General features: G+C 62.9%; 95 protein-coding genes, 2 tRNA genes, 1 pseudogene and 1 riboswitch. Of the genes and pseudogenes, 39 read left to right on the plus strand and 59 right to left on the minus strand.

Annotated features, from left to right (window positions below; genetic code table 11):
* The first annotated feature begins 189 nt into the window (after positions 1 to 189).
* Together cobT and AC0L2M_RS25180 are read left to right on the plus strand one after the other, a co-directional pair.
* Positions 190 to 2,088: a cobaltochelatase subunit CobT gene (cobT, locus tag AC0L2M_RS25175; protein ID WP_473536195.1), complete on the plus strand. Its 1,899-nt coding sequence runs from the start codon at positions 190 to 192 to the stop codon at positions 2,086 to 2,088.
* A complete protein-coding gene (locus AC0L2M_RS25180; RefSeq protein ID WP_473536196.1) occupies positions 2,085 to 3,116 on the plus strand; it encodes an esterase-like activity of phytase family protein in 1,032 nt (343 codons plus the stop codon). The genes cobT and AC0L2M_RS25180 overlap by 4 nt, the downstream gene beginning before the upstream one ends.
* Before the next feature lie 32 nt (positions 3,117 to 3,148).
* On the opposite strand, the gene AC0L2M_RS25185 is transcribed toward AC0L2M_RS25180, so the two are convergent.
* The 3 genes from AC0L2M_RS25185 to rpmB form a co-directional block, all read right to left on the minus strand.
* Positions 3,149 to 3,850: a polyamine aminopropyltransferase gene (locus tag AC0L2M_RS25185; RefSeq protein WP_287346682.1), complete on the minus strand. Its 702-nt coding sequence runs from the start codon at positions 3,848 to 3,850 to the stop codon at positions 3,149 to 3,151.
* A 62-nt stretch (positions 3,851 to 3,912) separates the two neighbouring features.
* Entirely contained in the window at positions 3,913 to 4,593 is a 681-nt protein-coding gene (locus AC0L2M_RS25190; RefSeq protein ID WP_287346683.1) for a queuosine precursor transporter, read from the minus strand.
* 137 nt (positions 4,594 to 4,730) lie between these two features.
* A complete protein-coding gene (rpmB, locus tag AC0L2M_RS25195; RefSeq protein WP_023797188.1) occupies positions 4,731 to 5,027 on the minus strand; it encodes a 50S ribosomal protein L28 in 297 nt (98 codons plus the stop codon).
* 254 nt (positions 5,028 to 5,281) lie between these two features.
* Between rpmB and AC0L2M_RS25200 the strand changes: the two genes are divergently transcribed.
* From AC0L2M_RS25200 to AC0L2M_RS25210, 3 genes are read left to right on the plus strand one after another with little or no spacing between them, the layout of a single operon-like run.
* Complete coding sequence (locus AC0L2M_RS25200; RefSeq protein ID WP_027153410.1) at positions 5,282 to 6,070, plus strand: DUF3108 domain-containing protein; 789 nt, start codon at positions 5,282 to 5,284, stop codon at positions 6,068 to 6,070.
* 28 nt (positions 6,071 to 6,098) lie between these two features.
* The gene (gene yddG / locus AC0L2M_RS25205; protein WP_287259210.1) at positions 6,099 to 6,986 is read left to right on the plus strand and encodes an aromatic amino acid exporter YddG; all 888 of its coding nucleotides are present in this window, start codon (positions 6,099 to 6,101) and stop codon (positions 6,984 to 6,986) included.
* Positions 6,986 to 7,654: a lysoplasmalogenase family protein gene (locus AC0L2M_RS25210; RefSeq protein WP_287259209.1), complete on the plus strand. Its 669-nt coding sequence runs from the start codon at positions 6,986 to 6,988 to the stop codon at positions 7,652 to 7,654. Before yddG ends, AC0L2M_RS25210 begins: the two co-directional genes overlap by 1 nt.
* Here the strand turns inward: AC0L2M_RS25210 and AC0L2M_RS25215 are convergent.
* The gene (locus tag AC0L2M_RS25215; RefSeq protein ID WP_287206519.1) at positions 7,629 to 8,069 is read right to left on the minus strand and encodes a cupin domain-containing protein; all 441 of its coding nucleotides are present in this window, start codon (positions 8,067 to 8,069) and stop codon (positions 7,629 to 7,631) included. The genes AC0L2M_RS25210 and AC0L2M_RS25215 overlap by 26 nt on opposite strands.
* Positions 8,070 to 8,109: 40 nt before the next feature.
* Positions 8,110 to 8,877 carry a hydroxyacylglutathione hydrolase gene (gene gloB / locus AC0L2M_RS25220; protein WP_287259207.1) on the minus strand — a complete coding sequence of 256 codons (768 nt, stop codon included), beginning with the start codon at positions 8,875 to 8,877 and terminating at the stop codon, positions 8,110 to 8,112.
* 320 nt (positions 8,878 to 9,197) lie between these two features.
* Between gloB and AC0L2M_RS25225 the strand changes: the two genes are divergently transcribed.
* The 3 genes from AC0L2M_RS25225 to AC0L2M_RS25235 all read left to right on the plus strand — a co-directional run bounded on the left by AC0L2M_RS25225 (position 9,198) and on the right by AC0L2M_RS25235 (position 12,881).
* A complete protein-coding gene (locus AC0L2M_RS25225) occupies positions 9,198 to 9,974 on the plus strand; it encodes a class I SAM-dependent methyltransferase (RefSeq protein WP_023797194.1) in 777 nt (258 codons plus the stop codon).
* A 115-nt stretch (positions 9,975 to 10,089) separates the two neighbouring features.
* Positions 10,090 to 11,916: an ABC transporter ATP-binding protein/permease gene (locus AC0L2M_RS25230; RefSeq protein WP_473536197.1), complete on the plus strand. Its 1,827-nt coding sequence runs from the start codon at positions 10,090 to 10,092 to the stop codon at positions 11,914 to 11,916.
* Positions 11,917 to 12,110: 194 nt separating this feature from the next.
* A complete protein-coding gene (locus AC0L2M_RS25235; protein WP_473536198.1) occupies positions 12,111 to 12,881 on the plus strand; it encodes a DUF1194 domain-containing protein in 771 nt (256 codons plus the stop codon).
* Positions 12,882 to 12,952: 71 nt separating this feature from the next.
* Here the strand turns inward: AC0L2M_RS25235 and metW are convergent, their stop codons facing one another.
* Positions 12,953 to 13,567: a methionine biosynthesis protein MetW gene (gene metW, locus AC0L2M_RS25240; protein WP_473536238.1), complete on the minus strand. Its 615-nt coding sequence runs from the start codon at positions 13,565 to 13,567 to the stop codon at positions 12,953 to 12,955.
* Positions 13,568 to 13,682: 115 nt separating this feature from the next.
* Positions 13,683 to 14,852: a homoserine O-acetyltransferase MetX gene (metX, locus tag AC0L2M_RS25245; RefSeq protein ID WP_095493438.1), complete on the minus strand. Its 1,170-nt coding sequence runs from the start codon at positions 14,850 to 14,852 to the stop codon at positions 13,683 to 13,685.
* 120 nt (positions 14,853 to 14,972) lie between these two features.
* Positions 14,973 to 15,050, minus strand: a riboswitch (SAM riboswitch).
* A 172-nt stretch (positions 15,051 to 15,222) separates the two neighbouring features.
* Here metX and hisC point away from each other — a divergent pair.
* Together hisC and AC0L2M_RS25255 are read left to right on the plus strand one after the other, a co-directional pair.
* Positions 15,223 to 16,332 carry a histidinol-phosphate transaminase gene (gene hisC / locus AC0L2M_RS25250; RefSeq protein WP_473536199.1) on the plus strand — a complete coding sequence of 370 codons (1,110 nt, stop codon included), beginning with the start codon at positions 15,223 to 15,225 and terminating at the stop codon, positions 16,330 to 16,332.
* Positions 16,333 to 16,338: 6 nt separating this feature from the next.
* On the plus strand, positions 16,339 to 17,274 hold the full coding sequence (locus tag AC0L2M_RS25255; RefSeq protein WP_473536200.1) for a prephenate/arogenate dehydrogenase family protein: 936 nt from the start codon (positions 16,339 to 16,341) through the stop codon (positions 17,272 to 17,274).
* A 91-nt stretch (positions 17,275 to 17,365) separates the two neighbouring features.
* On the opposite strand, the gene AC0L2M_RS25260 is transcribed toward AC0L2M_RS25255, so the two are convergent.
* Entirely contained in the window at positions 17,366 to 18,289 is a 924-nt protein-coding gene (locus AC0L2M_RS25260) for a sugar kinase (protein ID WP_473536201.1), read from the minus strand.
* Positions 18,290 to 18,342: 53 nt separating this feature from the next.
* Positions 18,343 to 19,341 carry a DUF2125 domain-containing protein gene (locus tag AC0L2M_RS25265; protein ID WP_473536202.1) on the minus strand — a complete coding sequence of 333 codons (999 nt, stop codon included), beginning with the start codon at positions 19,339 to 19,341 and terminating at the stop codon, positions 18,343 to 18,345.
* 117 nt (positions 19,342 to 19,458) lie between these two features.
* Here AC0L2M_RS25265 and AC0L2M_RS25270 point away from each other — a divergent pair, with 117 nt between their 5' ends.
* From AC0L2M_RS25270 to AC0L2M_RS25280, 3 genes are all read left to right on the plus strand, one after another.
* Entirely contained in the window at positions 19,459 to 20,025 is a 567-nt protein-coding gene (locus AC0L2M_RS25270; RefSeq protein ID WP_287245740.1) for a gamma-glutamylcyclotransferase, read from the plus strand.
* Between the two features lie 115 nt (positions 20,026 to 20,140).
* Positions 20,141 to 21,088, plus strand: coding sequence for an aldo/keto reductase (locus AC0L2M_RS25275; RefSeq protein ID WP_473536203.1), 948 nt, complete (start codon positions 20,141 to 20,143; stop codon positions 21,086 to 21,088).
* Positions 21,089 to 21,234: 146 nt separating this feature from the next.
* Positions 21,235 to 21,852, plus strand: a complete 618-nt coding sequence (locus AC0L2M_RS25280) for a LysE family translocator (protein ID WP_473536204.1) — start codon at positions 21,235 to 21,237, stop codon at positions 21,850 to 21,852.
* Positions 21,853 to 21,879: 27 nt separating this feature from the next.
* Here AC0L2M_RS25280 and AC0L2M_RS25285 read toward each other — a convergent pair whose 3' ends face one another.
* Together AC0L2M_RS25285 and AC0L2M_RS25290 are read right to left on the minus strand one after the other, a co-directional pair.
* Positions 21,880 to 22,674, minus strand: coding sequence for a lysophospholipid acyltransferase family protein (locus AC0L2M_RS25285; RefSeq protein WP_473536205.1), 795 nt, complete (start codon positions 22,672 to 22,674; stop codon positions 21,880 to 21,882).
* A gap of 79 nt (positions 22,675 to 22,753) precedes the next feature.
* The gene (locus AC0L2M_RS25290) at positions 22,754 to 23,665 is read right to left on the minus strand and encodes a LysR family transcriptional regulator (RefSeq protein WP_473536206.1); all 912 of its coding nucleotides are present in this window, start codon (positions 23,663 to 23,665) and stop codon (positions 22,754 to 22,756) included.
* 106 nt (positions 23,666 to 23,771) lie between these two features.
* On the opposite strand from AC0L2M_RS25290, the gene AC0L2M_RS25295 reads away from it, so the two are divergent.
* Genes AC0L2M_RS25295 through AC0L2M_RS25305 form a run of 3 tightly spaced genes read left to right on the plus strand, consistent with a single transcriptional unit; the run spans position 23,772 to position 25,460 of the window.
* Entirely contained in the window at positions 23,772 to 24,323 is a 552-nt protein-coding gene (locus AC0L2M_RS25295; RefSeq protein ID WP_473536207.1) for a carboxymuconolactone decarboxylase family protein, read from the plus strand.
* A 21-nt stretch (positions 24,324 to 24,344) separates the two neighbouring features.
* Entirely contained in the window at positions 24,345 to 24,815 is a 471-nt protein-coding gene (locus tag AC0L2M_RS25300; RefSeq protein WP_473536208.1) for a nuclear transport factor 2 family protein, read from the plus strand.
* A gap of 12 nt (positions 24,816 to 24,827) precedes the next feature.
* Entirely contained in the window at positions 24,828 to 25,460 is a 633-nt protein-coding gene (locus tag AC0L2M_RS25305) for a pyridoxamine 5'-phosphate oxidase family protein (protein ID WP_473536209.1), read from the plus strand.
* A gap of 24 nt (positions 25,461 to 25,484) precedes the next feature.
* Here AC0L2M_RS25305 and AC0L2M_RS25310 read toward each other — a convergent pair whose 3' ends face one another.
* The 3 genes from AC0L2M_RS25310 to ftsE all read right to left on the minus strand — a co-directional run bounded on the left by AC0L2M_RS25310 (position 25,485) and on the right by ftsE (position 27,924).
* The gene (locus tag AC0L2M_RS25310) at positions 25,485 to 26,204 is read right to left on the minus strand and encodes a YdcF family protein (protein ID WP_473536210.1); all 720 of its coding nucleotides are present in this window, start codon (positions 26,202 to 26,204) and stop codon (positions 25,485 to 25,487) included.
* Between the two features lie 81 nt (positions 26,205 to 26,285).
* Complete coding sequence (locus AC0L2M_RS25315) at positions 26,286 to 27,272, minus strand: cell division protein FtsX (protein ID WP_473536211.1); 987 nt, start codon at positions 27,270 to 27,272, stop codon at positions 26,286 to 26,288.
* A complete protein-coding gene (ftsE, locus tag AC0L2M_RS25320) occupies positions 27,265 to 27,924 on the minus strand; it encodes a cell division ATP-binding protein FtsE (RefSeq protein WP_023797212.1) in 660 nt (219 codons plus the stop codon). Before ftsE ends, AC0L2M_RS25315 begins: the two co-directional genes overlap by 8 nt.
* Before the next feature lie 194 nt (positions 27,925 to 28,118).
* Here ftsE and AC0L2M_RS25325 point away from each other — a divergent pair, with 194 nt between their 5' ends.
* The 3 genes from AC0L2M_RS25325 (at position 28,119) to AC0L2M_RS25335 (ending at position 29,769) form a co-directional block, all read left to right on the plus strand.
* Entirely contained in the window at positions 28,119 to 28,766 is a 648-nt protein-coding gene (locus AC0L2M_RS25325; protein WP_473536212.1) for a hypothetical protein, read from the plus strand.
* Positions 28,767 to 28,793: 27 nt separating this feature from the next.
* Positions 28,794 to 29,336, plus strand: a complete 543-nt coding sequence (hpt, locus tag AC0L2M_RS25330) for a hypoxanthine phosphoribosyltransferase (RefSeq protein ID WP_023797214.1) — start codon at positions 28,794 to 28,796, stop codon at positions 29,334 to 29,336.
* 61 nt (positions 29,337 to 29,397) lie between these two features.
* Positions 29,398 to 29,769 (plus strand): response regulator, encoded by a 372-nt coding sequence (locus AC0L2M_RS25335; protein WP_027153386.1) that lies wholly within the window; start codon positions 29,398 to 29,400, stop codon positions 29,767 to 29,769.
* Between the two features lie 12 nt (positions 29,770 to 29,781).
* Here AC0L2M_RS25335 and AC0L2M_RS25340 read toward each other — a convergent pair whose 3' ends face one another.
* Entirely contained in the window at positions 29,782 to 30,732 is a 951-nt protein-coding gene (locus AC0L2M_RS25340; protein ID WP_473536213.1) for a DMT family transporter, read from the minus strand.
* A gap of 311 nt (positions 30,733 to 31,043) precedes the next feature.
* Between AC0L2M_RS25340 and AC0L2M_RS25345 the strand changes: the two genes are divergently transcribed.
* On the plus strand, positions 31,044 to 31,901 hold the full coding sequence (locus tag AC0L2M_RS25345) for a LysR family transcriptional regulator (protein WP_091593075.1): 858 nt from the start codon (positions 31,044 to 31,046) through the stop codon (positions 31,899 to 31,901).
* A 12-nt stretch (positions 31,902 to 31,913) separates the two neighbouring features.
* On the opposite strand, the gene AC0L2M_RS25350 is transcribed toward AC0L2M_RS25345, so the two are convergent.
* Positions 31,914 to 34,562 (minus strand): TIGR02302 family protein, encoded by a 2,649-nt coding sequence (locus AC0L2M_RS25350; RefSeq protein ID WP_287238193.1) that lies wholly within the window; start codon positions 34,560 to 34,562, stop codon positions 31,914 to 31,916.
* 173 nt (positions 34,563 to 34,735) lie between these two features.
* Complete coding sequence (locus AC0L2M_RS25355) at positions 34,736 to 35,677, minus strand: threonine/serine dehydratase (RefSeq protein WP_473536214.1); 942 nt, start codon at positions 35,675 to 35,677, stop codon at positions 34,736 to 34,738.
* A gap of 50 nt (positions 35,678 to 35,727) precedes the next feature.
* On the opposite strand from AC0L2M_RS25355, the gene AC0L2M_RS25360 reads away from it, so the two are divergent.
* Positions 35,728 to 36,030, plus strand: a complete 303-nt coding sequence (locus AC0L2M_RS25360) for an ArsR/SmtB family transcription factor (RefSeq protein WP_128246098.1) — start codon at positions 35,728 to 35,730, stop codon at positions 36,028 to 36,030.
* Positions 36,031 to 36,105: 75 nt separating this feature from the next.
* Here AC0L2M_RS25360 and lysA read toward each other — a convergent pair whose 3' ends face one another.
* The 3 genes from lysA to argH form a co-directional block, all read right to left on the minus strand.
* Positions 36,106 to 37,374: a diaminopimelate decarboxylase gene (gene lysA, locus AC0L2M_RS25365; protein ID WP_473536215.1), complete on the minus strand. Its 1,269-nt coding sequence runs from the start codon at positions 37,372 to 37,374 to the stop codon at positions 36,106 to 36,108.
* Between the two features lie 52 nt (positions 37,375 to 37,426).
* Positions 37,427 to 37,633, minus strand: coding sequence for a hypothetical protein (locus tag AC0L2M_RS25370; protein ID WP_023797221.1), 207 nt, complete (start codon positions 37,631 to 37,633; stop codon positions 37,427 to 37,429).
* Between the two features lie 68 nt (positions 37,634 to 37,701).
* A complete protein-coding gene (argH, locus tag AC0L2M_RS25375; protein ID WP_287238192.1) occupies positions 37,702 to 39,102 on the minus strand; it encodes an argininosuccinate lyase in 1,401 nt (466 codons plus the stop codon).
* Between the two features lie 34 nt (positions 39,103 to 39,136).
* On the opposite strand from argH, the gene tlpA reads away from it, so the two are divergent.
* From tlpA to AC0L2M_RS25400, 5 genes are all read left to right on the plus strand, one after another.
* Positions 39,137 to 39,823: a thiol:disulfide interchange protein TlpA gene (tlpA, locus tag AC0L2M_RS25380; protein WP_473536216.1), complete on the plus strand. Its 687-nt coding sequence runs from the start codon at positions 39,137 to 39,139 to the stop codon at positions 39,821 to 39,823.
* A 240-nt stretch (positions 39,824 to 40,063) separates the two neighbouring features.
* Entirely contained in the window at positions 40,064 to 41,374 is a 1,311-nt protein-coding gene (gene ugpB / locus AC0L2M_RS25385) for a sn-glycerol-3-phosphate ABC transporter substrate-binding protein UgpB (RefSeq protein WP_473536217.1), read from the plus strand.
* Between the two features lie 83 nt (positions 41,375 to 41,457).
* Positions 41,458 to 42,342: a sn-glycerol-3-phosphate ABC transporter permease UgpA gene (gene ugpA, locus AC0L2M_RS25390; RefSeq protein ID WP_128176137.1), complete on the plus strand. Its 885-nt coding sequence runs from the start codon at positions 41,458 to 41,460 to the stop codon at positions 42,340 to 42,342.
* 8 nt (positions 42,343 to 42,350) lie between these two features.
* Positions 42,351 to 43,199 carry a sn-glycerol-3-phosphate ABC transporter permease UgpE gene (gene ugpE / locus AC0L2M_RS25395; protein WP_023797226.1) on the plus strand — a complete coding sequence of 283 codons (849 nt, stop codon included), beginning with the start codon at positions 42,351 to 42,353 and terminating at the stop codon, positions 43,197 to 43,199.
* 7 nt (positions 43,200 to 43,206) lie between these two features.
* On the plus strand, positions 43,207 to 44,274 hold the full coding sequence (locus tag AC0L2M_RS25400; protein ID WP_473536218.1) for a sn-glycerol-3-phosphate import ATP-binding protein UgpC: 1,068 nt from the start codon (positions 43,207 to 43,209) through the stop codon (positions 44,272 to 44,274).
* Positions 44,275 to 44,322: 48 nt separating this feature from the next.
* Here the strand turns inward: AC0L2M_RS25400 and AC0L2M_RS25405 are convergent, their stop codons facing one another.
* The 3 genes from AC0L2M_RS25405 to AC0L2M_RS25415 all read right to left on the minus strand — a co-directional run bounded on the left by AC0L2M_RS25405 (position 44,323) and on the right by AC0L2M_RS25415 (position 48,146).
* Positions 44,323 to 45,405, minus strand: a complete 1,083-nt coding sequence (locus AC0L2M_RS25405) for an ABC transporter ATP-binding protein (RefSeq protein WP_128176056.1) — start codon at positions 45,403 to 45,405, stop codon at positions 44,323 to 44,325.
* A complete protein-coding gene (locus tag AC0L2M_RS25410) occupies positions 45,402 to 46,988 on the minus strand; it encodes an ABC transporter permease (RefSeq protein WP_419694864.1) in 1,587 nt (528 codons plus the stop codon). The genes AC0L2M_RS25405 and AC0L2M_RS25410 overlap by 4 nt, the downstream gene beginning before the upstream one ends.
* Before the next feature lie 150 nt (positions 46,989 to 47,138).
* Positions 47,139 to 48,146: an iron ABC transporter substrate-binding protein gene (locus AC0L2M_RS25415; RefSeq protein WP_473536219.1), complete on the minus strand. Its 1,008-nt coding sequence runs from the start codon at positions 48,144 to 48,146 to the stop codon at positions 47,139 to 47,141.
* A gap of 206 nt (positions 48,147 to 48,352) precedes the next feature.
* Between AC0L2M_RS25415 and AC0L2M_RS25420 the strand changes: the two genes are divergently transcribed.
* Entirely contained in the window at positions 48,353 to 48,904 is a 552-nt protein-coding gene (locus tag AC0L2M_RS25420; protein WP_287290939.1) for a sigma-70 family RNA polymerase sigma factor, read from the plus strand.
* Between the two features lies 1 nt (position 48,905).
* Positions 48,906 to 49,544 (plus strand): NrsF family protein, encoded by a 639-nt coding sequence (locus AC0L2M_RS25425; RefSeq protein ID WP_473536220.1) that lies wholly within the window; start codon positions 48,906 to 48,908, stop codon positions 49,542 to 49,544.
* A gap of 92 nt (positions 49,545 to 49,636) precedes the next feature.
* On the opposite strand, the gene AC0L2M_RS25430 is transcribed toward AC0L2M_RS25425, so the two are convergent.
* The 7 genes from AC0L2M_RS25430 to AC0L2M_RS25460 all read right to left on the minus strand — a co-directional run bounded on the left by AC0L2M_RS25430 (position 49,637) and on the right by AC0L2M_RS25460 (position 55,157).
* A complete protein-coding gene (locus AC0L2M_RS25430; protein WP_023797239.1) occupies positions 49,637 to 50,515 on the minus strand; it encodes a 3-hydroxybutyryl-CoA dehydrogenase in 879 nt (292 codons plus the stop codon).
* Positions 50,516 to 50,631: 116 nt separating this feature from the next.
* Entirely contained in the window at positions 50,632 to 51,561 is a 930-nt protein-coding gene (locus AC0L2M_RS25435) for an electron transfer flavoprotein subunit alpha/FixB family protein (protein WP_027153367.1), read from the minus strand.
* A 20-nt stretch (positions 51,562 to 51,581) separates the two neighbouring features.
* Positions 51,582 to 52,331: an electron transfer flavoprotein subunit beta/FixA family protein gene (locus AC0L2M_RS25440; protein WP_023797241.1), complete on the minus strand. Its 750-nt coding sequence runs from the start codon at positions 52,329 to 52,331 to the stop codon at positions 51,582 to 51,584.
* Positions 52,332 to 52,646: 315 nt separating this feature from the next.
* Complete coding sequence (locus AC0L2M_RS25445; RefSeq protein WP_287238175.1) at positions 52,647 to 53,441, minus strand: rhomboid family intramembrane serine protease; 795 nt, start codon at positions 53,439 to 53,441, stop codon at positions 52,647 to 52,649.
* 24 nt (positions 53,442 to 53,465) lie between these two features.
* Positions 53,466 to 54,047, minus strand: coding sequence for a cob(I)yrinic acid a,c-diamide adenosyltransferase (locus AC0L2M_RS25450; RefSeq protein WP_091600130.1), 582 nt, complete (start codon positions 54,045 to 54,047; stop codon positions 53,466 to 53,468).
* 28 nt (positions 54,048 to 54,075) lie between these two features.
* Positions 54,076 to 54,267, minus strand: a complete 192-nt coding sequence (locus tag AC0L2M_RS25455; protein ID WP_023797244.1) for a twin transmembrane helix small protein — start codon at positions 54,265 to 54,267, stop codon at positions 54,076 to 54,078.
* 23 nt (positions 54,268 to 54,290) lie between these two features.
* Positions 54,291 to 55,157 (minus strand): SDR family oxidoreductase, encoded by an 867-nt coding sequence (locus tag AC0L2M_RS25460; protein ID WP_473536221.1) that lies wholly within the window; start codon positions 55,155 to 55,157, stop codon positions 54,291 to 54,293.
* A 57-nt stretch (positions 55,158 to 55,214) separates the two neighbouring features.
* Between AC0L2M_RS25460 and AC0L2M_RS25465 the strand changes: the two genes are divergently transcribed.
* Positions 55,215 to 56,066, plus strand: a complete 852-nt coding sequence (locus AC0L2M_RS25465; protein ID WP_031254136.1) for a YihY/virulence factor BrkB family protein — start codon at positions 55,215 to 55,217, stop codon at positions 56,064 to 56,066.
* 50 nt (positions 56,067 to 56,116) lie between these two features.
* On the opposite strand, the gene AC0L2M_RS25470 is transcribed toward AC0L2M_RS25465, so the two are convergent.
* Together AC0L2M_RS25470 and gluQRS are read right to left on the minus strand one after the other, a co-directional pair.
* Positions 56,117 to 56,992, minus strand: coding sequence for a DMT family transporter (locus tag AC0L2M_RS25470; RefSeq protein WP_473536222.1), 876 nt, complete (start codon positions 56,990 to 56,992; stop codon positions 56,117 to 56,119).
* Positions 56,993 to 57,392: 400 nt separating this feature from the next.
* Entirely contained in the window at positions 57,393 to 58,268 is an 876-nt protein-coding gene (gene gluQRS / locus AC0L2M_RS25475; protein WP_473536223.1) for a tRNA glutamyl-Q(34) synthetase GluQRS, read from the minus strand.
* Positions 58,269 to 58,359: 91 nt separating this feature from the next.
* On the opposite strand from gluQRS, the gene AC0L2M_RS25480 reads away from it, so the two are divergent.
* The gene (locus tag AC0L2M_RS25480; protein WP_023797249.1) at positions 58,360 to 59,001 is read left to right on the plus strand and encodes a DNA-3-methyladenine glycosylase family protein; all 642 of its coding nucleotides are present in this window, start codon (positions 58,360 to 58,362) and stop codon (positions 58,999 to 59,001) included.
* A 229-nt stretch (positions 59,002 to 59,230) separates the two neighbouring features.
* Positions 59,231 to 59,788, plus strand: coding sequence for an HNH endonuclease (locus tag AC0L2M_RS25485; RefSeq protein ID WP_023797250.1), 558 nt, complete (start codon positions 59,231 to 59,233; stop codon positions 59,786 to 59,788).
* A gap of 151 nt (positions 59,789 to 59,939) precedes the next feature.
* Here AC0L2M_RS25485 and AC0L2M_RS25490 read toward each other — a convergent pair whose 3' ends face one another.
* Together AC0L2M_RS25490 and AC0L2M_RS25495 are read right to left on the minus strand one after the other, a co-directional pair.
* The gene (locus tag AC0L2M_RS25490) at positions 59,940 to 60,458 is read right to left on the minus strand and encodes a disulfide bond formation protein B (protein WP_419697156.1); all 519 of its coding nucleotides are present in this window, start codon (positions 60,456 to 60,458) and stop codon (positions 59,940 to 59,942) included.
* A gap of 92 nt (positions 60,459 to 60,550) precedes the next feature.
* Positions 60,551 to 61,138 carry a YqaA family protein gene (locus AC0L2M_RS25495; protein WP_473536224.1) on the minus strand — a complete coding sequence of 196 codons (588 nt, stop codon included), beginning with the start codon at positions 61,136 to 61,138 and terminating at the stop codon, positions 60,551 to 60,553.
* A 287-nt stretch (positions 61,139 to 61,425) separates the two neighbouring features.
* On the opposite strand from AC0L2M_RS25495, the gene AC0L2M_RS25500 reads away from it, so the two are divergent.
* A tRNA-Leu gene (locus tag AC0L2M_RS25500) sits at positions 61,426 to 61,510 on the plus strand.
* Positions 61,511 to 61,516: 6 nt separating this feature from the next.
* Here the strand turns inward: AC0L2M_RS25500 and AC0L2M_RS25505 are convergent.
* Positions 61,517 to 62,242 carry a tyrosine-type recombinase/integrase gene (locus AC0L2M_RS25505; protein WP_245277582.1) on the minus strand — a complete coding sequence of 242 codons (726 nt, stop codon included), beginning with the start codon at positions 62,240 to 62,242 and terminating at the stop codon, positions 61,517 to 61,519.
* Between the two features lie 435 nt (positions 62,243 to 62,677).
* On the opposite strand from AC0L2M_RS25505, the gene AC0L2M_RS25510 reads away from it, so the two are divergent.
* Both AC0L2M_RS25510 and AC0L2M_RS25515 read left to right on the plus strand, forming a co-directional pair.
* On the plus strand, positions 62,678 to 64,114 hold the full coding sequence (locus AC0L2M_RS25510; protein ID WP_473536225.1) for an adenylate/guanylate cyclase domain-containing protein: 1,437 nt from the start codon (positions 62,678 to 62,680) through the stop codon (positions 64,112 to 64,114).
* A gap of 48 nt (positions 64,115 to 64,162) precedes the next feature.
* The gene (locus tag AC0L2M_RS25515; protein WP_473536226.1) at positions 64,163 to 64,690 is read left to right on the plus strand and encodes a cytochrome c; all 528 of its coding nucleotides are present in this window, start codon (positions 64,163 to 64,165) and stop codon (positions 64,688 to 64,690) included.
* Positions 64,691 to 64,757: 67 nt separating this feature from the next.
* Here the strand turns inward: AC0L2M_RS25515 and AC0L2M_RS25520 are convergent.
* The 5 genes and pseudogenes from AC0L2M_RS25520 to AC0L2M_RS25540 all read right to left on the minus strand — a co-directional run.
* A pseudogene (locus tag AC0L2M_RS25520) lies at positions 64,758 to 64,957 on the minus strand (amino acid ABC transporter ATP-binding protein); the annotation flags it as partial.
* Between the two features lie 27 nt (positions 64,958 to 64,984).
* Complete coding sequence (locus AC0L2M_RS25525) at positions 64,985 to 67,330, minus strand: SAM-dependent methyltransferase (RefSeq protein ID WP_473536227.1); 2,346 nt, start codon at positions 67,328 to 67,330, stop codon at positions 64,985 to 64,987.
* Between the two features lie 107 nt (positions 67,331 to 67,437).
* Complete coding sequence (locus tag AC0L2M_RS25530; protein ID WP_287347146.1) at positions 67,438 to 68,175, minus strand: protein-L-isoaspartate(D-aspartate) O-methyltransferase; 738 nt, start codon at positions 68,173 to 68,175, stop codon at positions 67,438 to 67,440.
* A gap of 466 nt (positions 68,176 to 68,641) precedes the next feature.
* Positions 68,642 to 68,824 (minus strand): hypothetical protein, encoded by a 183-nt coding sequence (locus tag AC0L2M_RS25535; protein ID WP_156942545.1) that lies wholly within the window; start codon positions 68,822 to 68,824, stop codon positions 68,642 to 68,644.
* On the minus strand, positions 68,806 to 69,210 hold the full coding sequence (locus AC0L2M_RS25540; RefSeq protein ID WP_473536228.1) for a hypothetical protein: 405 nt from the start codon (positions 69,208 to 69,210) through the stop codon (positions 68,806 to 68,808). The genes AC0L2M_RS25535 and AC0L2M_RS25540 overlap by 19 nt, the downstream gene beginning before the upstream one ends.
* Positions 69,211 to 69,391: 181 nt before the next feature.
* Here AC0L2M_RS25540 and AC0L2M_RS25545 point away from each other — a divergent pair, with 181 nt between their 5' ends.
* On the plus strand, positions 69,392 to 69,712 hold the full coding sequence (locus tag AC0L2M_RS25545; protein WP_473536239.1) for a VOC family protein: 321 nt from the start codon (positions 69,392 to 69,394) through the stop codon (positions 69,710 to 69,712).
* A gap of 146 nt (positions 69,713 to 69,858) precedes the next feature.
* Here AC0L2M_RS25545 and AC0L2M_RS25550 read toward each other — a convergent pair whose 3' ends face one another.
* Positions 69,859 to 70,197, minus strand: a complete 339-nt coding sequence (locus tag AC0L2M_RS25550) for a 4a-hydroxytetrahydrobiopterin dehydratase (protein WP_023797260.1) — start codon at positions 70,195 to 70,197, stop codon at positions 69,859 to 69,861.
* Between the two features lie 782 nt (positions 70,198 to 70,979).
* Here AC0L2M_RS25550 and AC0L2M_RS25555 point away from each other — a divergent pair.
* Positions 70,980 to 71,411, plus strand: coding sequence for a group I truncated hemoglobin (locus AC0L2M_RS25555; RefSeq protein WP_254020460.1), 432 nt, complete (start codon positions 70,980 to 70,982; stop codon positions 71,409 to 71,411).
* 769 nt (positions 71,412 to 72,180) lie between these two features.
* On the opposite strand, the gene AC0L2M_RS25560 is transcribed toward AC0L2M_RS25555, so the two are convergent.
* From AC0L2M_RS25560 to AC0L2M_RS25590, 7 genes are all read right to left on the minus strand, one after another.
* The gene (locus AC0L2M_RS25560; RefSeq protein WP_031254144.1) at positions 72,181 to 72,882 is read right to left on the minus strand and encodes a GntR family transcriptional regulator; all 702 of its coding nucleotides are present in this window, start codon (positions 72,880 to 72,882) and stop codon (positions 72,181 to 72,183) included.
* Between the two features lie 102 nt (positions 72,883 to 72,984).
* Positions 72,985 to 73,725: an aspartate/glutamate racemase family protein gene (locus AC0L2M_RS25565; protein ID WP_023797264.1), complete on the minus strand. Its 741-nt coding sequence runs from the start codon at positions 73,723 to 73,725 to the stop codon at positions 72,985 to 72,987.
* 8 nt (positions 73,726 to 73,733) lie between these two features.
* On the minus strand, positions 73,734 to 74,456 hold the full coding sequence (locus AC0L2M_RS25570; protein WP_023797265.1) for an ABC transporter ATP-binding protein: 723 nt from the start codon (positions 74,454 to 74,456) through the stop codon (positions 73,734 to 73,736).
* 2 nt (positions 74,457 to 74,458) lie between these two features.
* Positions 74,459 to 75,238 (minus strand): ABC transporter ATP-binding protein, encoded by a 780-nt coding sequence (locus AC0L2M_RS25575; RefSeq protein ID WP_023797266.1) that lies wholly within the window; start codon positions 75,236 to 75,238, stop codon positions 74,459 to 74,461.
* Between the two features lie 4 nt (positions 75,239 to 75,242).
* Complete coding sequence (locus AC0L2M_RS25580; protein WP_023797267.1) at positions 75,243 to 76,217, minus strand: branched-chain amino acid ABC transporter permease; 975 nt, start codon at positions 76,215 to 76,217, stop codon at positions 75,243 to 75,245.
* Positions 76,218 to 76,222: 5 nt separating this feature from the next.
* Positions 76,223 to 77,089 (minus strand): branched-chain amino acid ABC transporter permease, encoded by an 867-nt coding sequence (locus AC0L2M_RS25585; RefSeq protein WP_023797268.1) that lies wholly within the window; start codon positions 77,087 to 77,089, stop codon positions 76,223 to 76,225.
* 76 nt (positions 77,090 to 77,165) lie between these two features.
* Complete coding sequence (locus tag AC0L2M_RS25590) at positions 77,166 to 78,368, minus strand: ABC transporter substrate-binding protein (RefSeq protein WP_473536229.1); 1,203 nt, start codon at positions 78,366 to 78,368, stop codon at positions 77,166 to 77,168.
* Positions 78,369 to 78,722: 354 nt separating this feature from the next.
* On the opposite strand from AC0L2M_RS25590, the gene AC0L2M_RS25595 reads away from it, so the two are divergent.
* Positions 78,723 to 78,851 carry a hypothetical protein gene (locus AC0L2M_RS25595; RefSeq protein WP_473536230.1) on the plus strand — a complete coding sequence of 43 codons (129 nt, stop codon included), beginning with the start codon at positions 78,723 to 78,725 and terminating at the stop codon, positions 78,849 to 78,851.
* Positions 78,852 to 79,116: 265 nt separating this feature from the next.
* On the plus strand, positions 79,117 to 79,674 hold the full coding sequence (locus AC0L2M_RS25600; RefSeq protein WP_473536231.1) for a hypothetical protein: 558 nt from the start codon (positions 79,117 to 79,119) through the stop codon (positions 79,672 to 79,674).
* A 413-nt stretch (positions 79,675 to 80,087) separates the two neighbouring features.
* Here the strand turns inward: AC0L2M_RS25600 and AC0L2M_RS25605 are convergent, their stop codons facing one another.
* The 7 genes from AC0L2M_RS25605 to AC0L2M_RS25635 form a co-directional block, all read right to left on the minus strand.
* Entirely contained in the window at positions 80,088 to 80,267 is a 180-nt protein-coding gene (locus tag AC0L2M_RS25605) for a hypothetical protein (protein WP_473536232.1), read from the minus strand.
* Positions 80,268 to 80,347: 80 nt separating this feature from the next.
* Positions 80,348 to 80,421: transfer RNA gene (locus tag AC0L2M_RS25610), tRNA-Arg, on the minus strand.
* 488 nt (positions 80,422 to 80,909) lie between these two features.
* Positions 80,910 to 81,317 carry a hypothetical protein gene (locus AC0L2M_RS25615; RefSeq protein ID WP_473536233.1) on the minus strand — a complete coding sequence of 136 codons (408 nt, stop codon included), beginning with the start codon at positions 81,315 to 81,317 and terminating at the stop codon, positions 80,910 to 80,912.
* 849 nt (positions 81,318 to 82,166) lie between these two features.
* Complete coding sequence (locus AC0L2M_RS25620) at positions 82,167 to 83,222, minus strand: lipocalin-like domain-containing protein (RefSeq protein WP_023797274.1); 1,056 nt, start codon at positions 83,220 to 83,222, stop codon at positions 82,167 to 82,169.
* Positions 83,212 to 85,620 (minus strand): ABC transporter permease, encoded by a 2,409-nt coding sequence (locus AC0L2M_RS25625; RefSeq protein ID WP_473536240.1) that lies wholly within the window; start codon positions 85,618 to 85,620, stop codon positions 83,212 to 83,214. Before AC0L2M_RS25625 ends, AC0L2M_RS25620 begins: the two co-directional genes overlap by 11 nt.
* Complete coding sequence (locus AC0L2M_RS25630; protein ID WP_031254148.1) at positions 85,620 to 86,276, minus strand: ABC transporter ATP-binding protein; 657 nt, start codon at positions 86,274 to 86,276, stop codon at positions 85,620 to 85,622. The genes AC0L2M_RS25625 and AC0L2M_RS25630 overlap by 1 nt, the downstream gene beginning before the upstream one ends.
* A 372-nt stretch (positions 86,277 to 86,648) precedes the next feature.
* On the minus strand, positions 86,649 to 86,834 hold the full coding sequence (locus AC0L2M_RS25635) for a DUF3606 domain-containing protein (RefSeq protein WP_077380219.1): 186 nt from the start codon (positions 86,832 to 86,834) through the stop codon (positions 86,649 to 86,651).
* 580 nt (positions 86,835 to 87,414) lie between these two features.
* Between AC0L2M_RS25635 and AC0L2M_RS25640 the strand changes: the two genes are divergently transcribed.
* On the plus strand, positions 87,415 to 89,265 hold the full coding sequence (locus AC0L2M_RS25640; RefSeq protein ID WP_473536234.1) for an adenylate/guanylate cyclase domain-containing protein: 1,851 nt from the start codon (positions 87,415 to 87,417) through the stop codon (positions 89,263 to 89,265).
* A 435-nt stretch (positions 89,266 to 89,700) separates the two neighbouring features.
* Here AC0L2M_RS25640 and AC0L2M_RS25645 read toward each other — a convergent pair whose 3' ends face one another.
* The 4 genes from AC0L2M_RS25645 to secA form a co-directional block, all read right to left on the minus strand.
* Entirely contained in the window at positions 89,701 to 90,309 is a 609-nt protein-coding gene (locus tag AC0L2M_RS25645) for a hypothetical protein (protein ID WP_023797279.1), read from the minus strand.
* Between the two features lie 537 nt (positions 90,310 to 90,846).
* The gene (locus tag AC0L2M_RS25650; protein WP_473536235.1) at positions 90,847 to 92,127 is read right to left on the minus strand and encodes a GNAT family N-acetyltransferase; all 1,281 of its coding nucleotides are present in this window, start codon (positions 92,125 to 92,127) and stop codon (positions 90,847 to 90,849) included.
* Entirely contained in the window at positions 92,127 to 93,527 is a 1,401-nt protein-coding gene (locus AC0L2M_RS25655) for a lipopolysaccharide biosynthesis protein (protein WP_128246139.1), read from the minus strand. The genes AC0L2M_RS25650 and AC0L2M_RS25655 overlap by 1 nt, the downstream gene beginning before the upstream one ends.
* A gap of 375 nt (positions 93,528 to 93,902) precedes the next feature.
* The gene (gene secA, locus AC0L2M_RS25660; RefSeq protein ID WP_023797283.1) at positions 93,903 to 96,635 is read right to left on the minus strand and encodes a preprotein translocase subunit SecA; all 2,733 of its coding nucleotides are present in this window, start codon (positions 96,633 to 96,635) and stop codon (positions 93,903 to 93,905) included.
* Positions 96,636 to 97,002: the final 367 nt, after the last annotated feature.

The following is a 97,002-nucleotide window of genomic DNA, read 5'->3' on the forward strand; positions in this document are numbered from 1 at the left end:
AGCGCCGCAAACTTTGTTTTGGGCTAACCTTGGCTCTTAAACGCCCCAACGTTTTTCGCAAACGGTCGGGCCCAACCGCGCCGCGCGCCAATTTGCCCGCGCGACGGACGCTGTAGAACTTTGATTTCGCGCATGATCCTTTCCGAAAATCGTTTCCGATTTTCGGGGTCATGCGTCGGGGAATGATCGATGGCGGGTCCGGGCGACAACACGCGTAACAAGTCGAAGACGGGGTCTGAAGCCGACAGCTTCAAGCGCGCCGTCACCGTCTGCATGCGCGCGATTGCCGGCGACAAGGACCTCGAGGTCGGTTTCGCCAAGGATCGGCCGGCGCTCGCCGGCAGCCGCGCCCGGTTGCCTGAACTGCCGAAGAAAGCCTCGAAGGCCGACATCGCCATCACCCGAGGGCTCGGCGATTCCATGGCGCTGAAGCGCGCCTGCCACGACACGCGCATCCACACCAGGCTGGCGCCGGAGGGCAAACAGGCCCGCGCCATCTACGATGCGGTCGAGCAGGCCCGCGTCGAAGCGATCGGCTCGCGCGCCATGCAGGGTGTGGCCAACAATATCGGCTCGATGCTCGAGGACAAATACGCCAGGGCCAACCTCATCGATGTCAAGGACAAGGCCGATGCGCCGATCGAGGAAGCGCTGGCCCTGATGGTGCGCGAAAAGCTGACCGGCCGCGCCGTGCCGAAGAGCGGCGAGCGGCTGGTCGACCTCTGGCGCCCTTGGGTCGAGGAGAAGGCAAGTGCCGATCTCGACGGACTGTCGGCAAAGCTCGACGACCAGCAGGCCTTCGCCCGTGTCGTGCGCGAGATGCTGGCTTCCATGGAAATGGCCGAGGAACTCGGTGACGACCAGGAGACCGAAGACTCCGAAGACAACGATGAAAACCAGCCGCAAGGCGAGGACCAGAGCGAGGAGGGCGGCGAAGACGATTCCGGCTCCCAGCAGTCGCAGTCGGACGATACCGAGGCGTCGTCCGACGACGAGCAATCGGCCGAGATGGAGGCATCCGATGCTACCGCCGACGACCTGTCCGACGATGACGACGCCGATGCCGAGACGCCCGGCGAGGCGCGCCGCAACGACAATCCCTTCACCAATCTGTCGAAGGACATCGATTATAAGGTCTTCACCACCGCCTTCGACGAGACGGTGGGTGCGGAGGATCTGTGCGAAGAGGAAGAGCTGGATCGGCTGCGCGCCTTCCTCGACAAGCAGCTTGCCAACCTGTCCGGCGTCGTCGGCCGGCTGGCCAACCGGCTGCAGCGCCGCCTGATGGCGCAGCAGAACCGGTCCTGGGATTTCGATCTCGAAGAGGGTTATCTCGATCCGGCGCGGCTGGTGCGCGTCGTCATCGACCCGATGCAGCCGCTGTCCTTCAAGCAGGAGCGCGACACCAAATTCCGCGACACGGTGGTGACGCTGGTGCTCGACAATTCGGGCTCGATGCGCGGCCGGCCGATCACCGTCGCCGCCACCTGCGCCGACATTCTGGCGCGCACGCTGGAACGCTGCGGCGTCTCGGTCGAGATCCTCGGCTTCACCACCCGCGCCTGGAAGGGCGGGCAGGCACGCGAGAAATGGCTGAAGGAAGGCAAGCCGCCAAATCCTGGGCGGCTCAACGATCTGCGCCACATCATCTACAAATCCGCCGACCATCCATGGCGGCGGGCGCGGCGCAATCTCGGCCTGATGATGCGCGAGGGCCTGCTCAAGGAAAACATCGACGGTGAGGCGCTGCTGTGGGCGCACAACCGCCTGATCGCCCGGCCGGAGCAGCGCAAGATCCTGATGATGATCTCGGACGGCGCGCCGGTCGACGATTCGACGCTGTCGGTCAATCCGGGCAACTATCTCGAACGGCATCTTCGGGCCGTCATCGAACTGATCGAGACGCGCTCGCCGGTCGAGCTCCTGGCCATCGGCATTGGCCACGACGTTACCCGCTACTATCGCCGCGCCGTCACCATCGTCGATGCCGAGGAACTGGCGGGCGCCATGACCGAGCAACTGGCCTCGCTGTTTGGCGAGGAAAGCATGCGCGACACGCGACGCGGCGGCATGCGGCGCGCCGGATGATTGTTTCGCGGGGCGGCTTTCGGCAGACGCTTTTCGCCGCCACAGCCCTGTTCGTTGCCGGCATCGCCTTGCCGCCTCCCATCGCTGCCGGCACCGCTTCGGTCGAGCCGATCGAAATCTCGGCACGGCTGATAGACCGGTTTCATATCGGCGGTGACGAAAAGCGGTTCGGCCCGCTCGAATTCGTCGGCGGGCTGGAAATGACCTCGCCGTCACGCGATTTCGGCGCGCTGTCGGCGTTTCGTTTCCGCAAGCCCGGCAGTGATTTCATCGGCGTCGCCGACACCGGTTTCTGGTTCTTCGGCACCATCACCCATGATGCCGACAAGCGCCCATCCGGCATCCGGAATTTCCGTATGCAGCAGATGGCCGACGAGGCGGGCCAGCTGATCGCCGAGAAATGGGAGGTCGACACCGAAGGCCTTGCGCTCAAGGACGGCATTGCCACAGTCGGCTTCGAGCACGATCACCGCATTGCACAGTTCAAGATCGAACCGGGCGACATGAAGCCGCCGTTCAGGCAGCTCGACTTCCTGATTCCAGCCTGGGAGCTTCGCCGCAATCGCGGCTTTGAGACCGTCACCCACGCCAATCCTGACGGCCAGCACCAAGGCGGGCTGGTCGTGGTCTCGGAAAAGAGCCTCGACAAGGCAGGCAACATCTATGCGGCCGTTATCGAAGGGCCGCACAAGGGCGTCTTCACTGTCAAGCGCAACGGCAATTTCGACATTGCCGACGGCGCCTTCCTGCCGGACGGCGACCTCTTGCTTTTGGAGCGCAGCTTTTCGATGGCCGGCGGCGTCAAGATGCGGCTGCGGCGCATCTATGGCGAAAGCGTCGAGAAGGGCGCGGTTGCCGACGGGCCGATGCTGATGGAAGCCGACATGGGCTACCAGATCGACAATATGGAAGGGCTCGACGTCTGGACCCGCGACGACGGCGCGCTGATGGTGTCGCTGGTCTCGGACGACAACCACTCGATGCTACAGCGTAATCTGTATCTGGAATTTGTGCTGCACGAGGATTGAGAGGCGGTCGGCAAAGGACGGCCGATAACAAGCTACAGCTTGGCGCCGGTTGCAGCAGGCCGGGGTCCGTTGGTCGCGATCCAGATGATTTGGCGTGCGCCGCGCTTGCCATTGGCTCGCACCTTGGCCTCCTCGACCGCGAAGCCCGCCTGCTTGAGCCGGCGGGTAAAACCGCTGTCGGGTCCCTGCGACCAGACCGCCAGCACGCCGCCGGGCTTGAGCGCTGCTCTCGCGCTGATCAGCCCGGCTATACTGTAAAGAGCATCGTTGGCCCTGTGGACGATCCCTTCCGGCCCATTGTCGACGTCGAGCAGGATGGCATCCCAAGCCGAGGCTTCCGATCGTATGATCTGCCCGACATCCGCCTCGCGAATGGTCACGCGCGGATCGTCGAGACAGCCGCCGAACAGCGAGGCCATCGGGCCGCGCGCCCACGCCACCACGGCGGGCACCAATTCGGCGACAACGATACCGGCAGCGGCGCCAAGCTCGGCGAGCGCGGCGCGCAGCGTGAAACCCATGCCCAGCCCGCCGATCAGGATTTTCGGCTGCCTGCGGCCGGCAATCCTTTGGCAGGACAGCCTCGCAAGCGCTTCCTCAGAACCGCTGAGGCGACTGTTCATCAGCTCGTTCGAGCCGAGCATGATCGAGAATTCGGCGCCGCGTTGTTTCAGGCGGAGCTCATGGTCGCCGTCAGGCGCTTTCGCGGTATCGAGTTGGACCCATGGGATCATGCTTGAGAACCTGTGAGCATGATCTTTTCCGAAAACCGGTTCCCACTTTCAGGGATCATGCTCTATGCCGCCAGTGCCGGCTGGCTCCAGCGGGCGGCAAGCAGCCGGTAGGGGATCAGCGCCACCACGGCGATGATCAGCTTCACGCCGAGGTCGCCGAGCGCCCATGACACCCAGCGCATGGCCTCGACCGGCAGCACGCCGATCAGCGGCGCGGTTTCGAGCGCAAAGCCATCGTTCGGGCCAGCGAAGGCGAAAGCCGCCGAAAAGGCGACCGTGAAGAACACGGCGGTGTCGAACACCGAGCCGACCAGCGTGCCGACGATCGGCGCCCGCCACCAGCTCTGCCGGCGCAACCGGTTGAACACGGTCACGTCGAGCAGCTGCGCGATCAGGAACGCGGTGCCGGAAGCCGCCGCAATGCGCACCAGCCGGTCGGCGGCCGTTTCGAATTCGATCAGGCCGTAGCGGAACAGCAAGGGCGGGATGACGACCGAGCAGATCACTGCCGCCGTGAAGCCGACAAACACGATCCGGCGCGCCACAGCCGGGCCGTAGCGGCGATTGGCAAGGTCGGTGACCAGGAAGGAGAACGGGTAGGTGAAGGCGCCCCAGGTCAGAATGTCGGCCAGCGACAGGCCGCCGACTGCACCCTGCAGCGGGAACTGCACGAGGACGTTCGACGCCACCACGACAAGCGCCATGGCCGCAACAAAGGGCAGATATCGGGAGAAAAAGCTCATTTTTTTATCCTGGGTAATGGAACCAGCGGGGTGTCATGCCGAGTTCGGACGACACTCCATTGCTGTTTGGCCATCGGATTTCTCCGAAAACCGCTTCGCACTTTTCGGTCCGATGCCGAAGGCGGCTGCCTGAAAAATTAAGCGGCCGGCTGTTCGGCGAGCTTCTTGGCGATCTGCTTCTTCAGCAGCCGCGCGCGCTGCGACAGCTCCTTGGCGTCGGCCTTGGCCAGGAACGCATCAAGGCCGCCGCGATGCTCGACCGAACGCAGCGCGTTGGCCGAAATGCGCAGGCGCACATTCTGGTTCAGCGCTTCCGAGATCAGCGTCACATTGACGAGATTGGGCAGGAAGCGACGCTTGCTCTTGTTATTGGCGTGGCTCACATTGTTGCCGGACATGACTGCCTTGGCAGTGAGTTCGCAGGTGCGGGACATGGTTCTAAACCTTCAGTTCTCGGTCTGGCCAAACATTCAACCCGCGCCGGGTGGCGCGCGGTTTCGGTCAGGCGGCCTTATGGAAAAAGTTGGCGTTCCATAGTTGCATTTCGGCGATGCGTCAAGCTCCGGCTTGCGCCCGGGTGTGACGACGTCTTTCACATAAAGGCCGAAATTCAGTCTATAAGCGGTCGCACAAGGAGATGCCAGGCTGGAGTTGCGCGCTTCTGCTGAAATCGAGGATCGATCCCGCCATGCTTCGTTCGTCTCATGCTCTCCTTGCATCGCTCGCCGTGGCGCTGCCGACGGCAATTTCTGCCGCCACGCAACAATCCTTCAAGGGCGAGTATACGGTTTCGGTCCACGGCTTCTCGGTCGCCAAGGCAAGCTTTTCCAGCAGTTACGAAGGCGATACCTATTCGATCGAAGGCAGCGTCTCCAGCGCCGGCCTCGCCACAATATTCGACGACACGCGTGGCACGGTCTCGTCGAAGGGCAAGATTTTGGGCAAGCAATTGCAGCCGCAGGCGTTCCGCGCCGACTACAAATCGGGCGACAAGGCATCGATGATCGATATCCAGTTCGCCAACGGCACTGTTACCGCGACCAAGGTCGTGCCTGCGCCGAAGAAGCGCAATTCCAAGAAATGGATACCGCTGGCCGCCAGCCATCTCGCCTCGGTGCTCGATCCGATGGCCGCCACCGTCATCCATGCCGATAGTCTCGACAAGGTCTGCGGGCGCACGGTGAAGCTCTATGACGGCGAGATGCGCGCCGATCTCAGGCTGACCTACGAGTCGAAAGGCTCGACGTCGGTGCGCGGCTACGAGGGCGATACCGTCACTTGCCGGCTGGATTTTGAGCCGGTGGCGGGTTATCGCAAGAACCGCAAATCCCTGGATTACCTGAGGAAGCGCAGCCGCATCATGGTGACGTTTGCACCGGTCGGCCAAACCGGCGTATATGCGCCGATCCACGCCACGGTCGGCACGAAAATCGGCACCCTCACCGTCAGCGCGGAGCGGTTCGAAGCGACAGAATAGGCGCGATCGCGCGCCGCCGGAGACGGACATGGGGCGCGCAACACTGATCGGCTTCTCGGCGGTCGCCATGTGGGCGCTGCTGGCGCTGCTCACGGACGCTTCCGGCGCGGTGCCGCCATTCCTGCTCTCGGCGATCACCTTCACGATCGGCACTGGCGTCGGGCTCGTCGCGCGGCTGTTCATGCCGGCCACCGCCGGGAGCGAGAAGATACCGCCGCAAGTTTGGCTGATCGGCATTGCCGGCCTGTTCGGCTATCACTTCTTCTATTTCACTGCGCTGCGCAACGCGCCGGCGGTGGAGGCGAGCCTCATCGCCTATCTGTGGCCGCTGCTGATCGTGCTCGGATCGGCGCTGATGCCGGGCGAGCGGCTGGCCTGGAACCATGTCGCCGGCGCACTGCTTGGCCTTGCCGGCACTTTTCTGATCGTCACCAAGGGCGGCGGGCTTGCCTTCGACGCGCGCTATGCATTCGGCTATGCGATGGCCGGCGTCTGCGCCGTGCTGTGGTCGTCCTATTCGCTGTTGTCGCGCCGCTTTCCGTCGGTGCCGACCAGCATCGTCACCTGGTTCTGTGCGGCCACGGCAGCGCTTTCGCTTGTCTGCCATCTGATGCTGGAAGAAACGGTGCTGCCTGTCGGCGCCGGCCAATGGCTGGCCGTGCTCGGCCTCGGGCTAATGCCGGTGGGCGCTGCCTTCTATGCCTGGGATATCGGCGTCAAGCGCGGCAACATCCAGGTGCTGGGCGCGGCAAGCTATGCCGCGCCGCTGATGTCGACGCTGGTGCTGATATCAGCCGGTTTCGCCGAACCGTCCCTGCGCATCCTCGCCGCCTGCGTGCTGATCACCGGCGGCGCAGCGCTTGCGGCGAAATCGCTGTTCTTGCGCAAGAGGGCTGCGAGCGAGGCAGGGGCGTGATGCCGTTTCCCGGCGGCATCGACGCCGACGCCAATGCGACGCTGCTGTTTTCGCTGGCCGCCGCGGTGATCTACGCCTTCACCATCGACATGCCGCCGAAGCTTGCGCGTTCCGCGGTCAAGACGCTGGCGGTGGCAATGCTCGCCGTGCTGGCGTCGCTGCAGGGCGGTCCGTGGCTGCTCATCGCTGCGCTGGCGCTCAGTGCTATCGGCGATGCGTTGCTGTCGCGCGACGGTGAAAAGGTTTTTGTCGGCGGGCTGGCCAGTTTTCTCGTGGCGCATGGGCTTTACATCGCGCTGTTCCTGCGCTCCGGCGAGGGGGTCCGGCTGCTCTCGGCCGAGCCGTGGCGCGCGGCGATTGCCGGGGCAATGGCCGTGTTCGCGCTCACCATGCATTTTGCGCTCTGGCGTCGTGTCGGCCCCGCCCTGCGCCTTCCGATCAGCGTCTATATCGCGACAATTTTTTTCATGGGCATTTCGGCTCTCACTCTGAGCAATCTCTGGGTCGTCGGCGGCGCCGTGCTGTTCATGGCGTCCGACGGGCTGCTCGCCGCGGAAAAGTTCCTGCTGACCGCTATCTCGCCGCACCGTATCTGGATGCGCCACGCGGTCTGGATGCTGTATTATGCCGCCCAGCTGGCGATCACGATGGGCTTCCTGCTGGATTAGGACTCCAGCCCGGTTCGGCCAGCTCGAAGGCGGCGAAATCGAAGCCCGGCGCCACGGTGCAGCCGGCCAGCGTCCACTCGCCCAAGCTGCGCGCCGACTGCCACCAGCCTGCCGGCACAACGATCTGCGGCCGCTCGCCCGCCGCCAGTGCCGTGCCGAGCACCTGCTCGATCACCGGCCCGTTTTCCCGATGCATCGACAGTGCCAACGGGGCGCCGGCATAGAAATGCCAGACCTCGGCGGCGTCCTTGACGCGGTGCCAGGCCGACACTTGCTCCTGCTCCAAAAGGAAATAGATCGCGGTCGAATGGCCGCGAGCGCCTTCCGCGCCATCGCGAAAGGTCTCGGCATACCAGCCGCCTTCCGGATGCGGTTTCAGGCCGAGCGCCGCGATGATTTCGGCGGAACTGGTCATTATTTCCAGCACATCATGGATGCCAGACCATCAACGGTGCTCAGAAATTATCCTTGCGCTTGCGAATTTCGGCGAACACTTCGGCGTCGGAGGCGTTCTCCATGCCGAGATGCTTTCGGATTGCCGGATCGTGCCAGCGTAGGAACGGATTGGTCGACAGCTCCTCGCCGATGGTGGTCGGCAGCGTCGGCTTGCCGTCGGCGCGCAGCGCCTCGATTTTCGCAGCGCGCTCCTTCAACGCCGAATTGGTCGGGTCGACGGTCAGCGCGAAGCGGGCGTTGGAAAGCGTGTATTCATGGCCGCAATAGACGACCGTCTCGGCCGGAAGCGCCGCGAGCTTCTTCAACGAATCGTACATCACCGGCGGCTTGCACTCGAACAGCCGGCCGCAGCCGAGCGCGAACAGCGTGTCGGCGGTAAACGCCACTTTCGACGCCGGCAGATGATAGGAGACATGGCCCGCCGTGTGGCCGGGCGTGGCGATCACGTCGATCCTCTCCTCGCCGAGGTGGATAACCGAACCCTGCTCGACGGTTTCGTCGATGCCGGGAATCTTGGCCCGTTCCGCCTCCGGTCCGACGATGCGCAGCTTGAACCGTTCCTTTAACGCCAGATTGGCCTCGACATGATCGACATGGTGATGCGTGGTCAGGATCATCGTCGGCGTCCAGCCGGTGCGCTCGATCGCGGCCAGGATCGGCGCCTCCTCGGGCGCGTCGATGATCGCGGTCTGGCCGCTTTTCGGGTCATGCACCAGCACACCGAAATTGTCGCTGCGGCACATGAATTGTTCGATTTCAACCGGCATCGCATCTCTCCACTGGAGCGGTTCATCGTTTCACGGAAGCGCCGAACCGCTCTATCTCTTTGTTTTGCGCAATTCCGGACGGAAAACCGTTTCACACTTTTCCTGGAATTGCTCTAGAGCGCCGCGCGTCCAGTTGGACGCACAAAGGACGCTTCTGACACTTTTCACCTGCTGCATCGTGTCTTCCGAAATCAAAACCGATTTCTTGCCGATGCAGCAGTCGCCGCAGACATAGGGCGCTTGCCCGCGAATGTCATCCGTCTTTGTAGAACTGGGCGCCTTTGTTGAACTTGGACAGCATCGAAGATAGCGTGCCGCGCATGCATTCCGATATCGTCGACCTTCGCTCCTTTTATTCGACCACGCTCGGGCGATTGGCCGAACGCTCGATCACCATGGCGTTGTCCTCGATATGGGCTGTCGTGCCCAATGAGCGGCTGGTCGGCCTCGGCTACACCTTGCCGTGGCTGGAGCGGTTCGGCACCGATGCCGAACGTGTCTTTGCCTTCATGCCGGCAACGCAAGGCGCGGTGGTCTGGCCGGCCACCGGGCCGACCGCGACCGCGCTGGTCTTCGATGAGGAATTGCCGTTGGTCGATGCCTCCATCGACCGCATGCTGCTCGTCCATTCACTCGAACATGCCGAGAACCCGCGCGAGACGCTGAACGAAATCTGGCGGGTGCTGTCGCCCGCCGGCCGCGTCGTCATCGTCGTGCCCAACCGGCGCGGTGTCTGGGCCCGTTTCGAGCATACGCCGTTCGGCAGCGGCCGGCCTTTCTCGCGCGGCCAACTCACCGAATTGCTGCGCGAAGCGAATTTCACGCCCGCGGCCTGGTCCGACGCACTGTTCTTCCCGCCATCGCGGCGACGCTTCATGATGCGGTTCCACAATGTGCTGGAGCGCGCCGGCCGCAGGTTCTGGCCGATCTTTTCCGGCGTCATCGTCGTCGAGGCGCAGAAGCGGCTCTATCAGGGTGTGCCGGTCGTCCAGCGCGCCTCTCGCCGCGTCTTCGTGCCGGTTTTCTCGCCGCATGGGGCCACAAGGCTCGGCCGGATATCGCCGACCGGGAACGCGCCGTCGCCGGGCCGTCGATGACGTTTTCGTGATCGGAATCGCGCTTTTTCCCACCTATCTGTCGTGGGCGGGTTTGCTACCCGATTGAGTCGACTTGTTCACCGGTTTCAGCACCGCTTGCGAAGGGTCTTCATCAATGGCCGATCATCCGGATTTCGAGGCCAGCGCCAAGCCGATTGCCGCGTCGGTCGAAGCCAGCAGCCTGCGCGACCAACTGGCGACAATCAGGCTGGCGCTGGCGAAGTCGCCGATCCGCAAACAACTGCTCTGGGCTTGCCTCGGCATCGTCGCCGTCATTGTGGCAACCTCGATCGGGCAGGTTCTGCTCAATCGTTGGAACGAGCCCTTTTACGACGCGCTGGCTCGGCGCGATATGCAGGGTTTCCTGCACCAGCTTCTGGTGTTTGCCGCCATCGCCGGCGGGCTTGTGGTGCTCAATGTCGGCCAGACCTGGCTCGACCAGACGATCCGGCTGAAGCTGCGTGAGGCGTTGACCCTCGATCTGATCGGTGAATGGATGCGGCCGGCGCGGGCTTTCCGGCTCGCCAACGCCGGCGCCATCGGCGTCAACCCCGACCAGCGCCTGCAGCAGGATGCCGGGCATCTCTCCGATCTTTCTACAGGTCTCGGCATAGGGCTATTGCAGTCGTTCATTCTGCTTGTTTCGTTCGTCGGCGTCCTATGGTCGCTGTCTTCCGGCTTCGTCTTCCATGTCGGCGGCTATTCGCTGGCGATTCCGGGCTACATGGTGTGGGCCGCAATCCTCTATGCCGGCACCGCCTCCTGGCTGAGCTGGCTGGTCGGACGGCCGCTCATCCGCTTCAACAGCGACCGCTATACGCGCGAGGCGGAGCTGCGCTCCTCGGTGGTCCGCGTCAACGAGAATGTCGATGCCATCGCGCTTGCGCACGGCGAGGCCGACGCGCGACGGCGGCTTGAGCTCGACCTCGGCACGGTGCTGGGCGCGATACGGCGCATCTACAGCGCCCAGATCAATCTTTCCTGGGTGACCGACACCTATGGCTGGATCACTGTCGTCGCGCCGATCCTCGTCGCCGCGCCGGTCTATTTCGCCGGTGACATCAGCTTCGGCGGGCTGATGATGGCTGTCGGCGCCTTCAACCAGGTGCATTCCTCGTTGCGCTGGTTCATCAACAATATCGGCGGCATCGCCGATTGGCGCGCCACGCTGATGCGCGTCGCCGATTTCCGCATCGCGCTTGCCGAAACGGATGTGCTCCACCATAGCGAGAGGCGCATCGAGTTCGGCGAAAATCCGGACGGCAGGCTGACATTCGACAAGCTCGAAATTGCGTCGCGGGATGGATGCACCAAGCTCGCCGAGCCCCATGTCGAGATCCGCGCCGGCGAGCGCGTCATGATCACCGGAGATCCGCGCGCCGGCAAGACGCTGTTCTTCCGCGCCATTGCCGGTCTGTGGCCGTGGGGAAGCGGGCGGATCGGCATGCCGGCCGGAGAGGTGCCGGCCTTCGTTCCCCGAAAACCCTATTTCCCGCTCGGCACGCTGCGCGAGGTGCTCGACCACGCCGATGCCGCGGTCAGCGACGCCGAGATCTCGGCGGTGCTTGCCGAGGTCGGTCTCGGGCGGCTGTCATCCTCGCTCGACCGGCCGGCGCGCTGGGAGCGCGAATTGAGCGATGACGAGCAGCGCCTGCTTGCCTTTGCCCGGCTGGTCTTGCGGCAGCCGAAATGGGTGATCATCGATGAGGCTTTGGACACGTTCGACGGCGCGACGCTGCGGCGGGTGCTGTCGATGCTGGAGGCGCGTCTTGCCGACGCCGCGATCCTCAATATCGGCCGTGGCCAGCAGAATATTGAATTCTTCCCGCGCTCATTGGCGATCGTGAAAGATTTCGAGCGACCGGCTCTCAAGCCAGTCCGCGTCAGGGCCGGCGCGATCGAACCACCCCCGGCCGTCGCCAAAGCCCACCAACAGGCATAGCCGGCCGTAAGCTTTATTTTGCCGTGATCGCGGCGAAAGATTGCCGGCATCGTTCGGAAGCCTGCGGCGTTGGATTCATGCGACACGCTTTGAGTCTTTGCTTCGATGCTTGTCGTTACCCCAAAGCCGCTGCGCGCTTTTGGGCGACCTGCGTCTGCCTGCTTGCCTGCCTTGCCCGTGCCCAGGCAGCACCTTTGGCCGCGCCTGCCGACACCATTGCCGTGGACGTCGAACTGGTGCTGGCGGTCGACATCTCGCACTCGATGGACGAAAAGGAATTCGCCCTGCAGCGCGCCGGCTATGTCAAGGCGCTGCGCCACCCCGACTTCATCAATGCGGTGCGTTCGGGCGTGAACGGCCGCATTGCGCTGGCCTATTTCGAATGGGCAGGCACCGTCCGCGACGACGCCGTCATTGCCTGGCAGGTCATCGACGATGCCGAGAGCGCCGAGGTATTCGCCGGCAAGATCGAGGCGCGCCCGTTCAGGAGCTTTCGCGGCACCTCGATTTCCAGTGCGCTCGCCTTCGGCGCCAAGCTTTTGGATGGAGCCGCCTTCGACGCGACGCGCAGCGTCATCGACATCTCAGGCGATGGCCCCAACAATATCGGGATGCCCGTCGCCACGACACGCGACGCCGCGATAGCAAAGGGCATCGTCATCAATGGCCTGCCGATCCTGATGAGCCCGTCGCCCAGCTTCAGCCATCTCCACCAATACTATGCCGAGTGCGTCACTGGCGGGCCAGGCTCCTTCGTGCTGCCGGTCTATGCCGCTTCGGAATTCGTGACCGCCATACGCCGCAAGCTGGTCCTCGAGGTCAGCGGTGTTACCGATCCTAATGCCGGTCCCGGGGCCGATCCCGGGTCCGTCCCGGTCGACGCGGCAGCACCGGTCGACTGTTTGCAAGGCGAGCGCGGTCGGCGGTTTTTCTCCGATCCGTATTTTCCGGAACTTGATCGTTAGACCTCGACGAACGGCGATCAGTCCCAGATGTCTCCGGACTCGGGCCGGCTGGCCGAAGCGACGGGTCGCCGTTATCGCTTCAGCAGGAACACCGCCTGCTGGCCAAAGAAATTCCAGAACCACCATGGCATCGACAGGCCGATTTTCTGGCCATTGGCGTCGAGCGCGGTTGCCTTTTCCACCGTTGCGCCGAGCTCTTCGCAGAGATTGACGAAGTCGCGGATGGTGCAGAAATGGATGTTGGGCGTGTCGTACCAGGAATAGGGCAGGTCCTTGGTCACCGGCATCCGCCCTTCGACGAACAGCGAAAGGCGAACCCGCCAGTGGCCGAAATTGGGGAAGGAGACGATGGCGTGGTTGCCGATCCTGAGCAACTCGTCGAGCACCAGCTTCGGGTTGCGGGTCGCCTGCAAGGTCTGCGACAGGACGACGAAATCAAAACCCTTGTCGGGATAGAATTTGAGGTCCTTGTCGGCGTCGCCCTGGATGACGGACAGGCCGCGTGCCACGCATTCGTTGACGCCGCGCTGCGACAGTTCCATCCCACGGCCGTCGACCTGCTTCGTTGCCTGCAGCAATTCGAGCAGCAGGCCATCACCGGAGCCGACGTCCAGCACCCGCGACTGCGGCGGGATGAGATCGGCGACGACTTCGAGGTCGACGCGCTGGGCGTGGTTGACACTCATGATCGTGCCTCTTGACTGGCGCATGACCTTGATCCGAAAAGTCTGCAACTTTTCGGGGCCATGCGCTGATGCCTGGCGCAAGATGCCGGTTCGAACAGGCTGTAATCTTTGGGGGTCATGCGCTGAGCCCCCTGGCGCGGGCCGCCGACGCGATGAAGCCGTTGATGGCGGCGAACAGCTCCGGCTCGTCGAGCAGGAAGGCGTCGTGGCCGCGATCGGTCTCGATCTCGACGAAGGACACCGAGGCGCCGGCCGCGTTCAGCGCGTGAACGACCGAGCGGCTCTCCTCGGTCGGGAACAGCCAGTCGCTGGTGAAGGAGACCAGGCAGAAACGGGTCCTGGTGCCGGCAAAGGCGTCGGCCAGCCGGCCGCCATGATCGGCGGCGAGGTCGAAATAGTCCATCGCCCGGGTCATGTAGAGATAGGAGTTGGCGTCGAAGCGGTCTACGAAGGTCATGCCCTGATGGCGCAGATAGCTCTCAATCTGGAAGTCGGCGTCGAAACCGAAGGTGAGCGCTTCACGGTCCTGCAGGTTGCGGCCAAACTTCCGGTGCAGGGCCGCCTCCGACAGATAGGTGATGTGAGCGGCCATCCGCGCCACAGCCAGTCCCTTTTCCGGGCGCTTGCCCTGCTCGAAATACTTGCCGCCATGCCAGTCGGGATCGGCCATCACCGCTTGCCGGCCGACCTCATGGAAGGCGATGTTCTGCGAGGAATGGCGCGCGCCGGTGGCGATCGGCAGCGCTGAGAAAACGCGCTCCGGATAGCTCGACGCCCATTGCAGCACCTGCATGCCGCCCATCGAGCCGCCGAGCACCGAGAACAGTTTTTCGATGCCGAAATGGTCGACCAGCATCAACTGCGCCCGCACCATGTCGCGGATGGTGATGATCGGCAGGTCGAGCCCGTACGGCTTGCCGGTGGCGGGATTGGTCGAGGCGGGGCCGGTCGAGCCGAGGCAGCCGCCGATGACGTTCGAGCAAATGACGAAGAAGCGGCTGGTGTCGATGATCTTGCCGGGGCCGATCAGCACTTCCCACCAGCCCGGCTTGCCGGTCACTGGATTGGTGCTGGCGACATGCTGGTCGCCGGTCAGTGCATGGCAGACGAGGATGGCGTTGGAGCGGGCGTCGTTGAGCGTGCCGTAGGTCTTGTAGGCGATCTGGAACGGCGACAGCAGCGTGCCGGCATCGAGCTTGAGCGGCTTGTCGGCGCCGAACCGCAACACCGGGCTCGACGGCTCGTCGGCCTCGTTGTTGGTTCTTTTCGTGCGCAGCGCGACCATCGCATCCTCTTACATTAACCCATCGTGTTTTCCGAAAGTCGATTAAGATTTTCGGGTCGATGCGACTGTCCGGCCGGCTGCGGACAACAAAAAAACCGGCATTGCCTTCGCAAAGCCGGTTACAAGATGCAAACGGCCCTTTAGCGAGTTGTTTAACGTGGCTGCAAGCCGACCGGCCAAATCACCACGGGATTTCGCCTTCTTCTAGGACCGGCGCGCCTCGCCGTCAACGGCCAGCCACGCACCGATCATTGCCGCCTCTCGACATTCCAGGCCACGGCTTGTATTTCCGCGGCGGCTTCCAGTGTGGCGGATCCGAAATTCGCATCGCGTTGGAGCAGCGGAAGCGTTCTCGACGGATTTTTGCAATATGAACCAAGTATCGGATCAGGCACGTCCAACGCCCCGCGCGGGGATCATGGACATCGAAGCCTATGTGCCGGGCAAAAGCACGGCGCCGGCCGGCGTTGCCAAGGTCCACAAATTGTCGTCGAACGAGAACCCGCTCGGCCCCTCGCCGAAAGCAATAGAAGCCGCGCGCGACGTCGCGGCCAAGCTCGACATATATCCCGACGGCACCGCCAGGCGCCTGCGGGAGGCGATCGCCGAGGTGCATGGCCTCAACCCGGCGAACATAGTTTGTTCCAATGGTTCCGACGAGATTCTGGGCCTGCTTGCGCAGACCTATCTCGCGCCGGGCGACGAGGCTGTGATCACCGAACACGGATTCATGGTCTACAAGATCTACATCCAGTCGGCAGGTGCTGTCCCGGTCTCGGTCAAGGAAACCAAGGAGCGCGCCGACGTCGATGCGATCCTCGCTGCGGTGACGCCGCGTACGCGGATCATTTTCCTCGCCAATCCCAACAACCCAACCGGCACCTATTTGCCGTTCCAGGAGGTGCGCCGCCTGCATGCTGGCCTGCCTCGAAACGTGCTTCTGGTGCTGGATGCAGCCTATGCCGAATATGTCCACCGCAACGATTATGAAGCCGGCGTCGAACTGGTGGCTGGTGCGGAAAACGTGGTTATGACCCGCACCTTCTCCAAGCTCGGCCTTGGCGGTGCGCGGATCGGCTGGATGTACGCGCCGATGCATGTCATCGATGCGATCAACCGGGTGCGGGGTCCCTTCAACGTCAACGCGACGGCAATCGAGGCCGGCATTGCCGCGATCCGCGACCGCGCCCATGTCGAGCGAAGCGTGGCGCATAACGCGACCTGGCTGACCTGGGTCAGCGAGGAATTGACCAGGCTCGGACTGCGGGTGACGCCGAGCGTCGGCAATTTCGTCCTCATCCACTTTCCCGAGGACAAAAAACATTCTGCGGCAGCCGCGGACGATTACCTCTGTGCGCGCGGCTACATATTGCGGCGCGTTTCCGGTTACGGCTTCCCAAATGCGCTGCGCATGAGCATCGGCACCGAAGAGGCCAATCGCGGCGTTGTCGCCGCCCTCGCGACATTTCTGAAAAGCTAGAACACCATGACATCACCGATGTTCGAAAAGATCGCGCTGGTCGGCATCGGCCTGATCGGCTCGTCGCTGGCCCGCGTCATCCATCGGGAAGGCCTTGCCGGTCACGTCGCCATCTCGACGCGCAGCGAAACGACGCTGGCGCGGGCGAAGCAACTCGGCCTCGGCTCCTCCTACACGACTGATGCGAAAGAGGCGGTCGGCGATGCCGACCTGGTCATCGTTTCGGTGCCGGTCGGTGCTTCAGGCGAGGTCGCCGAGGAAATCGCGCCGGCGCTGAAGCCGGGCGCCATCCTCACCGATGTCGGCTCGACCAAGGCGTCCGTCATCGCGCAGATGCAGCCGCATGTGCCTGCCGGCGTGCATTTCATTCCCGGCCATCCGCTGGCCGGCACTGAAAAATCGGGTCCGGACGCCGGCTTTGCCGAACTGTTCGAAAACCGCTGGTGCATCTTCACGCCGTTGCCCGGCACCGATCCGGCCGCCTTGGAAAAGCTCTCGGAATTCTGGCGCCGTTGCGGCTCCAACATCGATACGATGGATCCCCAGCATCACGACATGACATTGGCCATCGTCTCGCACCTGCCGCACATCATCGCCTATAACATCGTCGGCACCGCCGACGACCTGGAGTCGGTGACCAAGTCCGAGGTCATCAAATATTCGGCCTCCGGCTTTCGCGACTTCACGCGCCTTGCCGCTTCCGACCCGACGATGTGGCGGGACGTCTGCCTGCACAACAAGGATGCCATCCTCGAAATGCTGGCGCGGTTCTCGGAGGATCTGGCCTCGCTGCAGCGGGCGATCCGCTGGGGCGACGGCGAAAAGCTGTTCGACCTGTTCACCCGCACCCGCGCCGTGCGCCGCTCGATCATCGAGGCCGGCCAGGACATCGACGTGCCGGACTTTGGCCGGCAGGCAGTCGAGCATCCGGCCAAGGGATAGAGCATCGGACCCGAACCGGTTTTAGGTGAAATCCGATGCTCAAGCAAAAGATAGAGCGGCGGTACCATCCGATTTGAAGGCCGCCTCGCGCTCAATCCGGCCAGTGAGCCGCCATCATCGCCAGTGTCTCGGCCCTGTCCGGCGCGCCCAGCCTGCCGCCGAAGCGCAGGCATTTGAGCGCGGCGGCGGCGCTGGCAAAGCGCAATGTCCGTTCGATCGGCATGGCCTCGGCCAGCCCGACGGCAAAGGCGCCATGAAACACGTCGCCGGCGGCAAGCGTATCCACTGCCTTGATCCTTGGCGCGGCGACGTGGCGCACCGACGCCACCGAACGGTCGAACCACCAGCTTCCCGCTGCGCCGCCGGTCACCGCTACGAATGCATCGGTGCGTCTGGCCAGCGCTTCACAGGCCTCCTGCGGGCCTCGCTCCTCGCCGCAGAGGATGAACGCCGCCGGCTCCGACGCGACGATGTGCGAGGCGAGCGGAAACAGCCGTTCCAGCACGGCCCGTGGCGCGGTGTCGGCATCGAGTATGGCTGGACGGCCGTTTGCGCGCGCCGCCGTCAGGGCCAGAGCTGCCGCGCCCGGCCAGCGCACGTCGACCAGGACGGCGTCGAATGCGGTGAGATCCTGAATGGGGAGCGCTTCGGGGTCGGCCTGCGCGAGCTTGTCATAGAATGGAACAATAATGCGCTCGCCATTGGTGTCGACCAGGATGGCCGACAGTGCCGACCGCGCGCCGGCGACGCGCCGGACAAAGCTGCAATCGACGCCTTCGGCCTCAATGCCTGCGACCAGCTGATCGCCGACGAGGTCGTCTCCCGCGCTCGCCCACAGCGATACCTCCGCGCCGAGGCGGCGTGCGGCGCAGGCCGCGCTCGAAGCCATGCCCGAGGCGATCTGGACGCCGTCGGACGCGATGAACTTGCCCTGACGCGCCGGAAGCGTGTCGACGCGAAGGATCGTATCGAGCGTCAGCGCGCCAACACTCAGGAGCTTCACCGGGCGGTTCATCTATCTTCCTGTTTGGCCATGGTCTTTCCGAACTGGAGGTTCGCAATCATCGCCTAATCAACCGGCTTGATGCTGCCCAGAGGGATAAAACCGAGCGAGGCCTTGCCCTTGACGATCTTGAGCGGCATCGACGGTTCGTTGCCAAGCAGCGCCAGCCCGGCAAAGCCGGTTTTGATCTGGCTCTTCTGCTCGGGAATGGCTTTGCCGAGGATTTCCGCCACCGCCTTCGGATCGCTGAACCTGATCATCAAATCGGCGTCGATCAGCCCGTCGGCATCGACCGAGACCGGCCCGGAAACGGTGACGCGCGCGCTTCCCGACGACAGATCGAGCTTGCCGATATCCACCGCCTGGCCGCGCAGGCTCTCTGTTTGTGTCTTGATCAGCGCCACGCCGTTCTTCAGCGTCACGTCGCCGCTGCCGTCGAGCGGCGGCAGCACGCGGCCATCGATCGCGCCCGGATCGATTTCGAGATCGGTAAAACCCCCGGCATAGTCGATGTCCTGGCCGTTCGGACGCAATTCTCCGACCGCTGTCCCAGCGCTGAACAGCTCGACCGGGTCTGTGCCATCGGCGGGATCGGTCTGGGCTGACAGAGCCTCTGCCTCCAGTGAAACGCGCTGGGGCAGGGGCCAGGACAGTTTGACGTTCGCTCGCAGATTATCCCAGTCGATCCACAGCGGCGCCATCCCCGGCACGGAGGTCCTGAGCGGCCCCTGCAGGTCGGCGCCAGGGGACAGGATCTGGGTGATGTGCGTGACTGCTTTGAGGCTGCCGAGCGAGGCGGCGACGTTCCTGCTGTCGTCCTGATAAGCCAGGCTGTCGCAGGTAACGGCGAAGCTTAAGGGGTAGCCGCTGACCGTGAGATTGACGCAGTCCGCCTCGATGCCATTGCCGTTGAACTCGGCCACCGCTTTGCCGGCTTCGCTCTTGACCTTGTCTGCCAGGTAGAACCAGCCGGCGCTGTAGAGGCCAAACAGCACGACGATGAAAACGCCGAGCCAGAACAGCCGGCGGAGAAAATTCGGCGGGCGTTCGTCATTTGACGTCATGCTGCGGCTCTCGTTGGCGCGTGTTGCAGAGGTGTCGTTTCCGGCAAGATCGGGTAGACGGAGACGGATTGAAAAAAACACCGATTCCAGTGCGGTGCTGCAACCAGGCTTGGCGATATGGGCGATTTTTGGGTTTTTGGCTACGGCTCGCTGATCTGGCGGCCGGGATTTGCGCATGTCGAGACGCGGCGGGCCCGCCTCCATGGCTATCGCCGCTCGCTGTGCGTCTACTCCTTCGTGCATCGCGGCACGCGCGAACGGCCCGGCCTGGTGCTCGGCCTCGACCGTGGCGGCTCCTGCATCGGGCTGGCTTTCCGCGTCCCCGGCGATCTGCGCAACGAGGTCATCACCTATCTGCGCGAACGCGAGCTGGTCACCAATGTCTATCTCGAGCGCATGCTTAGCATTCGCCTCGACAAGGGGGACACGCGTGAGGCCGACAAGGGTGGGGGCGACACAGACGGAGGCGAGACGGTCGAGGCTGTCGCCTATGTCGTCGACCGTACCCACGAGCAATATGCCGGTGCGCTCGATGCGGCCGATGCGGCGAGCGTCGTTCGCGGCGCCGTCGGCCAGTCGGGAAAGAATGAGGACTACGTGTCCAGCACGCTGGAGCACCTCGAGGCGCTGGGGATCCGCGACCATTGGCTGGAAGAGGTGGCGAAACGGATCGCGCCTTTGTGAAGCGCTGGTCGGTGGAAAAGTCGGCCGGCCCTTTGACGTTGGTGCGACCCGCCATAGGTTAAGCCGGTCACGGGGCTTTTCGCCCGCTTCTTTCCATTCCCCACGGAGATCAGTCTTGCAGAAACGTCGTCTCGGTCAAACCGACCTGTCCATCGCGCCGCTGGTTCTGGGTGGCAACGTCTTCGGCTGGACCGCCGACGAGAAAACCTCTTTCGACCTGCTCGACCGGTTCGTCGGCGCCGGCCTCAACGCCATCGACACCGCCGATGCCTATTCGCGCTGGGTTCCCGGCAACAAGGGCGGCGAATCCGAAACGATCATCGGCAAATGGATGAAAAGCCGCGGCAATCGCGACAAGGTTGTGGTGATCACCAAGGTCGGGTCGGACATGGGGCAGGGCAGGAAAAACCTCTCCGCGGCCTATATCGAAAAGGCCATCGATGCGTCGCTGCAGCGGCTGCAGACCGAAGTCGTAGATCTCTATCTGTCGCACTGGCCGGACCCGGCCACCCCCTACGAGGAAACGCTCGGCGCCTATCAAAAGCTGCTCGACAAGGGCAAGATCCGCCACGTTGGCGCCTCCAATCTCGATGCTGGCCAGTTGCGCGCCGCGCTGGACGTGGCAAGCTTGCGGGGCCTGCCGCGCTATTCGGTGCTGCAGCCGGAATACAATCTCTACGATCGCGCCTCTTTCGATGGACCGCTGCGCGATTTGTGCATGGCCGAGGACATCGGCGTCATCACCTATTTCAGCCTCGCCAAGGGGTTTTTGAGCGGCAAGTACCGCAGCGAAGCCGATCTCGGCAAAAGCGCGCGTGGCGACGACGTGAAGAACTATCTCAACGCGCGCGGCATGCGCGTCCTGGCGGCACTCGACGCCGTGTCGGCACGTCACGCGGCCAAGCCGGCGGAAGTGGCGCTCGCCTGGGTGATTGCGCGGCCCGGCGTCACCGCGCCGATCGCCAGTGCCACGACATTGGATCAGGTAGACAGCCTCGTCCGCGCCGCATCATTGGAGTTCGGTCCGGACGATATCGTCGAGCTCGACAGCGCGAGTGCTTAGACGCCAGCGCGAAGCGGTGGCTTGATCAAACAGCAACCAAGAACCGGGCGCGGCCTGCGCCGGAAAGGCTCCCTGCACGATCGTTCAAGACACCCTGTTGTGCCCTGCCATACCATTGCCGGCATCGCCTGGATACTGGTATACAGATGGCCGAACAGGTCTTTTCCCATCCGGAACTATGGCAGCAATTGCTCGCGCTTGTGCTGGCATCGGCGGTCGTGATGGGCAGTCCGGGGCCGACGACGATAAGCGTCACCGCCGTCGGCGCCGCCTTCGGCCTGCGCGATTCGCTCCGCTATGCCTCGGGTATCATTCTTGGTACGGTCGCCGTGCTTTTGGTCGTGGCGACGGGCATTACGACCATGCTCGCCTCTGTGCCGACGCTCACACCGCTCCTGGCGGTGGCATCCGCAGCCTACATCCTCTACCTCGCCTTCAAGATAGCAACGGCCCCGCCTCTGGCAGCGCGTAGCGGCGGGGCGGCACGTCCCACATTTCTCGGCGGGTTTCTGCTGGCCGTCGCCAACCCGAAAGCCTATGTGGCGATTGCCGCCGTATTTGCCGGCACGTCGTCCGCCGGTGAGCTCGATGCAGGGCTCAGGCTGGCGGTCCTCGCTTCGATGATCGTCGCCATCCATGTCCTGTGGCTTCTCGCCGGGGCGGCCTTTGCGCGCTTCCTGCGCAAGCCGCTGGCCTCGCGGATCATCAATCTGACGTTCGCGGCAACACTGGTTTTGACCACGGCGCTGGCTGTGATTCCTTAGGGGATAGTAGCCGACCAAGCAGATGGTTCAGGCCGGGGTACCGGAGCCAAGTTCCCTCAGCCGCTTTACCGCCGTCGGCGGCATTGGCGGCGGGTTGGGCGCCTGGGACGCCTCGATGAGCAGCTGGTCGCAGGCGGCTTCCGTCTCGCCGATCAGCCGTTCCATGAATTCTTCCTTGCCCAAACCCGCCGGGATCGGCGGCAGGAAGCGGGCCTTGATCGTGCCGGGATAGCGCAGGAATTTCCGCCGCGGCCAGTAGAGGCCGGCGACATGGGCGACCGGCACCACCGGAATGCCAAGCTGGATATAGAGCTCGACGATGCCGTATTTATAGGCCGGCTCGTCGCCCGGCGCCCGGCGCGTGCCCTCGGGATAGATGATCAGTTGGCGGGGATTGCGCGCCAGTTCCTGCCTGGTCGCGGCGACCACCGCTTTCAGCGCCTTCGAGCGGCTGCCGCGGTCGACCGGGATCATCCGCATTTTCAGGATGTACCAGCCGAAGAACGGGATCCAGGTCAGTTCCCGCTTCAGGATGTAGATCGGATCCTGCAGGAACGGGAAAAAGGCGATCGCGTCCCAGAAGGACTGATGCTTCGGCGCCAGGATGAAGGAACCCTCGGGCAGGTTTTCCTGGCCGGTGATCTCGCTTTTGGTGCCGGCGATCTTGTCATAGAGCCACATGCTGGTGTGTGACCAGAATTTCGGCACGAACCAGGCGCGGTGGCGCGGCGACAGGAAATAGTACGGGGTCCAGAGGATCATCTGGACGATCAGATTGACGTAGAAGACGAAGTTGAACGCCAGCGAGCGGACATAAAGCATGCAGGAAGAGCCCGGTGAGGAGGTGTGCGTTGGTTACACCAAGCGCGGGCAAAAAGGAAACGGTGCGATGGCCCGTTCGTCAGGTCTGCCACGTCTCTTGCACCAGCCGTTTCTTCAGGCGTGGGGCGGCGAAATCGAAGAACGCACGCAGTTTCACCGGCAGCAGACCCTGGCCGGCATGCACGAGGCTGACCGGCCATGGCTGCGGCTCGAATGCCTCCAGCACGGTGCGGAGGGTGCCCGACCGCACTGCAGCTGTGATCTGGTAGGAAAGCACCCTCGTCAACCCGATGCCGGCAATCGCGGCATCGATCGCCGCTTCCGCGGTGTTGACCCGAAGCCGTGAGCGGATCGGAACGGTGAGTTCGGTCTTGCCCGTGGCAAAAGTCCATGCGGCGGGAGCGGTGAGTCCCTCGAAGGTGACGCAGTCGTGTGCCGCGAGGTCTTTCGGCGTCCGCGGTGTGCCGTGCTCGGCCAGATAGGCAGGGCTCGCGCAAACAACGCGCCGAATCGAGCCGATGCGGGTGGCCACCAGGCTGGAGTCGGGAAGCTGGCCGATGCGGACGGCGAGATCGATGTGCTCCTCGGTCAATTGGGTTATCCGGTCCGCAAGCATCAGCCGAATAGCCACGTCGGGGTAGGCAGCGAGAAAGCCGGTGACGACCGGCAGCACATGCAGGCGGCCAAAGACGATCGGTGCGGTGATGATCAGTTCGCCTGTCGGGGCGCTGTATTCGCCGGCGGCAGTCCGCTCGGCCTCGCCGACCTCGTCGAGAATGCGACGGCAGGCAGCGAGGTAGGCGTGACCTGTGTCGGTCAGCGTCAGCTGCCGCGTCGAGCGATTCAGAAGACGCGTCTTCAGATGCCGCTCCAGGTCGGAGACCTTGCGGCTGACCGTTGCAAGCGGGATGCCGAAACGGCGTCCGGCGGCCGAAAGGCTGCCGGCCTCCGCCGCGGCGACAAAAAGCGACATGGCCTCGAGGCGATCCATATTTCTCCCGGAAAATGGAAGGATAGGTTGCAAATATGGCATCTACATCCGAGCGATGGAAGGGGCCATGTTTTGGCGGCGAGCTGATCAACGAGAAGGAATGCCGATGCCCCGTATCCCTACACCAGCGTCCATAGAGGCCGCGCCTGCTGCGTCGCAGCCGATGTTACATGCCGTCGAGAAGCAACTCGGCGTCGTGCCTAACCTCTTCAGGCTTGTTTCCAATAGCCCGGCTGCGCTTGAAGGCTATCTCAGCCTGTCTGGAGCGCTTGCCAAAGGCCGACTGCCCGCGCCGACGCGCGAGCGCATTGCTCTGGCGGTTGCCGAGGTCAATGGCTGCAACTACTGCCTTTCCGCTCACACCTATCTCGGCAAGAATCTCGCCAAGCTTGATGATGCCGAAATGGTCGCCAATCGCGCGGGCAGTTCCAACGATCTCAAGGCCGCCGCAGCCGTGCGTTTCGCCACCAAGATTGCGCGCGACCGCGGCCATATCGGTGACGAGGATCTCAGCGCCGTCAGGCTCGCAGGCTACGACGATGCGCAGATCATCGAGATCGTCCAGCATGTCGCTCTCAATGTCTGGACCAACTATGTCAATGAGGTCGCCAGGACGGAAATCGACTTTCCGGTCGTTTCTGCCCGCAGGGCAGCCTGAGTCAGTCGCAAGGGAGTTCCCATGTCTGAAAGCCGCCCGCCGCTCCCGCCATTCACCGCCGAGACCGCCGCGCAGAAGGCACGCATGGCTGAGGCTGCCTGGAACTCCCGTGATCCGGCACGGGTCGCGCTTGCCTACACAATCGACAGCCGCTGGCGCAACCGGGCCGAGTTCCTGCAAGGGCGCGAGGCTATCCAGACATTCCTCACACGCAAATGGGGTCGCGAACGCGACTACCGGCTCATCAAGGAGGTCTGGGCCTTCCGCGACAACCGTATCGCCGTGCGTTTCGCTTATGAATGGCACGACCACAGCGGCTCGTGGTTTCGCAGCTACGGCAATGAGAACTGGGAGTTCGATGAGCTTGGATTGATGCGCCTGCGCATCGCCAGCATCAACGACCTGCCGATCCTCGAGGCCGACCGCAAATATCATTGGCCGCTTGGCCGCCGGCCGGACGGTCATCCCTCTCTATCGGAACTCGGCCTTTGAAGGAGGCTTTCGATGAATGCTCAAGTCATCACCAGCGATGTCGCCTTTACGCCAACCGTCAGGGCGATCCAGGCCCGCAAAGGCTCACGCGAGGCCTATGCCCGCGTCGAACAGCGCGGCAGTTGGCAAGCTGATATCACGCCCGATCTCGCCGCCTTCATCGAGGCGCAGACCAGCGTCTTCCTGTCGACGGCCAATGGTGAGGGCCAGCCCTACATCCAGCATCGCGGCGGGCCGGCCGGCTTCCTCAAGGTGCTTGACGAGCGGACGATCGGCTTCGTCGATTTCTCTGGCAACAGGCAATTCATCACCCAGGGCAATCTGGACGACAACCCGCGCGCTTTCCTGTTCCTGATCGACTATGCGCATCGGCAGCGCATCAAGATTTGGGGCACCGCGCGGGTCGTCGAGCAGGACGCCGAACTGATGGCGAAGCTGCTGCCGGAAGGCTACAAGGCGCGCCCGGAGCAGATCATCCTGTTCACGGTTTCGGCCTGGGATTCCAATTGCCCGCAGCACATTCCACAGCATTTCGAAGCGGCCGATGTGGCGGCGGCGCTGGCTGAGCGGGACAAGCGTATCGAACGTCTCGAACACGAGATCACGCGGCTGCGCAGCGTCTCAAGCGCCACGCTCAAGGAATGATAGCGCTGCCGGTTCCAGATCGGCTCAGTTCGGCGCAACAGCCTCGGCCAGCGCGATGCCGGTTGGCGTTGGCTTGACCGGCACGATGCCGCGCGCCAGCGCCAGCAGATATTTGTTGTATTCGGTGAACAGCACGCGCAAGGCTCTCGGCTTGGTCAGCCAGCCGCCATTGCCAAGATTGCTGTTGACCACCGGATAGGGCTCGAGCTTGGCCTTGTGCAGCAGCCGGCCCATTTCCAGCAGGCTGCGCGGCATGTGATAGTTGTTGGTGACGAGAATCACGGTGCCATAGGCGTGGTCTTCCACCCACTTGGCACTTTCCTCGGCATTGCCGATCGTGTCGAGCGCGGCACGGTCGATGTCGACGCAGCAGGAAAACAATTCCTTGTCGCCGCGGGTCGCGACCTGAAGCTGGCGGCGGCTGGCGGAAGGATGCACGCCACTGATCAGCAGCCGCTCGCCCTTGCCGGACGCCAGCAGGCCCATGGCCGCGTCGAGACGCGAATGGCCGCCGGTCAGCACGATGATGGCATCGGCCCTTGCCGGATTGGCGGGCGTCGCGAGACGGCTGACGGTGCTGGCGAACCAGCCAAAGCCGCCGGCAAACAACGTTGCCAGCACGAGCAGAAAGAAAGCTGAGATGCGTAGCGCGCTCACCAATCGGCGGGGCTTGACGCGCTCGCTAGAACGCGTGATCACCAAGGGCAACTGTCCAGCCATTCCGGTCGAGTCGCGCGCGTCCATCGTCCTTATCGTTAACTCCGAAATACGGCGTTTAGTAGGTCGGAAAGCACAAATTTCGTTACGCTAATTCTCTATTCGTGATCACCCTGCGTCCGGCTGGCGGACATCGATGTCGCTGAGATAGGTGACGACGGTGACATGGGAGGTTGCCGCCGTCAGCGCACCGATGACCAGCACCATGAGAACAACGCCGAGATAGCCCGCCGAACCGATGGCGAAATTGCCGAACAGGGCGGTCGCCTGATCGGCCTGCGGCGTCGCCATGTTTCGCGACGACCACCACGAGAAGACGATGAAGACGAACACCGCCGCCGCACCCCCGGCGGCGGCGCCCTTCATGCCGGTGACGAGAAAGTGGTGGCGGAATTCGCGCGCGATAAAGCGCGCTTCGGCGCCGACGAAATGCAGCACCTCGATGATGTGGCCGTTGCCGGCCATGGCGCCGCGCGTCGCGAACACCACGGTCAGCACGGTTGCCGCCAGCATCAGCGCCAACACGGCGATGCCGATGGTCACCGTGGTGCGGGCCATGGCGACCAGCCGGTCGACCCAGGTGCGATGGTCGTCAAGCGAGGCACTGGGCAGTTTCGGCGTGATCGCGGCGCGCATTGCGGCGAAATCGGGAGGGTTGGTCTCGTCTATGGTGACGATGATCAGACGCGGCACCGGCAGCTCGTCGATGTTGAGACCCGAACCCAGCCAGGGTTCCAAAAGCCGCGCCGTGGCATCGCGGTCGACGATCCTGGCGCTCTTCACGCCAGAGAATTCGCCGGCGATCTGCGAGGCCTGGGCAAGTGCTGCCTCGATGTCGAGGCCGTCCATCGGCTTGATCTGGATCGTCGCCTCGCGTGAGATCTGGTTCTCCCAGACCGAGGCGGTGTCGCGCACCAGCGTCACCGCGCCGAAGGTCAGGCAGGAGAGGAATGTCATGATGGCGATCACCAGGACCAGCGCCCGGCCGGCGATGTTCTGGGCGGGCACGATCGGCGCCATCTTGCGCTGAACGCGCTGCGTCCCAGCCCTGTCAGCGTGTTGGTCTTCGACATGGCGAGCGGAAAGGTCAGTCATAGATATCCAGCCTTCCGCCGGACAGGATCATGCGGCGTGCGTCGACCTGTTCCATCAGGCCGAGGTCGTGCGTTGCGATCACCACGGCGGTGCCCAGCCGGTTGAGTTCGATGAACAGCCGCAACAGGCGTCGCGCCAGCGGCGGGTCGACATTCCCGGTTGGCTCATCGGCAAGCAGGATTTCGGGCTGCTCGATCAGCGCCCTGGCGATTGCGGCGCGCTGCTTCTCGCCACCCGACAGCACCGGCGGCAGCACATGCATGCGCTCGCCAAGGCCGACCCATTTCAAGAGCTCGGTCACATCGGTGCGGTAGCTGGCCTCCTCGCGCCCGCGCACGCGCAGCGGCAAGGCCACATTCTCATAGGTCGTCATGTGGTCGAGCAGGCGAAAGTCCTGGAACACCACGCCGATGCGCCGCCGCAGATGCGGCAGCTCGGCGCGCGAGATGCGCGAGCGGTCTTTGCCGAAGATGGTGATCAGCCCACGCGTCGGCTTGAGCGACATGAACAAAAGCCGCAGCAGCGTCGTCTTGCCGGCGCCCGAAGGGCCGCTCAGGAACTGGAAGGAGCGCTCCGGTATGTGCAAGGAAATGTCGCGGAGGATTTCCGGACCCATGCCATAGCGGAGGCCGACATTTTCGAAGCGGATCACGTTCGACGACCTGAAACTTGCGGCGGCGACGAGGCAGCCTTCTCTGAGAAAAGACCATCGGCCGGCATGGTTAACCGGCGGTTAATTTTGGGGTTTTTTGGGCGCGTCACAAGGGGTTTCCGGGGGAAACGTTAACCATTTCCGTTTACGCATAAGAAACGAAGAGCGAACAAGTGCGAAGTGCTGAGGCCGCGATGGCTGACGATCGAACCGCGCGCCCGGTTTCCGGCGAAATCATGACCGATACGGCCGTAAATCCTGCGCCGGAACGCATCATGCGTGATCCGCCTGGTGACATCGTCGACGCCGACTACGAGGTGCTGCCGCGTTTAACCGCCAGCACGGGCGTTTCACCGCCGCTTTTGCGCGTGATCACCACGCCATCGATCAAAGGCATGGACATGCTGCGCAAGCCGGTAGCGGCGATGGAACGGCTGCGGGCGTCGCGCGGCGGGCCGATCTTCTGGATCGCCGGCCTCAGTGCCGCGTTTGCAGCCTTCTGGATCTCGGGCGGGCACGCGCTGGTGCGCCAGACGCCGCTTCTTCTGGCGGCGCGACAAGCGGGCGCTGCCCTGACCATTTCAGGCGTTACGTCGCGTATCGATGCGTCCGGGCCGCAACCTGTCCTGTTCGTCGGTGGCGAGGCCGCGAATGACGGCGCCAGCCCGTCGCCATTGCCACCGCTGGAAGTCCGGGTCACCGGCAATGACAGGCGCACAACCCGTTATAGGCTGGCGACATTTAACCGTTCGCTGGCGCCCGGCGAAAGATTTGGCTTTTCCAGCCGGCTCGACGTGCCTAGAAACGGGGTCAAGACCGTCTCGGTCACCTTCGCCAATTAGCGGCGATCATTTCTGGAAGGGCAGCCAATGCCAATTGTGCGCGGCAAGGATATCGAGGTCCTGTTTTCGGCGTCGGCGATCGCCCGCCGCAATCTGGAGCTCGCCAAGGAGATCGCCGGGCACGACTATCACGACCTTCTGGTGATTTCGGTGCTGAAGGGATCGTTCATCTTCGCCGCCGACCTCATCCGCGCCATGCACGATGTCGGCCTGTCGCCGGAGGTCGAGTTCATCTTCATCTCCAGCTACGGCGCCGGCACCACCAGCGGCGAGGTGAGGGTGCTGCGCGACATCGACAATGAGGTCGCCGGCCGAGACGTGCTGTTGATCGACGACATCCTCGAATCCGGCAAGACGCTGTCCTTCACCCGCGACCTGATGCTGTCGCGCGGCGCCAAAAGCTGCGCCATCGCCGTGCTGCTCGACAAGCGCATGCGCCGCCAGACCACGCTCAACGCCGACTATGTCGGCTTCGACTGCCCCGACTATTTCGTCGTCGGCTACGGCATGGATGTGGCCCACGCCTTTCGCGAACTGCCGTTTGTCGGCGTCGTAAAGGGCGACGCCTAGATTTATCTTCGATGCGGTTGCGGTTCAGGAAAAGTCAACTTTTCCACGCCAACATTCGGCTATGGCAAAGCTCCTGATCGTTGAGGACGATGAGTCCGTCCGCACCCTCGCCGCTCGCGCGCTCGAACGCGCCGGGCATATGATCGACATCGCCGCCGACGGCGCGCAAGGGCTTGCCCTGATCCGCGCTGCACGTGGCGGCTACGACCTTGTCGTCTCGGATATCCGGATGCCGGAGATGGACGGCATCCAAATGGCCAAGGCGGCTGCATCGCTTTTCCCGGCGATGAAGATCTTGCTGATGACCGGCTATGCCGACCAGCGCGAGCGCGCCGAGGAATTGAACGGCGTCATTGTGGACGTCGTGCAGAAGCCGTTCACGCTGGCCGAAATCCGCGCGCGCGTCGAACAGGCGCTCGCCTGTTTTGCTTAAGATTCCGCGCGGTCAGGCCGGATCGCAGGTCGCTGCGATTGCCGGCGCGCTGCTCCGGCGCCGGCTGGCGTTGAGCGCGAACAGACCGGCGCCGATGATGAGGGCGGCGCCGATGACGGTGGTCGACCGCGGCGCTTCCGCAAAGAACAGGAAGCCCCACAGCGGCGACCAGATGATGCCGGTGTATTCGAAGGTGGCGACGCCGTTGGCCGGCGCCAGCCGGTAGGCCTGCGACAACAAGATCATCCCGGCCGAAGCCACGACGCCGCAGGCGGCCATCGTCAGGAAGTCGATTGACGTCGGCCAGATCCATGGCCTGACCAGGAATTCGAGGCTCGGATGCGTGGCATGAGCTATTCCTGCCAGCCAGAACAGCCCGGCGACCGCTGCAGCGCCCAGGAGATAGACGCCGTTTTGATAGAACGCCATGACCGTGGATGATTCGGTGTCGCCGATCTTGCGGGCCATCAACTGCGAAAAACCGTACAGCACCGCCGAGGCCAGCGACAGCAGCGCCGCCCAGTCGAACAGCCCGGCGCCTGGTCGCAGCATCACCAGCACGCCGAGCATGCCGACCATGACGGTGACCAGCGTCTGCCCCGCTACCCGTTCGCCGAGATAGGGGCCGGCAAGCGCCATGATGAACAGCGGTGCCATGAAATAGAGCGCCACCGCGTCGGCAAGCGGCAGGGCGGCGATCGCCAGGTAGTAGAGCGTGTAGGAGGTGAACAGGATCAAGGCGCGCATCGTCAGCATGCGAAACCGCTTCGAAAAGATCGCCCTGAGCCCGACATCGGCATGAACCAGCACGAGAAGAATGGGCAGGGCGACGATCGAGCGGATCGCCATCACCTCGGTCACCGGATAGGTGCCCGATACGGCCTTGATCAGCGGATCCTGGAGCGAGAACACCAGAACGCCGAGGCAAAGGCTTGCCATGCCGAGGACGATCCGGTTCTGCATGTCGTTCGACGGCTCCTTGCGTGCGCGGCCCGAGAGCCGGGCCCGCGTAACTTTGTTTTATGCATATCGCCCAAAACCGCTTCGCACCCTCGGGTCAGGCCCAGGGTCAGGCCCGAGGACATGCTTTTGGGCGACCTGCATCAAAAAGAACCCGCCACCATTTCGGGCAGCGGGTACGAGTGAGGACTTTTTGGTCCGCAGCCGATTTCGCAGCCGCATATCCAATGGGTGAAGCGACTATTATCCGCCGTTTGACATGTTGCAAACGAATTGGAATGATGCCAGCGATCAGATTTTCTTATGGCGGACAAATGAAGCCCACGCTCGACAGCGATCTGCTGCGCACCTTCGTCGCGGTCGCCGACGCCGGCAATTTCACCAAGGCTGCGGTGCAGGCCGGCCGTACCCAGTCGGCGGTTTCGATGCAGATGAAGAAGCTCGAAGATATGGTCGGCGACAGCCTGTTCGAGCGCGGCTCGCGGGGTGTGGCGCTGACGCGCCGCGGCGGCGAACTCATCGTCAACGCCCGCCGCATCGTGTCGCTGCTGGACGAGACGGCGGCATCGATGGTCGCGACGCCGCTTGGCGGACCGGTGCGCATCGGCATTCCGGAGGAATATGGCCACGCGATCCTGTCGCGCGCTCTCGGCGCCTTTGCCAAGCGCCATCCTCAGGTCGACATCACCGTCCGCTACGCGCATTCCGGTGCGCAGATCGCGGCGCTCGCCGCCGGCGAGCTCGATCTGGCGGTGGTGTTCGAATGGCAGGACCTCTCCGGCGGTGAGGTGCTGATGCATGATCCGACCGTGTGGGTGACGTCGGAGCTGCACCATATGCATGAGGAGCGGCCGGTGCCGATCGCGCTCTACAATCGCGCCGGCTGGTGCAAGGATTTTGCGATCAAGTCGCTGGAACAGCGTGGTCTCGCCTATCGTGTCGCCTATACCAGCGATACCAATGGCGGCCTGCGGCTTGCCGTCACCTCCGGGCTGGCGATTGCGCCGATCTCGCGCAGCAACATCCCGGCCGGCTGCCGCGAGCTTACCGCCGCCGACGGATTCGGCGACATCGATTCCTCGAACGTGGTGCTGCGGCGCAATCCGAACGCTTCCGGCGAGGCCATCGTCAGCATGGAAGAGGCGATCCGCGAGGCGTTCACCAACCGTTAGAGCAGGCCGGCTTTACTTCAACTCCAGTAGCCGCTCCAGATAGCTGCGCTCGATATCGGGGCTGAGCGCGTTGCCGAGCCGCTTGCGGATCGCGTCGAGGATCTGGCGGGCGCGCTGCACGTCGATCTCGTCCGGCACCTTCACCGAATCGCCGAAATCTGGACCCTCGGTGGCGCGTGGCCGGCCGAGCGGATCGCGGTCGGCATTCTGCTGGCGGCCGCCGCGCTGGCCGTCGCCCTCGTCGCCCTGCATGGCCTGCAATTGCTTCATCATGTCCTTGGCGCCCTTGCGCAACGCCTCCAGCGCGCGGCCCTGGTGACCGACCGCCTGATCGCCATCGCTGTCGCCAAGCGCCTGTTCGGCATCGCCCATGGATTTGCCGGCCTCGCCAAATCCCTCATTGGGCTCGAGCCCCATACCTTCGAGACCCTTTCTCAACTGGTCGAGCTCGCTTTGCAGTTTGCCCTGGCCTTCCTGCAACTGCTTCAGCGCGTCGGCGAATTCCTCCGGCGTCATCGGCTTCGGCCGGCCGAGCGGATCGCGGTCTTCGCCTGGGCCGGGCTGCTCGCCCTGTTCGCCCATTTGGCCCTGCTCGCCGTTCTCGCCGAGCTGCTCGTCTCGGTTCTGCCCACGCTGTTGCTGGCCGCGCTGCATCTGGTCCATGCGGAAGGTTTCGTTCATCATCTCCTGCTGGCGCCGCATGATCTCGCCGAGCTTGTCCATCTGCTGGCGCATTTCGCTGTTCTGCTGGCCGCCCTGCTGCTGACGTCCGGCCTGCAGGTTGTTCATCATGTCCTGCAGTTGCGAAAGCAATTGCTGCGCGCTGTCGCGATCGCCGGACTTCGCCAGATTCTCGATCTGGTCCATCATCCGTTCGATATCACTCTGGCGCAGCTCCTGGCCGTTCTGCTGCATCTGCGGCGCGTTTGGATTCTGCTGCGCACGCTGGGCGAATTCCTGCAGGAATTGGTTCATCGCCTCGCGCAGTTCCTTCATCGCCTTGTCGATTTCCTCGTCGCTGGCGCCGTTCTTGATCGCGTCCTGCAACGCCTGCTGCGCCTGGCGCAGCCGCCGCTCGGCGTCCGAAAGATTGCCTTCCTCGATGCCGAGCGCGATCTCCCAGAGATAGGCGACTTCGTCGCGCAATTTGTCGTCGTTGTCGGCCATCTTCAGCCGGGTGCGGGCGCTCATGATGGCGAGGTAGTGCGCCATATTGTCGAACGTGTCTTCGGGCCTGAGCGTGATCGCATCCATCAGGTCGAGCACGCGGCTCTTGGCGTTGGCGTCGAGCGCCAGCGCGCGGCGCTGCTCGATCACGGCCCTGGCCAGCGGATTGGAGAATGGCCGCTCCGGCATCACCAGGGTCCTGGTTTCGCTGGTTGCCGTATGGCCGGCATCGTCGGTGGCGACAAGCCTGAGCTTGATGTCGCCGCCGGCCCAGACATGCTCGGTCAGGTCCTTCGTGGTCTTGGCGGCATTCCCCTTGACGCCGCGGCGCGGCAGCGTCAGCGGCATTTCGGGCGGGCCATAGAGCGGATGCGCATTCGGCGCCGGTGGGTCGGCCAATACGAAATCCGCCTTGGCGGAGGCCGCGCCATAGTCGTCGTCGATCTGGTAGTTGAGTTCGAAGGAGCCGTTGACGGCGCGTTTCGGCTCGCCGACGAAGCGGATTTGTGGCGGCTTGTCCGGGATCACCGCGAAGGCCCAGCTGCCGAGTTCGTCGCCGCCCGAGTTCAGTGTCAGCGTGCCGTTGGCCGTCAGCTTGCCGGTGAACTGGCGCACCGTGGAGGGCGTTGCTGTGGAGGGCGTTGCCGCCGCCGGCTTGGCCGCGTCGGCCTGCTGCCCGGCCGGCTCGATGGTGCGGGCGTTGCCGTCGGCGTCGGCATAGCTCAGCGTTTCCTCGCCCGAGCCGCCGGTGACGCGCAGCGAGACATCGCTGCCTTCCGGAACGGTGAAGGTGGACGCAGCCTGATTGTCATTGCTGGCGAGGGCCGGGTTGGCGAAGGCTGGGGAAGTGAGGAAGACCGGTGCCCTGCCGGTGTAGGCCGGCGGCGTCACCCAGGCGTCGATGCGCGGCGGCACGGCGTCGCGCGCCGCGTGGGCACTGAACCCGTCCGCGATGCGGCCGCCCGACGGTCCGAACGAGAAGGCGAAAGCGGTGACCAACACAAGCGCCGCCACGGCGCGCAGCCCCCACGGGTCGCGCTCCGGCACCCGGGTGCGTGGCAGGTCGCCACCGAGGTTGCCGAGTTTTTCGGCCATGCGTTTCTGGTGCTCGCGCCACAGCGCTTGCGAAAAAATGCTTTCCCTGCCGCTCGGCCGGTCGGTCTGCACCAGCACCGGGCTGTGCAGCAATAAGTTGGCCGCCTCGATTCGCCGATCGATCTCGGCACTGGACGGCACCCGGAAGAAACGCAGGGGATAGAGCGCGACAAGGGCTGCGATGGCGAACACAGCCACAAGACCGATACGCGCCATGTCGGGAAGCAGAAGGAAGAGGCCGAGCCACGAGACGCTGAGGAACAGGCTGGCGACGATGACGAGTGGAAGCAGCAACGGCCAGCCACGCTCGACCGTCATCGAGACCCGCGTCGCCAGCCGGCTCACGGCAAGGCGCCCGGCCAGGCTGCGATCGCTGGTGATGGTGGGTCGTTGCGTCATCGGCCCTTCCTGTTCGGGCGGGATAACCCGAACCTCACAAATCTATCGCACCGGCCCGAAAATCGGATGCGAAGGACTCAAAGTCTTAGATGCACGTCGCTCCAAACATACCAAGAAACACGGCGAAGGCGAGGCAGTTCCCTAAAACGTGAACAGGACTGCCCCCGCTATCGTCAGAATTTAGCCGGATTGGCGTTTGCACCGCAGACCAGCACGGCGACACGCTCGCCCGCAGCCGGCGCGTAGCGGCCCGACAGGATCGCCGCGAAGGCCGCGGCGCCGCCCGGCTCGGAGATGATTCGCACCCGGTCCCAAAGAGCCGTCTGCGCGGCGACGATCTCGTCGTCGCTGACCAGTATGGAACGCTCGACGAAGGCCTCGGCGATCGGAAACATCATTTCGCCGACGCGCTTCGGCGCCAGCGAATCGGCGGCGATGCCCTCAGTCGGCGCATCGACGGGCCGGCCGGCCTCGAAGGCGCGATGAAGCGTCGGCGCGCCCTCCGGCTCGACGGCAATGATCCTGATGCGGCCGGCAAACCAGGCGGCGATGCCGCCGATCAGGCCGCCGCCGCCTACGGCGACCAGCAGCGTGTCGAGTTCAGGCAGGTCGGTCTCGATCTCAAGGCCGAGCGTGCCTTGCCCGATCAGCGTTTCCTCCTGGTTGAACGCATGGATCTGCAGCGCGCCGGACCTTTCGGCAAAGTCTTCGCTGGCGGCCAGCGCTTCGGCATAGCGTGCGCCACCGACGACCAATTCGGCGCCATAGCCGCGGATGCGTTCCAGCTTGGCCGGCGGGCTCACTTCGGGAACGAAGATGGTTGCCTTGTGGCCAAGCCGCATGGCGGCGTAGGCGACCGCGGCACCATGATTGCCGCCCGATGCCGCGACGACGCCAGCCTCGGGAACCGGCCGCTCGAGAAGATTGGTGAAGGCGCCGCGCGCCTTGAACGAGCCGGAATGCTGCAGGCATTCGAGCTTCAGGTCGACGCTAAGAGGCGGGCGGCCGAAATCGGCCATGTCGACGCGCAGCACCGGCGTGTGGCGCACGAAGGGCCGGATGCGCGGCTCCATTGCGGCGATGCGTTCGCGGGTGATGCTATTGCCGTTCAGCATGGTCTGCTCCCAAGGGTTGACATCACTTAGTAACTTAGCAAAATGACTAAATGCAAGAGGTTGATGTCTTCAAGGCGATCGCCAACGAGCGCAGGCTGCAAATCCTCGATTGGCTGAAGGATCCGCGCGCGCATTTTACGCCGCAGACCGATGGCGATCTGGTCGAGGACGGCGTCTGCGCGCTGCTGATTGCGGAAAAGCTGGGGATTACCCAGGCGACGCTCAGCGAGCATATGCGGGTGCTGACCCAGGCTGGCCTTCTGCGCAGCAAGCGTATCAAGCAGTGGACGTTCTATCGCCGCGACGAAGGCAGGATCGCCGAGACCAGGGCGCTGATTCAGCACCGGCTGTAGCGCCGCAGACGATCTATTCTTGTTTGACCATGATCCTTTCCGAAAACCGGTTCTCACTTTTTCGGGATCATGGGTCTATTCAAGCCAATCGGGCAGCGAATCCAGGCCGATCAGCTCGTCATAGGTCTGGCGCCGGCGCACGACATGGAAACGGTCGCCGTCGACCAGCACTTCAGGCACCAGCGGCCTGGTGTTGTAGGTGCCGGCCTGCACCGCGCCATAGGCGCCGGCGGTGGCGACGGCGATCAGGTCGCCGGCCTTCAGCCGCGGCAGGTCGCGGTCGAGGCCGAGATAATCGCCGGCCTCGCAGACCGGGCCGACCACGTCGACCGTCATGCGCGGCGCCGCGGCCGGCTGCTGCACCACCGGCTTGATGTCATGGAAGGCGTCATAGAGCGTCGGCCGGATCAGATCATTCATCGCGGCGTCGACGACCAGGAAATTCCTGGCGTCGCCCTCCTTCACGAAGATCACCTGGGAGACCAGGATGCCGGCATTGCCTGATATCAGCCGGCCCGGCTCGAACATCACCTTCAGCCCGAGCTTGGCGACGTGCTTCTTGACGATCTGAGCATAAGCGTCCGGCAGGGGAGGCGGGCTGTTGTCGACGCGGTAGGGAATGCCGAGGCCGCCGCCGAGGTCGATATGCTCGATGGCGTGCCCGTCGGCGCGCAGCACGCCGACCAACTCCACCAGCAGCGCAAAGGCGTCGTCGAAGGGCTGCAACTCGGTGATCTGGCTGCCGATATGAGTGTCGATGCCGGTGACCTTGATGCCAGGCAGCTCAGCTGCGCGGGCATAGACCTTTCGCGCCTTCTGCCAGGGAATGCCGAACTTGTTCTCGGCCCTGCCGGTGGAGATCTTCTTGTGGGTCTTGGCGTCGACATCCGGATTGATGCGCAGCGAGATCGACGCGACCTTACCCAGCGCCGTGGTGCGGGCCGACAGCAATTCAAGTTCCGGCTCGGATTCGACGTTGAAGCACAAAATGCCGGCCGAGAGCGCAAAATCCATTTCGCGCGCGGTCTTGCCAACGCCGGAAAACAGGATCTTGCTGGCTGGAATGCCGGCGGCCAGCGCGCGTCGCAATTCGCCTTCCGAGACCACGTCGGCGCCGGCGCCGAGTTTTGCCAGGATTTTTAGCACCGCCTGGTTGGAATTCGCCTTCATGGCGTAGCAGACCAGCGCGTCGAGCCCGGCAAAGGCCTGCGCAAACACGCGGAAATGCCTGGTCAGCGTCGCCGTCGAATAGCAATAGAACGGCGTGCCGACGCTTGCGGCGATCTCTGATATCGCCACGTCCTCGGCATGCAGCACGCCGTCGCGGTAGTCGAAATGGTTCACGAGAGTGGTTCCGGAAGTTGGAGCACGATGAGATCGGCCGATCTCATCGGCTCTAGATCAACGGATCGAGAATGAATTTTTTGTCCTCGACCGGTTTTTCCGGCTCCGGCGGCACCGGCTGCTCGGCCTTTTGTGCGTCCTTGCGTGCCTGCACGGCCGCCTCATACGGCGTGTCGAGCCCGGCTTTCCTGCCGCACGCCGTAACGGTCGCCAGCGCCGCCAGCAGCGTCAGCGTCACCAAAATCCTGCTTGCGGTCATTGATCCATCCGTCCGAAACTTTTGCCCGCCGCTTTTAGCCGAGTTTATCCGGCATTGCACCCCGGCAATCACGCCCTGCCGATGTGCTTTTTCCAGTAGCGGATCTGCTTCCTCACTTCCGACGGCGCGGTGCCGCCGAAGCTCGTGCGGCTCTTTACCGAATTCTGCACGGCGAGCACCGAAAACACGTCCGCCGTGATGCCGGGGTGAATGGACTGCAAGTCTTCCAGCGGCAGCCTGTCGAGCCCGATCTTCCTTGCTTCGGCCAGCGCCACGGCGCGGCCGGTGACGTGGTGCGCCTCGCGGAACGGCAGACCGAGGCTGCGCACCAGCCAGTCGGCGAGATCGGTCGCGGTCGCATAGCCTGACCCGGCGGCCTTCTTCATGGCGGCGGCATTCACCGTCATGTCGCGCACCATGCCGGTCATCGCCGCCAGCATCAGGTCGAGCGTCTCGGCGACGTCGAACACGGATTCCTTGTCTTCCTGCATGTCCTTGCCGTAGGTCAGCGGCATGCCCTTCATGACAGTCAGCAGGCCGACCAGATGGCCGGTGACGCGGCCGGTCTTGCCGCGCACCAGCTCGGCGGCGTCGGGGTTCTTCTTCTGCGGCATGATCGAGGAGCCGGTGGAGAATGAGTCCGACAGCCTGACGAAGCCGAATTGCGGCGTCGACCAGATGATGATTTCTTCGGCCAGCCGCGACAGATGCGTCGCGCAGATCGCCGCCAGCCCCAAAAACTCGAGCGCGAAATCGCGGTCCGAAACGCTGTCTAGGGAATTGCGCATCGGCTCACGGAAGCCGAGCGCCCTGGCCGTCTGGTGCCGGTCGATCGGAAAGCTGGTGCCGGCAAGCGCGGCCGCACCGAGCGGGCTTTCGTCCATCCGTTCGATAGCGTCGCGAACACGCGACAGGTCGCGCGAGAACATCTCGACATAGGCCATGCAGTGATGGCCGAAGGTTACCGGCTGAGCCGCCTGCATGTGGGTGAAGCCCGGCATCACCGTTGCCGCATGCTCCTCGGCCCGCTCCAGGAACGCCGTGATCAGACCCTTCAGCGCCTCGGCGACGCGAAAGCACTCGTCCTTGACCCATAGCCTGAGATCGACCGCCACCTGGTCGTTGCGCGAACGGGCGGTATGCAGGCGGCCGGCAGCCGGGCCGATCAGCTCGGCAAGGCGGGCCTCGACATTCATGTGGATGTCTTCCAGCCTGGTCGAGAACTCGAACGTGCCGGCTTCGATCTCTGCCAGGATCGTGTTCAGCCCGTGAGCGATTTTTTCTTGGTCGGCCGCCGAAATAATGCCGGTTTGCGCCAGCATCTCGCTGTGGGCGATCGAGCCTCTGATGTCCTGCGCGTAGAGTTTGCGGTCGAACGAGATCGACGCGTTGATCGCTTCCATGATCGCGGCCGGACCCGAGGCAAAACGTCCGCCCCACATCTGGTTGCTGGCCTTCTTGTCGCTCATCGCTATAACCCGTGCTCCGGAGCAGTTTTAAAAAATGGCAGACGGCAATCGATTTTTCCCGGCCCCGCGCCTCATCCTCGCCGCTTTGGTGGCAGGCGTGCTGGCCGGCGCGGTCGCGGTATATGTCAGCGAAAGCGGTTCTGGCAACAACGCCCCCGCTCAAGTCGCGGTTGGCGACAGCAAGGACGATGTCGCCTGCGCCGCCAAGGCCGACCGCGCCAAGACGGTCGCGGCGGCTGCCACCGGCCAGGTTGCAGCACTTTTGCCGGCCGATCCGCCGCAATCGCTGAAGGGCCTTGCCTTCAACAGCCCCGACGGCAAGCCGATGACGCTCGCCGACCATGCCGGCAAGACGGTGCTGCTCAATCTGTGGGCGACATGGTGCGCGCCCTGCCGCGCCGAAATGCCGGCGCTCGACGCGCTGCAGAACGAAATGGGCAGCGATGCCTTCGAGGTCGTCGCGGTCAATGTCGATGCCGGCGACGACAGCAAGCCGAAGAAGTTCCTCGAGGAGACCGGCGTCGAGGCGCTCGGCTACTACCGCGATTCGACGATGGCGCTGTTCAACGATCTCAAGACACGCGGCCTGGCGCTCGGCCTGCCGGTCACCATGCTGATCGACGGTGAAGGCTGCCTGATTGCCCACATGAACGGCCCGGCAGAATGGTCGAGCCCCGACGCCAAGCGGCTGGTCGAGACGGCGCTCGGCAAGTCGGACTAATGCATGTCGCGCAAAGTGCGCTCTTTAGGAGGCGCCGACGATTGCCGGTCGTCGTCGTTGTTCGATTGGTAAGCCGGCTTTTCAATTGCTTTCCATCGGCTCTCATCTCGAAGCGCACGCCACTTTAAGTGGAAATCAAGTTCATCGGCCTGCAACAAAACCGTTGTCCAATTGTCACGGGCGGCACATATTGGCATTGCGAGAGTGCCCCTTTCGCCAATGACAAACGGGAGATGAAACATGAAGTTCTTCGGCTTCGCGGCCGGTGTCGCCGCCACCTTGACCCTGCTTTCCACCACATCCGCCTTCGCCGTCACGCAGATCAGCTGGTGGCACGCCATGACCGGCGCCAACGCCGAGGTCGTCGGCAAGATCTCCAAGGATTTCAACGCCAGCCAGAGCGACTATGAACTGGTTCCGGTGTTCAAGGGCACCTATCCGGAGACGCTGAATGCCGGCATCGCCGCCTTCCGCGCCGGCCAGGCGCCCGATATCCTCCAGGTGTTCGACGTCGGCACCGGCGTGATGATGGCGGCCGAGGGCGCGATCAAGCCGGTGGCCGAGGTGATGACCGGTGCCGGGATGACCTTCGACAAGAGCCAGTATCTGCCCGGTATCGTCGGCTATTATTCGAAGCCGGACGGCACCATGCTGTCCTTCCCCTACAACTCCTCCTCGCCGATCCTTTACTACAACAAGGATATCTTCCAGAAGGCCGCCCTCGACGTGAACAATCCGCCCAAGACCTGGAACGAGGTGTGGGAAGCCGCCAAGAAGATCAAGACGAGCGGCGCCGCCCCTTGTGGCTATACCTCGACCTGGCTGACCTGGATCCATCTGGAGAATTTCGCGGCGTGGAATGATGTGTCGTGGGCGACCCAGCAGAACGGCCTGGCCGGCGGCGATGTCGAACTCAAGATCAACGCGCCGATTTTTGTCAACCACTTCCAGGCGCTCGCGGATCTCGCCAAGGACGGCACCTTCAAATATGGCGGGCGCACCTCCGAAGCCAAGCAGATCTTCCTCGCCGGCGAATGCGGCATCTTCACCGAATCGTCGGGCGGCCTCGGCGACATCGTCAAGTCCGGCATGAACTACGGCATCGGCCAGCTTCCCTACGACAGCGACGCCAAGGGCGCACCGCAGAACACCACGCCGGGCGGCGCCAGCCTGTGGGTGTTCGGCGCCAAGTCGGACGAGCAATACAAGGGTGTCGCGGCGTTCTTCGCCTACCTGTCCAAGACCGATGTGCAGGAATATCTGCACCAGAAGTCAGGATACCTGCCGGTGACGCTTGCTGCCTACGAGGCGACCAAGAAATCGGGCTTCTATGACAAGAACCCCGGCCGTGAGACACCCATCCTGCAAATGACTGGCAAGGCGCCGACCGACAACTCGAAGGGCGTGCGCCTGCCGAACCTGCCGCAGGTGCGCGATATCCAGAACGAGGAGTTCGAGAAGATGCTGGCCGGCCAGCAAACCGCTCAGCAGGCGCTTGACAACGCGGTTACGCGCGGCAACGCCGCAATCAAGGAAGCGCTGGAGAACTGACGAGATTATCTCGGTTGGTGTCGGTTTGAATATCGCCCACGCGAGTTCGCGTGGGCGTCCCCGAGATAGCGAAGGAAATCAGCCTGTCTCCCCGCGTCGTCTTTCCCAACAAGATCCTGCCCTACCTGCTGGTGGCGCCACAACTCGCCATAACACTGGTTTTCTTCTACTGGCCGGCCGGTCAGGCGCTTTACCAGTCGATGCTCAGACAGGATCCGTTCGGGCTGAGGACCAGGTTTGTCTGGTTTGCCAATTTCCGCAAGGTGCTGGCCGATCCTGCCTACCTCAATTCGATCAAGGTCACCGTGGTGTTCTCGCTTGCGACCGCGATCGTCGCGATGTGCGTGGCCCTGCTGCTTGCGGTCATGGCCGAGAAGGCGGTGCGCGGCAAAGGCCTCTACCGCACCCTGTTGATTTGGCCCTATGCCGTGGCGCCGGCGATTGCCGGCATGCTGTGGCTTTTTCTGTTCAATCCTTCAATCGGCTCGTTGGCCTATTTGCTGCGAAGCCTCGGCATCGCCTGGGACCCGCTGCTCAACGGCACCCACGCCATGATCCTGCTGGTGTCGGCGGCTGCCTGGAAGCAGATCAGTTACAATTTCCTGTTCTTCGTCGCCGGTCTGCAGGCAGTGCCGAAAACGCTAATCGAGGCGGCGGCCATGGACGGCGCCGGCGAGACCAAGCGCTTCTGGACCATCGTCTTCCCGCTGCTCGCGCCGACCACCTTTTTCCTGCTGGTCGTCAACACCGTCTATGCCCTGTTCGATACGTTCGGCATCGTTCATGCCGTCACCGGCGGCGGGCCGGGCAAGGCGACCGAGACGCTGGTCTACAAGGTCTACAATGACGGCTTCGTCAATCTGATCCTGGGCGACTCGGCGGCGCAGTCGGTCATCCTGATGGCAATCGTCATTGCGCTCACCGCTATCCAGTTCCGCTACGTGGAACGCAAAGTCCATTACGGCTGAGGGCAGCGATGATCGGCCAGTCTCCGCTCCGCACCTTCATCGCCCATGCCGTGCTGATCCTCGGCATATTGATCGTGGCTTTCCCGATCTACTACACGTTCGTTGCCTCGACGCACACGCTGCAAACCATCCTCAGGCCGCCGCTGCCGCTCTTGCCCGGCGGCCAGCTCTGGAACAACTACAGCGAGGCGCTGTTCGGCGGCATTGGCCGCATCGGCGGTGTCAGCGTCGGCCAACTGCTCCTCAACACCACGATCATGGCGCTCGGCGTTGCGGTGGGAAAGATCTGCATCTCGATCCTGTCGGCCTACGCGATCGTGTTCTTCCGCTTTCCCCTGCGCATGACCTTCTTCTGGCTGATCTTCATCACCTTGATGCTTCCGGTGGAAGTGCGCATCCTTCCGACCTACAAGGTAATGGTCGATCTCGGCATGATCGACACCTATGCCGGCCTGATTATCCCGCTGATCGCCTCGGCCACCGCGACGCTGCTGTTCCGCCAGTTCTTCATGACCATACCGGGCGAATTGGTCGAGGCGGCGCGCGTCGACGGCGCCGGGCCATGGCGCTTCTTCTTCGATATCCTGTTGCCATTGTCGCGCACCAATATCGCGGCGCTGTTCGTGATCCTCTTCATCTACGGCTGGACGCAGTATCTTTGGCCGCTGCTGGTCACCAACAGCAACGACATGAACACCATCGTCATCGCGTTGAGAAAGATGGTTTCCTTTGCCGATGCCGATACCGAATGGCACCTGGTCATGGTCACGGCGATGCTGGCCATCGTGCCGCCGATCCTGGTGGTGGTGCTGATGCAACGCTGGTTCGTGCGCGGCCTGGTCGAATCCGAAAAGTGAGAAGCTGATGGCGACCGTCGATCTGAAGGACGTGAAGAAGGTCTATCCCAGCGGCGTCGAAGCCGTGAAGGGGGTCTCCATCGCCATTCCCGACAAGGAGCTTTGCGTGCTGGTCGGCCCATCCGGCTGCGGCAAGTCGACGCTGCTGAGGATGATCGCCGGGTTGGAGACCATTTCCGCCGGTACGGTCGCCATCGACGGCAAAGTGGTCAACGCCATCGGCCCGACCGAGCGCGACATCGCCATGGTGTTCCAGAACTACGCGCTTTACCCGCATATGAAAGTCTATGACAACATGGCCTATGGCCTGCGCAATCGCGGCACGCCGAAGGACGAGATCGACAGCAGGGTGCGTTCGACCGCCAAGGTGCTGGAGCTTTCGGCGCTGCTCGACCGGCGGCCTCGCGAGCTTTCCGGCGGTCAACGCCAGCGTGTCGCCATGGGCCGCGCCATCGTGCGCAATCCGAAGGTCTTCCTGTTCGACGAGCCGCTCAGCAATCTCGATGCCAAATTGCGCGGGCAGATGCGGGTCGAGATCAAGAACTTGCAGCGCACGCTCGGCGTCACCTCGGTCTATGTCACCCACGACCAGCTCGAGGCGATGACGCTGGCCGACATCCTTGTTGTCATGAACGCCGGGCTGGTCGAGCAAACGGGCGCGCCGCTCGACATCTACGAAAAGCCGGCGTCGATCTTCGTCGCTTCCTTCATCGGCGCGCCGCCGATGAACCTCCTGGCGCTGACCGGAAGTTCCTCAGGCCCGATACTGGCTGACGGCACCGCGATCGGCTTTGCGGCTCCCGGAACGCAAGCCGTGACGCTGGGGTTTCGCCCTGAAGATGCCGACGTCACCCTCAATGCGGAGGCGCTGCCCGGTGCGCTCGTCCTGCCGGCGGCAGTCGAAGCGGTCGAGCCGGTCGGGGCCGAAAGCTTTCTTCACTGCGCCGCAGCCGGCAGCCGTATCATCGTGCGCGTCTCAGGGCGCGCCACCGCAAAGCCCGGCGACCAGTTGCGTGTCGTGGCCAAGTCCGAAAAGCTGCACTGGTTCGATCAGGCCGGCAAGCGGGTCGATTGAAGCTGGCCTGTCGGCCTGACCGGCGAACCGCGCCAGACGCAAGACCGTTCAGGCGAACACATGCGCCTTGCCCGACACCGTCAGCCGGACGATCTCGCCAACCGTCGGTGTGTCCATGCCCGGCTTGCGCAGGACCAGTGGCGTGTTGCCGATCGCGGCTGCGTCCGGCGGATCGGGACTGTTCAAGAGCCGCACCGCGATGGTGCACATCGAGCCGGCGAATTCGGATTCCGTGACCTCGCCGAACAGCATGTCCGGCGTGCCCGACATGCCTTCGCGCGATGTCCGTTTCAAAAGCACCTGTTCCGGCCGCAGCATGATGCGGACGAGATCGCGCCGCTCGGTGCTGTCGACGGCGATGCGGCCGAGCGGCGAGCTGGCGAAGCCGTCCGCGATCCTGGCCGGCAGGATGATGGCGTCGCCGAGGAATTCGGCGACCATCCGGTCCTTCGGCTTGAGATAAAGCTCGCGCGGCGTGCCGACCTGCGAGAATTTGCCGTCGCGCATCACCGCGACCTGGCTGGCAAAGGACAGCGCCTCGGCCTGGTCGTGCGTGACCAGGATCGTGGTGATGCCGGCGGTCTCCAGAAGCTCGGCCACCGCCTTGCGCATCGAGGCGCGCAGGCCGGTGTCGAGCGCCGAGAACGGCTCGTCGAGCAGCATCAGCCGCGGCTTCATGGCCATGGCGCGGGCCAACGCCACACGCTGCTGCTGGCCGCCTGAGAGCTCGTGCGGCCGCCGTTTCAGGATCGCCTTGTCGAGCCCGACGATATAGGCGAGCTCGGCGATACGCTCGCTGCGCTTGTCCTCGTGATGCCGCATGCCGAAACCGATATTGGCGGCGATGCTCAGATGCGGGAACAGGGCGCCGTCCTGCGCCACCACGCCGATGCCGCGCCGATATGCCGGCACCGCGGCGTCGCCATTGGCCAGCACCTCGCCGTCGAGCACGATGCGACCCTGGTCCGGCGCTTCGAAGCCGGCGATCAACCGCAGCAGGGTCGTCTTGCCGCAGCCTGACGGTCCGACGATCGCCGTGCGGCTGCCGCTGGCCACGCTGAGGTCGACGCCGGCCAGTGCGGCCACCGGGCCGTAGTGCTTGTGCACATCGGTGAGTTCGAGGAAGCTCATCGCCCGGCCATCCGCTTCGACTGGACGTAGAGCAGCCAGGTCAGCGGCAGCGACATCGCCACCATGATGAGCGCGTAAGGTGCGGCGGACGCATAGTCGATCTCGCCGCTGTGGGCCCAGAACGCCATCGCCAGCGTGCGGGTGCCGTTGGGCGCCAGCATCTGCGTGGCGGTCAATTCGTTCATGATGCCGAGCGCCACCAGCGCCATGCCCGCCGCGGCACCCGGCGCCGACAGGCGGATCGTCGTCGACCACAGCGCCCTGAGCGGTGGCCGGCCGAGACTGGCGGCGGCGCGCTCGAGCTCGACCGGTGCCTGCGCGATCGATGCTCGCAGGCTGATCAGGGCGCGCGGCAGGAACATCAGCGCATAGGCAACGAGGATCGTGAACAGGGTCTGATAGAGCGGCAGCGCGATGCGCACCGTGATGGTGACCAGCGCCAACGCCACGACGACGCCGGGCAGCGAGCCGACGATGTAGTTGCAGCCCTCCAGAAGGCGCTGCAGCGGCCCCGGTGCCCGGATCGAAATCCAGGCCATCGGCATGGCGGCGATAGTGGCGAGCAGGGCGCCGGCGAGCGCCAGGAACAGGGTCTGGCCGAGCGCCAGGCCGATCTCATCGAGGCGCCAGACATCGGCGCCGCCGGCCACAAGCCAGCGGCCGATGGTGACGAACGGCACGCCGAGCGCCAGCAGCGCGGTGACAACGGGCAGAGCCAAGCACGGGATGGTGGCGCGGCCGAGCCTTGTGCGTTGCTGCTGCCGCGCGGCGCCCGAGCCGACGCGGGCATAGCGCTCCTCGCCGCGCACCAGCACTTCGATCCCGAGCAGCACGAAACAGCATGTCACCAGCACCGCAGCCAGCATGTTGGCGGCGGGGCCGTTGAAGGTCGACTGGAACTGGTCGACGATCGCGGTGGTGAAGGTATCGAAGCGGATGAACACGTAGAGGCCGTACTCGGCCAGGAGATGCAGGCCGACCAGCAGCGAGCCGCCGCAAACGGCGAGCCTGAGCTGCGGCAGCACGACCCGCCGGAACACGCGCCATGGCCCGAGGCCGACGGCTGCCGCGGCGTCTTCGAGAGCAGGATCGAGCCGGCGCAAGGCTGCCGCCACCGGCAGATAGAGGAACGGGAAATAGGCGACGACTGAAACCAGGACGCCGGCCCACAGCCCGTGCAGTCCCGGCACCAGGGTGATCCAGGCGTAGCTGTGGACGAAGGCGGGGATGGCGAGCGGCGCCACCGACAGCCAGGCCCACAGGCGTGCACCGGGAAGGCTGCTGCGTTCGGTCAGCCAGGCCAGCGCCACCGAGAGCACGATGCAGATCGGCACCGCCAGCACCACCAAAAGCAGGGTGTTGACCAGGAGCTCGCCAACACGTGGCCGGAAGACCAGTGCCGATACGGTGTCCCAGCCGGTCTGCACGGCAATCCAGATGATGAAGGCGAGCGGCAGCAGCGAGAACAGTGAGACCAGGATGGCGGCGAGCGAAATCCAGGATATCGGCCGCCGGCGCCTCCAATGCACAGCCACCATGCCGGTCGGCAAGCCTGAACGTGCAAGGTCGGCCGCAGGCAGCATCAGCTCAGACGCCGAGCCGTTGCCGCCCGCTGGCGGAAACGGTCGCAGAGCCGCAAACACGGCCAAAAATGCAGCTTGTCGTCATGGACGAATGCCACCTCGAAATTCCCGCAGGAGCGCAGTCGGCTGCCGTTTTAGGACGAACGCGAACTAAAGCAAGCCGGCTGCCGTCATCAGGTCGGTCACCTTCCTGGAGTTCAGCGTCGTCGCGTCGACCTTCGGCGCCTGCAGATCGGCCAGCGGCACCAGCGCCGGATTGGACTCCGCACCCTTGCCAACCGCGTATTCAAAGGAATTGCCGGTCTTCAGCACGTCCTGACCACCCTTGCCGGTCACCCATTTCAGGAAGGCCTGGGCTTCCTTCGGGTGCTTGCTGGAGGCCAGCACGCCCCCTCCGGAAACCGAGACGAAGGCGCCCGGGTCCTGGTTCTTGAAATAGTGCAGCCCGACGTTGCTGCTGTTCTCGCCGGTCTTGGCCTGGTCGCCGTAGTAATAATAGTGATAGATCACGCCGCCATCGACCTCGCCGGCATTGACCGCCTTCATCACCGTGCTGTTGCCTTTGTAGGCGGTGAAGTTCGCCTTCATCGCCTTCAGCCAGTCGGCCGTTGCGGCCTCACCCTTGAGCTGCAAAAGTGCGCTGACGATCGCCTGGAAATCGGCGCCGGACGGCGAAGCGGCCCAGCGTCCCTTCCAGCTCGGATCGGCGAGTTCAAGCAGCGACTTGGGCAACTGCTCGGCGGTCAGCTTGGTCTTGTTGTAAGCAAAGACGGTGCTGCGCGCGGCGATGCCCACCCACTTGCCGCTGGCCGGCTGGTACTCCTTGGGAATCTGCGCCAGCGTGTCGGCGTCGACCGGCGCGAACAGGCCTGATGACTCGACCAGCACCATGGCGGGTGAGTTTTCCGTCAGGAACACGTCGGCCGGCGAGGCGGCGCCTTCGGCAACGATCTGGTTGGAAAAATCGCTGTCGCCGCCGTGGCGAACGGTGACCTTGATGCCGGTTTCCTTGGTGAAACCTTCCACCCAGGCATTGGTCAGGCTCTCATGCTGGGCATTGTAGACGACGATGCCGCTGTCCTGGGCCATAACCGGGCTGGCGACCAGGCTGATTGCAAGTGCTGTGGCTCCGGCAAGGACGGAAAGAGCATGTTTCATGGACGTCATCCCGCTCGATCTCGATGGTCTTTGATTTAGCATGGCTGCACTATCAATTCCTGATCGGGGTAGTCAAGATTGGTGAGCTGCGTAATCGGGCGCCGGAGGTGAAACCTTCGTGATATTCCTTTACTTTGGCTTGGACATTATTTCGCCGGCCACGTAACAAATCGGGCCGAGGCGCGAATACTGGGGAGTTAACTCTTGTGACCGGCAAGGACGAGGCCGAGCTTTCCCGGCTGATGCGGGCCGCGATCGCGGGAGATGAAAGGGCTTACGCCGACTTTCTGCGCCGGACGGCTGCTCTCGTTCGCGGCTTCATCAGGCGCAAGATCGTTCAGGGCGGGGTCGATCCCGAGGATGTCGTGCAGGAAACCTTGCTGGCCATTCATGTGAAGCGGCATACCTGGCGCCAGGATTTACCTGTGCTGCCCTGGGTCTACGCCATCGCGCGCTTCAAGCTGATCGATGCCTTTCGACGGCGCGGGCGGCGCGTCGAGATCGAGATCGACGAGATCGCCGAGACCTTCGCCGAACCGGAAGCCGAAACGGTCAGCGGGCGTGACATCAACCGGGCGTTGGACGGCCTGCCGCCGGCGCAGCGTTCGGTGGTTTCGTCGGTGTCGGTCGAAGGCCGCTCCATCGGCGAGACGGCAGTGAGGTTCGGCATCAGCGAGACGGCGGTGCGCGTGTCGCTGCATCGCGGTCTCGCAGCCATTGCCAAACGGTTCGGAGCCAAGCAGTTCAGGCGGGAATGACATGAGGACCGACGATCTCATCAAGGCGCTCGACGCCGATGTCCGCAGCACGGCGATGCCGCTTGGCTCGGCCTGGTGGATAGGCGCCGGTGCGGCTACACTGATCGCGGCGGTGGTGTTCTGGCTGGCGATCGGCCCACGCACCGACATCGCCACCGCCATCTATACGACGCGTTTCGTTGCCAAGTTCGTGTTCACGATGGCTCTGGCTGTCAGCGCCTTCGCCTTGATCCGCGCCCTGTCGACACCCGGTGCAGCGACGAGCAGGGCGGCGGCCTTGATGATTGCCGCACCGCTGCTGGTGGCCGTAGCGGTGGGTCTGGAACTCCTTTCGGTGCCTGCGGCCGACTGGGGCAGGCGGCTGGTCGGCAGCAACATGGTTATCTGCCTGAGCTTCATTCCGCTGATCGGCATCGGTCCGCTTGCCGTCTTCCTGGCGGTGCTGCGCTATGGTGCGCCGACGCGGCCGGTGCTTGCCGGAGCCGTGGCGGGCCTGCTCGCCGGCGGGCTGGCGGCAACTTTCTATGCCGCACATTGCTTCGACGACTCGCCGCTCTTCGTTGCCACCTGGTATACGATCGCGATTGCCATCCTCGCCGCGCTCGGAGCGCTCGGCGGGCGGCTTTTCGTGCGTTGGTAGCGACTGCCTGGCCCCGAAACGGGTTCGACTTCCGCAAAGCAGCGCGAGGCTGGATATCGGTATGGGGTCGCTGTCGCCTGCAATGGCATGCCTCAGCGCGTCGGAACCGGATGCTCCCCGCGATAGTCGTAGAAGCCGCGTCCGGTCTTGCGGCCGAGCCAGCCGGCCTCGACATATTTCACCAGCAGCGGGCAGGGCCGGTATTTCGAATCCGACAGGCCGTCATGCAACACCTGCATGATCGACAGGCAGGTGTCGAGGCCGATGAAATCGGCAAGCTGCAGCGGTCCCATGGGATGGTTGGCGCCGAGCCGCATGGCGGTGTCGATCGCGTCGACCGAGCCGACCCCTTCATAGAGCGTGTAGATCGCCTCGTTGATCATCGGCAGCAGGATGCGGTTGACGATGAAGGCTGGAAAATCCTCCGAGACGGTGATCGTCTTCTCGAGATGGTTCACATAAGCCTTTGCCGCTTCGAAGGTCTGGTCCTCGGTGGCGATGCCGCGCACCAGTTCGACCAGCTTCATCACCGGAACCGGATTCATGAAATGGATGCCGATGAAACGCTCCGGCCTGTCGGTCTGCGCGGCGAGACGTGTGATCGAGATCGACGAGGTGTTCGTCGCCAGGATGGCTTCCGGATTGAGCTGCGGGCAGAGCTGGGCGTAGATCTTGCGCTTGACCGTCTCGTCCTCGGTCGCTGCCTCGATCACCAGATCGGCACCGGCAAGGTCGGCCATGGTCGGTGCTGACGAAATGCGCGCCATCGCCTCGTTGCGCAGCTTTTCTTCGAGTTTGCCGGAGCCGACCTGGCGGGCCATGTTGCCGCTGATCGTGGCGATGCCCTTTTCGATGCGCTCGGGCGAGATGTCGTAAACCAGCACCTTGTAGCCCGCCAGCGCGGACACATGGGCGATGCCGCCGCCCATCTGGCCCGCCCCGATGATGCCGATCGTCTCGATCTTGTTCATTACACCGTTCCCGTCAAATGGCTTTGCGGCCTGCTTTTTGTGCGGTGCAAACTAAAAGGGCGGGGCGACTTCGTCTACCCCGCCCTTCACAATTTAATACGCTTTGGCAGAAGGCGTCAAAGCGCCTTTTGCAGTTCCGGCAGAATGACGAAAAGGTCGCCGACGAGGCCGTAGTCGGCGACCTGGAAGATCGGCGCCTCCTCGTCCTTGTTGATGGCGACGATGACCTTCGAATCCTTCATGCCGGCAAGATGCTGGATGGCGCCAGAGATGCCGACGGCGATGTAGAGATCGGGTGCGACCACCTTGCCGGTCTGGCCGACCTGCCAGTCGTTCGGCGCATAGCCGGCATCGACTGCGGCACGAGAGGCGCCGACGGCGGCGCCGAGCTTGTCGGCGATCGGCAGGATGACTTCCTGGAACTTCTCCGAGGAGCCCAGCGCGCGGCCGCCCGAGATGATGATCCTGGCCGAAGTCAGCTCCGGACGGTCGGTCTCGGAAAGCTTATTCTCGACGAAGCTCGACAGGCCGGGATTGACTGCTGCCTGAACCGTCTCGACCGGGGCTGAACCGCCCTCGGGTGCAGCCTGGAAGGAGGCGGTGCGCACGGTGATCACCTTCTTGGCGTCGCTCGACTGCACCGTCTGGATGGCGTTGCCGGCATAGATCGGCCGCTTGAAGGTGTCGGGCGAGACAATCTCGATGATCTCCGACACCTGCGCGACATCGAGCAGGGCTGCCACGCGCGGCGCGACATTCTTGCCCGAGGAGGTCGCCGGCGCGACGATCGTGTCATAGGCATCGGCCATGCCGACGACCAGCGCCGCCAGCGGTTCGGCGAGACGCTCGGTGAGCTCGTCGGCTTCGGCAAGCAGCACCTTGCTCACGCCCTTGAGCTTGGCGGCGGCGTCCGCTGCCGGCTTGGCGCCGTTGCCCGCGACCAGCACATGCACGTCGGAGCCGATCTGCAGTGCAGCCGAAAGCGCCTTGGCGGTCTGGTCGGAAAGCGTCGCATTGTCGTGTTCGGCAATCAGAAGAATTGTCATCTTTTTGTCCCTTCCCAGCCCTACAGCACGCCAGCTTCGTTCTTGAGCTTGTCGACCAGTTCGGCGACGCTCTTGACCTTGACGCCCGCCTTGCGGCCGCCTGGCTCCTCGGTCTTGATCACCTTCAGCCGCGGCTTGACGTCGGCGCCGTAATCGGCGGGAGATTTCTCGTCGAGCGGCTTCTTCTTGGCCTTCATGATGTTGGGCAGCGAGGCATAGCGCGGCTGGTTGAGGCGAAGATCCGCGGTGACAATCGCCGGCATCTTCAGCTCCACCGTCTGCAGGCCGCCATCGACCTCGCGCGTCACCTTGGCCTTGTCGCCATCGATAACGACCTTGGAGGCAAAAGTGCCTTGCGCCCAGCCCAGAAGTGCGGCCAGCATCTGGCCGGTCTGGTTCGAATCGTCGTCGATCGCCTGCTTGCCGAGAATGACGAGACCGGGCTTTTCCGCCTCGACCACGCCCTTCAGCACCTTGGCGACGCCCAGCGGCTCGGTCTGCTCGTCGGTCTTGACCAGGATGGCGCGGTCGGCGCCCATGGCGAGCGCGGTGCGCAAGGTCTCCTGCGCCTGCTGCGGCCCGATCGAGACAACGATGATCTCCTCCGCCTTGCCGGCCTCCTTCAGCCGGATCGCCTCTTCGACCGCGATCTCGTCGAACGGGTTCATCGCCATCTTGACGTTGGCGAGTTCCACCGCCGAACCGTCAGCCTTCACACGAACCTTGACATTCGCATCCACAACCCGCTTCACGGGCACAAGGATCTTCATTTGCCTGTCACCTCTTTCACGATAGCCACCTCTTTCAAGATAGTCGGGCGCGCTATAGCAGTGTGCGCCTCTTCAGAGTTGTCGAAAGCCGACATTCCGGACGGAATTCTGGTCTCCGACCGTCTAAAGCGCGTCGTATGTGGCCGACCTCACGCGACGCGCTTCAGGTTATGTGTTCCATGCATGCCGTTATCGCAAAACCGCTGCACAGTTTGCGCGACATGCATCGGTGTGGGAACGCTTCCGTAGTTGCGGCGACCCCGCACGTCAATATCCGGGACGCGCCCAAATCATCCGCGCCGCACTCAAATCGGTTCAGTCGGGACTGGAGGCGGTTCCCCGTCCCCAGCGCGACGCCGGCAGCGGTTCGCCTGGCGCCGGCTCTGCGGCAACAGGCATTTGGCCGGCGACCACCGCTGCCTCTTCATCCGCACCGGCAAGCAGCGGTACGCCGCGGTTGCGCAAGACGAGCACCAGCACGGCCCCGGCGATGATGCCGCCGACATGGCAGGCCCAGGAAATCTGATCCTCGCCACCGGCGGCGAACATCACGATCTGGAACAGGATCCACAGGATGAGCGGGATGAAGGCCGGGATGCGCAGCGGAATGCGGGCGAAGGCCAGCACCCATACCTTTACCCTGGGATAGAGGATCAGATAGGCGGCGACCACGCCGGCAATGGCGCCTGAGGCGCCGATCAGCGGAACCTGCGAGTCCCACGCGATCAGGCCCTGGAAGAAGGCGCCGGCGATGGCGCAGAGCAGATAGAAGGCGAGAAAGCGGATATGACCGAGCGCGTCCTCGACATTGTCGCCGAACACCCACAGGAACAGCATGTTGCCGCCGAGATGGAAAATATCGGCATGCAGGAAGGAATAGGTGACGTAGCTCAGGCTCTCCGGGATGACCACAAACTGCGGAGCCAGTTCGACGCTGTCGTGGACGACCGACGGGATAAAGCCGAGGCCTAGAACAGCGGCGTTGGTGAACTGCTCGCCGCCAAGCGCGGTGGCGAAGTAGATGAGCGTGTTGAACGCGATCAGGCCGATCGTGACATATTGCTGCTTGATGTGGCGCAGCCGGTTGGTGTCATAAAGCGGGATGAACATCGGACCCCTCCCGTCTCGGCAGATTCAGCGGTTCTTGCCGGGAATCCATAGCACGTCGGCGTTTCCATTGTCATTGACCGCGCGTGCGGCGACGAACAGAAAGTCCGATACGCGGTTGATGTATCTTATCGCCTCGCGGTTGAGATGCTCGCCTGGGTTTTGCGTCAAAGCCACCATGATGCGCTCGGCCCGCCGCGCCACCGTGCGGGCAAGGTGAAGGGCCGCCGCCGCCGGGGTGCCGCCGTTGAGCACGAAGGATTTGAGCGGTTGCAAATCCTTGTTGAGCAGGTCGATGTCCTTTTCGACACGGTCGGTCTGCACAGCGGTGATGCGCAGCGGCTCATAGCCGAGCGGCTTGCCGTCATCCGGCACCGCCAGATCGGCGCCGAGGTCGAAAAGGTCGTTCTGGATGCGGCCGAGCATAGCGTCGATCGCCGGATATGTTGCTGCGGTGTGGATGCGGGCCATGCCGATGCAGGCATTGGCTTCGTCGATCGTGCCATAGGCGTCGATGCGCAGATCGGATTTCAGCCGCCGTTCACCGGTGCCGAGGCCGGTGGTGCCGTCGTCGCCGGTGCGGGTGTAGATCTTGTTGAGCTTGACCACGCTCTGCCTCCCGAAATCGCCACCCTCGTCACTTGCGGGTGAAATACACCGCCAGCATGATCAGCACCAATGCCACGAACTGCAGCAGCACGCGCGTCTGCATCAGCTTGTTGGAGGTCATGCCGGAGCCGCCGCGCATCATATTGATGAGGCCGCGGATCAGCACGATCACCACGGCGACCATGACGAGAACAGCGAGGATGTTGAAGACGGTTGCCATAGAGTGTTTCCAGTCGATTGCGTTCAGGCGCGTTTGGCAAGCAGGCGGTAGAGCATTGATGCCGGCAGGATGCGTTTGAGGACAACGCCGATCCTGGCCGGCACCGTTACCACATAATGCGGACGCGGGCGCCGCGACAGAAGCGCATGGCGCAAGGCCGCATGAACCACCGCCGGCCCGGGCTTCAGCCGTGACGTGCTGCCGCCGGCCTGCAGCCGTTGCAGCTGCGCCTCGTAAGCGAGGCGGTGCACGGAATTCTCACGGTCGATATTCCTGAGAAACCACACAAGGCCGTTGCTGGCGATCTTCGATGTCACTGGCCCCGGCTCAATCAGCGAGACATGGATGCCGCTGCCCTGGAGTTCCTGATGCATGCACAGCATCAGCCCTTCGATCGCGTGCTTCGACGCCGAATAGGCGCCGCGAAAGGGCAGCGGCGCCAGGCCGAGGATCGAGGAGCAGTGGACAAGACGGCCATGGCCCTGGCGCCGCATCACCGGCACGACACGGCGGGTGAGGTCATGCCAGCCGAAGACATTCGCCTCGAATTGCTCCCTGAGCGCCGCGACCGGCAGGTCCTCGACGGCGCCGGGCTGGGCGTAGGCGCCGTTGTTGAAAAGGGCATCGAGGCGTCCGCCGGTCCGCTCCAGCACCGACGCCACCAGCGTCTCGATGGATCCCGGTTCGCAATAATCCAGATAGAAAGCCTCGATGCGGTCGGCCTCGAGGGCGGCGATGTCCTCCGGCTTGCGTGCCGTCGCGAACACCCGCCAGCCTTCCGCCTTCAGCGCCCGGGTGCAATAGGCGCCTATCCCGGAAGAAGCTCCGGTGATGATGATGGTGCGCAACTCTTCTCCAGGAGGAAGCGTGTTTTGACCTAGGCTTGCCATTTGCCGCAATCCCTTCCCATATTCGCGGCGTCGAGACAATCGAAGGGAACGCGGTTCTTGTTGCGGAAGATCGTAGCCCTCAAGCGCGTGCTCTATGACGCGTTCGGCCATTTCGATGCAGACGATGGCTGGGCAATGGCCAGTCATCTGGCGATCACGGCGCTGATGGCGCTATTCCCTTTTCTGATTTTCGCCACGACGCTGGCCAGCTTCCTCGGCGCACAGGCTTTCGCCGACACCGCCGTGCATATTGTCTTCGACACCTGGCCCGAGCAGATCGCCGAGCCGATCGCGCGCGAGGTGCTCAACGTGCTCACCGTGCAGCGCACCGACCTGTTGACCTATGGCGTGCTGCTTGCCGCCTTCTTCGCCTCGAACGGCATCGAGGCGCTGCGCACCTCGCTCAACCGCGCCTACCGCGTTTCCGAAACGCGCGGCATCATATACCGCCGGGTACAGAGCATCGCCTTCGTGCTGATCGCCACGGCAGGTTTTCTGGCGATCAGCGTGCTTCTAGTGTTTGCGCCGTTGCTGGCGCGGCTGGCCGAGGCCAATTTCGAATGGGTAAAACCCTATATGGGAACGATCACGCTGTGGCGTTATATCATCGCCTCGGTCGTCATCGTCGGCGGGCTGTTCGCGGTGCATTACTGGCTGCCTGCGGGCAAGCGCCGCTTCGTCTCGATCATACCGGGCATCATCTTCACGCTGATTGCCTGGCTTATCGGGTCGACCATCTTCGCCGCCTATCTCGACCGTTTCTCGTCCTATGTGACGACCTATGCCGGCCTTGCCTCGATCATGGTCGCGGTCGTCTTCCTCTATATGGTCTCGGCGATCTTCATTCTCGGCGGTGAACTCAATGCCGCGATCAGCCGCTATCTGGAGGCACGCGCGCGAGTTGGCTGATTCTTGTTTTGAGCATGATCTTTTCCGAAACCGGTTCCCACTTTTTGGGATCAGGCTTTGGTTGGCTGAGCGGTTGCCAGCCCGACGCCGAACGTCGCGATCGCCATGCCAACGATCTGGACCAGGTTCAACTGTTCGCCGAACAACAGCCAGGCGATGACCGCGGTGACGGCCGGGACCAGATAGAACAGCGAAGCGACTTTCGACATCTCGCCGTCGCGGATCATTACCATCAACAGGAAGATGGCGCCGATCGACAGCACCAACACCAGCCATGCCATGGCGAAGATCAACTCGCCATTGACGATGACGATTCGCGTCTCGAAAGCGAGCGAGGCCAAAGCCATCACCGATGCACCGCCGACATATTGCCAAGTGGTGGCCGCCACGAGATCGCCGCCGGAGGCGAAGCGCTTCTGCCAGATCGTGCCGGCGCTCATGCCAAGCACCGAGACAAGCGAGGCGGCCAGCGTCTCGGCCGTCACGCCGCCGCCAAGCGTGCCGAGCTTCGGCCAAAGCACGATGACCACGCCGGCAAGTCCGACAGTGAGACCGGCCCAATGGCGCGGCAGGATCGCCTCACCGAGAAACCGGCCGGCCATCACTGCGGTGATCAGCGGCTGCAGCCCGACGATCAAGGCCGATAACCCGGCCGGCATGCCCCTGTGGATGGCCCAGAACACGCCGCCGAGATAGACGCCATGCATCAGGATGCCGGCGCCTGTCGCGTGAAACGCCTCCTTGCGCGTCGCTCGCCTGGAGCCGAGTGCTGCCATCAAGGCGGCCAACAGCACGGCGGCCAGCACGAAACGAGCGGCCAGGAAGGTGAAAGGCTCGGCCCACGGCATGGCATAACGCGCGCCGATGAAGCCGGTCGCCCACAGGACGACAAAGGAGGCGGGGATGAACCGCTTGATGCTGCGCATTTTTGAAAGGCTGCCGCGTGCTCGGTGAGGGGTTTTGTACGGGACTGCTGTAATGCGGTTCAACCCGGCTAGCAAAACCAAACGGTTGATCCATAGGCTCGAATGAAGGATGCGCTCTGGGTCAGGGAGGATCAAAACATGATCCAGTTCCACTCGGATAAATGCTCATCTGTCGTGATCCTTCGCGCCCCCTCTGTCCTGCCGGACATCTCCCCCACTTGGGGGGAGATTGGCAGCTTTGGCGTACCGCTCGCTCCCGCGACGGTGGCGGTTCGGCAAGGCGGTGGTGACGGCGATCTCCCCCCTTGTGGGGGAGATGTCCGGCAGGACAGAGGGGGGCGCCTCGCTCCGCCATCAAAGGTTCTGCACCGTCGTGACGCTCTGAGGTAACGGAATTGATTTAAATCCCAACCAACCGCCGGACGTCTTCCGGTGATGCGCCGGCCTCGCGCAAGGCGGCAAGGCCGGTATCGGCAAAACTCTTCGACAGCTTTCGTCCGTCCGGGCCCAGGACCAGACGATGGTGGAAGTAGCTTGGTTGCGGCAGGCCGAGGATTTCCTGGAGCAGGCGCTGCACGCCGGTGGCGGAATAGAGGTCCTGGCCGCGCACGACGTGGCTGATGCCCTGCAGCGCGTCGTCGACGACGACGGCGAGATGATAGCTTGTCGGGATTTCACGGCGCGCCACGATCACGTCGCCCCAGTCCTGCGGGCGGGCTTCTATCGTGCGTGTCGTGGAAAGGCTTTCATCGGAAAATTCCAGCCATGACAGACCCGTGCCGACGCGCGCCATCGCAGCATCGACGTCGAGCCGCCAGGCGAAAGGCGCATTCTCGGCCATCCGTCGCTGGCGTTCCCTCATAGTCAACGCCTTGTCGACGGCGGGATAGAGCGGCACCCCGTCCGGGTCGCGCTGCCAGTCGCGGCCGCGCCTTTCGCGGTCGGCAATGAAGGCGCGGATTTCGCCACGGCTCATGAAGGCCGGGTAGACGAGTTCCTCGCTGATCAGCCGATCGAGCACCGCCTGATAGTCCGAAAAATGCTCGGACTGACGGCGCACCGGTTGTTCCCAGCCAAGCCCGAGCCATTCCAGGTCGCGAAAAATACCGGCCTCGAATTCCGGTGTGCAGCGCATCGTATCGATGTCCTCGATGCGCAGCAACAGCCGCCCGCCGGTTGTGCTGGCCAACTTTTGATTGAGCAGCGCCGAATAGGCATGGCCGAGATGCAGTTCGCCATTCGGGCTCGGCGCGAAGCGGAATGTCAGGAGTGTCATCGTTCGGCGGCAATCGGGTTGTGCGGCGCTTTCGCCAGTTGCTACTTTGCGCCTGATTACATCTGCCACTTTGCGCCGGGAACAAGCAGACATGCAACGCATCGCCACGCTCGACGACGTCTCGCAAGGGCTCGACGCGCTCTGCCTGCTCGACCCGCGCCTGGAAAAGGTGCGCGGCATGGCCGGCGAGGTGCCGCTTCGGCTGTCCGAGCCGGGGTTCAGAAGCCTTGCCTCGATCATCGTCTCGCAGCAGGTATCCCGCGCGAGCGCCGACGCGATCTTCGGGCGGCTGACAAAACTCGTCGATCCGCTGACGCCGCAAGCCATCCTTGCCGCTGACGAAGCCATCTTTCGCGAAGCCGGACTGTCGCGGCCGAAACAGCGCGGGCTGATCGCCGTCGCCCAGGCGGTGGTCGATGGGCTCGACCTCGATCATCTCTGTTTGCTCGACGCCGCGGAGGCGATCGCGGCGATGACCAAGGTGTCAGGCATCGGTCCGTGGACGGCGGAAGTCTATCTTTTGTTCGCCGCCGGCCACCCCGACGTCTTCCCGGCACGCGACGTTGCCCTGCAGAGCGCGGTCGGCCACGCGCTCGGCATCGACCCGCGCCCGCCCGAGAAAACGCTGATCAAGCTCGCCGAATCATGGAGCCCGTGGCGCGGTGTCGCATCACGGCTTTTTTGGGCGTATTATCGTGAAACCCGGGGCAGGGACGCCGCGCCGCCTGGCTGAATCCGTAAAAAAGCATGAAAATCATGCATTTTTAGCGCTGCGATTGATCGACAAGCCGCTTCACATCCCTGTCATGTCGGGCTTACAGTATCCGCGCCGACAGGCTACAGCGCCGCGCATCCAGTTGGATGCGCAAAGGACGCTGTAGGACTTTTTGAAGCTGCGCATGATCCCTTCCGAAAATCGAACCGATTTCGGGGTCATACGCTGAACCAAGGAGGTCAATGACGTGACGGTTGCCGTATCTCCGGATGGGCTTCCAGCACTGGTGCTGAACGCGGATTACCGTCCGCTCAGCTATTACCCCCTGTCGCTCTGGTCGTGGCAGGACGCCATCAAGGCGGTGTTCCTCGAGCGGGTCAACATCGTCGCCGAATACGAGCACGCGGTGTCGTCGCCGACCTTCTCGATGAAGCTGCCGAGCGTCGTCAGCCTGAAAGCTTATGTGAAGCCATCGCGGCATCCGGCCTTCACCCGCTTCAACGTCTTCCTGCGCGACCGTTTCCAGTGCCAGTATTGCGGCACGCCGGAGGATCTGACCTTCGACCATGTCGTTCCCCGCCATCGCGGCGGCGCAACGACGTGGGAGAATGTCGTCGCCGCCTGCTCGCCCTGCAATCTGAGGAAGGGCGGCATGATGCCGGCGCACGCCAAGATGTGGCCGCTGCAGAAACCTTTTCAACCGACGGTGCACGACCTGCACAACAATGGCCGCTTGTTCCCGCCCAACCATCTGCATGAAAGCTGGATGGATTATCTCTATTGGGATGTCGAACTGGAGCCATAGAGTTCGGCAGAAATCCGCCATGCCGGTCGCCTGACGAAGCTTCTGCGCTTCCGGTGCTCACGTACTGTAAGTACGCTCCGCTTCGGTTCTCGAAACCCACGTCATGCGCTCCGGCCTGACGAATTTCTGGACGAACTCTGCGCTGTGCAACTCAGTCGCGGGCAAAGGCGCCGCGGAAGGCGATGACGGCCAGGACAAAACTGGCGATGGCGTTCCAGCCGGCCAGCGACAGGCCAAGGATGCGCACGGCCGCCTTGTCGCAGGAGGGCGGGACGAATCTGTCGAGCGCATCGAGCACGCCCTTGCCGCCGGTATCGACAGGACCGGCAGCCGCTGCACAGTCGGTCGGCCCCGGCCACCACGCCCATTCGACACCGGAGTGATAGACGCCGAGATAGACGCCGTAGACCATCAGCAGGCCGCCGACGGCCAGCAGGCCGCGTGTCAGCCACGCGGGGGCGCGCAATGTCGACGCAGCCGCCGCCAGCAGCATCAGCGGCACGCCGATGTAATAGGGGGTGCGTTGCTCCAGGCAGAGCTTGCAGGGGATGTAGCCGCCGAGATGCTGGAAGGCCAGCGCTGAGCCGACGGTGGCGGCCATGGCGGCGGCGAGGAACAACGCCGTCCGCATGCGCTGGCGTCCAGGGTCGGCATTCACGGTCGCTGTCATCGATCTGCCGTTCGCCTTGTTGTTGAGCATGATCTTTTCCGAAAGCCGGCGCCCACTTTTTGCTACGCTGACCTTCGGTTCGGGATCATGCTCTAAAACGCGTATTTGACGACGATATAGAGCGAAATCAGGGCAGCGGCGCCAGCGCCGGCGATCATGCCGAGGCGTTTTTCGATGAACTCGCGGATCGGTTCGCCATAGCGGCGCAGCAGCCAGGCGAGGAACAGGAAGCGGGCGCCGCGCGCCACGATCGCCAGCACGATGAACAGCAGCAAAGGCGTGCCGATGACGCCGGACAGGATCGTCACCACCTTGATCGGCGGCAGATGGGCGAGGCCGGAGGTGATCAGCATCAGGACGATGAATCCGGTGCCCGCCGAGACGCGCAGTGTCTCGAAGTCGTCATACTTGCCGTAGAATTCAAGGATCGGCCGCGCCACCGAGTCATAGGAGTAGTGGCCGATGTACCAGCCGGCTATGCCACCCAGAACGGAGGCCAGCGTGGCGACCAGCGCGTAGCGATAGGCGCGATCCGGCCGCGACAGCGCCATAGGCAGATAGAGCACATCGGCCGGCACCAGAAACACCGAGCTTTCGACGAAAGCGATGAAGGCCAGCCACCATTCGGCGGATTTCTTCGCCGCCAGCGACAAGGTCCAGTCGTAAAGTCCGCGAAGCATCGGCACTCCTGATGCACGTCGCCCAAAATGCGCAGCGCCTTTGGGACAACAATGCATAAAAACCAAGACCAAAAGCGCGCCAGATGAATCTCTCCAGACGCGACGCGCTTCAATGCGCTGCCTGTCTAGAAAGATTTTTCGCGCCGCACAATGGCCGTAGCTTCACGAAATCGAAAGGCCGCGGCCGAGCGAAAGCCACATGCCCGGAATTGACCACCCCGAATTGGCCAGTTGACGAACAGGCCTCCAACCGTATAGTCCGCGCCCATCCAGGCCGCCCGGCCTGAGCCCCTATGGCGGAATTGGTAGACGCGCTCGACTCAAAATCGAGTTCCGCAAGGAGTGCTGGTTCGATCCCGGCTAGGGGCACCACCACCTTTATACCGGTGTTGATTTGCCGGACCTTTTTCTGATTTTTGTCCCACTCTTTGTCATCGACTTTTTCGGTGGGACAATTTCGTCCAGATTTTGTTCCGGAATAACCAAGAGATGGGCGGCCTGTCCAGCCATCCGGCGGCGTTGCGCCTTCCTCGTGTAGTGCGTCGTTTGCTGCTTGGTGGTCCAACCGAAGATCGCCATGAGCTGCTCGTCAGTAGCACCGTTCTCGGCTGCTATAGTGGCTCCTGCTTTTCGAAGGCCGTGAAGGGTGCAGTGGGGCAACTCCGCTTGATCGCACCAGTCCCGCATTTTGTTACCAAGTGAATTAACGGTGAATGGTTTTCCCCATTCCGACGTCAAGAAGGTCAGGTCACCGCAGGCACTGGCGTCGATTGTCGCCCTCAACTGAGGAAGAATGGGAAGCTCCACCTCGACACCCGACGATTTGCTGGTCTTCTGGGGACGGATGTGTAGCCATCCATTCCTGACGTGCTGGCGCCCAAGGATGGCAAGATCCTGGCGACGCAGTCCCGTAAACAGTCCCAGATGCAGTGCCAGACGTGCCTTGCTGCCAGGTGGATGGCGTGCCTCGAACTGACGCACCTCTGCGACGGACCATGTGTGAAATCCATCGCCAGATTTCAGGCGCTTGATCCCGAGAGCTGGATTGCTCCGGACGATCTCGTTCTCAATCGCCCAACCGTACATGGCCGAGATGACCTTCACGACCTCATTCTGAGCACCTGGCGTCGAACGGAGATCATCTCGAATTTCGAGGACGTGCTTCCGCTCCAGGAGGTCGAAGGGGAGTGTCCCCCGCTTGCTGCCGCTTTTGTGCTCGCTGTTGCAGATTTCATCGAGAACCGATGACCGTCGAGCAAGGATTTTGGGTGAGAGCCTTACACGTCGCTTGTACTCCTGGCATAGCCAGCGAAAGTCCCTCTGGGACACCGGTTCATTTCGGTCCGCGGTGCCGCTGAGTTTCAGAGGCGCGTAGGGAACGTTTAGCCAGCACAAGCCACCTCGGCCTCAAACTCCTTTGTCCCCGGCTTCTCCCGTAGTCGGACTTTGGACCGGCCGAGGGCGCGAAAGTACAGGCGCACGTTTCCGTGTCGGTCACGATCAGGGGAAACGCCCTTTGGTAGCTTTCTGGGCGACGTGGTGATCGATGGCGACGACATCCACGGAGACGGTGTCAACGTCGCGGCCCGTTTGGAGGGATTGGCGGAACCGGGCGGTGTTTGCGTATCGGCGGCAGTCTATGACCAGGTGCGCGATCGCATTGAGTTGCCGTTCGAGGATCTGGGGGAACAGCGGGTCAAGAATATCGACCGGCCGGTCCGCATCTGGCGCTGGATTCGTGACACCGTGGCGTCGTCGCCCGGTGTTGATCAGATGCCGCTCCCGGAACGACCATCGATCGTGGTCCTTCCCTTCAACAACATGAGCCGCGATCCGGAGCAAGAATACTTCAGTGACGGCATCACTGAGGATATCATCACCGATCTCAGCAAGGCATCCGGCCTGTTCGTCATCGCGCGCAACTCGGCTTTCGTCTACAAAGAAACGACGTTCAGTGTCCCTCACGTATGCCGCGAACTCGGCGTCAAGTTCGCTGTCGAAGGCAGCATTCGAAAGGCCGGCGACCGGGTTCGCGTCACCGCCCAGCTGATCGATGGCACAAGCGGCGGACATCTCTGGGCCGAGCGCTACGACCGTGACCTCACTGACATTTTCGAGGTCCAGGACGACATCACGCAACAAATCGTTGCTGCGCTGAAGGTCAGGCTCAGCGAGGCGGAGAAATCCTTGATTGTCGATGGCGGCACGAAAGACGTGAACGCCCACGATCTCTTTTTGAGGGGTCGCGAGCTGATCCTTGGGCTCAAGAGAGATCGTGAGATGTTCGATCAATCGACCACCTATTTCCGTCGGGCGATCGAGATCGATCCGTCCTACGCCGCCGCTTATGCGGGTCTGGGCATGGCCTATATCCTAGATTATCAGAACCATTGGACCGACGCGCCCGAGAGGTCACTTGATCAAGCCGATCGCTTCACAGCCCAAGCGATCGCCAGGGACGACCAGGACCCTTTCGCCCATTATGTCGCCGCAATGGTGGCCATGTTCATGAGGGACTATGAGCGATGGGCCCATGAGGCCGACCGGGCGTTGTTGCTAAATCCCAACTACGCTCCCGCGCTCAACATGCGGGGCACCGTTCACATTTATACGGGAGAGCCGGCGAAAGCCATTCCCATGATTGAACGGGCGATACGCCTCGATCCGATTTCACGACAGCAGCACGTACACTTCCTGGGCACCGCTTATTTCGTAGTCGGCGATTACGAGACTGCGGCGGCTCTGTTCAGGGATCGTATCGCGCTCAATCCCACCACGGACTTGTCGCGCGCGTTCCTCGCCTCAGCATTGGGCCACCTTGGCAAATTGGACGAGGCCGGCGAAGTTTGGCGCGAACTCAAGGAAATCAATCCGAGGTACTCCCCCGTCGAGCATATCGGCCGTTTGCCGTTCAGGGATCCCTCGGATGCCGAGAAGTTTACCGTTGGCCTGCGCCAAGCGGGGCTAGTGCAGTAATGACGCCACAAAGCCCGGCCGCGTTGCGATAACGAAAGGGAGGAAACGATGCTTCGGACACCAGTTCGCCTCGCGTTCTTGACCGCGTTGTTAGCTGCGCTTTCTTTGGTCACAGCCATTGCCGACGACGCGCAGATTAAGCGCGGCGAATACCTCGTCACGATCGGCGGATGCAACGACTGCCACACGCCGGGTTACTTCTTCGGAAGGCCCGACATGTCGCGCTTTCTTGGCGGCTCGGACGTAGGCTTCGAGATTCCTGGTCAGGGTGTTTTTGTCGGCCGCAACATCACGCCGGACAAGGAGACCGGGATTGGCAGTTGGACCCCCGAGCAGATCGTTGCCGCGATTCAGACGGGCGAACGGCCGGACGGCCGCATCCTTGCGCCGATTATGCCTTGGCACGCTTTTGCGCATCTGACGGCCGATGACGCAACGGCGATCGCAGCATTCCTTCAAAGCGTGAAGCCGGTGGGCAACCAGGTCCCGGGCCCGTTCAAACCGGGGGAAAAGGTGTCGAGCTTCATGTTCCGGATCATGCCGCCGGGCGAAACCGTAGCCGCGGCGCCGAAATAGGCCGGGTGTCAATCGGCATGGGGGTCTCCGCGCCGATCGGCACGATAAGCCGTTGAATCTTAGTCGGGTCGGGCGTGTTAGGGCTGGCGAAGACCTTGCCGGGCGGGCCGATCTCGTCGATGCGGCCTTCATGAATTAAAACGGCGCTGCTAGCGAAACGCATTGCATTGGATGACCATCAAGAGCGTGATGCCGTCGGCGGCAAGTTCCCTGGACGCCGAGCATCTCGGCAACCAATTCGGGGTCAAGTGCGGAGGTGATCTGGTCGTTGGCGCCACGTGGGCGCGAAGAGCTTCACGACTGAAAAGGAATCATGGTTCGGATCGTGAGCCGATTTGCCAGCAAGGCTGGGGCGACAAGATAAAGGACCACGGCGATCATCACGACGCCAGAGAACCCGACATGCATTGCAAGCAGCGTGGCGAGAATCGCGCTCAGCACGGACGCACAGCCGTTGATTCCCCACGCCCAGGGAATGAATGTCTCCGAACGCGCGCCGACATGCCCGAGGCCGAGGGGAAACGGCATGCCCATAAAAAGAGCGAGCGGCGCTATGAGAAGGAGCGCGATCGCGATCTTAGCGGCGTCCGGGAACGCCAGCAGCCTTTCGAATACTGAGGGCAGCGCGAGAAGGTAGGTGGCAGCCAGGATCGCGATAACCCCGACAGCGAGGGCGATGCCGCGCACCGCCGACCCGCGCCCAACCGTCGCGGCCCAGCGTGCGGCAACGGCGCTACCGAGACCGGCGAATGCGAGGAAGCCCGCAAGCACGACAGCGACAGCGTAGAACGGATGACCGAGGAACAGCACAAAGCGCTGGATGAAGGCGATTTCGATGAAGAGGAAGGCTAGCCCCAAGGCAAGGAAGTAGAGCCCGAAGCGCAGCCGGTGCAAAGCTTTTCCGAGCGCGTCTCTGCGAATCCATAGCGGCAGGAGGATCAGGATGGCGCTGAGGATGGCAGCCTGGACCAGAGTCGTCACGAGGATCAGGTAGCTCCAGTCGAGCATCGCTGCCCCGCCCTGGGTGCGCAGGGCTAGGAGTTCGGGCAGGGCGCGCCAGCGGAAGAAGTCGAAGAAATAGGGCCGATTGTCGGTGGCCGGTGCGATGGCGAACTTGTAGCGCTCGATGAAGTCGGCGCGCTCAGGGCCGAGGAGCGCGAGGGCTCCCTCGTAGAGATATTCCTGATCGAGCTGGTTGAAGTGGTTCACGTCGCTCGCGGAGATGCCCGGCACCCAAGAGATGTCGAAGAAGTTCTCGGCCGCGAAGCTGCGAATGACCGCAATGTCTTCGCCTTTGAACGGCGACTTGGCGACGAGCAAAGTTGCGGTATTCCAGCTCCGGATCAGCGCCAGGTGCCGATCCGGCTCGGCCACGCCTTCCGCCTCGAGCGCTGCTATGGCGGTGGCGAACAGCTTAAGGCTATCACGCGGCGGCACTCGCAGCCATCGCGTGATAGCGACGACACCCTCTGGTCCGAGAATCGCGAGGTAATCCCGCATTGCCTCCACGGTATAGGTGTAATTTTCATGCAAGCTCTGCACGCCGGCTGCGGCCGCGCTGAAGGAATCGAGGAGCGGCATCTGGATCAGGTCGTAGCGCTCGCCGGCAGTCACAGCGAAGGCGCGCGCCTCGGCCAAATGCAAGCGCAGGTTCGGTCGGCTGAAGATACCGCCAGCGAAGTCGGCGAAGCGATTCCGAGCCAAGTCGATCATTTGCGGGTTGACTTCTACCGCATCCACCGTATCGGCCCCGGCGCGCAGCGCCAGCAGCACCTGCTCGCCGCCCCCGGCGCCGAGGATTAGTACCCGCGGCCGCTCGAGGATGCGGTACGGCAGCGCCGCCGTTGTCCGGTCGAGATAGGCGACCTTCGCCGGATCGCCTCCATAGGCGGTGATCGCCGCAATACTGTCGCCATCGGTGAAGACGGCGAGTTGCGCAGGCGGCTCTTGGGTGTTGGCAAGGCTGAGGCCAGGCGCGTAACGGAAGGGGATGGTCGGACTCTCGACAACCGTCAGCAACCCGAGCGGGCTCGACCGCTCCTCGATCACCCGCGCGTTAGGAACCTCCAGGGCCATGCGGAGGCCCTTATATTGCGACATATGCGGCTCGGGGGCCACCCAGGACGGCGGTAGCGATACTGCAACGAACGCCGCTGCTAACCCAAGGCCGCCCGCTGCGAGCCACCGATGGCGGACCATGCCGAACGCGGCAAAGGCAGCCGCCGCGAATGCCAGGGCTGCAACGAAACGCAGCGCCGTAGATGGAAAGACCAGGAACAGGAGCCCGACGACACCCAGCGCACCGATCCCTGCGCCGGCCAAGTCGAAGGCGTAGACGCGTCCGATCTGTCCGGGATGGCGGCAGAAAGCAAGGCCGACGGAGGTCGCGCCAAAGAAGAACGGCAGGATCAGAAGCGCATAGCTGGCCGCGAGCCAACCGAGCTGTCGCGGATCCCAGATGATCTCGAGCGCGTTGAACGGCAGACGTTCGGCGATGGCGAAGCTGGCGACCGCGGTCATGCCGAACAGCGCTGCCGACGCCGCGAAAGCAGCCGGGTACCGCTCCACTAGCCAGCGCTGTGCGAGCGCAATGAACGTACCGCTCGCGCCGAAGCCCAAGAGCGCGATGCTGATGATCATGTAGGCAAAATGGTGCCATTGAACGATCGAAAACAATCGCATCAGCAGCAGTTCGTAACCGAGAACCGCTGCCGAAATGAGACCGACTGGCAGCATGCGGCCCGCTCTCACCGGGAGGGACCTCCCCGCAGCGGAACGAAGCTCACCGGCAGCAGCTGCCGGGTCGTGACGCCTCCGTCTCGTCGCTTCTCGACGAGCATGAGAAACTGGGTTGCAAAGGGTCCTCCCACAGGGATGACCATTCGGCCTCCTTCAGCGAGCTGCTCGACAAGCGGCGGCGGGATATGGCTGGCCGCCGCAGTCACCACGATGCCGTCGAAGGGTGCGCGCTCAGGCCAGCCGTAGTAGCCGTCGTACACCTTCACCTCGACGTTGTCGAAGCGAAGCTCCGCAAGTCGTGCCGCTGCCCTGTTGCCCAATTCCGGGATAATTTCGATGGAGTAAACCTTGTCGGCGAGCGGCGACAGGACGGCTGCCTGATAGCCCGAGCCGGTGCCGATCTCGAGAACGGTGTCGCCTGGCCGGATATTGATCAGGTCGGTCATAAGCGCGACGATAAAGGGCTGCGAGATCGTCTGACCGTGCCCGATCGGCAGGGGCCGGTCATCATAGGCCGCGCCGCGCTGCGCCTCGGATACGAAACGGTGGCGCGGCACCGTGCCCATCGTCTTGAGCACCGCCGGATCGATACTCTGTGCCCCGGAGCGGGCGTGCCCCTTTATCGTCTCGATCATGGCCGCACGCTCCGCTGCGCGGTCCTGGGCGGGCGCCGACGTCGAAACGAAGACGGCGGCAACGGCGACAAACGCGGCCAGCAACGCTCGGCACAGGGCTAGAGCACTCATGAATCTCTCCTGGCCCACGACGCGAGAACAAAGGCGGCGGCCATTTTAAGCGAACGCCGGTCCGATCTCACACCAAACATGTCGCGGCACCAGGCCCGGATCAACCCCGTTGGAGGTTAAGGTGCGTCAGAAGGCGCCTTCCGCCTCGGGTTAAGGCGGCGACCGCAAATGGGACGGCAAGCAGCCCGACCACAGTACGCACCCTTTCACGGGTACCAAGGAATCCGCGGTTACCTGCCTGCAAGTCCGCTATCCACTTTATTGCAGCCCCTCCGACGAATCGACACGAAGGTCCGGAGAGGGTCAGACCGCGCCAGCGGGCCTCGCAAGTTAAACGTCCGCTAACGCTCTCCCTGTGCCGCAAGCGGACTTACCGCTTTCGGCCCAGATGCGGCGGGATTGCGGGCACACAGGCACATCACGTTGTTGATCAGCATAACCCAAGCCATCGCATCCTTGTGCGTGTTCACAATGCTTCCTCCATCTCCAGAGCCAACCCGAATTGCCGCGCCTGATCCTTGGCGGCTTGGGCGAAACGGCCCTTGTCGTCACGCGGCTGCGCGGGCCGATGCACAAGATGCGCGGCGGAGGTCTGCGCGGGATGGGCGGGGTGCTCCCTTTTCAGGCGAATCAAGTCACTGAAACCCACGATTTACCTCCGTAGCGGCGGTTTTCATAAGCTACCTGCCGTTCGCGTTCCGCCAGCTCGGTCTCGTTTTCCGGGACGCTGAAGCCGGGTAGAACCAGTCGGTGCCATGGCCGTGTCGCTGCCCATAGCCGCGGTCTTCCAGTTTTTGCGTAAACGCCTTTTCGAGCCGAGGTTTCGTTGTTGCGCTCGCCCAGCTTTTCCACGGTGCGTAGGCGCATTTGGTCGGCACTTCGCCGCCTTTGCGCGCAGCATTCGGCCAGCCATTGGCCGATGGCGTCTTCGGCCTTGAGATAGGCGGTGGTGGCGTCGCGCACGCATTGCGGCGGCAGAGGGCCGTGCTGGTGCCAGGCGCGGCAGCCGGTATCCACGCCAGGATTTGCGGCCATTCGGCTTTCAGCTCTCAATTCGCGAGGCCCGGAACAACGGGCAGGCCCGGGTGTAACCGGGCGAAGCCTCCTTCGAAAATGAAGCTCACCTCGTTGCAGAGGGCCTAATATGGAGATCCATTTCAATCATACGATTCTGCCGGCTCGCGACAGCAAGGCCTCGGCAGATTTCCTGGCCGACATGCTGGGGCTGCCGGCGCCGCGGCGCTGGGGGCCGTTCCAATGGTCACGACCGACAACGACGCCAATCTCGACTATATGGATACCGAGGAGAAGGTCGTGCGCCAGCATTACGCCTTTCTGGTCGACGACGCCGAATTCGAACAGATATTCAACCGCATCCGCGAACGGAACTTGCCTTACTGGGCTGACCCCGGCCAACGAAAGCCGGGGGGAGACCAACGACCACGACGGTGGGCGCGGTCTCTACTTTGAAGACCCGAACGGGCATCTGCTCGAAATCATCAAGCGTCCGTACGGCAGCGGCGGCTGGAATCCGTGAGCGTCGCGCCAAGGGAGCCGGCCCGATGGCAATCACCGCCGTCGAACCCTCCCAATCTGAGGAATCGGTGTGTCACTCCTGGCGCGACTGAGCCGTTGGCGAACCGGGCAATAGACCCGTTCCGGCCGTTCAGAGCCGAGCGCCCTTTACAAACCGGCTAGCTGATTGATCTTCGCTGCCATGATGAAATCGTTCTCGTGCAGGCCCCTGATCTTATGGGTCTGCAGCGAGATTTCCGCGTAGCCCCAGCCGAAGCAGATGTCCGGATGGTGCCCCTCCTCTTCCGCCAACCGGCCGACCTCGTCGATGAAGGTGAGTGCTTCCCGGAAGTCCGCGAACTTAAATTTGCGGCGTATCAGGTGTCCCGCCTCCAGAAGATCCCAGCCGGGCGTCTGGGAAAGATATCCGCCGGCTTCCTTCTCGGTCAGCGGCGGTATGCCGCCACGGCAGGGCGTACAGGTTTTCTGGGCAATGCTCTCTGCCATGACGATCTCCCTTATTGCACATCGGGGTTCCAGGTGCAGCGACCACTGTTTACCGCACCCGATATTTGCTCGCATAGTGCTTGCGGAGAAACTTGCGAATCTGCTCGGCAAGGCGCTTGTTGTCGGTCTCCCTCGGCCGATCGCTGTGCTTTTGTGGACTCAGTCGATCGGTGCCCCGGCTCTGTTTCGGGTGATTGTGCATCTCAAATCACCTGCGGCAACGGGGCCGCCTTCCGTTCAAGAGACGATCTCGACCGGGGGCCGCCGATCGTGAGCCCGAACCGAGGACGCTCTCTGGCCACCAGCGCCGGCGACTTGTCTGTATCGCCCGGTCACTCCAGCCAGCGGATCTTGATACCCATCGGTCGCTTCATCGACGGCGTTGCGAAAATCCATTCCCACATGACCATTATGGCGCAGGTATTGTGAACGGCAAGCTCAAACCCGAACAGAACCGGTTTGCGCCGCCGATTCTAGCCGCCGGATTGGGTCAGTAAACGGCGAACTCGCGCCAGGAGCGGTCTTTCATGGTCCAGCCAATGAGTGTCCGCATCACCCTTGCAGGTGGCGCGGCGGCTTGCCGGTCCAGCGGCACACCGCGCGGTAAATCACTGGAAATCGAAGGGACGCTTTGCGTTTCGCCGCCTATACGGCCTGATCGCGAAATTGGCATAGCTGGAGCAAGCTTTTACGTGTAGAATTTCTAGGGCGTTGAGGGGACTAGACGCTGCAATCTTCCCCAGCGCCTCTCGCGCGCTGCCTGGCAAAGGGAGGAAGTCGCAATGAGATCAATCGCCAAGGAGTTTTTGCTTGCAGCGGCGGTAGTGATTGGTGTCACGCTCGCGGCGGGCGCGCAGCAGAAGAGCCTTTATGAGCGCCTAGGCGGACAGCCGGCGATTACCGCAGTCGTGGACAGGTTCGTCGCTAATCTCGCCGCTGACAAGCGCATCAACACCTTTTTCGCCAACTCCGATATTCCGGCCTTCAAGAGCAAGCTGGTCGATCAAGTCTGTCAGGCCTCGGGCGGACCCTGCACTTACACCGGCAAGGACATGAAAGCCGCTCACCAAGGCTTGGGGATTACGGAGGCGGACTTTAACGCCCTGGTTGAAGACCTCACCGCGGCGCTCGATCACTTCAAGGTGCCAAAGCAGGAAAAAGACGAGTTGCTCGGTCTTTTGGCTCCGATGAAAAGCGACATTGTCGAGGGGTAGGACTTATCCGCTACACGCTGCCGGATGGGTCAGGTCTTCCCGTACGACGCCTTCGATGGAAGGGTCCGCAAGGGGTCGACTCCGGTGGTTACGCGAAAGTCTGCTTTGGCAGCGCATCGCGAACGTCGGGAAACTGGTGTGCTCGCGTCATACATTTTTCTGCTGGCAATGCTCCACCAATCACGACGTTCCGAGACGAGGGCTTGAAGAGCAGCAGAGGGTCAGGTCACGACAATACTGACACCGGACTGAATGTCCGCTCTTGAAGATCGGCAGCTGGAAGCTGCCAGTCCGCTGTCGGCCCTAATGCGGCACATTTGGTTCTCGGCTCGGAAGGGTCGCTCTTGGCACAACTGAGCCCATGACGAACAGCGGATCCCGCATGTGAGCGAAGTCGTTCTGACGTTGTTGGACGTTTGTTCGCCCAAAGTCGCATAAAAGTGCAGTCTGGAACTGGCCTCTCGCGAGGGCCATCGACCGATCGCATCAGGTCGTATCAAGGCATAAGAAAAACCGGCAGTTTGCCCAATCCTTGCTGCGACTGCGCTGAGTCAAGCTCTAATCGGGCGCGTTGCCCGACCGTTGTGCGGGAGGGACTCTATGGCCCAGCAGGAGCAGGTGCAGTTGGAGGGCAGCGCCGCGGACTTAACGAGCGCTACTGTTATGACAGCAGGAACGAAGAAGCAGTCCTCATGGGCCGATGCATGCTATGCACGCCCAGCATGGTGCGGACATAGGCGAACTCCGGCGAAGAGTTTGACAGCGGAGATCAGCGCAAGATGTCCGACAGGCTCTCGGGCTTCTTCTCGCCAAGCGACAGATCAAGGCCCGACAGAAGGTCGATGAGATGACTTCGCATCAGGTCGGACGCGTTTTTTGCGTCGTGCTTTTCGATTGCATCGACGAGGGCGCGATGGGCGTGGCTTTCGCAGGTGGTGTCGCGGCGGTGCCAGTAGAGCGCGATGATCAGCGACGACCGCGACAACAGGTCTTTGACGAAGCCGGTCAGGATCGAATGGCCGGCGATTTCGGCGATGCCGACATGGAATTTTGCCGACAGCATTATGGCGTCGCTGTCGCGGCCGGCATGCAGGGCCTCGTGCTCTTTTTCGAGATGAAGCCGCAGTTGCGCGATCTCGGCCGGCTTTGCCACGTCGGCGGCAAGCGCCGCTACCTTGGGCTCGATCAGCGCCCGCGCTTCGAACACCTCGCGCGCTTCCTGCTTGGTCGGCTGGGCGACGAACGCGCCGCGGTTCGGCTCGAGCCGGGCCAAGCGGTCATGCGACAGCGCCTGCAGCGCCGCGCGTATCACCGCGCGGCTCACCGAATAGATCGAGGCGAGTTCGTCCTCGGGTAGTTTTGTGCCCGGTGCGAGGCGGTGGCTGACGATGGCATCGCGCAGGCCGGCATAGACCGGAAACCAGCGCATCGCCGGCTTGTCGTCCCGTGTCTTTGGTCGAAGCAGGTCCATCGTCTCATTGTCCCGGCGGCCGGATCGCATAGCGGCGCGAACACCGCGTTTCAGGCCGGACATCGAACATCCTGTGCGGGAATGTCAACAAATTTGCACGCATCAGGGTGCACGGCCGGAGGGCGAGAAGGGCGCAAAGATTCCGGCGAAGGATTTTTCGAGTGGAAGCTGGTAGCCGCCGCGCTTCGAGGTCGACAGGCCAAGGCCGACGAGGCTCTCGCAGAGTTTTACCGCGCAGGCGACGCCGTCGAGCACGGGAAGGCCATGTTCGCGGCTGAGCGCGGCGGCGAGGTCGGCCATGCCGGCGCATCCCAGCACAATCGCTTCGGCCCGGTCGTCGCGGATGGCGCGCTCGATCTCCTCCGAAATTCGATGGCGGGCGTTGGAGCCGGGCGCTTCGAGCTCCAGAACGGGAACGTCGCTTGCCCGCACCCTGGCGCAGCGGCTGGCGAGGCCGTAGCGCACCAGATTGTGCTCAATCGCCGGCACCGAACGCGACAGCGTCGTCACCACGCTGAACTTGCCGGCAATCAGGCTCGCCATGTGAAACGCCGCTTCGCCGATGCCGACCACCGGCATCTCGCCAACGCAGCGTACTGCGTCGAGGCCGGTGTCGTCGAAGCAGGCGATGACGCAGGCGCTCGCCGCCGGATGTCTCTGGATCTCGCCGATCATTCCCGGGATGGCGAAGACCTCGTCGAAATAGCCTTCGACGCTCGGCGGCCCGTCCTTCGGATTGACGGCGATGATCTTGGTGCCGGCCGAAGCCGCGCCGCGCGCCGCCTCGCCGATCTTTTCGGTCATGGACGCGGTGGTGTTGGGATTGACGACGAGTATGTCCATTTGCGCTTTCATATTTCGCCGCCGAGATAGAGTTTCTTGACCCGGTCGTCGCCAAGCAGCTCAGCCGAATGTCCGGCCAGCGCGATCTTTCCGGTCGTCAGCGCGTAGGCGCGCTGCGAGATGCGCAGCGCCATGCGCGAATTCTGCTCGACCAAGAGAACGCTGACCTTTTCGTCGCGATTGATCGCCACGATGGAGCGGGCGATGTCCTGGACGAGCTTCGGCGCGACGCCGAGCGAGGGTTCATCGAGCAGCAGAAGCTTCGGTTTGGCCATCAGCGCCCGCCCGATCACCAGCATCTGCTGTTCGCCGCCGCTCATCGTGCCCGCCGTCTGGGAATAGCGTTCCTTCAGGCGCGGAAAGCGCCCGAGCACCATGTCCAGCGTCCTGGCGATTTCGGCCTTGTCGGTGCGGGTGAAGGCACCCATCATCAGATTGTCGCGCACCGTCATGTAGGAAAAGACGCGCCGACCCTCCGGCACCATGGCGATGCCCATCCTGACCAGCTCGTCCGGGCGCGTTCCGTCGATGCGGTGGCCCCGGAAATGAATCTCGCCGCTGCGGACTTTCTTCAGGCCGGTGATGGCGCGCAGGATCGAGGATTTGCCCGCGCCGTTCGCGCCGATCAGCGCGACGGTCTCGCCCTCGTTGACGTTGAGCGACACGCCCTTCAATGCATAGACATGGTCGTAGTAGAGTTCGACGTCGGAGACTTTCAGCAGTTCGCTCATGGCTAAAATCCGATCGTCTCATCTTCGGCGCCGAGATAGGCCTCGATGACCTTTTCGTTCTCCTGGATTTCCTTCGGCGTTCCCTCGGCGATTTTCACACCGAAGTTCAGGACGACGATGCGGTCGGAAATGTTCATGACGGCGGGCATATCGTGCTCGACCAGCAGGACAGTCACGCCGCGCTTCCGCACGCCGCGCACCATCTCCACCGCGCGCACGGTTTCGTCATGGTTCATGCCGGCGAAGGGCTCGTCGAGCAGAACAACGGTCGGGTTGGTGGCGAGCCCGATGGCAATCCCGAGCGCGCGCAGATGGCCGTGCGGCAGCGTGCTGGCGATCTCATGCCGTTGCGCGCCGAGATCGAGGAAGTCGATGATCTCGTCGGCCGAGCGGCCGAATTCATCCTCGTCGCGCCGTGCGGTATTCGTGCCGAGATAGAAGCCGGCAAGGCTGGCATTGGAACGCAGGTGATGCGCGATGATGACATTGTCGCGCACCGTCATGCCCTTGAAGATCGTCGTCTCCTGGAACGTGCGCACCACGCCCTTCCGGGCGACGATATGCGGCGCCAGGCCTGAAATCCGCTCTCCCCGGAACAGCACTTCGCCCGAGGTCGGATTGAGGAAAGAGGAAATCAGCTTGAACAGCGTCGACTTGCCGGCGCCGTTGGGGCCGATGACGGAGAGGATTTCGCGTTCGCGGACCGCGAAGGAAACATTGTTGACCGCGACCAGCCCGCCGAAGCGTTTGGTCACGGCCTTGATCTGGAGAAGCTCAGTCATGGTCCTAGCCCTGCTTCTTGCCGAACAGCCTGAGGCTGAGCAGGCCATTGGGAAGGAACAGCATCAGCGCGATCAGCACCGAAGAGAAGATCAGCAACTGGAACTCGCCGGTCTCGAACAGGAAATCCCAGCCGAAATAGAGCACGAAGGTGCCGATCATCGGCCCGAAGACGTGGCCGAGCCCGCCGAGGAAGCAGTTCAGCATGAAGTTCACCGAGTCGGTGACGGTGAAGCTCGACGGATAGATCGACTGCGAGATGGCGACGAACATCGCACCGCCGAGACCGCCGAGGAATGAGGAGATGGCGTAGGCGATAACGCGCAGATAGGCGATGTTGACGCCGATCGAGGAGGCCAGTTCCTCGTTCTGCTGCAACGACTGGCAGAGTTTGCCGATGCGCGAATGGACTAGGCGGTAGAGCGCCGCAAAGCACAGCACCATCAGCACAACCGACACCAGATAGAAGGCGGGACGTGGATTGGCAAGCGTCGCGAAATCTGGAAGGATGGTCAGCCCGAAGATCGAGATGCCGCCGGGGAGCGGAATGCTGACCATGCCCTTGGCGCCGTTGGTGATCGGCAGCGCCAGCGCCAGCAGCCGCGCCACTTCGGTCAAAACCAGCGTGACCATGGCGAAATAGACGCCGCGAAGCCTGAGGATGGGCAGTCCGATCAGCACGCTTGCAGCGGCGCAGAATAGCCCAGCCAGCGGCAGTGTCAGCCAGAACGACACACCGTACTGGACGACAAGAATGGCCGAAACATAGCCGCCCATAAGCGCGAAGGCGCCCTGGCCGATATTGATGCGGCCGATGTAGAAAGTCACCCACACCCCGGCGCTGGCGATGCTGAGCAGCGCGACCGAGGTCAGCGTGTAGTAGAGGTCGAGCCGACCGGTCGCCTCGATCAGCCAGGGCACGCCGACGAGTACGACCAGCAGGAAGACAGCGACGGCGAGGATGTTGCGTGTACGCTTCATGTTCATCATCCCCACGGCTTGCCCATGAGCCCGTTCGGGCGGATGCTCAGGAACACCATCAGCGCGGCGAAGATGACGAGATAAGTGACGTCGCCATATTGGCGTAGCACCGTCAGGCCGACCGATTCCATCATGCCGAGGATGAAGCCGCCTGCGATCGCTCCGCTGACCACGCCGGCCCCGCCGATCATCACCATCAAGAACGCCTTGATCGAGATCGGCCCGCCGATGCCCGAATTGACGCCGGTGATGGCGACCAGCAGCCCGCCGACTATGCCGGCAAGCATGGCGCCGAGCGCAAAGCCGATCATCGAATAGCGGTCGACCTCGACGCCCATCAGCTGCGCCGCGACCCGGTCCTGCGCCAGCGCCCGCATGGCGCGTCCCGGCTTGCTGTACTGCATGAAAAGCACGAAGGAGGCGATGAACAGTATGGCGAGTGCGCCGACCAGCAGCCGGTCGTAAGGCATTATGAGGCTGTCGGAGACGAAGACGCCGTTGACGATCTTCGGCACGCCGCGCTGCTTTTCACCGAACAGGAGGAGGATCACGGCGTCGAGGAAGAATGCGACCGCCGCCGCGAGAAGCATCGTACTTTCCTCCCGCACGCTTCGCCTAATCACCGTTCTGAAAAGGAATTTCTCGACCAGCGCTCCAATGACCAGCAGCGTGATCCCGGACGCGACGAGCGCGACGACGAAAGGTATGCCGAGCTGGCCATAGACGGTGTAGGTGACGAAGCCGCCGAGAACGTACATCTGCCCATGGGCAAAGTTAAGCACGTTCATCAGCGCGAAGATCAGGGTCAGACCGAGCGCGATCAAGGCGTATTGCGCGCCAAGATAAAGCCCGTTGGCGATGACTTGTTCCATCAAGATGGTTCCGGCCGTTCAGAGGCTGAAGACGAATGCTCGAGCCTGTGCGGCAATCCGCTTCGGTGCAGTTGCGTCAATCGACTTGAGCGACGAAGAGCGTCTCGAACTTGCCGTCGCGGTATTCCGTGACCACCATCGGGACCGAAAGCTGGCGCTTCTGGCCAAACGACGTCATTCCGACATAGGTCAGTTTGGCATCGTCCTTCAGATAGGGATTGGGCGCCGAGAAAGTGTCGATCGTCTTCTTGAACTCCTCGACATTGTCGATCGCAGCCGGGTTCGCCTTCAGCGTCTCGATGATGTATTCGAGCGCGTAGACCTTGGTGTTGGACTCGTCATTGTATTCGCCGAACATTTTCGTATAGCGTTCGACGAACTCTTTCATCGTGTCGGATGCGATTTCGGGCGTCGATGCGCCGCCGACCGAGATGAAGCCGTTGGCCAACTCGCCCGCGCCCTCTTCCAGCACCTTGGCATCCTGCGCCGTTTCGGTGGAGATCAGGCCTTCGTAGCCGAGCTCACGCGCGGCGCGGATCAGCAGCGGCGCATTGCCCGGCGCGACGCCCGAAAGCACCAGCAGGTCCGGTTTTTGCAAAACGATCGGCGTCAGTACCGGCGTGAAATCGCGGGTATCGTTTTGGTAGACATCCGTGGCAGCCACAATCTCGAGCCCGAGTGCCTTTGCCGCGGCAACACCGCCATCCCGCTGGCTCAGCGGATCGGATTCGTTGGCGGCGACAAAGGCAACTTTTTTCACGCCCCTGTTTTCCATGAGATATTTGTAGATCGCCGGAGCCGACTGGTAGTTGGCGATCATGCCGAGCACGGCGTTAGACGCCGGCGGGGTGTAGAGTTCCTTCGGGAATGCGTAGGGAAAATAGATGATGCCCTTGGATTCTGCCACGGGACGCACCGCCGCCGCGCCGTCGTCGACATTCGGACCGACGACATAGTGGATGCCCTCCTGGGCCATCTTCTCCATGCCGGCGATCGCCCGCTTCGGGTCCTTCTGGTCGTCGAAGGTGACGATTTTAATGTCATAGGTCTCGTCACCAATCTTCACACCGCCGGTTTCGTTGATCCAGGCGGCGCGTGTCTGCATCGAGCGGACGTTGGATGTGCCCCACGCAGCGGCCGCGCCACTCGTCACGCCGACAAAGCCGATCTTGAGTTCCTTGTTGGCGGCGTGCACCGTGATTGTGCCGCCGGCCATGATTGCCAGTGCGGAGACGGCGCCGAGCGCGGCGAATGTGATTATTGAACGTCTGTTGATCATTGTTCTTCCCCTTGGAGGCCGCGCATTGTTGCGACAGAACTCGACCGATACGCGGACTTATGTGAGTGAAGGCTCAAATCAATCACCTGTCAACAAAACTTTTAAAGATTGTTGACAATCTGGTGACCGGCCGTAGATGAAGGACGTAGGACCGATCGCGGTTCGGTGCTTTGCTCGAGAGCTTCGTGGTGTCTGAATTCCTGAAGCTCGCGTCGTGGTCAGAGCGACGGGTGTCTTTCTCACACTACCGGACCAAGGATCAGGACTAGGTCACGTCGTGATCGAGGATCGCGCGGTCGGGTCGTCGGTATCGAAGTGAAGGCCTCCGCAACGGTTCCGCAGGACTTTCGGGGATTGCGCCAGTTGCAGGAAGGAGTCCGCGATCGTTTTGTGCGCGGGCTGGTGCTGCACGACCATCACCGTGTGACGCCGTTCGGCGAAAAATTGCAAGCTGCACCGCTGTCGATTCCGTGGTCAATGTAGAGTTTCATAAAAGGCGGCGTGGAACTCGAACGTTCCGCTCAGGGCAGGCGCGCGGCCGCAAACTGTGGTAGGTGCTCGTTGCACATATCTTGGTCGCCCAGAGTGCCTCGTTGAGGCCATGCCGGCAAAGGCGGAAAGATGTCGGCCTACACGCGTTGGCCCGTGGGCAAGGGCTGTAATTGCCCCTTGGCGTGCTCGGAGGATAGGGCATGTGGAACGATGTCCCTATCGCAGTGTTAAATGGCGAAAAGAGGGAGGCAGTACGGTGGCTGATCTCAAAGAGACGGCATTGGTCGCGCGGCTGGCGGCGCGGCACGGGTTGTCAAGGGACGCGGTAGAAACCGTGCTGCGTGCCCTGCGCTCGGGCGGGGGTTCCATGGCCCAATTCAGCCATGCCGAATTCGGCGGCATGTCGCAGTGGTCATCAGGCATGACAATGGTCGGCGACATGTTCAACGATGCGCTAAGGGCGAAGCTGAACGCTGTGGCCACGGATCTCGCAGCCTATCTGCGGGAGAATCCTGAGGTTGCCCATAATGAGCCTGCCGAAGTGAGCTATAGATCGCATCAGCAGGTACCTGAAAGTTGGCCGGGCGGACTCGGCACACCCTCATCGACTGGATCGCAGAACCATTTGCGCTACGCGATCTATCCCGACACGCGGCGACTGGTCATCGAGGATGCCGGCCGGCGCACGATCTACGACACCGGCGATCACGTTATTTCGGGGATCGCCCAGGCGCAAAGTACGGATGCGACACTGACATTCCGCAGCCAGAACGGCCTTGTGCGGCTCTCGGAGCTGAAGAAGGTCGAGGCTTAAGGCGCGGCCCTACTAATGCCTCGCGGTGATGCTCGCGCCGCGCGCCATTCACAGCAGCGCGAGGCGCCTAAAGACGTCCTTCTTCGCCTCTTTTCGGTTCCGCCGCCGCTCCGTCTGCGGCCTGCTCCAGGCGCTCGACCGCCAAATGTCGGCGCGTCGGCTCTTTCGGCAGCCTGAAGGAATTCGACAACGGTCGACATCAGACGCTCGGCAACTTTTCGGTTCATGGCCAGTTCGATCGGGTCAGAATCGGTATCCAGTTCAAGAATACCGATCAGCGGATCTCGTGAGATTAGGGTGGGCATCGCTGGCAAGCAGTCTGTTGTATCCCGTTTTGCTGGGCTTGCGCTTCATGTGTGTCTCCGGCGGGAAGTGCGCGGTTCGGCGATTCTTCGCCTAAGTAGAGCGACACACTAGGACGGACGATCGATGCGCCGCTCATAAAGCTTCCCCGCAAGCGCATGGTGCCGTTGCTCCAACACCATCCACCGGGCGAGGTCAGTCCGAACGTCGATCGCGGATAGTTCGGCAAGGATTGCCTTGATCTCGACTATGATACTCTGGGCTTCTTGGTCGTCGCTGGGAATGATCATGCTCGCCTCCTAGATGGGCAGCAAACCACGGAATGCCCCATTTCAATAGTCCGTCGGGGAACCAAAGGAAATCAAAATGACGCGCTCGGCAGGGTTCGAACCTGCAACCTACGGATTCGAAGTCCGGTGCTCTATCCAGTTGAGCTACGAGCGCATGGCGGGTTGGGAATCGAGCGTTCCGGTGGGCCGACGTGAACAACCCGAGAGAGGGCGGAGGCGATGGCGCCGTTCTGATCACCCGGTCGCTATGGCAGGTCGTAGGTAGTGACGGTCGGCAGCGACCGTATCTCGCCCTTATTCTCGCCCGCTCAAGTGATTGCCGCCTCGTGGAAACCGGCTGTTTTCGAGGCTACCTGTTGAAATGCTCTGGATATCTGGAAGTACCCACAGTCAGAGCAGTCGAACTCCAGATAGTCACCGGCAGTCAGTTGTAATTGTTTCGTCGCCTTCCTGCAAATCGGGCACGGAGCCGAAAGCTTTGCCATTCCATGTCCTCCCGATACGCTTGAAAGAAACCATACGCGGCACTCACGCACAGGCAGCGCTATTGCGTTGATGGAGTTCTTGATCGGCGACTGCCCTTGGCTACCAAGCGCAACGAACGCCGGCGGAAGAAAGAGGCGGCTTAAGGAAGTGACTTGGCTAGATCAACCGATGCCGCTCCTTAGATTCGTTTGCCCGTCGCCTCGTGCCACTGGTGTCATTGGTTTTTACTCGCTGCGCCGCGTCGCTTTGAGCCCGATCTGAGTTCTTCTTCCTTCCGCTAGCGCCGCCTTCATTCTCCCATCGCTCGATCGCCCTCCGTTCGAGCGCCTTACGCGTCTTAAGCACGTCGAACTCAATGCCGACGCCAGCCGATAGAGCTTCACTCGCGATGGCGTCGGCAAGATCGGCGTCGGAGATTTCCAGTTCAGGAAAGATCTGTCTTATTGCTGCTAGGGCTTCCGAGAGAGCAAATGGTTTCAGGTCTCTTTGGACCTCGTTGAGGAAGACGCTAATTGCGGCGCGCACTTCAGGCTGAATTCGGTGGGTCGGGTCCGCGCTATTCATGGCGATTCTCCCTGGCAATCGTCTTAACGGTGCATACGCGTTGAGGGTTCCCCCACGCGCGCGGGCAGCAGTATTCGCGGGTAGCGACCACAGCCGGTGTGGCTTTCCTTGCTTTACAGAACGAGCTTGGCCGCATGCGCGACGCCGCCAGCCGAGGCAGTCTGGTCGCCAACCTCGACATCGGCCCGATCGAATACGCGGACATCGGATCCCGCCCAGTTCAAGTGGGATCAAGCCACTCGGGAATGGCGCCGGGGTTGAATGTTCTCCAAGCAGACTTGCGTTTTCTTCAAGCCAACATCCGCTACTGTGATGGCTTTCGGATGCGGGCGGTTCCACGTGTTGGCCTGGTGCCGGAGCCGGCGTCCGAAAGCCTCCGGGGAACGAACCCGCGGGATGGCGTGCAATCGGTCCCAAGACCGAGCCGAGCGGGATTTCGAACTTCTACGTCGAGGTAATTGCGCCGTCGGCTAATTCCGCTGATCCAGCGAAAACAGCCGTTCAAATACAAAGCAGGAATGACCGCTCGGTCCGCTTCCACGACCTCCGTGGCGACCCACTCCGTTTCCTGCCGGGACCGCTTATCACTAAGGATGCAAACCCGACTAGGGTGAACTGCCCGGAAGCGGCGCCAGTCGATCTCTGTTGCCGGCTGTCGCGTGGCGGCACCAAGGCGGTCAGAACCCGGACTGACGCCGGAGCCATTTTTCCGACTCTTTGCCGAAAAATCCAACAATATCATGCCGTTAAACGCCTAAAATGGTAGAGGGAAGGGCCTGGAAACTAACCTTCTCCATTTTCGGCAATTCGCCAACCGTCGCGATCTCGCGATCGAGCAGCGTCCTCCAGTCACTCATAGCCTGTCATCTCGAGATAGCCGCGCCCGGCATGGGTGCCCTCAAATCGGATCGGGCCTTCCCAATAGGGAAAGCGTGTGTCCATCCAGGCTTCTGGGTTTAGCGTCCGGATGGTCACATCCACCCCTTTTTCCGACAATTGCACCCTCCAGCGGATCGGCACGCTACGTCCCGCGACTGCCGCCGTTTCGAGCGGCGTCACCCTTAGCGCGCCGGGGGCCTGCGGCTGCGGCCTGCCGTCGGCCTTGATCCATGTGGCCGATGTAAAGCCCGCGCCTCTGTCGCGCAGGCGAAAGCCCATCATCTTTTCGCCGCTGTCGAAATGCAGCGAGAACCAGTCCCACCCGGTTTGATCCTCAGCCAGCGGCTGCGAGGACCATTCGTGGTCCAACCACGCCTGACCGGTCACCGCAATCGCGCCTGCCGGAAGGGTCAGCGTGCCGGTCACGTGGTAGAATGGTTGCGAGTAATAATAGCTCGCCTGCCCCTTCTCGGATTTCACCGAATAGCCTTGCACTCCCTGCGGCACCAGAGGGCCTTTGGCGTCCAGCGCCAGTTCGTAGGAAAACGCCTGTCCCGCCGCACGCAGATCGAGCGCCGACAGCGCATCCGCCTCTGGCAGGGCCCGGCCTGCCATCTGCCAGTTGTCAATCCAGGCCGCAAAGGGCGCAGCCGTAACCCCCGCTTGGCCGATGCCGCCCCGTGCCATCCGTTCGGCCACGAATTGGTGCGTTTGCGACGTCAGCCCCGCATGGCCCATCCAAAGCTGCGGACTGGACCAGCCTGACCGCTCCACCGGGGCCAGGGCGGATCGGAAAAGAGTCCATTGCACGCCATAGTCCGCTCCATCCGCAGCTTGCAGGTTGGCGGTCAAATACCACCATTCGATCCGGTAACCGGGGTGCGGGCCGTGGTCTGCCGGAAAGTTGAATGCAGTCCCCGGCTGCGGCACTGAAAACCCGTCAGCCTCTGTGCCAAGCCCAGCAAAACCTTGGCCAAAGGCAGGTGCGGCCAAGCACATATAGATCAGCAATGCTCTAACGCTCATGTGCAAATACCTTCAGCAAATCCGATGGCGAAAGACGCGCCAGCCGCCAGGCAGGCACGGCGGCTGCAAGTCCGGCCGCCAGCAGCGCGAGCGCCGCCAGCCGCGCCCAGTCACCGGGAAAAAGGTGCATCGGCAGACGCCAGCCAAAAGCCTCGACATTCACCACCGCCAGCAGAACAAAGGCGAGCCCGATACCTACAGGCAGAGCGGCCAGCATGGTCAAGGCTGCCAACAACAAGCCGCGCCAAAGCTCCAGCCATACGAGGTGGCGGCGGGGCAGACCCATGGCCCAGACCGGCGCCAGTTGCGGTAGGCGCATCCCCGACAGGGTCATGAGGCTCGCAAACATCGCCAGCCCCGCGACTCCCAGCGTCAGCACATTCAGCGCGGCTGTCACTCTGAATGTGCGCTCAAACACTTTGAGCGAAAAGACCTTGATCCCGGCCTGGTCAATCACGTTCTGCGCGGGCAGCCCGAATTCCGCCCGCAAACCCGCAGCCAGTGCTTCGGCCTTGCCGGGGGCAATCCGAATGGCATAGCGCAGGCGGGAGACGTCAGGATAGTGCTGGAGCAGTGTGTCGATCCCGATGATCACTTGGCCGATCGGGTTGCCATAGTCGGCATAGACGCCGACGATGCTGGCCCGCCAGCCACCGGGCAGCGTGATCTGGTCCCCCAAGCCCAACTCCTGGCGCCGCGCCAGTTGTTCGTTGATCAGGGCGCCGTCGCTTGTGGCGATCCGGTCCCACACCTCCGGCACTGCAGAGAGGATCGGCCAGTTGTCGCGATAGGTGGCATGATCGGCCACGCCGTATATTGCCGCGGGCTGGCCTGCGACCCGGCCCTCAATGCTCCAGATCGGCAGGACCGCGTCGCTGCGCTGGGCCAGCCAGTCGTGTATCGCCGTGGCCTCTGCTTCAGTGCGGGCGGTCACGTAAAGCTCAGAGGCGAGACGCTGATCGAGCCAGCCGATGAAGGTCAGCCGAAAGCTCGACACCATCGTGCTGACGCCCACATTGACGGCCAGCGCAAGCAGCAGTGCCATTAGCGCCAATGACAGGCCGGGAAGCTGTTGACGCGTGTCGGCCCAAAACCATTCAGCCAATGGTCCACGCGCCAAGCGGCCGCCAAGGTGCAATATCCCCGTCAGCACGAGCGGCAGCGCCAGTGCCGCCCCCAACAGCAGTGCCGCCAGAAGCGCAAAACCCGCCTCGAGGCCGGATCCGAACTGTGCAATTCCCGCCGCCGTCAACAGGAGCACCATCGCAGCCACGCCTTGCGCGCGCAGTGCCCGCTCCGAAGCCCGCGCCCAGGCCCGAGGCTGGGCCGACGCAAGCAGCGGCAGGTGCCATAGCCGCCAGAGGCTCTGTGCGGCCGCTACCAGCGTGCCGATTACCGCGATCGCCAGCCCCGCTGCCCACACTGCGGGGCGGATCGACAGCGTTCCCGGCACATCGGCCCCGTAAAGCCCGCGCAGGGTGGCGGCGACGTCGGGCAAAAGGGCCGAGGCGACTACATAGCCAAGTGCCACGCCCACCAGTCCCGCGAGGAGGGCGAAGATCAGCAGCTCGGTGATCAGCAAAAGGACCAGCACGCGGGACGGCAAGCCCAGTGCGCGCAGCGTGCGAAATACCTGGCGGCGCTGTTCAAAAGCCAGACCGATGGCGGAATGCACGATGAAGAGCCCCACCGCAAAGGCAAGAAAACCGAAAGCCGTCAAGTTCAGGTGAAAACTGTCGGTCAGCCTGGCAAGATCCCCCGTTTCGCTTGGCTCGCGCAGGGTCAGGCCGGGGGCTGTCACCTCTAGAGGGGCACGGCCAATCGGTTGGTCCGGCCAGAGCAAAAGACGAGAGATCTTGTCCTTTGTCCCAAGCAAGACCTGCGCCTGCCCGATGTCGGTGAGGACTGTACCAGGCGGCAAACCCTCGGCCACGCGCACGGGAGGTGTTGCTTGCTCGGTAAGTCGTGCCGCGGTTTCCGGAGCTACATAGAGCACACCGGGCGCCGTGATGAACGGCAATAGCTCATCACCCACCGCAACATCCACCTGCTGCGCCTGCGGCGGCAAAGTCAGTGGGTCAATGCCGAGGACGCGCAACCGCACATCCCCAAACCGCATTTCACCTTCAATCACCGGCGAAGCCAGCCAGCCTGCTCGCCGCAGTCTCACAAACACCTGTTGATCCATCCGGGCCCCGTCCTCACGCACCAGTTGCGCGAGCCGGTCCTGCCCAAGGATCGCCGCTGCACGGTCATAGCTCGCCCGCGCCTCACCGTTGATCGCCTGAACCGCTGACCACAACGCCGTTGCCAGCGATAGCCCCAAAAGCAGCATCGCCAGTTGGACAGGCCGCCTGCGCCAATGCGACAAGAGCGCTGACAACCCGGTCCACACCATCAAGCCAGCCGTCCCGCGTGCAGGTGAACGTGGGCGTTCAGCCGGTTTGCCAGACGGTTGGAATGGGTAACCATTAACAGGGCGGCACCCGTTTCAGCCACCAGCGACAGCATAAGATCGAGTACAGCGTCCCCTGTTGCTTCATCGAGATTGCCCGTGGGCTCATCGGCCAAAACCAGCCGGGGCCGAGCGGCCAAGGTCCGGCCGATCGCCACCCGCTGTTGCTGGCCGGCCGACAGTTGTTCAGGGTAGCGTGTGAGGACTTGGGCGAGGCCCAGCCGTTTGGAAAGGACTTTCAACCATGCCGGATCAGGTCGGCCAGCAAGCCGAGCCTGAAAGGCAAGGTTGGCCGCCACATCAAGCGAAGGGATCAGGTTGAACTGCTGGAACACAAGTCCGACTGTTCCCCGCCGCAGGGCGGCAAGGGCTGTATCGTTCAGCCCCACAATATTGGTACCGCCAAGGTGGATTTCTCCCGCATCAGGGCTGTCGAGCCCTGCAACAAGGTGCAAAAGCGTGCTCTTGCCGCTGCCAGACTCGCCGGTCAGCGCAAGGCTCTTGCCCGCCTCCAGCGAAAGATCGATCCCGTGCAGAACATGCAACGGCCCCTCGCCAGTGGGGTAGAATTTGTCGATCCGGTGCAGCCTCAGCAGCATGTTACTCCCCGGAGGTCCGCGTGCATCTGACACGGCATGCCCGTGAAATAGCGCCAAACAACGACCCCTTTCATACAGCCTCCAAACCCACTGCCTTAATTGGACAATGGGTTTTTTCAGAGGGCTCGCGTTTTGCATCTAACGCGACCTCCACTTGGAATTCGATGTACAATTACGATCTAGAGCGGTTCTCAGCTAGGCGGGATAGGCGTTGACCGTACCGTCGCAACTCACTCTCCAAACGGAACTGGAGCGCTGTCTTCAATTCCTCAGCAGTGCCGATGCCGTTGTTGAAAAGCGCCATGATTATGCCTGCAGCCTGGTCACACTCAGGCGTGCTTGGCTCTATGCCAGCCTCTCGGCAATACACGATCAAACCTTTCGGGCAACGAGTTCCTCTTCGATCTTTGCGCGGTTGTTTCCATACTTTTTTACCAGCCTGAGGGCATCAGCCCGTTCGAGATGGTGCTTCTTCATGAGGTACCCGACTTCATAGTCTTCGCCACCGTCGACCCGTGCTCTATCTTGCGGACCACGCTTTGACTTGTCGTCTGCCATGACAACCTCCATGGGCGATCGCCTCGCCCAAACGTGTCAAGGATAATCCTCTAATCGTCGGGGACAAGGACGTAGTCCCCAACCATGTCGAAACCGCACAACTCCGCGGTCGCAGGGATAAGCCGATCCCTTACGGGGAACGCTTTGCTCGTCCGCCGTCGAAGGGTTGAGGTGACGAGCCGTAGGGGGCTGCTGTTCTGCTTGTGACCCGAAGCAGAGTCTCACACGCGACGGCGGCATGGCTGCTTTGCGCCCAATGTCAGCCGTTCAGGGCTACTTGATCGCCGCCTGAAAGCCGACCTTCCCGGCGACCGCTGACAGACGTGAATGCGCCATTTACGGATCTGTACAGATCGCTGCGCCAACGTCGGCTTGCCGCGCCAATTCCGGACATGGGGTGCGCAGGCGCGGCTCGCCTGCCAAAAAGCGCCAAACGGGTACCGCAAAGGCGCAGGTTCGGTTTATCGAACCGTTTCCGAGCCACTCCTGATGCTCGGGGCGGCGCGCCAGCGGGATTTCGTATGGCACGCAGCGCTGAACATGATACTTTAGGCTCCTCTGAATAACCCGGATTTCCCTCATGGAGCGCCGGCTCACTGCGATCCTCGCCGCCGACGTGGTTGGCTACAGCCGCCTCATGGGGCTGGATGAGGCCGGTACGCTGTCGGCGCTAAAGACGCACCGGCGCGAGATGGCGGACGCCAAGATCGCCGAGCATCAGGGCCACATCGTCAAGGTCACCGGCGACGGTATGCTGGTCGAATTCCCGAGCGTGGTGAATGCAGTTGCCTGCGCCGCAGATATCCAGCGCAGGATGCGCCAGCGCAACGTCGACGTGCCGGAGGACCACCGCATCGAATTTCGCATCGGCATCCATCTCGGCGACATCATCTTCGAGGACAACGACATCTATGGCGATGGCGTCAACATCGCGGCGCGCATCGAGAGCATCGCCAGGCCCGGCGGCGTCGCCGTGTCCGGCTCTGTGCGAGACCATATCGGCAACCGGCTCGATCTGACCTTCGAGGACACTGGCGAGCAGACGCTGAAGAACATTGATCGACCGGTCCGCGTTTACAACGTCAACCTCTTCGCCGACGCGCCGTGGCTGCACGCCGCAGCCGGCACGGAACGAGCCAAGACAAGATTCTCGCGACGCGGCTTCATTCTTGCTGCACTCGTTCTCGTTGCGGCAGCGATCGGCGTATACTACGGCGCGGAAATATGGCGGGCCGCTCCGGTTCGTTCGAGCGACATGCCGAGGATTGCGGTCCTTCCCTTCGACGATTTCAGTACCGGCGCGGACAAGGGATATCTCAGCGATGCCGTCGCCGAGGGGATCATCACCGAGCTTGCTCGGAGCAAGACTTATGCCGTCATCGCCCGGAACTCGAGCTTCAGGTACCGCGGCCATCCGGTTGACGCTAGGCAGATCGGAGATGAACTCGGCGTCGACTACCTCCTCGAAGGCAGCCAGCAGAAGATCGGAGACCAGCTGAAAGTGACCGCCCAGTTGCTGAATGCGCATGACGGATCGCATGTCTGGGCCAACACCTACAACCGCGAAATTGCCGATCTTTTCGTCGTCCAGGAGGAGATCATCCGCACGCTTGCGGATAGGGTCGGGCGCAGGATCGAGCGACCCTTGCCAAGGAGCGACGCCGCGCAGGTCAGCGCGCTCCGCTATGTCCTGATTGGTTTTGCCGAGACCGACAAGGATTTCTCTGCCGCGGGGAACGAGCTGCTACGGCAGTTCAGCCTCAAGGCGATCGAAGCGGATCCGGACTCCCAGTTCGGCTATATCGGGCTGGCCTGGTCCTATCGCCATGACGCGGTTTTCTGGCACAAGCAGGAAAATAACCCTGACGAGGCGTTGAAGCGCGCCGCCGAATACGCCGACAAGTCCATCCTGCTCGCTCCTGATGATGCTGAAGCGCATCATGTCCGCGCCAGAATTCATGCGGAAGCCGGCGAGGTGGAGCAGGCCCTTGTCCGGTACGATCAGGCGATAGCCCTGAACCCAAGCAATTCGGATACCCTCGTCAACAGTGCGGGCGTGCTGCTGAATGTTGGCCGCACCGACGAAGCTATCGATCGGATCAAGCAGGCTATGGGCATCGATCCTTTCCACCCTGACTGGTTCCACTGGGACATGGGCTGGGCGCTCTACGAAAAGAACGATTGCCGGGCTGCGCTGACGGCGATGCGGAAAATGTCCAGAATCCCGAGCGGCGCACACCGAATGCTTGCGGGGATCCACGCTTGTCTGGGAAACAAGCGGGAGGCAAAGGAAGCGCTTGCGGTTTTCCTCAAAGACTCGCCCGGCGACTCCATCAGCAAACAACGCAAGCAGTGGGAGAAGAATTACACCGCCCCCGGAGCCCTTGAGCGCTGGATCGGACACATGCGGTTCGCGGGCTTGCCGGAGTGAACGGCTGTCCGAGCGCGACCCCGCAGAAGACCGACTGGGTCGCTACGTTGAAGCAATTGTGTTATGAGCGCTGGTTGCCGGCCCCTTTCAAGCCATTCCGATGCTGTGACGTCTACAGCGGCACGGTTTGAACTTGCGACCCCTTTGCCGTGCAAGTTAGCCGGTCGATCGCTATCGATTGGTCCCGGTCAGGCATCGAAGAGGTCCTGTCCTAGCTAGGTTTCGGTGAGACAATCTCGACGAAAAAGATAAGGATCTTGAATGGCCTATTCTGTCCCACTTTCGAAATTGAGCGTTGAAAAGGTTCAAATCTTGCCTCCCGGCTAGGGGCACCATTTTCTACCCGAGACACCTTGAAAGCTCGGTGGGAGGTTATCCCAGGCGCACCTGGGATACCCCAATTGAGGCCGGGCCATTGCGTAGACTAAGTCGCCATTACATCGGCCCCGGCACCATCTTGGTCGGCTGCTCCGGCATCGGAAACGCGTAATTGTCGCATTTCACGTCGGGGTTCGTCGGGCTGAACATTCCAAGTGGGTTGTCTTTGAACAGCCAGACGTGAAGATCGTAATGGTAGAACTCCAACGGAATAAGCGGATAATGCCCCTCCATCGGCCCCTGGAACGTCTGTCCAAACAGTTTCGGCGGCTCCTTGGTGTCGGGCGTCAGCGGAACAAGCCATTCCACGGCCACCAGGCGCAAGCCGCCGTCGACCGGCTCATAGATAAGGACATTGGGGCGCGTCGGATCTGGTGTCGGGCTGACGCTCGCGACGTTGACGAAATGAATGCCCATCGCGCCCTTCGGGTAATCCATAGCTCCAGCCACTTTTTCGCCGCTGTAATAAACGCATCCGACCGTCGACAGGTAGAGGTCGCGAATGGCGGCCTTGTAGTCTTCGTACTTCGAAAGCGATTGTTTCAGGGCATCGATCTCGACCTTGCCGGGCTCGGCGGCCTGACCCGCGGCCGCAATCAGGCAGGCGCCGATGAGGCCGGTCAAAGCGAGAATACTGCGACGCCTGAAGTGAATTCTTTTCGTCATGCATTCCTCCCAGATTTTTGTTCTGGCCGTGCAGGACCGAGGCGGCAATGATGCTGGTTGCGCGGCCGAGATTGTCGCCGATGCTAATCCTTTCCGCTGGTTGGGAGAATTAACCCTGATGACCTAGGCCTTCGACACAGTTCTTCGACTGAGTCTGAAAGGGACTGTGGACGGTCGGTGCCGTCCGGCCTGCAGCTGCCAATTTCCAGCGCTGGTGATTAGCGTAAGCCCCTGCGCCTTCGTCATTCCCAGGCCGGAGCAAGGAGCGAAGCGACGCGGCGGCGCGGTAGACCAGGCGATGGTCCTGGATGATGCGCCGCGACCACCAGCCGGCGCTGCCCCTCTCTGCCTTCTCCCCTTGTGGGGCCCGAAGGGCGGGCGAGGCCCGTGACTCGCCCCGGGCGGTGGATTGGCGCGCAGCGCCAAGACGGTTACTGGACGGAGTGCTGTTGGGTGCCACTGGAGCACCCCCTCATCCGACCTCGCTTCGCGAGGCCACTTTCTCCCACAAGTGGAGAAGGGGAGCCGCCCTTTGCCCTACCGCCGTCCCAGCAAGCTCTTCACCCGGTTGCGCAGCAGGCGCGCCATGTTGCGGGTTTCGCGGTAGAGGTGGATCTGCGACGCCGCCTGGCGGGCGAGGCGGTCGGCGTCCGGCGTCAGGCCGAGGACCAGCGTGCCGATCGGCCGTCGCTCCGTCCATAGCCGGCTCATCACCGGATGGTCGGGCACGGCGCAGGAATCGGTCATCATGATGTTGGGATCGTCGAGATGCTGCCTGGTCACCTCGATCATCAGCAGCGTGCCCGGCGAATAGGCGGCGAGCGTCTCGTCATAGGCCGTCTTCCAGGTGTAGGCGACGCCAGCCTCGACGAAGACAACCAGGCAAGCGATGGTGCGGTCATCGAGCGTCAGTGAATGGATGCGGCACAGGTCGCGTTCGGCCAGCCGGTGCACGGCCTCGCGGGCAAAGGCGGCGCGGTAGCGGTCGATGGCCATGGCGGTGCGCTCGCGGCCTTTCCAGCCGGCGGCCTCAAGCGTCAAAAAACGCTCGATGGCATGGCGGATGTTTTCCGGTCCGCGCGCCACCTGATGCTCCAGCCTGCCCAGGTCGGCGAGGCGGCGTTTTAGGCGGCGGAACTCGCGATAATGGTGCGAGCGCAGCGAGGCCTTCAGATACTCATCGCCGTCGATCTCGCTTTCGAGCATCGGCCGTTCGGCCTTGCCGGTGGTGACCAGCGTCAGGCCACGCGTCTCGGCGACGGTGGCCAGCAGGCTGGCCACCGGGCCGTCGAGCCGGATGTCGGGCAGCACGAAGACTTTTGGCAGTTTGAGATGCGGCCGCGACAGCATCGCGAAGAAATCCTCGATGACGCCGACGGGATCGTCGCGGTCGACCAGCGGCGTGCCGATCGGCCCGAACGGGCTCGACCATGTGCGCATCACCCGCACGCCGAGCGGCGTCGCCGGCCGCTCCACCGAGAACGGCACCAGCAAGCGCAGCCGGTTGCGGTATTCGTCGCCGTCGCGGATGACCGCCAGCCGCACCTCGCGGTCTTCCAGTCGCGGCATGGCGGGTGCCAGGAAGCGCGGGTTGAAGAACACGTTGGGCTCGATCGTGCGGGCGCAGAGATAGTCGAGTTCCTCGACCAGGTCGAAGCCGGCGGAGGCGGCGTAAATTGCCAGTTTGCGCTGGGGCCGGCCGTTGGCCAACAATTCGATATGGGCGGGATCGGCTTCGCGGGCGAGCCCGGCGAGGCCCGACACCAGGGCGCCGGCCAGGCCGCCGCTGGTTTCCTCGAGCAACGGGATGGCAGCCATCACGCGGCTCCTTTGGCGGCTACGAAAATGACCATGACGATGCCGAGCCTGCGCCAGACCGTGAAGGACAGCGCGCCGGCTTCGAAGATCATCGCGAAGGCGGTGGCCATCGCCGCGCCCCACAGGCCGAAAAGCGGGATCAGCACCAGATTGAGGCCGATGTTGAAGGCCAGCGTCATGGCGTAGACGGCGGCGCAGATATTCTGGTTGCCGCTCATGGTGAGCAGGCTTTCGCAGGGGCCGACGGCGGCGCGGGCGACGACGCCGAAGACCAGCAGGAACAACAGCGGGTAGCCGGCAACGAATTCAGGCCCGAACAAGCTCAGCATCGGCTCGCCCAGCACCAGCACCAGCAGCGCCATCAACAGCGATGGCCAGAACGTCCACGACACGGTTTCGCGGGCGAAGGCGGCGAGCTTTTCGGGCTCGCCATGGGTGAATTGCGCGTAGCGCTGGGCGACGCCCGCCTTGACCGCAAAATAGACGAAATGCACCAGCGCCAGCGTCTTGACCGTGGCGAAATAGACGGCGACGTCGTTGGGATTCATATAGGCGCCGACCATCAGCACGTCGGCATTGGTGAGCAGGAAGAAGAAGCCTTCGACCAGGAAGATCGGCAGCGACACGAGGAACCATTGCGCGAAATGCAGCTTCCTCGGCCCGGCCGGGATTTTTTTGCCGATGCGCGCAGTGATGCCGATGAGCTGGCCGAGCGTGGTGGCATAGGTGGCGGCGATCGAGGCGAAGATCGCCGTCCTGGCATCGGGCGCAAAGCCGACCAGAAGCATCAGCGCCATCAGCGCCAGGATCAGCACCGGCCGCACCAGATAAGTCGGCGCCAGCGCAAACAGCGCCCACGAGTTGGCCCGCGCCAGCCCCTGCAGCAGATCGGACATGGCGATCATCGGCATGCAGATGAGGCCGAGAATGAACGGCACGACATAGTAGTTCTCGATAAACGGCGAGAGCAGCCAGACGCCGAGCGCGCCCAGTCCGGCGATCGCAGTCGAGGCGACCAGCACGAACAGGCGGCTGGTCAGCACGATGCCGCGCAGTTCGGCCAGCATGTTGCGCTCGCGATATTCGGGAATGAAGCGGATGATCGAGGTGTGGAAGCCGAGGCAGGCGAGATTGCCGACGATGACCATCGTCACCCAGACAAGGACAAAAATGCCATACTCGAACGAGCCCATCCAGCGCGCCATCAGCACCTGACTGACGAAAGCGATGACGGCGCTGACGATGCGGATGGAAAAGGCGATCAGCGACATGCGGCTGGCTTCGCCGCGCTCGTCGGCGGTGAACAGCACGGCATCGATGCGGCCAAGCAGCGGCTTTGCGCGCAGCGCAAGGCGCTGCGGCAGGAACCGCCCGGCTGTCGTCGCCGCGGAAAAGCGCACCCTGATCACACTCCGTTCTCGGCTTCTTTTCGGGTCTAGGTGTAGTCAAAACACATTAAGAAACGGTTGGGTGGGAGGTAGGAGTGTTCCCTTCTCCCCGTTCACGGGGAGAAGGTGCCGGCAGGCGGATGAGGGGCGCCGGCTTTGTGCCATGTTCACCGTTCGCGGCAGAACGCGACGAAACGACAGGCCAGCTGATGGAAAGAAATAAGAGCTGAAGGCCCATTTCCGGTGTCGACGGGACAGCGCCCCCCTCTCGCCAGCCGGCCATCCCCCCACGGGTGGGGAGATTGGCTAATCGTGGGCGTTGGCGTCGCCCCTCATCCGCCCTTCGGGCACCTTCTCCCCGTGAACGGGGAGAAGGGAAGTGGGTGCTTACGCGAACGCCCCGTGGCAATGCTTGTACTTTTTCCCTGACCCGCACGGGCAGGCCTCGTTGCGGCCGACCTTGCCCCAGGTGGCGGGGTTTTGCGGGTCGCGGTTCTCGGGGGCGACGGTGGCGTGGGTCTCCTGGCGAACCAGAAGGCCGGTCTCGCCGCCATCAAAATCGTCCTCGCCGGTGGTGCCGTCGAGATGACTGCCGAACATGTCGGGCGCCTCGGGCGGCGGCGCTTCGGCGGCTTGGCGGACCAGCTCGACGCGCATCAATTGCGCGGTGACGGCCTGGCGCAGATTGCCCAGCATCGCCTGGAACAGCTCGAACGCCTCGCCCTTGTATTCCTGCAGCGGATCGCGCTGGGCGTAGCCGCGGAAGCCGACGACCGAGCGCAGGTGGTCGAGGTTGACGATGTGCTCGCGCCACAGATGGTCGAGCGTCTGCAGCACCACGGAGCGCTCGACATAGGCCATCACGTCGGGGCCGAAGCGCTCTGCACGCTCCTTGGCAGCGGTCTCGGCGGCCTGGCTGATGCGCTCGCGGATGTCGTCCTCGGCAATGCCCTCTTCCTTGACCCAGTCCTCGATGGGCAGGTCGAGATTGAGGAATTCGGCGACCTCAGCCTTGAGGCCAGCGACGTTCCACTGCTCGGCATAGGCGTTTTCGGGAATAGCCTTGGCGACGACCTCCTCGATGACGCCCTCGCGCATTTCGGCGATGGTCTCGGACAGGCCTTCACCGTCCATCAGCTCGAGGCGCTGCTCGAACACCACCTTGCGCTGGTCGTTCGAGACGTCGTCATATTTCAGCAGGTTCTTGCGGATGTCGAAGTTGCGCGCCTCGACCTTCTTCTGCGCCTTTTCCAGCGCCTTGTTGATCCAGGGGTGGATGATCGCCTCGTCTTCCTTGAGGCCAAGCTTCTGCAGCATGCCGTCCATGCGCTCGGAGCCGAAGATGCGCATCAGATCGTCCTGCAGCGACAGGAAGAATTTTGAGCGCCCGGGATCGCCCTGGCGGCCCGAGCGGCCGCGCAACTGGTTGTCGATGCGGCGCGATTCGTGGCGTTCGGTGGCGAGCACGTAGAGGCCGCCGGCGGCGAGCGCCTTCTCCTTCAGCCGGGCGACGTCGTCGCGGATTGCCTTTTCCCTGGCGTCGCGCTCGGGGCCGGCCGGCATGTCGCCAAGCTCCTCGGCGATGCGCATGTCGGCATTGCCGCCGAGCTGGATGTCGGTGCCGCGGCCGGCCATGTTGGTGGCAATGGTGATGGCGCCGGGTTTACCCGCCTGGGCGACGATCGCCGCCTCACGCTCATGGTGGCGGGCGTTCAGCACCTCGAAATCGGCAAAACCTTCCTTGCGCAGGCGTGCGGCCAGCAGCTCGGATTTCTCGATCGAGGTGGTGCCGACCAAGGTAGGCTGGCCTTTTTCGCGGGCTTCCTTGATCTCCCTGACGATCGCCTTGTACTTCTCCTCGACGGTCCGGTAGACCTCGTCGTCCTCGTCAATACGGATGACCGGCAGATTGGTCGGGATCTCGGTGACGTCGAGATTGTAGATGTTGGCGAATTCCTCGGCCTCGGTCAGCGCCGTGCCGGTCATGCCGGCGAGCTTCTTGTAGAGGCGGAAATAGTTCTGGAAGGTGACGGAGGCGAGCGTCTGGTTCTCCGGCTGGATCGCCACATGCTCCTTGGCCTCGAGCGCCTGGTGCAGGCCTTCCGAATAGCGGCGGCCCGGCATCATGCGGCCGGTGAATTCGTCGATGATGACGATCTCGCCGTTGCGCACGATGTAGTCCTTGTCCTTCTGGAACAGTTGGTGCGCCTTGAGCGCATTGTTGACGTGGTGGACGATGGCGACGTTCTCGACGTCGTAGAGCGACTCACCCTTGAGCAGGCCGGCGTCGCGCAAAAGGTTTTCCAGCTTCTCGGTGCCATCCTCGGTAAAGATCGAGGTCTTCTGCTTCTCGTCGATCTCATAGTCGGCCGGCTCGAGCTTCAGCATGAAGGCGTCGATGGTATTGTACATTTCCGAGCGGTCCTCGAGCGGACCGGAAATGATCAGCGGCGTGCGCGCCTCGTCGACGAGGATGGAATCGACCTCGTCGACGATCGCGTAGCTGTGGCCGCGCTGCACCATCTGGGCGCGCTCGTATTTCATGTTGTCGCGCAGATAGTCGAAGCCGAGCTCGTTGTTGGTGGCGTAGGTGACGTCGGCGGCATAGGCGGCGTGGCGTTCCTCGTCGGACAGGCCATGGACGATGACGCCGACGGTAAGGCCGAGGAATTTGTAGACGCGGCCCATCCATTCGGAGTCGCGTGTGGCAAGATAGTCGTTGACGGTGACGACATGGACGCCTTTGCCGGCAAGCGCGTTGAGATAGACGGGCAGGGTGGCGACCAGCGTCTTGCCCTCGCCGGTGCGCATCTCGGCGATGCCGCCATTATGCAGCACCATGCCGCCGATCAGCTGCACGTCGAACGGGCGCATGCCGAGCACGCGGCGCGCCGCCTCGCGCACGGTGGCGAAGGCCGGCACCAGGAGATCGTCGAGACTGGCGCCGTTGGCGACGTCCTGGCGGAATTTTTCCGTGCGGGCCGTCAGTTCGGCGTCGGAGAGCGCCCGCATCTCGTTTTCCATGGCGTTGATCGCTTCGACGCGCGGTCGGGTTGACTTGACCCGGCGATCGTTGGAGGAGCCGAAAACCTTACGGGCGAGACCGCCAAAACTGACCATTCAATGGTCCTTTCGATAGCATTCCAAGTCGTTGCGACGGGTGCCGGCCGGCCCCATCAAATCCACGTGAAACGCGGACAAACGCAAAAAGCGCCCGGAAAACGGTTCTGGACGCAAAGTCGTTGGACAGATAAGAGGGGGCTCAATCGATGTCAACGGCGCGCTGGCCCTGACGACCGTGCCAAATTCCGCCACAATCCGGCTGGTCTGGAAGCCATCCCGCCCTAGCTATCCCCATTGGAGTTAATTGTATGTCCTTATTGTTCCGCCGCGCGTCGCTCGCCAGCCTTGGCTTGGCATTCGGGCTGACGGCGCTGTCGCTGTCGCCAGCGATGGCGCAGGACACCGCGCCCGCCCAACCAGCCCC

The sequence above is a fragment of the Mesorhizobium sp. WSM4806 genome, from assembly GCF_055811635.1.

Coding starts and splice junctions, on each gene's coding strand:
- cobT (WP_473536195.1), top strand. CDS start 190: ATGGCGGGTCCGGGCGACAACACGCGTAACAAGTCGAAGACGGGGTCT.
- AC0L2M_RS25180 (WP_473536196.1), top strand. CDS start 2,085: ATGATTGTTTCGCGGGGCGGCTTTCGGCAGACGCTTTTCGCCGCCACA.
- AC0L2M_RS25185 (WP_287346682.1), bottom strand. CDS start 3,850: ATGATCCCATGGGTCCAACTCGATACCGCGAAAGCGCCTGACGGCGAC.
- AC0L2M_RS25190 (WP_287346683.1), bottom strand. CDS start 4,593: ATGAGCTTTTTCTCCCGATATCTGCCCTTTGTTGCGGCCATGGCGCTT.
- rpmB (WP_023797188.1), bottom strand. CDS start 5,027: ATGTCCCGCACCTGCGAACTCACTGCCAAGGCAGTCATGTCCGGCAAC.
- AC0L2M_RS25200 (WP_027153410.1), top strand. CDS start 5,282: ATGCTTCGTTCGTCTCATGCTCTCCTTGCATCGCTCGCCGTGGCGCTG.
- yddG (WP_287259210.1), top strand. CDS start 6,099: ATGGGGCGCGCAACACTGATCGGCTTCTCGGCGGTCGCCATGTGGGCG.
- AC0L2M_RS25210 (WP_287259209.1), top strand. CDS start 6,986: ATGCCGTTTCCCGGCGGCATCGACGCCGACGCCAATGCGACGCTGCTG.
- AC0L2M_RS25215 (WP_287206519.1), bottom strand. CDS start 8,069: ATGACCAGTTCCGCCGAAATCATCGCGGCGCTCGGCCTGAAACCGCAT.
- gloB (WP_287259207.1), bottom strand. CDS start 8,877: ATGCCGGTTGAAATCGAACAATTCATGTGCCGCAGCGACAATTTCGGT.
- AC0L2M_RS25225 (WP_023797194.1), top strand. CDS start 9,198: ATGCATTCCGATATCGTCGACCTTCGCTCCTTTTATTCGACCACGCTC.
- AC0L2M_RS25230 (WP_473536197.1), top strand. CDS start 10,090: ATGGCCGATCATCCGGATTTCGAGGCCAGCGCCAAGCCGATTGCCGCG.
- metW (WP_473536238.1), bottom strand. CDS start 13,567: ATGAGTGTCAACCACGCCCAGCGCGTCGACCTCGAAGTCGTCGCCGAT.
- metX (WP_095493438.1), bottom strand. CDS start 14,852: ATGGTCGCGCTGCGCACGAAAAGAACCAACAACGAGGCCGACGAGCCG.
- hisC (WP_473536199.1), top strand. CDS start 15,223: ATGAACCAAGTATCGGATCAGGCACGTCCAACGCCCCGCGCGGGGATC.
- AC0L2M_RS25255 (WP_473536200.1), top strand. CDS start 16,339: ATGACATCACCGATGTTCGAAAAGATCGCGCTGGTCGGCATCGGCCTG.
- AC0L2M_RS25260 (WP_473536201.1), bottom strand. CDS start 18,289: ATGAACCGCCCGGTGAAGCTCCTGAGTGTTGGCGCGCTGACGCTCGAT.
- AC0L2M_RS25265 (WP_473536202.1), bottom strand. CDS start 19,341: ATGACGTCAAATGACGAACGCCCGCCGAATTTTCTCCGCCGGCTGTTC.
- AC0L2M_RS25270 (WP_287245740.1), top strand. CDS start 19,459: ATGGGCGATTTTTGGGTTTTTGGCTACGGCTCGCTGATCTGGCGGCCG.
- AC0L2M_RS25280 (WP_473536204.1), top strand. CDS start 21,235: ATGGCCGAACAGGTCTTTTCCCATCCGGAACTATGGCAGCAATTGCTC.
- AC0L2M_RS25285 (WP_473536205.1), bottom strand. CDS start 22,674: ATGCTTTATGTCCGCTCGCTGGCGTTCAACTTCGTCTTCTACGTCAAT.
- AC0L2M_RS25290 (WP_473536206.1), bottom strand. CDS start 23,665: ATGGATCGCCTCGAGGCCATGTCGCTTTTTGTCGCCGCGGCGGAGGCC.
- AC0L2M_RS25295 (WP_473536207.1), top strand. CDS start 23,772: ATGCCCCGTATCCCTACACCAGCGTCCATAGAGGCCGCGCCTGCTGCG.
- AC0L2M_RS25300 (WP_473536208.1), top strand. CDS start 24,345: ATGTCTGAAAGCCGCCCGCCGCTCCCGCCATTCACCGCCGAGACCGCC.
- AC0L2M_RS25305 (WP_473536209.1), top strand. CDS start 24,828: ATGAATGCTCAAGTCATCACCAGCGATGTCGCCTTTACGCCAACCGTC.
- AC0L2M_RS25310 (WP_473536210.1), bottom strand. CDS start 26,204: ATGGACGCGCGCGACTCGACCGGAATGGCTGGACAGTTGCCCTTGGTG.
- AC0L2M_RS25315 (WP_473536211.1), bottom strand. CDS start 27,272: ATGACTGACCTTTCCGCTCGCCATGTCGAAGACCAACACGCTGACAGG.
- AC0L2M_RS25325 (WP_473536212.1), top strand. CDS start 28,119: ATGGCTGACGATCGAACCGCGCGCCCGGTTTCCGGCGAAATCATGACC.
- hpt (WP_023797214.1), top strand. CDS start 28,794: ATGCCAATTGTGCGCGGCAAGGATATCGAGGTCCTGTTTTCGGCGTCG.
- AC0L2M_RS25335 (WP_027153386.1), top strand. CDS start 29,398: ATGGCAAAGCTCCTGATCGTTGAGGACGATGAGTCCGTCCGCACCCTC.
- AC0L2M_RS25340 (WP_473536213.1), bottom strand. CDS start 30,732: ATGCAGAACCGGATCGTCCTCGGCATGGCAAGCCTTTGCCTCGGCGTT.
- AC0L2M_RS25345 (WP_091593075.1), top strand. CDS start 31,044: ATGAAGCCCACGCTCGACAGCGATCTGCTGCGCACCTTCGTCGCGGTC.
- AC0L2M_RS25350 (WP_287238193.1), bottom strand. CDS start 34,562: ATGACGCAACGACCCACCATCACCAGCGATCGCAGCCTGGCCGGGCGC.
- AC0L2M_RS25355 (WP_473536214.1), bottom strand. CDS start 35,677: ATGCTGAACGGCAATAGCATCACCCGCGAACGCATCGCCGCAATGGAG.
- AC0L2M_RS25360 (WP_128246098.1), top strand. CDS start 35,728: ATGCAAGAGGTTGATGTCTTCAAGGCGATCGCCAACGAGCGCAGGCTG.
- AC0L2M_RS25370 (WP_023797221.1), bottom strand. CDS start 37,633: ATGACCGCAAGCAGGATTTTGGTGACGCTGACGCTGCTGGCGGCGCTG.
- argH (WP_287238192.1), bottom strand. CDS start 39,102: ATGAGCGACAAGAAGGCCAGCAACCAGATGTGGGGCGGACGTTTTGCC.
- tlpA (WP_473536216.1), top strand. CDS start 39,137: ATGGCAGACGGCAATCGATTTTTCCCGGCCCCGCGCCTCATCCTCGCC.
- ugpB (WP_473536217.1), top strand. CDS start 40,064: ATGAAGTTCTTCGGCTTCGCGGCCGGTGTCGCCGCCACCTTGACCCTG.
- ugpE (WP_023797226.1), top strand. CDS start 42,351: ATGATCGGCCAGTCTCCGCTCCGCACCTTCATCGCCCATGCCGTGCTG.
- AC0L2M_RS25400 (WP_473536218.1), top strand. CDS start 43,207: ATGGCGACCGTCGATCTGAAGGACGTGAAGAAGGTCTATCCCAGCGGC.
- AC0L2M_RS25405 (WP_128176056.1), bottom strand. CDS start 45,405: ATGAGCTTCCTCGAACTCACCGATGTGCACAAGCACTACGGCCCGGTG.
- AC0L2M_RS25410 (WP_419694864.1), bottom strand. CDS start 46,988: ATGCTGCCTGCGGCCGACCTTGCACGTTCAGGCTTGCCGACCGGCATG.
- AC0L2M_RS25415 (WP_473536219.1), bottom strand. CDS start 48,146: ATGAAACATGCTCTTTCCGTCCTTGCCGGAGCCACAGCACTTGCAATC.
- AC0L2M_RS25425 (WP_473536220.1), top strand. CDS start 48,906: ATGAGGACCGACGATCTCATCAAGGCGCTCGACGCCGATGTCCGCAGC.
- AC0L2M_RS25430 (WP_023797239.1), bottom strand. CDS start 50,515: ATGAACAAGATCGAGACGATCGGCATCATCGGGGCGGGCCAGATGGGC.
- AC0L2M_RS25435 (WP_027153367.1), bottom strand. CDS start 51,561: ATGACAATTCTTCTGATTGCCGAACACGACAATGCGACGCTTTCCGAC.
- AC0L2M_RS25440 (WP_023797241.1), bottom strand. CDS start 52,331: ATGAAGATCCTTGTGCCCGTGAAGCGGGTTGTGGATGCGAATGTCAAG.
- AC0L2M_RS25445 (WP_287238175.1), bottom strand. CDS start 53,441: ATGTTCATCCCGCTTTATGACACCAACCGGCTGCGCCACATCAAGCAG.
- AC0L2M_RS25455 (WP_023797244.1), bottom strand. CDS start 54,267: ATGGCAACCGTCTTCAACATCCTCGCTGTTCTCGTCATGGTCGCCGTG.
- AC0L2M_RS25460 (WP_473536221.1), bottom strand. CDS start 55,157: ATGGCAAGCCTAGGTCAAAACACGCTTCCTCCTGGAGAAGAGTTGCGC.
- AC0L2M_RS25470 (WP_473536222.1), bottom strand. CDS start 56,992: ATGCGCAGCATCAAGCGGTTCATCCCCGCCTCCTTTGTCGTCCTGTGG.
- gluQRS (WP_473536223.1), bottom strand. CDS start 58,268: ATGACACTCCTGACATTCCGCTTCGCGCCGAGCCCGAATGGCGAACTG.
- AC0L2M_RS25480 (WP_023797249.1), top strand. CDS start 58,360: ATGCAACGCATCGCCACGCTCGACGACGTCTCGCAAGGGCTCGACGCG.
- AC0L2M_RS25490 (WP_419697156.1), bottom strand. CDS start 60,458: ATGACAGCGACCGTGAATGCCGACCCTGGACGCCAGCGCATGCGGACG.
- AC0L2M_RS25495 (WP_473536224.1), bottom strand. CDS start 61,138: ATGCTTCGCGGACTTTACGACTGGACCTTGTCGCTGGCGGCGAAGAAA.
- AC0L2M_RS25515 (WP_473536226.1), top strand. CDS start 64,163: ATGCTTCGGACACCAGTTCGCCTCGCGTTCTTGACCGCGTTGTTAGCT.
- AC0L2M_RS25525 (WP_473536227.1), bottom strand. CDS start 67,330: ATGATCATCAGCATCGCGCTCTTGGGCTTCGGCGCGAGCGGTACGTTC.
- AC0L2M_RS25530 (WP_287347146.1), bottom strand. CDS start 68,175: ATGAGTGCTCTAGCCCTGTGCCGAGCGTTGCTGGCCGCGTTTGTCGCC.
- AC0L2M_RS25540 (WP_473536228.1), bottom strand. CDS start 69,210: ATGGCCGCAAATCCTGGCGTGGATACCGGCTGCCGCGCCTGGCACCAG.
- AC0L2M_RS25545 (WP_473536239.1), top strand. CDS start 69,392: ATGCTGGGGCTGCCGGCGCCGCGGCGCTGGGGGCCGTTCCAATGGTCA.
- AC0L2M_RS25550 (WP_023797260.1), bottom strand. CDS start 70,197: ATGGCAGAGAGCATTGCCCAGAAAACCTGTACGCCCTGCCGTGGCGGC.
- AC0L2M_RS25555 (WP_254020460.1), top strand. CDS start 70,980: ATGAGATCAATCGCCAAGGAGTTTTTGCTTGCAGCGGCGGTAGTGATT.
- AC0L2M_RS25560 (WP_031254144.1), bottom strand. CDS start 72,882: ATGGACCTGCTTCGACCAAAGACACGGGACGACAAGCCGGCGATGCGC.
- AC0L2M_RS25565 (WP_023797264.1), bottom strand. CDS start 73,725: ATGGACATACTCGTCGTCAATCCCAACACCACCGCGTCCATGACCGAA.
- AC0L2M_RS25570 (WP_023797265.1), bottom strand. CDS start 74,456: ATGAGCGAACTGCTGAAAGTCTCCGACGTCGAACTCTACTACGACCAT.
- AC0L2M_RS25575 (WP_023797266.1), bottom strand. CDS start 75,238: ATGACTGAGCTTCTCCAGATCAAGGCCGTGACCAAACGCTTCGGCGGG.
- AC0L2M_RS25580 (WP_023797267.1), bottom strand. CDS start 76,217: ATGAAGCGTACACGCAACATCCTCGCCGTCGCTGTCTTCCTGCTGGTC.
- AC0L2M_RS25585 (WP_023797268.1), bottom strand. CDS start 77,089: ATGGAACAAGTCATCGCCAACGGGCTTTATCTTGGCGCGCAATACGCC.
- AC0L2M_RS25590 (WP_473536229.1), bottom strand. CDS start 78,368: ATGATCAACAGACGTTCAATAATCACATTCGCCGCGCTCGGCGCCGTC.
- AC0L2M_RS25605 (WP_473536232.1), bottom strand. CDS start 80,267: ATGATCATTCCCAGCGACGACCAAGAAGCCCAGAGTATCATAGTCGAG.
- AC0L2M_RS25615 (WP_473536233.1), bottom strand. CDS start 81,317: ATGAATAGCGCGGACCCGACCCACCGAATTCAGCCTGAAGTGCGCGCC.
- AC0L2M_RS25620 (WP_023797274.1), bottom strand. CDS start 83,222: ATGAGCGTTAGAGCATTGCTGATCTATATGTGCTTGGCCGCACCTGCC.
- AC0L2M_RS25625 (WP_473536240.1), bottom strand. CDS start 85,620: ATGGTGTGGACCGGGTTGTCAGCGCTCTTGTCGCATTGGCGCAGGCGG.
- AC0L2M_RS25630 (WP_031254148.1), bottom strand. CDS start 86,276: ATGCTGCTGAGGCTGCACCGGATCGACAAATTCTACCCCACTGGCGAG.
- AC0L2M_RS25635 (WP_077380219.1), bottom strand. CDS start 86,834: ATGGCAGACGACAAGTCAAAGCGTGGTCCGCAAGATAGAGCACGGGTC.
- AC0L2M_RS25640 (WP_473536234.1), top strand. CDS start 87,415: ATGGAGCGCCGGCTCACTGCGATCCTCGCCGCCGACGTGGTTGGCTAC.
- AC0L2M_RS25645 (WP_023797279.1), bottom strand. CDS start 90,309: ATGACGAAAAGAATTCACTTCAGGCGTCGCAGTATTCTCGCTTTGACC.
- AC0L2M_RS25650 (WP_473536235.1), bottom strand. CDS start 92,127: ATGGCTGCCATCCCGTTGCTCGAGGAAACCAGCGGCGGCCTGGCCGGC.
- secA (WP_023797283.1), bottom strand. CDS start 96,635: ATGGTCAGTTTTGGCGGTCTCGCCCGTAAGGTTTTCGGCTCCTCCAAC.